The sequence below is a fragment of the Bradyrhizobium sp. BR13661 genome (assembly GCF_029892425.1).
Lineage (GTDB): Bacteria > Pseudomonadota > Alphaproteobacteria > Rhizobiales > Xanthobacteraceae > Bradyrhizobium.
On record NZ_JARXWB010000002.1, the window covers coordinates 228195 to 341443 of the forward strand.

Annotated in this window: 103 protein-coding genes (2 of these 103 cut by a window edge); 57 read left to right on the forward strand and 46 right to left on the reverse strand. The window is 64.3% G+C overall.

Annotated features, from left to right (window positions below; translation table 11 throughout):
• Positions 1–622: the 5' end (the start) of an FAD-binding dehydrogenase gene (locus M2427_RS04255; protein WP_280704924.1), read on the reverse strand. The gene continues 1037 nt to the left of window position 1, outside the view; 622 of the gene's 1659 nt are visible here — the first part of the coding sequence; the start codon lies at positions 620–622; the stop codon falls past the left edge of the window.
• Positions 623–874: 252 nt separating this feature from the next.
• Between M2427_RS04255 and M2427_RS04260 the strand changes: the two genes are divergently transcribed.
• The 5 genes from M2427_RS04260 to M2427_RS04280 all read left to right on the forward strand — a co-directional run bounded on the left by M2427_RS04260 (position 875) and on the right by M2427_RS04280 (position 5357).
• The gene (locus tag M2427_RS04260) at positions 875–1345 is read left to right on the forward strand and encodes a hypothetical protein (protein ID WP_280704925.1); all 471 of its coding nucleotides are present in this window, start codon (positions 875–877) and stop codon (positions 1343–1345) included.
• 316 nt (positions 1346–1661) lie between these two features.
• Complete coding sequence (locus M2427_RS04265; RefSeq protein ID WP_280704926.1) at positions 1662–1856, forward strand: hypothetical protein; 195 nt, start codon at positions 1662–1664, stop codon at positions 1854–1856.
• A gap of 24 nt (positions 1857–1880) precedes the next feature.
• Positions 1881–2471, forward strand: coding sequence for an SCO family protein (locus M2427_RS04270; RefSeq protein ID WP_280704927.1), 591 nt, complete (start codon positions 1881–1883; stop codon positions 2469–2471).
• 117 nt (positions 2472–2588) lie between these two features.
• A complete protein-coding gene (locus M2427_RS04275; protein WP_280704928.1) occupies positions 2589–3548 on the forward strand; it encodes a transporter substrate-binding domain-containing protein in 960 nt (319 codons plus the stop codon).
• 165 nt (positions 3549–3713) lie between these two features.
• Positions 3714–5357: a lysine--tRNA ligase gene (locus M2427_RS04280; RefSeq protein WP_280704929.1), complete on the forward strand. Its 1644-nt coding sequence runs from the start codon at positions 3714–3716 to the stop codon at positions 5355–5357.
• Positions 5358–5518: 161 nt separating this feature from the next.
• Here M2427_RS04280 and M2427_RS04285 read toward each other — a convergent pair whose 3' ends face one another.
• Positions 5519–6271: a carbonic anhydrase gene (locus M2427_RS04285; RefSeq protein WP_280704930.1), complete on the reverse strand. Its 753-nt coding sequence runs from the start codon at positions 6269–6271 to the stop codon at positions 5519–5521.
• Between the two features lie 113 nt (positions 6272–6384).
• A complete protein-coding gene (locus M2427_RS04290; protein ID WP_280704931.1) occupies positions 6385–7038 on the reverse strand; it encodes a helix-turn-helix transcriptional regulator in 654 nt (217 codons plus the stop codon).
• Between the two features lie 186 nt (positions 7039–7224).
• Between M2427_RS04290 and M2427_RS04295 the strand changes: the two genes are divergently transcribed.
• The gene (locus M2427_RS04295) at positions 7225–7569 is read left to right on the forward strand and encodes a DUF952 domain-containing protein (RefSeq protein ID WP_280704932.1); all 345 of its coding nucleotides are present in this window, start codon (positions 7225–7227) and stop codon (positions 7567–7569) included.
• Positions 7566–8663, forward strand: coding sequence for a quinone-dependent dihydroorotate dehydrogenase (locus tag M2427_RS04300; RefSeq protein ID WP_280704933.1), 1098 nt, complete (start codon positions 7566–7568; stop codon positions 8661–8663). The genes M2427_RS04295 and M2427_RS04300 overlap by 4 nt, the downstream gene beginning before the upstream one ends.
• Before the next feature lie 127 nt (positions 8664–8790).
• Here M2427_RS04300 and M2427_RS04305 read toward each other — a convergent pair whose 3' ends face one another.
• From M2427_RS04305 to M2427_RS04320, 4 genes are all read right to left on the reverse strand, one after another.
• Positions 8791–10116 carry an MATE family efflux transporter gene (locus tag M2427_RS04305; protein WP_280704934.1) on the reverse strand — a complete coding sequence of 442 codons (1326 nt, stop codon included), beginning with the start codon at positions 10114–10116 and terminating at the stop codon, positions 8791–8793.
• A gap of 87 nt (positions 10117–10203) precedes the next feature.
• A complete protein-coding gene (locus M2427_RS04310) occupies positions 10204–10506 on the reverse strand; it encodes a DUF6460 domain-containing protein (protein WP_280704935.1) in 303 nt (100 codons plus the stop codon).
• Between the two features lie 75 nt (positions 10507–10581).
• Positions 10582–12483, reverse strand: a complete 1902-nt coding sequence (locus M2427_RS04315) for an ATP-dependent DNA ligase (protein WP_280704936.1) — start codon at positions 12481–12483, stop codon at positions 10582–10584.
• Positions 12480–13517: a ligase-associated DNA damage response exonuclease gene (locus tag M2427_RS04320; RefSeq protein WP_280705210.1), complete on the reverse strand. Its 1038-nt coding sequence runs from the start codon at positions 13515–13517 to the stop codon at positions 12480–12482. The genes M2427_RS04315 and M2427_RS04320 overlap by 4 nt, the downstream gene beginning before the upstream one ends.
• A gap of 133 nt (positions 13518–13650) precedes the next feature.
• Here M2427_RS04320 and M2427_RS04325 point away from each other — a divergent pair, with 133 nt between their 5' ends.
• The 4 genes from M2427_RS04325 to pdeM all read left to right on the forward strand — a co-directional run bounded on the left by M2427_RS04325 (position 13651) and on the right by pdeM (position 19526).
• Positions 13651–14577 (forward strand): methyltransferase domain-containing protein, encoded by a 927-nt coding sequence (locus M2427_RS04325; protein ID WP_280704937.1) that lies wholly within the window; start codon positions 13651–13653, stop codon positions 14575–14577.
• 128 nt (positions 14578–14705) lie between these two features.
• Positions 14706–15935, forward strand: a complete 1230-nt coding sequence (locus M2427_RS04330) for an ABC transporter substrate-binding protein (RefSeq protein WP_280704938.1) — start codon at positions 14706–14708, stop codon at positions 15933–15935.
• 211 nt (positions 15936–16146) lie between these two features.
• The gene (locus tag M2427_RS04335; RefSeq protein WP_280704939.1) at positions 16147–18714 is read left to right on the forward strand and encodes a ligase-associated DNA damage response DEXH box helicase; all 2568 of its coding nucleotides are present in this window, start codon (positions 16147–16149) and stop codon (positions 18712–18714) included.
• A 113-nt stretch (positions 18715–18827) separates the two neighbouring features.
• Entirely contained in the window at positions 18828–19526 is a 699-nt protein-coding gene (gene pdeM / locus M2427_RS04340) for a ligase-associated DNA damage response endonuclease PdeM (RefSeq protein ID WP_280705211.1), read from the forward strand.
• Between the two features lie 225 nt (positions 19527–19751).
• Here pdeM and M2427_RS04345 read toward each other — a convergent pair whose 3' ends face one another.
• Positions 19752–20615 carry a LysR family transcriptional regulator gene (locus M2427_RS04345; protein ID WP_280705212.1) on the reverse strand — a complete coding sequence of 288 codons (864 nt, stop codon included), beginning with the start codon at positions 20613–20615 and terminating at the stop codon, positions 19752–19754.
• Positions 20616–20712: 97 nt separating this feature from the next.
• Here M2427_RS04345 and M2427_RS04350 point away from each other — a divergent pair, with 97 nt between their 5' ends.
• Positions 20713–21621, forward strand: coding sequence for a DMT family transporter (locus M2427_RS04350; RefSeq protein WP_280704941.1), 909 nt, complete (start codon positions 20713–20715; stop codon positions 21619–21621).
• A gap of 175 nt (positions 21622–21796) precedes the next feature.
• Here M2427_RS04350 and M2427_RS04355 read toward each other — a convergent pair whose 3' ends face one another.
• Positions 21797–25276, reverse strand: coding sequence for a hypothetical protein (locus tag M2427_RS04355; protein WP_280704942.1), 3480 nt, complete (start codon positions 25274–25276; stop codon positions 21797–21799).
• Between the two features lie 290 nt (positions 25277–25566).
• Here M2427_RS04355 and M2427_RS04360 point away from each other — a divergent pair, with 290 nt between their 5' ends.
• Positions 25567–26328: a hypothetical protein gene (locus tag M2427_RS04360; protein WP_280704943.1), complete on the forward strand. Its 762-nt coding sequence runs from the start codon at positions 25567–25569 to the stop codon at positions 26326–26328.
• A gap of 15 nt (positions 26329–26343) precedes the next feature.
• Here the strand turns inward: M2427_RS04360 and M2427_RS04365 are convergent, their stop codons facing one another.
• Positions 26344–26934 carry a PadR family transcriptional regulator gene (locus M2427_RS04365; RefSeq protein ID WP_280704944.1) on the reverse strand — a complete coding sequence of 197 codons (591 nt, stop codon included), beginning with the start codon at positions 26932–26934 and terminating at the stop codon, positions 26344–26346.
• A gap of 203 nt (positions 26935–27137) precedes the next feature.
• Between M2427_RS04365 and M2427_RS04370 the strand changes: the two genes are divergently transcribed.
• From M2427_RS04370 to M2427_RS04385, 4 genes are read left to right on the forward strand one after another with little or no spacing between them, the layout of a single operon-like run.
• Positions 27138–27521, forward strand: coding sequence for a nuclear transport factor 2 family protein (locus M2427_RS04370; RefSeq protein ID WP_280704945.1), 384 nt, complete (start codon positions 27138–27140; stop codon positions 27519–27521).
• 38 nt (positions 27522–27559) lie between these two features.
• Positions 27560–29350 carry an acyl-CoA dehydrogenase C-terminal domain-containing protein gene (locus M2427_RS04375; RefSeq protein WP_280704946.1) on the forward strand — a complete coding sequence of 597 codons (1791 nt, stop codon included), beginning with the start codon at positions 27560–27562 and terminating at the stop codon, positions 29348–29350.
• Positions 29351–29398: 48 nt separating this feature from the next.
• Positions 29399–30607 carry an acetyl-CoA C-acetyltransferase gene (locus M2427_RS04380; protein ID WP_280704947.1) on the forward strand — a complete coding sequence of 403 codons (1209 nt, stop codon included), beginning with the start codon at positions 29399–29401 and terminating at the stop codon, positions 30605–30607.
• A gap of 20 nt (positions 30608–30627) precedes the next feature.
• A complete protein-coding gene (locus M2427_RS04385; RefSeq protein ID WP_280704948.1) occupies positions 30628–32838 on the forward strand; it encodes an FAD-dependent oxidoreductase in 2211 nt (736 codons plus the stop codon).
• A gap of 177 nt (positions 32839–33015) precedes the next feature.
• On the opposite strand, the gene gstA is transcribed toward M2427_RS04385, so the two are convergent.
• Positions 33016–33630 (reverse strand): glutathione transferase GstA, encoded by a 615-nt coding sequence (gene gstA, locus M2427_RS04390; RefSeq protein ID WP_280704949.1) that lies wholly within the window; start codon positions 33628–33630, stop codon positions 33016–33018.
• 126 nt (positions 33631–33756) lie between these two features.
• On the opposite strand from gstA, the gene M2427_RS04395 reads away from it, so the two are divergent.
• From M2427_RS04395 to M2427_RS04405, 3 genes are all read left to right on the forward strand, one after another.
• On the forward strand, positions 33757–34254 hold the full coding sequence (locus tag M2427_RS04395) for a MarR family winged helix-turn-helix transcriptional regulator (RefSeq protein WP_188105718.1): 498 nt from the start codon (positions 33757–33759) through the stop codon (positions 34252–34254).
• A 102-nt stretch (positions 34255–34356) separates the two neighbouring features.
• A complete protein-coding gene (locus M2427_RS04400; RefSeq protein ID WP_280704950.1) occupies positions 34357–35727 on the forward strand; it encodes a glutamate--cysteine ligase in 1371 nt (456 codons plus the stop codon).
• 170 nt (positions 35728–35897) lie between these two features.
• Positions 35898–36476 carry a PAN domain-containing protein gene (locus tag M2427_RS04405; protein ID WP_280704951.1) on the forward strand — a complete coding sequence of 193 codons (579 nt, stop codon included), beginning with the start codon at positions 35898–35900 and terminating at the stop codon, positions 36474–36476.
• A 152-nt stretch (positions 36477–36628) separates the two neighbouring features.
• On the opposite strand, the gene M2427_RS04410 is transcribed toward M2427_RS04405, so the two are convergent.
• From M2427_RS04410 to M2427_RS04430, 5 genes are all read right to left on the reverse strand, one after another.
• Positions 36629–37195: a nucleotidyltransferase family protein gene (locus M2427_RS04410; RefSeq protein WP_280704952.1), complete on the reverse strand. Its 567-nt coding sequence runs from the start codon at positions 37193–37195 to the stop codon at positions 36629–36631.
• 6 nt (positions 37196–37201) lie between these two features.
• On the reverse strand, positions 37202–37549 hold the full coding sequence (locus M2427_RS04415) for an MmcQ/YjbR family DNA-binding protein (RefSeq protein WP_280704954.1): 348 nt from the start codon (positions 37547–37549) through the stop codon (positions 37202–37204).
• 9 nt (positions 37550–37558) lie between these two features.
• Positions 37559–38335, reverse strand: a complete 777-nt coding sequence (gene lepB / locus M2427_RS04420) for a signal peptidase I (protein WP_280704955.1) — start codon at positions 38333–38335, stop codon at positions 37559–37561.
• Positions 38332–39759 carry a metalloprotease TldD gene (gene tldD / locus M2427_RS04425; protein WP_280704956.1) on the reverse strand — a complete coding sequence of 476 codons (1428 nt, stop codon included), beginning with the start codon at positions 39757–39759 and terminating at the stop codon, positions 38332–38334. Before tldD ends, lepB begins: the two co-directional genes overlap by 4 nt.
• Positions 39760–39870: 111 nt before the next feature.
• Complete coding sequence (locus M2427_RS04430; RefSeq protein WP_280704957.1) at positions 39871–40407, reverse strand: invasion associated locus B family protein; 537 nt, start codon at positions 40405–40407, stop codon at positions 39871–39873.
• 464 nt (positions 40408–40871) lie between these two features.
• Here M2427_RS04430 and coxB point away from each other — a divergent pair, with 464 nt between their 5' ends.
• From coxB to M2427_RS04475, 9 genes are all read left to right on the forward strand, one after another.
• Entirely contained in the window at positions 40872–41711 is an 840-nt protein-coding gene (gene coxB / locus M2427_RS04435) for a cytochrome c oxidase subunit II (protein WP_280704958.1), read from the forward strand.
• A gap of 87 nt (positions 41712–41798) precedes the next feature.
• Positions 41799–43427 carry a cytochrome c oxidase subunit I gene (gene ctaD / locus M2427_RS04440; RefSeq protein ID WP_280704959.1) on the forward strand — a complete coding sequence of 543 codons (1629 nt, stop codon included), beginning with the start codon at positions 41799–41801 and terminating at the stop codon, positions 43425–43427.
• 60 nt (positions 43428–43487) lie between these two features.
• A complete protein-coding gene (locus M2427_RS04445) occupies positions 43488–44432 on the forward strand; it encodes a heme o synthase (RefSeq protein ID WP_280704960.1) in 945 nt (314 codons plus the stop codon).
• Positions 44429–44605: a CoxF protein gene (locus tag M2427_RS04450; protein ID WP_212241564.1), complete on the forward strand. Its 177-nt coding sequence runs from the start codon at positions 44429–44431 to the stop codon at positions 44603–44605. The genes M2427_RS04445 and M2427_RS04450 overlap by 4 nt, the downstream gene beginning before the upstream one ends.
• Positions 44606–44610: 5 nt before the next feature.
• A complete protein-coding gene (locus M2427_RS04455; protein ID WP_280704961.1) occupies positions 44611–45267 on the forward strand; it encodes a cytochrome c oxidase assembly protein in 657 nt (218 codons plus the stop codon).
• Positions 45268–45331: 64 nt separating this feature from the next.
• Complete coding sequence (locus tag M2427_RS04460) at positions 45332–46228, forward strand: cytochrome c oxidase subunit 3 (RefSeq protein ID WP_280704962.1); 897 nt, start codon at positions 45332–45334, stop codon at positions 46226–46228.
• A 96-nt stretch (positions 46229–46324) separates the two neighbouring features.
• Positions 46325–46726 carry a DUF983 domain-containing protein gene (locus M2427_RS04465; RefSeq protein ID WP_280704964.1) on the forward strand — a complete coding sequence of 134 codons (402 nt, stop codon included), beginning with the start codon at positions 46325–46327 and terminating at the stop codon, positions 46724–46726.
• Entirely contained in the window at positions 46723–47487 is a 765-nt protein-coding gene (locus M2427_RS04470; RefSeq protein ID WP_280704965.1) for an SURF1 family protein, read from the forward strand. The genes M2427_RS04465 and M2427_RS04470 overlap by 4 nt, the downstream gene beginning before the upstream one ends.
• Positions 47488–47595: 108 nt before the next feature.
• A complete protein-coding gene (locus M2427_RS04475) occupies positions 47596–47961 on the forward strand; it encodes a nuclear transport factor 2 family protein (RefSeq protein ID WP_280704966.1) in 366 nt (121 codons plus the stop codon).
• On the opposite strand, the gene M2427_RS04480 is transcribed toward M2427_RS04475, so the two are convergent.
• Positions 47958–49298, reverse strand: coding sequence for an ATP-binding protein (locus M2427_RS04480; RefSeq protein ID WP_280704967.1), 1341 nt, complete (start codon positions 49296–49298; stop codon positions 47958–47960). The genes M2427_RS04475 and M2427_RS04480 overlap by 4 nt on opposite strands.
• 87 nt (positions 49299–49385) lie before the next feature.
• On the opposite strand from M2427_RS04480, the gene M2427_RS04485 reads away from it, so the two are divergent.
• The 5 genes from M2427_RS04485 to M2427_RS04505 all read left to right on the forward strand — a co-directional run bounded on the left by M2427_RS04485 (position 49386) and on the right by M2427_RS04505 (position 54690).
• Positions 49386–50030: a response regulator transcription factor gene (locus M2427_RS04485; RefSeq protein WP_280704968.1), complete on the forward strand. Its 645-nt coding sequence runs from the start codon at positions 49386–49388 to the stop codon at positions 50028–50030.
• Positions 50031–50554: 524 nt separating this feature from the next.
• On the forward strand, positions 50555–51973 hold the full coding sequence (gene thrC, locus M2427_RS04490; RefSeq protein WP_280704969.1) for a threonine synthase: 1419 nt from the start codon (positions 50555–50557) through the stop codon (positions 51971–51973).
• Positions 51970–53259 (forward strand): pitrilysin family protein, encoded by a 1290-nt coding sequence (locus tag M2427_RS04495; RefSeq protein ID WP_280704970.1) that lies wholly within the window; start codon positions 51970–51972, stop codon positions 53257–53259. The genes thrC and M2427_RS04495 overlap by 4 nt, the downstream gene beginning before the upstream one ends.
• Before the next feature lie 50 nt (positions 53260–53309).
• A complete protein-coding gene (locus M2427_RS04500; protein ID WP_280704971.1) occupies positions 53310–53897 on the forward strand; it encodes a GNAT family protein in 588 nt (195 codons plus the stop codon).
• Between the two features lie 145 nt (positions 53898–54042).
• Complete coding sequence (locus M2427_RS04505) at positions 54043–54690, forward strand: hypothetical protein (protein ID WP_280704973.1); 648 nt, start codon at positions 54043–54045, stop codon at positions 54688–54690.
• Between the two features lie 182 nt (positions 54691–54872).
• On the opposite strand, the gene M2427_RS04510 is transcribed toward M2427_RS04505, so the two are convergent.
• The 5 genes from M2427_RS04510 to M2427_RS04530 form a co-directional block, all read right to left on the reverse strand.
• The gene (locus M2427_RS04510) at positions 54873–55358 is read right to left on the reverse strand and encodes an ATP F0F1 synthase subunit B (RefSeq protein WP_057746083.1); all 486 of its coding nucleotides are present in this window, start codon (positions 55356–55358) and stop codon (positions 54873–54875) included.
• A 5-nt stretch (positions 55359–55363) separates the two neighbouring features.
• Positions 55364–55927, reverse strand: coding sequence for a F0F1 ATP synthase subunit B' (locus tag M2427_RS04515; RefSeq protein WP_280704975.1), 564 nt, complete (start codon positions 55925–55927; stop codon positions 55364–55366).
• 59 nt (positions 55928–55986) lie between these two features.
• Entirely contained in the window at positions 55987–56214 is a 228-nt protein-coding gene (locus M2427_RS04520) for a F0F1 ATP synthase subunit C (protein ID WP_018643436.1), read from the reverse strand.
• Between the two features lie 53 nt (positions 56215–56267).
• A complete protein-coding gene (locus M2427_RS04525; protein ID WP_280704979.1) occupies positions 56268–57017 on the reverse strand; it encodes a F0F1 ATP synthase subunit A in 750 nt (249 codons plus the stop codon).
• 111 nt (positions 57018–57128) lie between these two features.
• Positions 57129–57503, reverse strand: a complete 375-nt coding sequence (locus M2427_RS04530; protein WP_280704981.1) for an AtpZ/AtpI family protein — start codon at positions 57501–57503, stop codon at positions 57129–57131.
• A gap of 385 nt (positions 57504–57888) precedes the next feature.
• Here M2427_RS04530 and M2427_RS04535 point away from each other — a divergent pair, with 385 nt between their 5' ends.
• Both M2427_RS04535 and M2427_RS04540 read left to right on the forward strand, forming a co-directional pair.
• Positions 57889–58422 carry a hypothetical protein gene (locus M2427_RS04535; protein ID WP_280704982.1) on the forward strand — a complete coding sequence of 178 codons (534 nt, stop codon included), beginning with the start codon at positions 57889–57891 and terminating at the stop codon, positions 58420–58422.
• 46 nt (positions 58423–58468) lie between these two features.
• Positions 58469–58945, forward strand: coding sequence for a secondary thiamine-phosphate synthase enzyme YjbQ (locus tag M2427_RS04540; protein ID WP_280704983.1), 477 nt, complete (start codon positions 58469–58471; stop codon positions 58943–58945).
• 79 nt (positions 58946–59024) lie between these two features.
• Here M2427_RS04540 and M2427_RS04545 read toward each other — a convergent pair whose 3' ends face one another.
• Positions 59025–60650 (reverse strand): MFS transporter, encoded by a 1626-nt coding sequence (locus tag M2427_RS04545; protein ID WP_280705213.1) that lies wholly within the window; start codon positions 60648–60650, stop codon positions 59025–59027.
• A gap of 345 nt (positions 60651–60995) precedes the next feature.
• Here M2427_RS04545 and M2427_RS04550 point away from each other — a divergent pair, with 345 nt between their 5' ends.
• Complete coding sequence (locus M2427_RS04550; RefSeq protein WP_280704985.1) at positions 60996–61667, forward strand: response regulator transcription factor; 672 nt, start codon at positions 60996–60998, stop codon at positions 61665–61667.
• A 48-nt stretch (positions 61668–61715) separates the two neighbouring features.
• Here M2427_RS04550 and M2427_RS04555 read toward each other — a convergent pair whose 3' ends face one another.
• Positions 61716–62048 (reverse strand): hypothetical protein, encoded by a 333-nt coding sequence (locus tag M2427_RS04555; protein WP_280704986.1) that lies wholly within the window; start codon positions 62046–62048, stop codon positions 61716–61718.
• On the opposite strand from M2427_RS04555, the gene M2427_RS04560 reads away from it, so the two are divergent.
• Both M2427_RS04560 and M2427_RS04565 read left to right on the forward strand, forming a co-directional pair.
• Positions 62025–64178 carry a PAS domain S-box protein gene (locus tag M2427_RS04560; RefSeq protein ID WP_280704987.1) on the forward strand — a complete coding sequence of 718 codons (2154 nt, stop codon included), beginning with the start codon at positions 62025–62027 and terminating at the stop codon, positions 64176–64178. The two genes, M2427_RS04555 and M2427_RS04560, sit on opposite strands and share 24 nt — an antisense overlap.
• Positions 64179–65158: 980 nt before the next feature.
• Positions 65159–66190 carry an alpha/beta hydrolase gene (locus M2427_RS04565; protein ID WP_280704988.1) on the forward strand — a complete coding sequence of 344 codons (1032 nt, stop codon included), beginning with the start codon at positions 65159–65161 and terminating at the stop codon, positions 66188–66190.
• 25 nt (positions 66191–66215) lie between these two features.
• Here M2427_RS04565 and M2427_RS04570 read toward each other — a convergent pair whose 3' ends face one another.
• Entirely contained in the window at positions 66216–69725 is a 3510-nt protein-coding gene (locus M2427_RS04570; protein WP_280704989.1) for a PAS domain-containing hybrid sensor histidine kinase/response regulator, read from the reverse strand.
• A gap of 270 nt (positions 69726–69995) precedes the next feature.
• Positions 69996–71225: a 5-aminolevulinate synthase gene (hemA, locus tag M2427_RS04575; RefSeq protein ID WP_280704990.1), complete on the reverse strand. Its 1230-nt coding sequence runs from the start codon at positions 71223–71225 to the stop codon at positions 69996–69998.
• A 247-nt stretch (positions 71226–71472) separates the two neighbouring features.
• Here hemA and aroQ point away from each other — a divergent pair, with 247 nt between their 5' ends.
• On the forward strand, positions 71473–71904 hold the full coding sequence (gene aroQ, locus M2427_RS04580) for a type II 3-dehydroquinate dehydratase (protein ID WP_280704991.1): 432 nt from the start codon (positions 71473–71475) through the stop codon (positions 71902–71904).
• Between the two features lie 18 nt (positions 71905–71922).
• On the opposite strand, the gene M2427_RS04585 is transcribed toward aroQ, so the two are convergent.
• From M2427_RS04585 to M2427_RS04605, 5 genes are all read right to left on the reverse strand, one after another.
• A complete protein-coding gene (locus M2427_RS04585; RefSeq protein ID WP_280704992.1) occupies positions 71923–72984 on the reverse strand; it encodes an MBL fold metallo-hydrolase in 1062 nt (353 codons plus the stop codon).
• 129 nt (positions 72985–73113) lie between these two features.
• Positions 73114–75267, reverse strand: a complete 2154-nt coding sequence (locus tag M2427_RS04590; RefSeq protein WP_280704993.1) for a methyl-accepting chemotaxis protein — start codon at positions 75265–75267, stop codon at positions 73114–73116.
• A 168-nt stretch (positions 75268–75435) separates the two neighbouring features.
• Complete coding sequence (locus M2427_RS04595; protein ID WP_280704994.1) at positions 75436–76158, reverse strand: outer membrane beta-barrel protein; 723 nt, start codon at positions 76156–76158, stop codon at positions 75436–75438.
• A 223-nt stretch (positions 76159–76381) separates the two neighbouring features.
• Positions 76382–76702: a hypothetical protein gene (locus M2427_RS04600; RefSeq protein ID WP_280704995.1), complete on the reverse strand. Its 321-nt coding sequence runs from the start codon at positions 76700–76702 to the stop codon at positions 76382–76384.
• 91 nt (positions 76703–76793) lie between these two features.
• Positions 76794–79025 carry a fused MFS/spermidine synthase gene (locus M2427_RS04605; RefSeq protein WP_280704996.1) on the reverse strand — a complete coding sequence of 744 codons (2232 nt, stop codon included), beginning with the start codon at positions 79023–79025 and terminating at the stop codon, positions 76794–76796.
• 249 nt (positions 79026–79274) lie between these two features.
• Between M2427_RS04605 and M2427_RS04610 the strand changes: the two genes are divergently transcribed.
• Positions 79275–79628, forward strand: a complete 354-nt coding sequence (locus tag M2427_RS04610; protein ID WP_280704997.1) for a hypothetical protein — start codon at positions 79275–79277, stop codon at positions 79626–79628.
• Between the two features lie 120 nt (positions 79629–79748).
• Positions 79749–80048: a hypothetical protein gene (locus tag M2427_RS04615; protein ID WP_280704998.1), complete on the forward strand. Its 300-nt coding sequence runs from the start codon at positions 79749–79751 to the stop codon at positions 80046–80048.
• A 58-nt stretch (positions 80049–80106) separates the two neighbouring features.
• Here M2427_RS04615 and M2427_RS04620 read toward each other — a convergent pair whose 3' ends face one another.
• The 6 genes from M2427_RS04620 to M2427_RS04645 form a co-directional block, all read right to left on the reverse strand.
• A complete protein-coding gene (locus tag M2427_RS04620) occupies positions 80107–80316 on the reverse strand; it encodes a hypothetical protein (RefSeq protein ID WP_280705000.1) in 210 nt (69 codons plus the stop codon).
• Complete coding sequence (locus M2427_RS04625) at positions 80313–80510, reverse strand: hypothetical protein (RefSeq protein WP_280705222.1); 198 nt, start codon at positions 80508–80510, stop codon at positions 80313–80315. Before M2427_RS04625 ends, M2427_RS04620 begins: the two co-directional genes overlap by 4 nt.
• Before the next feature lie 133 nt (positions 80511–80643).
• A complete protein-coding gene (locus M2427_RS04630; RefSeq protein WP_280705214.1) occupies positions 80644–82263 on the reverse strand; it encodes an ABC transporter ATP-binding protein in 1620 nt (539 codons plus the stop codon).
• Positions 82264–82265: 2 nt separating this feature from the next.
• The gene (locus M2427_RS04635) at positions 82266–83105 is read right to left on the reverse strand and encodes an ABC transporter permease (protein WP_280705001.1); all 840 of its coding nucleotides are present in this window, start codon (positions 83103–83105) and stop codon (positions 82266–82268) included.
• Positions 83102–84073, reverse strand: coding sequence for an ABC transporter permease (locus M2427_RS04640; protein ID WP_280705002.1), 972 nt, complete (start codon positions 84071–84073; stop codon positions 83102–83104). The genes M2427_RS04635 and M2427_RS04640 overlap by 4 nt, the downstream gene beginning before the upstream one ends.
• A 204-nt stretch (positions 84074–84277) precedes the next feature.
• Positions 84278–85828, reverse strand: coding sequence for an ABC transporter substrate-binding protein (locus M2427_RS04645; RefSeq protein WP_280705003.1), 1551 nt, complete (start codon positions 85826–85828; stop codon positions 84278–84280).
• Positions 85829–86044: 216 nt separating this feature from the next.
• Here M2427_RS04645 and M2427_RS04650 point away from each other — a divergent pair, with 216 nt between their 5' ends.
• The 3 genes from M2427_RS04650 to M2427_RS04660 all read left to right on the forward strand — a co-directional run bounded on the left by M2427_RS04650 (position 86045) and on the right by M2427_RS04660 (position 88198).
• A complete protein-coding gene (locus tag M2427_RS04650; protein WP_280705004.1) occupies positions 86045–86680 on the forward strand; it encodes a TetR/AcrR family transcriptional regulator in 636 nt (211 codons plus the stop codon).
• Positions 86681–86933: 253 nt separating this feature from the next.
• Positions 86934–87596 (forward strand): DUF3313 domain-containing protein, encoded by a 663-nt coding sequence (locus M2427_RS04655; RefSeq protein ID WP_280705006.1) that lies wholly within the window; start codon positions 86934–86936, stop codon positions 87594–87596.
• Positions 87597–87628: 32 nt separating this feature from the next.
• Positions 87629–88198: a DUF2147 domain-containing protein gene (locus tag M2427_RS04660; protein ID WP_280705007.1), complete on the forward strand. Its 570-nt coding sequence runs from the start codon at positions 87629–87631 to the stop codon at positions 88196–88198.
• A gap of 27 nt (positions 88199–88225) precedes the next feature.
• Here M2427_RS04660 and M2427_RS04665 read toward each other — a convergent pair whose 3' ends face one another.
• A complete protein-coding gene (locus M2427_RS04665) occupies positions 88226–89776 on the reverse strand; it encodes a winged helix-turn-helix domain-containing tetratricopeptide repeat protein (protein WP_280705009.1) in 1551 nt (516 codons plus the stop codon).
• 133 nt (positions 89777–89909) lie between these two features.
• Here M2427_RS04665 and mddA point away from each other — a divergent pair, with 133 nt between their 5' ends.
• Both mddA and M2427_RS04675 read left to right on the forward strand, forming a co-directional pair.
• Complete coding sequence (mddA, locus tag M2427_RS04670; protein WP_280705010.1) at positions 89910–90698, forward strand: methanethiol S-methyltransferase; 789 nt, start codon at positions 89910–89912, stop codon at positions 90696–90698.
• A gap of 116 nt (positions 90699–90814) precedes the next feature.
• On the forward strand, positions 90815–91237 hold the full coding sequence (locus M2427_RS04675; protein WP_280705011.1) for a GFA family protein: 423 nt from the start codon (positions 90815–90817) through the stop codon (positions 91235–91237).
• A gap of 45 nt (positions 91238–91282) precedes the next feature.
• On the opposite strand, the gene M2427_RS04680 is transcribed toward M2427_RS04675, so the two are convergent.
• Positions 91283–92842 (reverse strand): winged helix-turn-helix domain-containing protein, encoded by a 1560-nt coding sequence (locus M2427_RS04680; RefSeq protein WP_280705013.1) that lies wholly within the window; start codon positions 92840–92842, stop codon positions 91283–91285.
• A 312-nt stretch (positions 92843–93154) separates the two neighbouring features.
• On the opposite strand from M2427_RS04680, the gene pcaB reads away from it, so the two are divergent.
• Both pcaB and M2427_RS04690 read left to right on the forward strand, forming a co-directional pair.
• Positions 93155–94516: a 3-carboxy-cis,cis-muconate cycloisomerase gene (gene pcaB / locus M2427_RS04685; protein ID WP_280705014.1), complete on the forward strand. Its 1362-nt coding sequence runs from the start codon at positions 93155–93157 to the stop codon at positions 94514–94516.
• A 112-nt stretch (positions 94517–94628) separates the two neighbouring features.
• A complete protein-coding gene (locus tag M2427_RS04690; RefSeq protein ID WP_280705016.1) occupies positions 94629–95885 on the forward strand; it encodes an aminopeptidase in 1257 nt (418 codons plus the stop codon).
• A gap of 132 nt (positions 95886–96017) precedes the next feature.
• On the opposite strand, the gene M2427_RS04695 is transcribed toward M2427_RS04690, so the two are convergent.
• Positions 96018–96572, reverse strand: a complete 555-nt coding sequence (locus tag M2427_RS04695) for a hypothetical protein (protein WP_280705017.1) — start codon at positions 96570–96572, stop codon at positions 96018–96020.
• Positions 96573–96808: 236 nt separating this feature from the next.
• Between M2427_RS04695 and M2427_RS04700 the strand changes: the two genes are divergently transcribed.
• Positions 96809–97264 carry a cupin domain-containing protein gene (locus tag M2427_RS04700; RefSeq protein ID WP_280705019.1) on the forward strand — a complete coding sequence of 152 codons (456 nt, stop codon included), beginning with the start codon at positions 96809–96811 and terminating at the stop codon, positions 97262–97264.
• A gap of 75 nt (positions 97265–97339) precedes the next feature.
• Here M2427_RS04700 and M2427_RS04705 read toward each other — a convergent pair whose 3' ends face one another.
• The 4 genes from M2427_RS04705 to M2427_RS04720 form a co-directional block, all read right to left on the reverse strand.
• A complete protein-coding gene (locus M2427_RS04705) occupies positions 97340–98392 on the reverse strand; it encodes an amidohydrolase family protein (protein ID WP_280705021.1) in 1053 nt (350 codons plus the stop codon).
• Between the two features lie 249 nt (positions 98393–98641).
• A complete protein-coding gene (locus M2427_RS04710) occupies positions 98642–99460 on the reverse strand; it encodes an MBL fold metallo-hydrolase (protein WP_280705022.1) in 819 nt (272 codons plus the stop codon).
• Positions 99461–99562: 102 nt separating this feature from the next.
• Complete coding sequence (locus tag M2427_RS04715) at positions 99563–101089, reverse strand: permease (protein WP_280705023.1); 1527 nt, start codon at positions 101087–101089, stop codon at positions 99563–99565.
• Complete coding sequence (locus tag M2427_RS04720) at positions 101086–101835, reverse strand: ABC transporter ATP-binding protein (protein WP_280705215.1); 750 nt, start codon at positions 101833–101835, stop codon at positions 101086–101088. The genes M2427_RS04715 and M2427_RS04720 overlap by 4 nt, the downstream gene beginning before the upstream one ends.
• A 273-nt stretch (positions 101836–102108) precedes the next feature.
• Between M2427_RS04720 and M2427_RS04725 the strand changes: the two genes are divergently transcribed.
• The 6 genes from M2427_RS04725 (at position 102109) to M2427_RS04750 (ending at position 108830) form a co-directional block, all read left to right on the forward strand.
• Complete coding sequence (locus M2427_RS04725) at positions 102109–102984, forward strand: branched-chain amino acid ABC transporter permease (RefSeq protein WP_280705024.1); 876 nt, start codon at positions 102109–102111, stop codon at positions 102982–102984.
• 4 nt (positions 102985–102988) lie between these two features.
• Positions 102989–104140, forward strand: a complete 1152-nt coding sequence (locus tag M2427_RS04730) for a branched-chain amino acid ABC transporter permease (protein WP_280705025.1) — start codon at positions 102989–102991, stop codon at positions 104138–104140.
• Positions 104137–104895 carry an ABC transporter ATP-binding protein gene (locus M2427_RS04735; RefSeq protein ID WP_280705026.1) on the forward strand — a complete coding sequence of 253 codons (759 nt, stop codon included), beginning with the start codon at positions 104137–104139 and terminating at the stop codon, positions 104893–104895. The genes M2427_RS04730 and M2427_RS04735 overlap by 4 nt, the downstream gene beginning before the upstream one ends.
• Before the next feature lie 3 nt (positions 104896–104898).
• Complete coding sequence (locus tag M2427_RS04740) at positions 104899–105687, forward strand: ABC transporter ATP-binding protein (protein WP_280705027.1); 789 nt, start codon at positions 104899–104901, stop codon at positions 105685–105687.
• A 43-nt stretch (positions 105688–105730) separates the two neighbouring features.
• Entirely contained in the window at positions 105731–107569 is a 1839-nt protein-coding gene (locus M2427_RS04745; RefSeq protein ID WP_280705028.1) for an AMP-dependent synthetase/ligase, read from the forward strand.
• Between the two features lie 61 nt (positions 107570–107630).
• Positions 107631–108830 (forward strand): ABC transporter substrate-binding protein, encoded by a 1200-nt coding sequence (locus M2427_RS04750; RefSeq protein ID WP_280705029.1) that lies wholly within the window; start codon positions 107631–107633, stop codon positions 108828–108830.
• A 43-nt stretch (positions 108831–108873) separates the two neighbouring features.
• On the opposite strand, the gene M2427_RS04755 is transcribed toward M2427_RS04750, so the two are convergent.
• Both M2427_RS04755 and M2427_RS04760 read right to left on the reverse strand, forming a co-directional pair.
• Positions 108874–109998 carry a hypothetical protein gene (locus M2427_RS04755; protein WP_280705030.1) on the reverse strand — a complete coding sequence of 375 codons (1125 nt, stop codon included), beginning with the start codon at positions 109996–109998 and terminating at the stop codon, positions 108874–108876.
• Between the two features lie 71 nt (positions 109999–110069).
• Positions 110070–110801 carry a transglutaminase-like cysteine peptidase gene (locus M2427_RS04760; RefSeq protein ID WP_280705031.1) on the reverse strand — a complete coding sequence of 244 codons (732 nt, stop codon included), beginning with the start codon at positions 110799–110801 and terminating at the stop codon, positions 110070–110072.
• Between the two features lie 654 nt (positions 110802–111455).
• Here M2427_RS04760 and M2427_RS04765 point away from each other — a divergent pair.
• Positions 111456–113249, forward strand: partial view of a VCBS domain-containing protein gene (locus M2427_RS04765; protein ID WP_280705032.1) — the beginning only. Its footprint extends 12969 nt past the window's final position; only the first 1794 of its 14763 coding nucleotides appear in the window; its start codon is at positions 111456–111458; its stop codon lies off the right edge, out of view.

Below are 113249 nucleotides of genomic sequence, written 5' to 3' on the forward strand. Positions count from 1 at the left end.
CGTTGCGCGATGATCTCTTGCCACGCTCGACATTGGTGGCTTCGAGAATGGCGCCGCTGACGCCATCCACCACGCCGTTGGTGACGGAGAGCGCATCGACGCGATGGCGGAATTTGAAGATCAGCCGGCCGCTCTTGGCGGCTTCGCGGGCGCGACGCTCGAACGGCTCGACGATGCCGGGGCCGGTGCCCCAGGTGACGTGAAAGCGCGGCACCGAATTGCCGTGGCCCATCGCGTCATAGCCGCCGCGCTCGGCCCAGCCGACCACGGGGAAGATGCGATGACCCATCGCGCGCAGCCAGTCGCGCTTCTCGCTCGCTGCGAACGCGACATACGCTTCGGCCCATTTGCGCGGCCACAAGTCTTCCACGCGGTCGAAGCCGGCGGTGCCGAGCCAGTCCTGCATCGCAAGGTCGAAGGAGTCCTTGATGCCGAGCCGGCGCTGCTCCGGCGAATCAACCAGGAACAATCCGCCGAACGACCAGAACGCTTGGCCGCCGAGCGACTGCTCGCCCTCCTGGTCGATGACGATGACGCGCTTGCCGGCGTCGGCGATTTCGGTCGCCGCCACAAGTCCCGATAGTCCTCCGCCGACGACGATCACGTCCGCCTGGTCTGCCATTGAGTTCCCCCCTGTAGTTGCCCGGAATTGAAGCCAGCTGCCGTCATTGAGATCAAGGGCTTGTCGCGTAAGACCTCGTTAACTTGTTCCACTTTGGGATCGAGTCGGACCTGAGTGCAGCGCGAACGCAACACTGGATTTGAATTTGTTTTGAGCGAGCCGGCCTGCCTAGACAAAACCACGGTAACGACCGACGCTAGGCGCGCATCACCACCTGACACACAGATTCGAAAACGACTGGGGCGGGGGATAATGAAGTTTCTGACGGGGTTGCTTGCGGCGGTTTGCCTGATCGCATGCATGGGGGCGTCTCACGCGGTGGTTCGGATCGCGGATGACCGCGGCGGCCGGATCGGAACCTACGTCGACAAGTACCAGGACCTCCGTCAGTCCGGCGACACCGTCATCATCGACGGCCTCTGCGCCTCCGCCTGCACCATCGTCCTTGGCGCCATCCCGCACGATCGCATCTGCGTCACCTCGCACGCGACGCTCGGCTTCCACGCAGCCTGGGATTTCGGCAGCAACGGCCGCGCCGTCACCAATCCCGAAGCAACGCAGATGCTCTATGCGATGTATCCCTCGCAGGTGAAGCGCTGGATCTCGCAGCGCGGCGGCCTCACCCCCCACATGCTGTTCCTGAAGGGCAAGCAGCTGCAGGCCATGTACAAGCCCTGCTACCTCGACGCGCAGGCCTCGGCGATCAAGCCGTCGGCTAGGTAGGCTTCGCGGTCGTCGATCGCCTTTCACACTGCTCTCGATGTGGTCATGGCCGGGCATAGCCGTCCGAAGGACGGCGTCGCTTCCGCTCGCCTATGTCCCGGCCATCCACGTTTTTGGGCCAGGCGAAAAGTTCGTGGATGCCCGGGCCTTCGCCGCGCCGAAGCGGCTTCGGCCGCGCAGGCGGGACAAGCCCGGGCATGACGAGGATAGGTCGTTGCGCCTCACCTCCGCACCACGTGATCTCCACCCCGCCCCGTTTGGCTTGCCCGGCCGCTTCCAAGCGCCTATTTCAAAGGCAGCGAACCCGATCCTTGTCATGGCTCAACCACTGCAACAGGCACATCCGTTACAGGACAATTCGTCCACTGCCGGTCGTACGCCATCCGTGCTGCTGTGGCTCGGCGCGGGCGTCGGTGCGCTGATGGTGATCGGCGCGCTCGCGCTCTGGTTCCACTACGGCACCCAGGTGTTCTTCGAAATGATCAGGACCGGCTTTGCCGCCTGCTTCTGACCCGCGACAGGAAGTTTTCCGCTCATGAGCTCCGCTGCCCGTCCGCTGGTGATCGCAACCGCCTTCGCCTCAAGCCTCGTCGTCGGCCTCCTGGTGCTGTTCTGGGCCATGGGCGGGGTCAGCAAGGTGGCGCAGCCGGCCGCGATCGGCGGCCCGTTTAAGCTCACCGACCAGAACGGCAAGGCGGTCACCGAAGCGAGCCTGAAGGGCAAGCCGACGCTGATTTTCTTCGGCTACACCCATTGCCCTGATGTCTGCCCGACCTCGCTGTTCGAGCTGTCGGAAGTGCTGCGCGCGTTGGGCCAGGACGCCGACAAGGTCAACGCCGTCTTCATCTCGGTCGATCCCGAGCGCGACACGCCCGCGACCATGAAGGACTATCTCTCGAGCTTCGATCCGCATCTCGAAGGCCTGTCCGGCGATCCCGCGGAGACCGCCAAGGTGATCACCTCCTACCGGGTCTATGCCAAGAAGGTCCCGACCAAGGACGGCGACTACACCATGGACCACACCGCGCTGATCTATCTGATGGACCGCGACGGCCGCTTCGTCTCGCCGTTCAACCTGAAGCGGACCCCGGAAGAGGCTGCGACGGATTTGAAGAAGTATCTGTAAGAAACGTCCGATCTCGCCCGGCCATGATGGCGGAGTAACCACATTCCGCACTCGCGTTCCCGGCCGGATGGTCTATAAGGCCTTCCGATCCCAACGAAATTCATTCATTTCCGGTCGATGGCTCCATCGCAACAGGCGAAATCGTTCAAATCTGCCCGTGGCTTGCTGACAGGGCTGGCTGTTGCCGTGTGCCTGCTCGCAAGTGCGCCTTGCGCCCGCGCCCAAGCCCCGGCCAAGCAGCCCCCCGCCGCGCCTCAGGCCAAGCCGAAAACCGCGCCCCAAGCCGCCGTCCAAGCTCCCGTTCAGGCCGCACCCCAGGCCGTGCCCGGCTTCTGGGACCCGCGGCGGCGCCCGGAGCGGCCGGACCTGTCGCGCCTGACCGTGATCCGTTTCCTGACCGAGACGGATTACCCGCCGTTCAACTACACCGGCGCCGACGGCAATCCGGCCGGCTTCAATGTCGATCTCGCCCGCTCGCTCTGCGAGGAAATCAAGGTCACCTGCACCGTGCAGATGCGCCGCTTCGAGACGCTGGTCGATGCGCTCACCTCGAACCGGGGCGATGCCATCATCGCCTCGATGGCGGTGAGCCCGCAACTGCGCGCCCGCGTCGATTTCACCGATCCCTATTACCGCGTGCCGGCGCGCTTCGCCTCGCGCAAGGACGCGGTGATGCCGGAGATCCGGCCCGAATATCTCGAAGGCAAGAAGGTTGGCGTCATCGCGGGCTCAGCGCATGAGGCGTATCTGAAGGCGATGTTCACGGACGCCGAGCTGCACCCCTATCCCAACGACGATGCGCTCCGCGCCGCGCTCCGCAAAGGTGAAGTCGATTTCATCTTCGGCGATGCCATCTCGCTGGCGTTCTGGATCAACGGTACGGATTCGGGCGATTGTTGCGCCTTCTCCGGCGGTCCCTTCGTCGAGAGCCGCTTCTTCGGCGAAGGCATCGGCATCGCCGTGCGCAAGGGCAACGACGTGCTGCGCCAGGCCCTGAACTGGGCCCTGTTCCGCGTCTGGGAAAAAGGCCGCTACACCGATCTGTGGCTGCGCTATTTTTCGGTGAGCCCGTTTTAGCCATTCACCCCGTCATTCCGGGCGCGCGAAGCGCGAACCCGGAATCTCGAGATTGTGGCGCGAGATTCCGGGTTCGATGCTGGCGCATCGCCCCGGAATGACGATCAAGACCATTTTTGCATTCCGCGCAAAAATCGCTATTTTCCGCGGCCCGGAGGCCCCTTGATGTCCGTTATCGATCCGAACATGAGCCCGAGCGATCTTCGTGCGCTCGCCGAACAATCCAACGCCTGGCCGTTCGAGCAGGCGAAGGCCATTGTCGCGCGGCTGAAGAAAAGCCCGAAGGACGAGGTGCTGTTCGAGACCGGTTACGGACCGTCCGGCCTGCCGCATATCGGCACGTTCGGCGAAGTCGCGCGCACCTCGATGGTGCGGCATGCCTTCCGCGTGCTGACCGAAGACAAGATCAAGACGCGCCTGCTCGCCTTCTCGGACGACATGGACGGATTCCGCAAGGTGCCTGACAACGTGCCGAACAAGGATCTGCTGGCGCAATATCTCGGCCGCCCGCTCACCGCGGTGCCCGACCCGTTCTCGAACGAGCATCCGTCGTTCGGTGACGCCAACAACGCGCGCCTGCGCGCGTTCCTGGATCATTTCGGCTTTGATTACGAGTTCGCGAGCTCGACCGTCTATTACAAGTCCGGCCGCTTCGACGCGACGCTGCTCAAGATGCTCGCCGCCTACGACAAGGTGATGGACATCATCCTGCCGACGTTAGGCCCCGATCGCCGCGCGACCTATTCGCCGTTCCTGCCCATCAGCAAGACCACCGGTGTCGTGCTGCAGGTGCCGATGATTCGCCGCGACGTCGCCGCCGGCACGGTGACCTATGTCGATCCTGACACCAACGAGGAAGTCGAAACGCCTGTCACCGGCGGCAACGTCAAGTGTCAGTGGAAGGCAGACTGGGCGATGCGCTGGGTTGCGCTCGGCGTCGACTACGAGATGGCCGGCAAGGATCTCATCGACTCGGTCAAGCTGTCGGGCGCGATCGCCAGGGCGCTCGGCGCCACGCCGCCCGAAGGTTTCAACTACGAGCTCTTCCTCGACGAGAAGGGCCAGAAGATCTCGAAGTCGAAGGGCAACGGCCTCACCATCGACGAATGGCTGCGCTACGCCTCGCCGGAATCGCTGTCGCTGTTCATGTATCGCGAGCCGAAGGCGGCGAAGCGGTTGTTCTTCGACGTCATCCCGCGCCAGGTCGACGACTATCAGCAGTTCATCGACGGCTTTCCCAGGCAGGATGACAAGCAGCAGCTTGGCAATCCGGTCTGGCACATTCATCACGGCCATCCGCCGCAGGGCGATATGCCCGTGACGTTCCAGCTGCTGCTGACGCTGGTGTCGTCGTCGAATGCGGAGAACGCCGAGACGCTGTGGGGCTTCATCGGCCGCTATCGTCCCGGCGTCAGCCCGCAGACGCATCCGAAGCTGGATGCAATGGTCGGCTACGCCATCAACTACTACCGCGACTTCGTCGCGCCGACGAAGCAGTTCCGCGTGCCCAATGACACCGAGCGCGCGGCCTTGCAGGACCTGCGCGAGGCGTTGTCACAGTTGCCGGCGGATGCGTCAGCCGAGGACATCCAGAACGTCGTGTACGAGATCGGCCGCCGCGAGCCGTTCCTCGACCCGGTCAAGAAGGGCAAGGACGGCCGCCCGGGCGTCACGCTCGACTGGTTCAACATGCTCTACCAGGTGCTGCTCGGCCAGGAGAAGGGCCCGCGCTTCGGCTCCTTCGTCGCGGTGTACGGCGTGCAGAACGCCGTCAACATGATCGACGGCGCGCTGGCAAGGAGTGCGTGAGGTCCCAACTCTCTCCAATGTCGTCCCGGAGAAGGCCGGGACCCATAACCACCGAATTGGCTTTGGCGAAGGCTGGTCGTGACCACTTGGGACTACCACTTCTGCTGCGGCGTATGGGTCCCGGCCTTCGCCGGGACGACAGTCTTTTGCAGATCTCAGGCTCAAATCGACTTTAGCACGTAACGCCTGTTGTCCTTCTGCACCGGGCGCGCGTTCATCGGATAGAGCTTTGCGAACGCGGCGACGTCGGCAGCCGACACCTGGATCGGGTCGGTGAGCAGCAGCCATTCGACCACTTCCGAGCACGGCGGCGTCGTCAGAGAGCCGGGATAGCGGAAGTAGCTGAGCTTGGTTGGCAGCATGGCGTGAGGATCGATGGTCGCGTCGGCCTTCACCGGCGGGCCTTCCTCCACCGGCATGGTCTTGACGATCTTGCCGAACGCCGCGTTCGGCTTGCCTTCGGCCATCAGCACGCCGACCACGGCGAGACCGCCGGCGTCGTTGCGATGGACGAAATGCGCCTCCATCGGAAAGTTCTTGCCGCCGATCATGTGCTCGCTCGGCCGGTGGAAATGCACCTGGAGCAGCTTGTACTTGACGTCGCCGAGGAGAAGCGTGCTGCCTTCGGCGAAGTTGAGCTGGATCGTATGCCCGTTGTTGACGATGGTGTCGGCGCTCTTGCCCCAGCTCAGCTTCAGCGCGGGCAGTTGCGATTTGATCGCCGCTTCGATGTCGATCGGCGATTGCTGCAGACCGACCGCGCAGGCCTTGTTGGCCGCGTCGAGATCGCCCCATTTGGCGGGAGCACCGGCGCCCTCATAGCTCCAGTGCACGCCTTCGGCGGCGAAAGCCGGCTTGCAGAGCGGGCAAAGGGCGAGACCTGCCAGGGCTTTTAGGACGTGACGACGATGCATTAGATTTCCCTCTGATGAATTTGATCGGCAATGCGCGCGCAACCTAGGGGACAGGCGCGGTGAGTCGCAATGCTGATCGCGGTGCCGACGGTGTCATGGTCCGGTCGTGCATATCACTGGCTTGCCCACACGATCCTTGCGATCCAGCTCACGTCGCCCGCCGCCATCGTCCGCCCGCTTTGCGCTGCATCGAGCAGCAGCAATTCGATCGCCTTGGCGGTGCGGCGTTTGAGCGTCGCGACCATCACCTCGCCCGCTTTCGTCTTCACCACCACACGATCGCCTTTGCGGACCGGCGTATCCGGTGAGACCAGGATGACATCGCCGTCGCGATAGGCCGGCATCAGCGCGTCGCCGGAAATCTTCAGCGCAAAGGCGCTGATGTCCTCGGCGGTCGGTAGCGCGATCTCGCTCCAGCCTTTGCCGGACGGCAGGCCTTTGTCGTCAAAGGCACCGGTCGCGCTGGCGAGTGCAAGGCCGAGCAGCGGCACGGTGCGGCCGTCGCCGGCATCGTCCTCGGTCAGCCTGGCAAAGGTTTCGATCGACGACTCCGCGGCCGCCAATGCCTTCGCGATTGATTCGGTCGAGGGCCAGCGCGCGCGGCCGTCGGAGGTGACGCGCTTGGACTTGTTGAAGGTGGTGGGGTCGAGTCCGGCGCGTTTGGCAAGGCCCGATGGCGACAGCCCGGCGCGCGCGGCCAGACGATCCAGCGCGCCCCAGATCTGGTCGTGGGTCAGCATCCTCTGCGCTTTGGCCTGTTTGACCATGGAAGGTCCAGCCCGTCGCAACTCAGGAAAACTATCCTCAAATCAACCGGTTTTCCGTTTTTCACGCAAGGGCGAAGGCTAACTCTTGAGTTCGGAGGGGGCGGCCTTTACGGTCGCGCCTTGGGTCCGCCCCATCCGGGCCGAAAACCTCAACAGATTCAAAGAGCAAGCAGGACGCCGGAACAGGTGGTCAAGATCTACAAAATCTGTCCGGCCTCGGCCTGGCGCGAGGCGGAACGGCAGGGCGTGTACCGGGGCAGCGCGGATGACGCGCGCGACGGATTCATCCATTTCTCGACTGCCACCCAGGTTCCCGAGACCTTGCGGAAGCATTATTTCGGCCAGCGCGCGCTGTTCCTGGTCGAGGTCGACGGCGACGCGTGTGGTGCCGAGTTGCGCTGGGAGCGCTCGCGCAATGACGAGCTGTTTCCGCATCTCTATGGCGAGCTCGATGTCGGCGCGGTGCTGTCGGTGATGAACCTCAACATGCGATCCGACGGCGGCCACGACGTTCCGGAGCTTGTCCCGTGATTCGCGCCTTCGATGCTTTCTCGCTGCCGGTGCTGCGCTGGCTCGATCCGGAGGACGCGCACCGGCTGGCGATCCAGGGCCTGCGCTTCCTGCCGCCGGTGAAGCCACGGCCGGATGATCCGAAGCTCGCGGTGCGCGCCTTCGGGCTGAACTTTCCCAACCCGATCGGCATGGCCGCGGGCTTCGACAAGAGCGCGGAGGTGCCCGACGCACTGCTGCGGCTCGGCTTCGGCTTCGTCGAGATCGGCTCGGTGACGCCGAAACCGCAGGCCGGCAATCCGCGGCCGCGGCTGTTCCGCCTCGAGCGCGATGAGGCCGTCATCAACCGCATGGGCTTCAACAATGACGGCGCGGAAGCGGTGCTGCGCCGCCTCGCCGCGCGCGCGGCGAATGGCGGCATCGTCGGCGTCAATGTCGGCGCCAACAAGGATTCGCCCGATCGTGTCTCCGACTACGTCAAGCTGATCGAGACCTTTGCGCCGGTCGCGAGCTATTTCACCGTCAACGTCTCCTCGCCCAACACGCCGGGCTTGCGCAATCTTCAGGAGGGCGCGCTGCTCGACGAGCTGCTCGGACGCGTGATCGACGCGCGCGAACGCGTCAGGCAGAAGGCCGGCGACACGCCGGTGCTGCTGAAGATCGCGCCTGACCTGAGCCTCGCCCAGCTCGACGACGTCGTGCAGGTCGCGCGCTCGCGCAAGGTGGATGGCATGATCGTGTCGAACACGACGATCGCGCGCCCGAGCACGCTGCGCGAGGAAATGCGCGCGAAGGAGCAGGGCGGCCTGTCGGGCCGGCCGTTGTTCCGCCTCTCGACGCGCATGGTTGCGGAGACCTATGTCCGCGTCGAAGGCGCGTTCCCGCTGATCGGCGTCGGTGGTGTCGACTCCGGCGGTGCGGCGCTGACAAAGATCCGCGCCGGTGCGAGCCTGATCCAGCTCTACTCGTCGCTGGTCTACAAGGGCCTCGGCCTCGTCGACGAGATCAAGCGCGACCTCACCTCGACGCTGCTGCGAACGGGCCGGGATTCGCTCTCCGAGATCGTCGGCGCCGATGCGGCGACGCTGACGGCGGAAGACTGGCCGGGGATGTAAGACGGTCTCGTGCCCCGGGCGCAGCGCAGTGCGCCGCGTCTTCGCGGCGTGATGCGCTGCTGAACCGGGGCCCATGCCACCACACTCTGGGTCCCGGCTCGCGCTTCGCGCGTCCGGGACACGAGAGCTAGATTTTTGAGAACGTCGCCCTGTACAGCGCCGGATACCTTGCGCCCTGCAAGCCGCCGCGCGCCACGTAGAACGCGATCAGCGAACACCACAATCCGGCATTGCCGAACGATTGCAGCGCCCACCACATCCCTAAGAAGATCGCCAGCGAGGCCAGCATCAGATTGCGCATCTCGCGCGCCCAGGTGGCGCCGACATAGATGCCGTCGAAGCCGAAGGCGAAAACGCCGGGGATCGGCGCCATCACGATGAACGGCAGGAACTCGCGCGCCGCGCGGCGGACATCCTCGCTCGCCGTCATGAAGTTGATGATGTTTGGCCCGAACAGCGCGAACAGCACGGCGACGACCAGCGAAAAGCCAAGGCCCCACAGCAGCACCAGCCGGGTCGAATCCGCAAAGCCCCTGGCGTCGCGCGCGCCAAAGGTGCGGCCGCAGAGCTGCTGGGCGGCGTTGGCGAGGCCGTCGAGGAAGAAGGCGCTGACCAGCAGGAAATTGTTGAGCACCGAGTTCGCGGCCAGAGTCACGTCGCCGGCGCGCGCGCCCTTGGCGGTGAAGAACAGGAAGACGGTGATCAGCGCCGCGGTGCGGATCAGGATGTCGGTGTTCACCGACAGCAGCCGCATCAGCTTGGCACGGTCGAACAGAATGGCGCGGGGAACGGCAAAGCCGCCATGCGCATAGCGGCGGCAGACGATGACGCCGAGCAGGAAGCCGATGCCCTCCGACAACAGCGCGGCGATCGCCGCACCGGCAATGCCGGTGTCGTAGACCAGCACCAGCAAAATCGTCGCCGCCATGTTGATGAGGTTGATGACGACTTGCAGCGCCAGCGCCGGATTGGCGCGGGCCTGTCCCACCAGCCAGCCGAGGATGACATAGTTGGCGAACGCGAACGGCGACGACCAGATCCGGATCATGAAATAGGTCTTGGCGGCGTGCGTCACGCCCGCGCTGCCGCCCATCAGATCGAATAGCACGCCGGCCAGCGGCAGCTGCAGCACGATCAGTGCGCCGCCGATCAGGCCGGCGACGATGAAGCCGCGGACCAGGATCACGGTCTCCTCGCGCGTCTCGCCGGCGCCGAGCGCCTGTGCGGTGAAGGCGAGCGTGCTCATGCGCAGGAAGCCGAACAGCCAGAACAGGCAGTCGAAGATGACGGAGGCCATCGCGACGCCGCCGAGCAGGGCGGCATCGTCGAGCCGTCCGATCGCGGTGGTCGAGACCACGCCGATCAGCGGCGTCGTCAGGTTCGCGATCATCGCGGGGCCGGCGATGGCGAAGACCTGGCCGGAGCCGACTTTGGGGTGAGCGGGTGCGTGCATGTCAGGTGCGTGTATCCGACCCCAGCGCCGAATGCACCATCGCGGCCGGCATGGCGTGCTTGCGCCGGCCGCGCAGTTTGGAAAGCCTTACCTCCGCGGCGAGCCGAAGATACGCGACAGCAGCCAGACCGGGACCACGATGACCGCGCCGAGCAGGAAGTAGCGCCACAGCCAGTTCACCGCATCGAATCCGAGATCCCAGATGCGCTGGAACAGAAGGCGAATGCTGATAAGGATATTCCAGGGGTCGAAGCCGATCGCCGCCAGCACGACGCCGACCAGGATCGAGAGCAGCACCAGGCGAAACGCGACCGCCAGCGGCGAGCCGCCGAGAAAGCGGTTCAGGCCATCGCTGTGGCCGGCCGGCAAATCTCTGACGTCGTGGGCCATCGCAGAAAACTCCTCGTGGGGGCTAGCCCCGATTATAGGTCACGGCGGGGCACATGGGGAACCCGCTCGTCGGCGTCAATGGCCGTCGGCGGACGCTGCAACCTTAATTGTTAGTAGGGATTCGTCCGCCTTCAGCATCTTTTCCAGCGTTTCCAGCCGATCGGCCTCCCGTGGCGGCTTGTCCCACCGCAGGCGGCTGATACGGGGAAAGCGCATGGCGACGCCGGATTTGTGCCGCGGTGAGCGCTGCAGCCCTTCGAAGGCGACCTCCAGCACCAGCCCCTTGTCCGCTTCGTGCACGACATGACGCACCGGGCCGAACTTCTCCGTGGTGTTGCGGCGGACGAAGCGGTCGATCTGGAGCAGCTCCTCGTCGGTGAAGCCGAAATAGGCTTTGCCGACCGGCACCAGCTCCTCACCGTTCTCGGTCTCGGTCCAGACGCCAAAGGTGTAGTCGGAATAATAGGACGAGCGCTTGCCGTGGCCGCGCTGCGCATACATCAGCACGGCATCGATGATGTGCGGGTCGCGTTTCCACTTCCACCATTGGCCCTTCGGCCGTCCCGGCAGGTAAGGTGCATCGCGCCGCTTCAGCATCACGCCTTCGACGGCGTCGGCATCCTCGCCCGCGCCGGCGCTCGCGGGATCGGCGCGCGCGGCGGTGAGGGCGTCCCAATTCGCGAAGGGAACGGTGGGCGAGAGATCAATGCGGGGATCGCTAAGCTTTGCGATGAAGGTCTCCAGCCGCGCGCGCCGTTCCGAGAACGGCAACTCGCGCAGATCGTTCGCGTCGTCGCCGAGCAGATCATAGGCGCGCAGGTGGATCGGAAATTCCTTGATCAGCTTCGGCGAGACGATTTTGCGGTTGAGCCGCTGCTGCAGGACGTTGAAACTCTGCACGCGGCCCTCGCGCAGGATCAGCAGTTCGCCGTCGATCGCACCGGGCAGGCGCAGCGACGGCACCAGATCGGGAAAGCTCCGCGTGATGTCCTCGCCCGTGCGTGAATAGAGCCGCGCGGTGATCTGCCCATGATCATCGCGCCCGGCAACCGCCTGCACGCGGATGCCGTCCCATTTCCATTCGGCGATGTAGTCGGCGGGATCGAGGCTTGCGAAATCGCTGTCTTCGATCGCATGCGCCAGCATCACCGGGCGGAACGACGCGGGATCGCGATTGACAGGCTTTTCGGCGTGACCTTCCAGCCACGCGAACAGGTCGAGATAGGGCGGGCTGAGGCCCGGCCAGATCAGCTCGACCTCATGCGGGTCCTTGTCGCCGAGCGCGGCGGCTGCGGTCTTGGCGAGGCGCGCCGAGATGCCGATGCGCATGGCACCGGTGACGAGTTTCAGCAGCGCCCAGCGGCCGGTCTCGTCGAGCTCGTCGAGCCAGCGTTCGAGCTGCCTCGGCAGCTCGGACTTGCCGAGCGTGCGCAGCGTGGTGACGACTTCGGTGAGGGTCGGCGGAGGTGGGTTGTTGTGGTTGCTTGGCTGGAGCGCGTCACTGGCGTCTCGCCCGCGGTACCCCTCTCCCTGACCCTCCCCCGCAAGGGGGGAGGGAACGGTGAGAGTTGTGCGTCCATCACTCGCTGAATCACTATCAGTCGCCGAACTCGCCTGTCGCTCCGCACGCAACTGCGCTCCCTCCCCCCTTGCGGGGGAGGGTGGGGGAGAGGGGTGGCCCGGAAAAGATTGCAAATTGGTTTGCGCCTTCGGCCACATCAGCGCCACCGTCTCCGAGAGATCGCCAACATAATCGTAGCTCAACCCGAACAGCACCTCATCGGTGCGCGAGGCAATGAGATCGCGGATCAGCGCGGGCTTGGCGTGCTTGAAGCTGAGCGCGCCGGTGAGTGCGGCCAGCGCGTAGCCGCGATCGGGATCGCCGACGTCGCGAAAGTAGCCGGTGAGCAGCCGCAGCTTGTTGTTGCGGCCGGGCTCGTAGGCGAGGCGGTCCAGGAGTTCGGCGAAGCGGTTCATGCCTCGGCCTCGCCGGGAGCCGCCGGCTCGCTTTCTTCCTCCTCGCCATAGCCGACGAGATCGAGCGGCCGTGCCCGCAGACGTCGCGTCTTGCACCAATGCACCAGCGCGTCTTCCTGGCCGTGGGTGACCCAGATCTCGCCGGCGCCGGTCGCCGCGATCGTCGCGGTGAGGCCGTCCCAATCGGCGTGGTCGGAGATCACCAGCGGCAGTTCGATGCCGCCCTGCCGCGCGCGGGCGCGCACGCGCATCCAGCCCGAGGCGAAGGCGGTGACGGGATCGGGAAAGCGCCGGGCCCAGATATCCGACGTCGCGGACGGCGGTGCCAGCGTGATGGTGCCGGCGAGCTGAGCCTTCTTCATGCCGGCCACAGGCCTAAGCTCGCCGAGGTCGATGCCGCGGCTCTGGTAGTAATAGGTGATCTTTTCCATCGCGCCATGCAGGTAGATCGGCGCGTCATAGCCGGCCTGCCGCAGCAGCGCGATCACGCGCTGGGCCTTGCCGAGCGAATAGGCGCCGACGAGATGGGCGCGTTCCGGAAACAGCGCGACCGAGGCCAGCAGCTTCTTCACCTCGCCCGCTGCATCGCCATGGCGAAACACCGGCAGGCCGAACGTGGCCTCGGTGATGAAGACGTCGCAGGGCACCAGCTCGAACGGGACGCAGGTCGGGTCGGGCGCATCCTTGTAGTCGCCGGAGGCGACGATGCAAGTGTCCCCACACGTCACGGCGATCTGCGCCGAGCCCAGCACGTGGCCGGCCGGGTGGAATTTGGCGGTGACATCGCCGAGCCTGATCTCCTCGCCATAGCTGATCACTTGCGTCGCGCCGGCAAAGTTCTCGCCATAGCGCAACCGCATCATGTCGAGCGTTTCCTGCGTCGCCAGCACGGCGCCATGGCCGGCGCGGGCATGATCGGAATGGCCGTGGGTGATCAGGGCCCGCTCCACGGGCCGGACGGGATCGATGTGGAAGCCGCCCGGCTTGCAGCACAGGCCGTCAGCAGTTGGCAGCAGGATGTCTTGCGGGCGCATGGTCGTCATATAGGAAGGTCGTGCTCCAAATTAACCCGTCATGCGCGGGCTTGACCCGCGCATCCATCCTCTTAAAGAGGTCTCTTTTGATGGATTTCCGGGTCAAGCCCGGCAATGACAATCGGTTCCTCCAATGCCTCTCCGCCTGTTCCAATCCTCCGGCGATCTCATGGCCGACCGCCGTTTCGAGTTCGCACGCGACCTGCAGCTCAAGGGCGATCTGCCCGCCGCCGCCGATCTGATCGAGCAGGCCATCGAGCTCGCGCCTGACTTCACCTCGGCCTGGTTCACGCTCGGCGAAATCCGTCAGCAGCTTGGCGAGCGCGACAAGGCCATCGCGGCATTCCGCAAAGCGCGTGAGTCCGACCCGGAGGACCAGCATGGCGCCCATTTGCATCTGATCCGGCTCGGCGACGCGCAATTGTCGGAAATGCCAAAAGCCTATGTGCAGGCGCTGTTCGATCAATACGCGCCGCGCTTCGAGCACGTCCTGATCAACGATCTCGACTACCGCGCGCCTTCGCTGATCTTCAAGGCGGTGGTGGCGGCGCGCGTGGCTGCGAAGAAGCCGGCCTTCTTCAAACGCACCATCGATCTCGGCTGCGGCACCGGACTTGCGGCGGCCGCCTTCGCAAAGCAGGTCGATCATTTTATCGGCATCGACCTCTCACCCGGCATGATCAAGGAGGCGCGGACGACGGAGCTTTATGCCGAGCTCGAGGTCGCCGACATGATCGAGGGCTTGCGCGGCAAGCCTGAGACAAGCGCGAACCTCGTCGTTGCCGCGGATGCCTTCGTCTATCTCTCCGATCTCGCGCCTGTTCTTGTCGAGGCCAGGCGCGTGCTGGCATCGGGCGGCGTGCTCGCCTTCACGCTGGAGACGCATGCGGGCGATGGCGTCGTGCTCGGCGAAGGCCTGCGCTATGCCCATTCGGCGGAATATGTGCGTGGTGCGATTGCGAAGGCCGGGCTGAAGCTGCTGACGCTGGAGCCGTGCTCGCCGCGCAACGAGAACAACGAGCCGGTGCGCGGTCTCGTCATCGTCGCCGAGAAAACTTAAAGAGAAAACTTGAGTCTAGGCGCTAAACACGCGGCAATTTAGCGTCACTGCGTCATCAGGCGACGAACTTCCTACTTGCGAGCCGTGCGGATGCCAGCACAATGCGCGCATTAGGGAGAGAAACAACAATGACGAAGAATCCATCGCGGCGCGATGTCGGCGCCGCCGCGCTCGCCACCATCGCTGCATCCGTCCTGCCCGCGCCTTACGTCTGGGCCGCGGAGAAAAAATACGATGCCGGCGCCAGCGACACCGAGATCAAGATCGGGCAGACCGTGCCGCATTCCGGTCCCGGCTCGCTCTATGGCGTGCTCGGTCGCGTCGGCGAGGCCTATTTCCAGATGCTCAATGAAGGCGGCGGCATCAACGGACGCAAGGTCAACTTCCTCACCCTCGACGATGCCTACAGCGCGCCGAAATGTGTCGAGGCGACGCGGCGCCTGGTCGAGCAGGAGGAGGTGCTGGCGCTCTACGGCTCGCTCGGCACCGCGCCGCAAACGGCCGTGCACAAATATCTGAATTCCAAGGGCGTGCCGCAGCTGCTGCTCAACACCGGTGCCTCGAAGTGGAACAACCCGAAGGAGTTCAAATGGACGATGGCGGGCTTGCCGCTGTATCCGACCGAAGCGCGCATCCTCGCCAAGCATGTCCTCGCCGTGAAGCCGAACGCCAGGATCGGCATCCTCTATCAGAACGACGATTTCGGCCGCGACTTCCTTGGGCCCTTCAAGAAGGTGCTCGCGGATGCCGGCGGCGCCGCGCAGGTGATCATGGAGCAGACCTACGACCTCACCGATCCGACGGTCGATTCCCAGCTGATCAATCTCTCCAAGTCGGGCGCGGACGTTTTCTACAACATCTCCACCGGCAAGGCGTCGTCGCAGTCGATCCGCAAGGTCGCCGAGCTCGGCTGGAAGCCGCTGCAGCTGCTCTCGGCCGGCTCGACCGGCAAATCCATTCTCAGCGCCGCCGGCTTCGAAAATGCCAAGGACATCGTCTCGATCAGCTATGCGAAGGATGCCGGGCCTGGCCGTTGGGAAAAGGATCCGGGCCCGATGGCGTTCGAGGAGCTGCGCAAGAAATATCTGCCGAACATCGCGCCCGACAACACCATCGCTTATGCCGGCTACGGCCAGGCCGTCACCATGGGCGAAATCCTGCGCCGCTGTGGCGATGAGCTGACCCGGGCCAATGTGCTGAAGCAGGCCTCCAACCTCAACGGCTTCCACTCCCCGTTCTTCCTCGACGGCGTCACTTACAGCTACACCCCCGACGACTACACACCGATGAAGACGCTGTTCACCCAAATCTTCAACGGCAAGGACTGGGACGTCTCGGACGGGCCCGTGGTGGAGTAGAGTCTCCGCTGCCTCTTCCCCTCTCCCCGCCTGCGGGGAGAGGGTAGGGTGAGGGGGAGCCTCCGCGGGGACGGAAGCAGATGGACTCGCGGAGACTCCCCCCTCACCCGGAATTCGCGCTTGCGCGCAAATTCCGACCTCTCCCCGCACGCGGGGCGAGGTGAGAACCCACCCCTCGACGAACCCGCCCCCACGGCTTACCTGTGATGCCGTGCCGCCCCGCATCCTCAAAATCCCGGCTGATCCGGCCGCGCTGCTGTTGCCCGACCGCTTCCAGCAATGGTTCGCGGGGCGCGGCTGGTCGCCGCGCGAGCATCAGCTGGCGCTTCTGGAGAAGGCGCGTGAGGACCGATCGGCGCTGCTGATCGCGCCGACCGGTGCCGGCAAGACGCTGGCGGGATTTTTGCCGACGCTGGTCGAGCTGAGCTCTGCGAGCGTTGGTTCTGCGAAATCCGTGGTCTCCACGGGCCGCTCCGTTCAGCGCAGCGCCGGTCTGCACACGCTCTACATCTCGCCGCTGAAAGCGCTCGCCGTCGACATCGCGCGCAACCTCGAGCGCCCGATCGCCGAGATGAACTTGCCGATCAAGGTCGAGACCCGCACCGGCGACACGCCGGTGTCGCGGCGCCAGCGGCAGCGACGCTATCCGCCTGATATTCTGCTGACGACACCCGAACAGCTCGCGCTGCTGCTCTCCTCCGACGACGCGCCATTCCTGTTCTCCTCGCTCAAGCGCATCGTGCTCGACGAGTTGCACGCGCTCGTCACGTCGAAGCGCGGCGATCTGCTCTCGCTGGGCCTTGCGCGACTCTGGCGGCTGACGCCGCAGATACGTGCCATCGGCCTATCGGCAACCGTCGCCGAGCCGGACCAGCTCGCGCGCTTCCTGGTGCCGCAACCCGGCGGCAACGAAGCTGCGGCCGACATCGTCGTCGCCGGCGGCGCCGCGCCGCCGCAGGTGGAGATGCTGGATACGCGCGAGCGGCTGCCCTGGGCCGGCCATGGCGCGCGTCACGCGCTCGCCGAAGTCTACGAGCTGATCAAGCAGAACAAGACGACGCTGGTCTTCGTCAACACCCGCAGCCAGGCCGAGATGCTGTTCCAGGATCTCTGGCGCATGAACGATGACGGCCTTGCCATCGCGCTGCATCACGGCTCGCTCGATGTCGCCCAGCGCCGCAAGGTCGAGGAAGCCATGTCGGCGGGTCGTTTGCGCGGCGTTGTCTGCACCTCGTCGCTCGATCTCGGCATCGACTGGGGCGATGTCGATCTCGTCGTCAATATCGGCGCGCCCAAGGGCTCCTCGCGCCTGATGCAGCGCATCGGCCGCGCCAATCACCGCCTCGATGAAGCATCGCGCGCGGTGCTGGTGCCGGCGAACCGTTTCGAGGTGCTGGAGTGCCGCGCCGCGATCGATGCCATCGCCGAGAATGCGCAGGACACGCCGCCCTTGCGCACGGGCGGGCTCGATGTGCTGGCCCAGCACGTGCTCGGCTGCGCCTGCGGCGAACCGTTCCTGAGCGATGATCTCTTCGAAGAGGTCCGTACGGCCGCGCCCTATGCCGGTCTCGCGCGCGACGATTTCGACGACGTCGTCGATTTCGTCGCCACCGGCGGCTACGCGCTGAAAACCTATGAGCGCTTCGCCCGCATCAAGCAGGACAAGCAGGGCCGCTGGCGCGTCGCCAATCCAAAAGTGCGGCAGAGCTATCGGCTCAATGTCGGCACCATCGTCGAGGAGCCGATGCTGAAGGTGCGGCTGGTGCGGGGACGTTCCACCGGCAGCGGTTCGACCGGCGCCATCGCGCGCGGCGGCCGCGTGCTGGGGGAGATCGAGGAATATTTCATCGAAGGCCTCACGGCCGGCGACACCTTCGTGTTCGGCGGCGAAGTCGTGCGCTACGAGGCGCTGGCCGAGGACCAGGTCTACGTCTCCCGCGCCAGCGACAAGGACCCGAAAGTGCCGTCCTACATGGGCGGCAAGTTTCCGCTCTCCACCTATCTCGCCGAGCGCGTCCGCCGCATCCTCGATGATGCCAGCGCCTGGAATGGCCTGCCCGAGCAGGTGCGCGACTGGCTGTCGCTGCAAAAGGACGTCAGCAGAGTGCCCGGCGTCCGCGAGTTGCTGGTCGAGACCTTTCCCCGCGGCAACAAGCACTACCTCATCTGCTATCCCTTCGAGGGCCGGCTCGCGCATCAGACGCTCGGCATGCTGTTGACGCGTCGTCTCGAGCGCGCCCGCGCGCGGCCGCTCGGTTTCGTCGCCAATGAATATGCAGTGGCGATCTGGGGGCTCGGCGATGCCTCCTTCATGATCCGCCACGGCCAGCTTGATCTCGATGCGCTGTTCAACCCGGATATGCTGGGCGACGATCTCGAAGCCTGGCTCGCTGAGTCCGCGCTGATGAAGCGCACGTTTCGTAATTGCGCGCTGATCTCAGGCCTGATCGCGCGCCGCTTCACCGACGAAGACAAGAGCCGCCGTCAGGTGCTGTTCTCGACCGATCTCGTCTACGATGTCTTGCGAAAACACCAGGCCGACCACGTCCTTCTGCGCGCCGCGCGTGCCGATGCCGCCACCGGCCTGCTCGATCTGCGCCGTCTCGGCGGCATGCTCGCCCGCATCCAGGGCCACATCACCCACCGGGAACTCGACCGCGTCTCCCCGCTCGCCGTCCCCGTGATGCTGGAAATCGGCCGCGAGTCAGTTTATGGCGAAGCTGCAGACGAGCTGTTGGCCGAAGCCGCCGACGAGCTGGTCAAGGAAGCGATGTCGTAGAGAATTTTGCCAGTGAGGCGCGCAACCCTATCCATATCGTCATGCCCGGGCTTGACCCGGGCATCCACGTCTTTGCTTCAGCAAGAGCGTGGATGGCCGGGACAAGCCCGGCCATGACGGCGCAAGGGGCACTCTCCATTACTTCAACGCTGGCAATGGACGTTGCCGGTGTTTCATTCCACGCCGATCTCTCCGGCGCCCTCTATTGGGAAGAGCAGCGCCTGCTCGTCGTCTCCGATCTGCATCTGGAAAAGGGGTCCAGCTTCGCCACGCGCGGCGTGCTGCTGCCGCCTTACGACACGCTGGCAACGCTCAGCCGCCTCGCTGCTGTCATCTCCCGCCATGATCCCAAAACCGTCATCGCGCTCGGCGACAGCTTTCACGATCGTTCCGCGCATGAGCGCCTGTCGGCGGACGACCGCGACGCCGTCGCAGCACTCCAGGCCGGCCGCGACTGGATCTGGATCTCAGGCAATCACGATCCGATGCTGCCGCGCGATCTCGGCGGCACCGTCGCCGACGAGGTCTCAATCGGCCCGATCACCTTCCGCCACGAGCCATCAGGCGCGCATGGCGAGATTGCGGGCCATCTGCATCCCAAGGCCCGTGTCTCCGCGCGCGGCCGTTCGATGGAGCGGCGTTGTTTCGCCAGCGACGGCCTACGCGCCGTGATGCCCGCCTTCGGCGCCTATGCCGGCGGCCTCAGCATCCGCGATGCGGCGTTCGCGAAGATCTTTCCGAGCAATGGTTTTGTCGCACATCTGCTCGGCGACCGCCGCGTCCACGCGATCGCCGCGTCGCGCTGTTATTGAAGCGGGTTCCGCCTCGATTGAACACTCTCTCCATGCGCACAACTGCGCTCCCTCCCCCCTTGCGGGGGAGGGCGGGGGAGAGGGGTAGCCCAGCAAAAGGTTTATCTGTCTGCGTTCGCCCGAATGGAGAGAATCCCCGTGTGGACCCCTCTCCCTAACCCTCCCCCGCAAGGGGGGAGGGAACGCACCGACATCGCGGCCGCAGATTGCGACAACCGAAACGGCTCACGCCGCCTTCGCCTGCACGTTGTCGCAGAACTCCGCCAGCCGGTCCGCGAGCCGCAGCGTTGCCGGGCTCGCATCCGGCGCGGCCATCAGCGCCACCTCCGTCTTGTTGATCGGCGCAAAGCCCTCCTTGGCCGTCAGCACGCGGTGATCCGATTGGATTGACATCTCCGACAGGATGCTCAGCCCCATGCCGGCAGCGACCGCGGCCTGGATGGCGGAGAGACTCGATGAGGTGTAGGCGGTGTGCCAGGCGCGGCCCGTGCTTTCCAGCGCGTGGATGGCGCCGGCGCGATAGACGCAGCCGAGCGGAAAGCCGATCAGCGGCACTGATGGCACGTCGACGTCGACCGGATGGCTCTTGCTGGTGACCCAGTGCACTCGCTCCGGCCACACCGCGATCGCGCCCTTCGCGCCAGCCTCGCGCTTGTAGAGCGCAAGGTCGAGCTCGCCGCGTTCGAGATCGCGGGCGAGGTGCTTGCTCTGGTCGGCGCGCACGTCGAGGCGTAGCCGCGGATGCGAGCGCGAGAACGCGCCCAGCAGCTTCGTCAGCCGGTAGGCCGCGAAATCCTCGGGGATGCCGAGCCGGATCGCGCCTTCGCCGCCCGGCTGCCGCAGCACGTCGCGCGCTTCTTCCGCGAGCGCGAGCAGCCGCCGCGCATAGGACAGCAGCCGCTCGCCGGCCTCGGTCGGGCGCACGTCCTTGCCGTCGCGGTGCAGCAGTACCTGGCCGACATCCTCCTCCAGCCGCTTGATCTGCTGGCTCACGGTCGATTGCGTGCGGTGGACGCGCTCGCCGGCGCGGGTGAAGCCGCCGGCCTCGACCACCGAGACGAAGCTGCGCAGAAGCTCGAGATCGAGCACATCAGCCTCCATTCGAAAATCCACTGACCTAGAGTTAATCATTTAATTTCCAAATGGCAAGCGGCGTCCTTAGATCGAGGGCTCAGGAGAATGCCTCATGTCCCTTGCGCCTTCGATTTCGGTTCCCCGCACCCGCTTCAACACGCTGCCGCTCGCCATCGGCCTGTTTTGCCTGCTCTGGAGCTATGCCTTCGTCGCCGGCAAGATCGGCGTCACCCATTGCCCGCCGTTGATCCTGCTCGCCGCCCGTTTCTCGCTCGCCGGCATCTTGATCCTCGGTGCCACGCTGATCCGCGGCGACTGGTCGTTGTCGTGGCGCGACGTCCTGGTCTTCAGCGTGATCGGCATCGCCAACAACGCGCTCTATCTCGGGCTCGGCTATACCGGCCTGCAATCGGTCTCCGCCGGTCTCGGCGGCCTGATCGTTTCGACCAATCCGGTGTTCACGGCCGCGCTCGCCGCAACGCTGCTCGGTGAGGGTATGACATGGCGCAAGGCGAGCGGCCTCCTGCTCGGCATTATCGGCGTCACGGCTATCGTCTGGCATCGCCTCTCGGTCGGCACCGACTCACCGCACGGCATCGTCTTCACGCTGGCTTCGCTCGCCTCGATCGTATCAGGCACCATCCTGTTCAAGCTGCTCGCGCCGAAGGGCTCGTTGTGGATCGGCAATGGTGTGCAGAACATCGCTGCGGGCATCGTGCTCGCGCCAGTCGCGTTCACCTTCGCCGATGTCCACGCGATCGACTTTACGCCGGGCCTGATCGGTGCCTTCGCCTTTCTCGTGCTCGGCGGCTCGATCCTCGCCTCCTGGCTCTGGTTTCATCTCCTGAAGGTGTGTGGCGCGACCGCGGCCAGTGCCTATCACTTCTTGATGCCGCCGCTCGGCATGCTGTTCGCCTTCATCGTGCTCGGCGAGCATGTCGAGGCGCGCGACTTGCTGGGGATCATTCCAGTGGCGCTCGGCATTTACCTGGTGACGCGCCCTGCGAAGGCGGCTTCTTAAAAACACCTGCGGCTCCTGGAGCCCGGCGTGCCGACGACTGTGGAGGCCATCGCTGCTTCAACCGTCATTCCGGGGCGGCGCGAAGCGTCGAGCCCGGAATCCATCGCGCCATCAACTCTGCGGACGGATGGATTCCGGGTTCGCGCTGCGCGCGCCCCGGAATGACATCATTGAATCAATGCGCGGCTGACGCCGACTTCTTCGTCGCGACCGGCTTCGGCGTGGGCTTGGTGGCCGCCTGCGGCGCGCTGTCCCAGCCGCCGGCGGGCGTCGCCACATTGACGGCGTCGTCGGGCTGCGGCTCGGCGCTGAAAGTCTGGATCGCGAGCTTGGCGGCGGCGAGCGATTGCGGGTCGAGGCGTTTTGCGACGTCGTCGCGCTTGCCGGACGCGTCGCCGTCGCCCTGGGCGGCAGCAAGGCTGAACCACTTATAGGATTCGGCGAGGTTCTGTTCGACGCCGATGCCGCGGGCGTAGAGGATGCCGAGGTTGAACTGGCTGTCGGCGACGCCGCGATCGGCGGCTTTCCGGAACCACTGCGCCGCGCTCTTGTAGTTGGCGCCGCGTCCGCCGCCATCGGCATCGAGCACCGCGAGATTGTGCATCGCCTTGGCGTTGCCGCGCTCGGCGGCCTGCGTGTAGTAGCGGCGGGCGATGTCGGCGTCTTTCTTCACACCCAGGCCCTTTTCGTAGAGCGTGCCGAGGCGGAAGGTCGCGGGCACCACGCCGGCCTGCGACGCTCGGTCGTACCATTTGGCGGCTTCGTCGTAATTCGCAGCCACGCCCTTGCCTTCGGCAAAGCGCACGCCGATCTCGTAGGCCGCGGTCGCATCGCCCTTCATCGCAGCGGCGCGAAGGGCGGGACCGGCGATGCCGTCAGGCAGCTTCTCGCTCGGCGGGACCTGAACGACGCTCAGTCGTGCGCGGCTCGTGCCCGACAGCGCACCGGTGATGTCGCTATTCGCCGCGGTCGGGGCCGCAGCAGCAGGGGCGGGCGGAATTTCGACCGAAGCCGTGCTGCCGGCCGGCGCCGGCGCGGCATTGTTCAGCGACTGCTTCCCGATCGGCGTCGGCGACGTCATCGACGGCGTCACCTGCTCGGGCGCGGCGGGCTTGATCTCGACCGGCGCCTGTGGCGCGGGCTGGCCTGATGTATTTTCCATCGCCTGCGGCGCCGGCTGCGTGCTGCCGCCTTCGAGCAGGTTCATCGCCATCTTGAAAGTGCCGAGCACGATCACGACCACGCTCGCGCCAACCAGCAGCGAGCGGATCTTCGACGTGATGGTCGATCCGCCTTCCGAGCCTGCGGCCTGTCCTTTTCCCTGGCTCTTGTCCTTGACGCGGGCCGCGATGGCAGCCTTGGCGCCACGGGCGGGCTTCTCGGGCGGCTGCGCGGCGGCCGCTTGAGCGGCGCGGCGCGCGGCCGCGATGAAGCTCGACGACGACACCGGCTCCTTCGGAGCTGCGGGAATGTCGCTGATCGCGCTTTCGGACGCGGCGATGCGCTCTGACGGCGTGGCGGGGCGACCGCTCGGACGCGTCCCGGGCTCGAGCGGATGATCCGGCGGCAGTTCGGGTGCGATGGCAGCGCGCGCCGGCGCCGTATGTGGCTCGAGGATCTCGCTGATCGCGCGCGGCGGAACCGGCTGTGCCATCGGCACCGGCGGCGGCGCTGCGGGGGCGGCGGCGTGGAATTCGCGCGGCGCGGCCACGAAGGCGGACTGCGCCGGCTGCTGAGCGGCGGGATTCGGCAGCTCGGGCTTCGGATCGTATTTCGGCTGCGGCGGCTGTGGCTGCCATTGCTCGTGCGCCATCGCCGCCGACTCGACCGCAGCTGCCATCGCCATGGGCGCAGCCACCGGCTGTGGTGCAGGGGCAGGAACAGGAGCAGGCGCGGGCGGCGCGGTGCGCACGGCGCGCAAATCGCCCTCGATCATGGCGAGACGATCGACGACATGGCCGAGCGTGTTGTGCACGGCCTCCAGCGAATCCTGGGTGCTGCGGTTGGTCTCGGCCTGGCTGTAGCGGATGTCGGACAGCTCGCGCTTGACGAGGTCGACCATGCCGGAATCCGGCGGCGGTGCCGAATTGCGGCTCTCGGCGAGCGCGGAATAGGTGGCCTGCTGCCGCTCCAGGTGCCGCAGGATGTCGTGCAGCCCGTCCTCGACACGGCTGAAGTTTCCGCCGCGCTGATCCGAGGCGGCCTCGATCCGCTCCAGCAGGTAGGAGACCCGCTGCTCCAGATGCGTGAAGGTCGACGCCGAATCGTTGCCGACCTGCATGCGGTCGAAACGATCCGACAGCGCGCGGATCGCGGCTTCCAGATGTTCGGTGCTCTCGGCAGGCTGAGGCCGCTCGCGCGTTTCCAGCGCCGCGGTGAGCGCGGCGATACGCTGCTCCAGCACGGCAAAGCTGTCGCCGCGGTCGGAGGCGCGGTTGACCTGGTCGACCTTGGACGCCAGCAGCTGCACGTCCTCGGAGAGGCGTGCCAGCGCTTCGTTGGAAGCGACGTTCGAGACGATGCCGCGCAGCGCCGCGATCGCGCCTTCGAGCTGGCGCACCGTCGAGGGATCGTCATTGGCGCGCAGGATCATGTCGAGCTTGCCGCCGAGATTGCGGATCGCCTCGTCATAGCCGGTGAGCTGCTCGGCCGGGGTCAGCGTGCGCAGCACCTGCTTGATGTCGGACAGCGCGCGTTCGATGCCGGACAGAACCTGGCCGTCGGTGCCGTTGGAGCGGGTCTCGTCGATGCGCCGGTGCAGCGAGCGGATCTCGTTCTCGATCGATTCGATCGCGCGGCGCGGCATCGCCTCGGTGATGGCCTGGCGGATCTCGGCGAGCTCGGACCGGAAGGCGTTGATGGCCTGCGCGGTGTTGTCGGGACGCTGCAGCGACTCGATCTGGCTCGTGATCTTGAGCAGATGGCGCTCGAGCGACGAGAAGTCCGGCCCTGCTTGCGGAGGCGGCGGCGCGTAGGCCGGCGCCATCGGCGGAGCATAGGGAGCGGCGGAAGGCGCGATCGACGGCGCCGCGCGCGGCGGCATCTGCCGCGGCGCAAATCCGTCGAGCTCGCTCTGCCGCGCGGTGATCTCGGCAACCGCGACGTCGAACGAGGCGGGGCTCAAGGGAGGCGAGTTGCGATAGACCTGGGCTGCCGCGCGCTCGACCGCATCGGCCTGGCGCTGGCGCGATTCAACGGGTGAGGGGGCAGGGGCCGGACGCGGCGCCTGAAATTGCTGCGCTTGAGGCTGCTGGGGCCGTGAAATCTGCGACAGCCGGGCATCGAGCCGCGAGATCGCATCGTTGAGCTGGCGGGCGACACCCTGCTCGCGCGACACGTCCTGTCGTGAGGCGTCCTGGCGCGGTGCGGCCGGCTTTGAAATCCGTTCGATCTGCTGGGTGATCGCGTCGAGCCGCTGATGGATGTCGGCGACTTCGCGGCTTTCCTGGCTAGGCATCTGCTGAGCGCGCGGATCAGGACGTTGATCCTGACGCGGCTGCTCGTAAGGAGAGCGAAAGTTCGGCGGGGCAGTCTCGCCGAGCGTGGAGTTCAGCCAATCGTTGAGTGACATGCCGGCACGGCGCGCAGCAGCTTCGGCCCGCTCCCTGACGGATGGATCGATGCCGTCAACACTCCACGATACGCGCGAATTCATGACTCTGTCCGGTTCCGACTCCGGCGCCCCACCCGGCGCCTCCAGTCTCCCCACGCGTTCCGTCTGCAAGACAATCGAATTCGGCGCGGGTCGTCTGCCTCGAAATCAGACTTTTGTCCGTTACGGTAAATAACGGGTTAAGGAAGCCGTCGCCGGTGTCTTAAAGTTGGGCGGCTGGAACCTTCTGCCTGCGTCGACACGCCGACAAAAATTTCGCCACGGGCCTGATCGGATCGTCTCAGGGGTAAGTGAGTGCCGCGACCGGCGCTCAGCCTGAGATTGTTGCTGATATGAAATGGTTGCTCGTGGCCGCGCTGGCGGCCGGCTTGGTATCGCCCGCCTTTGCCGCCGATGCCCCGGCGGCAAAGCCCGTGGAGAAGGCGCCGGCGCCCGCTGGCTTCAACTGGACGAGCTGCTATGTCGGCGTCCAGGGCGGCGGCTCCTGGGGCAAGAGCGAGCATGTCGCGCGTTCCAGCGCTGCCGCGGGTTCTACGATCACAGGTACGTTCAATCTCACCGGGGGTGTCGCGGGAGGAGCTTTCGGCTGCGATTTCCAGGTCGAGAAGACGGTGCTCGGCTTCGAGAACGACGCGTCCTGGACCAACAAGCACGGCTCCGCGCAGGACCGGCCGCCGTTCGATGGTGCTGCCCTGAGCAGCACCCGTGAGAAGTGGATCGACATGTTCCGCGGCCGCGTCGGCTACGCGCTCGATCAGTTTTTGATCTACGGCACCGCCGGCGTCGCCTTCGCCGGGACCGGCGTCACCGTTTCATTCCCAGCAGCACAGATTACTGAATCCAAGACCCGTACCGGTCTCGCGGCCGGCCTTGGCGGTGAATGGGCAGCGTGGACCGATAGCTGGGGCGCGGTAAGCTTCAAGCTCGAATATGTTCATGTCGATTTCGGCAGCAAGCGTTACATTGATCCCCCCGTCCGGATCGGCACGTCGACCGTTGCTACCCGCGATGTCAGGCTGACCGACGACATCGTCCGCGCCGGTATCAACGTCCGCTTCAACTGGGACAACAAACCCGTCGTCACGAAGTTCTAGGCGCCGCGCCGGCGCCTAACCCTTGCCCTCCCGCTTGCCGTCGTCCAGCGGCACCACGGTGGCCTTGCCTGACATCGCCGACAGCGCATCGAGCGCCTCCTCGCAGAAATCGGCCACCATCTGCTCGTGCCGCGCGCCGAGGCGCAGCAGCAGGAGATTGCCGAGGTCGAGCACGCCAGAAGCAGTCCCTTCCGGGAAGCGCTTTTTCAGGATTCGCTCATAGTTCTCGTGCCGGTCGCGGTGATGCTCCAGGCGGTCCATCAGGTCGGTGCGTACAGGCTCGATGTCGATGCTGTCGAGGGCGTGCAGCCGCACCAGCAAATCGTCCTTGATCGAGGGCGGGGTGCTCGGCCGCGCGGCCCAGTGCCGCAGCGCTGTTCGGCCCTCCGGAGTCAGCGTATAGATGAGCTTGTTGGGCTTGCCTGATTGCACGACCTCGCGGCCCTGGATGTAGCCGCGGTCGCGCAGCTTGGAGAGCTCGCGGTAGATTTGCTGGTGGTCGGCCTTCCAGAAGAAGCCGACCGAGGAGTCGAACGTCTTGGCGAGTTCGTAGCCCGTCATCGGACGTTCCGTGAGGCATGCGAGGATTGCGTCGCCCAGTGCCATGTGACCTGCCTCCCCGTGACCTTGACCAACCAGCTTGACTTTATGCGTATCGACGCATATGCGTCAATGTGCATATGCGGTGCGTCAGGGCCGAGTCCACGGACCGACGCAATAACTGAGCGGAATCAACCTTCTCGCTACTGTGCATGGGGTTGTTTTCGCCTGTTTGCCAAGGCGTTCGATTCAAGGGAGGCACCCTGACCATGACCGGTCTCGATTCCTGGTACAGCTTCATGAAGTCCCATGACAGCAAGGCGCTGTGGGAGCTGCTTCATCCGGACGCCGTGTTCGAAAGCCCGGTCGTGCACTCGCCGCAGCGCGGCCGCGACATCACCTTCAAATATCTCGCCAGCGCCGAGAAGGTGCTCGGCGGTCCGGGCTTCATTTATGTCGGCGAATGGACAAGCGCCAACGGCGCCGTGCTCGAATTCAAGACCATGATCGACGGCATCGAGATCAACGGCGTCGACATCATCACCTTCGATGCCGAGGGCCGCATCACAAATTTCAAGGTGATGGTACGTCCGCTCAAGGCCATCAACATGCTGCACCGCCTGATGGCGGAGCAGCTCGCCGCCCAATCCTAATTCAGCATCATCACTTCAAGGCTTGCCGGGAGACCACCATGCCGATCTACAAAGCCCCCGTCGAAGACGTGAACTTCCTGCTCAACGACGTCTTCCAGATCGACCGCTACGACAACCTCGCCGGCTTCTCCGATGCGTCGAGCGACGTGCGCGAGGCGATTTTGGGCGAAGCCGCCAAGCTCGCCGAAGAGGTGCTGCAGCCGCTCAATCGTGTCGGCGATCTCGAAGGCTGCAAGCGTGCAGACGACGGCAGCGTCACCACGCCGAAGGGATTCAAAGAGGCCTTCAAGCAGGTCGCCGAGGGCGGCTGGCTTGGTCTCTCCGCACCGACCGAGTTCGGCGGCCAGGGCCTGCCGGTGACGCTGTCGCAGGCGGTCAACGAATTCCAGTGCTCGGCCAACATGGCGTTCTCGATGTATGGCGGCCTGACCATGGGTGCGACTGCGGCGCTGATCGTCCACGGCTCGCCCGAGCAGAAGAAGACCTACGTGTCGAAGATGGTCGCCGGCGAGTGGACCGGCACCATGAACCTGACCGAGCCGCAATGCGGCACGGATCTCGGCATGCTCCGCACCAAGGCGGTGCGCCAGGCCGATGGTTCCTTCAAGATCACGGGCACCAAGATCTTCATCTCGGCCGGTGAGCATGATCTTGCTCCGAACATCATCCACCTCGTGCTCGCCCGCATCGAGGGCGCACCGGCCGGCATCAAGGGCGTGTCGCTGTTCGTCGTGCCGAAATTCCTGGTCAATGCCGACGGTTCGGTAGGCGCCCGCAATGGCGTGGTGTGCGGCTCGATCGAGCACAAGATGGGCATCCACGGCAATTCGACCTGCGTCATGAACTACGACAACGCCACCGGCTGGCTGATCGGCGAAGAGAACAAGGGCATGCAGGGCATGTTCGTGATGATGAACGAGGCCCGCCTCGGCGTTGCCGTGCAGGGGCTCGCACAGTCGGAAGTGGCCTATCAGAACGCGGTGGCTTATGCCCGCGAGCGCATCCAGGGCCGCGCGCTCACCGGCGTCAAGGCGCCGGACAAGCCGGCCGACCCGATCATCGTGCATCCCGATGTGCGCCGCACGCTGCTCTCGATCCGCGCCTTCAACGAGGCCGCGCGCGCCTTCGTGATGTGGACCGCGCTGAAGAGCGACGTCGCCCACCGCTCCGAGGACCCGAAGGACCGCCAGGCCGCTGACGACCACATGGGCCTGATGACGCCGGTGCTGAAGGGCTTCCTTACCGACTACGGTTTTGCCAACGCGGTGCAGGCGCAGCAGATGTATGGCGGCCACGGCTATATCGCCGAGCAGGGCATGGAGCAGTTCGTGCGCGATGCCCGCATCGCCATGATCTACGAAGGCGCCAACGGTATCCAGGCGCTCGACCTCGTCGGCCGCAAGCTGCCGCGCGACGGCGGCCGCGCCATCTTCGCCTTCTTCGGCGAGGTCATGGCCTTTGCCAAGGAGAATGGCGGCGACGAGGCGCTCAAGCCGTTCATCACCCCGCTCTCGACCTCGCTCGGTCATCTCCAGCAGGCGACGACCTGGCTGATGCAGAACGCGATGGCGAAGCCCGACAATGCGGGAGCAGCCGCGACCGACTATCTGCATCTCTTCGGCTTCGTTGCGCTCGGCTACATGTGGGCGAAGATGGCCAAGGTCACCCAGGCCAAGATTGCCGCCAGCGGCGCGACGCCCTATCTCTCGACCAAGCTCGTCACCGGCCGCTTCTTCATGGAGCGGATGTTGCCGGAGACCGCGGCCAATCTCGCGCGCATCCAGTCCGGCTGCGCCACCATCATGGAACTGCCGGCGGAAGCGTTCTGAGCCTGCTTCCGCGACATCGAAAATCGAACAACAGATCAGGAGGGCGTCATGCCTGAGGCATTCATCTACGATCACGTTCGCACCCCCCGCGGCCGCGGCAAGGCGGACGGCGCGCTGCACGAAGTCACTGCGCTGGCGCTCGCCACCGTGCCGCTGAAGGCGCTGAAGGACCGCAACAACCTCCCCGAAGATTCCGTCGACGACGTCATCCTCGGCGTGGTCGATCCCGTCGGCGAAGCCGGTAGCGACATCGCGCGCTTTGCCGCGCTCAAGGCCGGTCTCGGCGACGCCGTGCCCGGCGTGCAGATCAGCCGCTTCTGCGCTTCCGGCCTCGATGCCGTGAACTTCGCGGCCGCGCAGGTGATGAGCGGCCAGCATGACCTCGTGATCGGCGGCGGTGCCGAATCGATGAGCCGCGTCGGCATCGGCGCCTCCGGCGGCGCCTGGCCGATGGACCCGTCGATGGCGGTGCCCGCCTACTTCATGCCGCAGGGCGTCTCGGCCGATCTGATCGCCACCAAATACGGTTTCTCACGCGACGACGTCGACGCCTACGCCGTGCAGAGCCAGCAGCGCGCGGCGAAGGCCTGGGACGAGGGCCGCTTCAGCAAGTCGGTGGTGCCGGTGAAGGACATCAACGGTCTCACCATCCTCGCCAAGGACGAGCATATGCGTCCCTCGACGACGATGCAGTCGCTGGCGCAGCTGCAGCCGTCGTTCACGATGATGGCGCAGATGGGCGGCTTCGACGGTGTCGCCGTGCAGTCGCACCCCGAAGTCGAGCGCGTGAACTACGTGCACCATGCCGGCAACTCGTCGGGCATTGTTGACGGCGCCGGCGCCGTTCTGCTCGGCAGCAAGGAGGCGGGCGGCAAGTACGGCCTGAAGCCGCGCGCAAAGATCCGCGCGTTCGCGAATATCGGCTCCGAGCCGGCGATGATGCTGACCGGTCCGGTCGACGTCACCGAAAAGCTGTTCGCGCGCTCCGGCATGCAGAAGTCTGATATTGACCTGTTCGAGCTCAACGAGGCCTTCGCCTCGGTCGTGCTGCGCTACATCCAGGCCTTCGACATCGACAACGCCAAGATCAACGTCAATGGCGGCGCGATCGCGCTCGGCCATCCGCTCGGCGCCACCGGTGCGATGATCCTCGGCACCGTGCTCGACGAGCTCGAGCGCACCAACAAGTCCACCGCCCTGGTCACGCTGTGCATCGGCGGCGGCATGGGCACCGCGACCATCATCGAGCGCGTGTAAGGGTTAGGGGAGCAACCAACATGGCTTACAAGAACTTCAAGGTTGAGACCGACACCGACGTCATCGCGCTCGTCACCTGGGATATCCCGGGCCGTTCGATGAACGTGCTCGACGAGACCTCGACCAGCGAGCTCGACGCGATCGTCAAGGAGACGACCGCGGATGCTGCGGTGAAGGGCGTCGTCATCACCTCCGCCAAGGAAGCGTTCTGCGCCGGCGCCGACCTGTCCATGCTCGAGGGCATGAACCAGGCCTACGCCAAGATCCTCAAGGAGCAGGGCGAGACCGCGGCGAACCAGATGCTGTTCGACCAGAGCCGCCGCTTCTCGCAGGTGCTGCGCTCGATCGAAACATCAGGCAAGCCCTGGGCGGCCGCGATCAACGGCCTCGCGCTCGGCGGCGGTTTCGAGATCACGTTGTGCTGCCACTATCGCGTGGCCGCCGAGAATCCCAAGACCCGCCTCGGCCTGCCCGAGGTCAAGGTCGGCCTGTTCCCCGGCGCCGGTGGCACGCAGCGCGTGCCGCGCCTGGTGCCGCCGCAGGATGCGATGACGATTCTGCTGAAGGGCGATCCTGTTACGATCGAGAAGGCGAAGGCGCTGAATTTGATCCACGCCATCGTTCCGGCCGCGGATCTGATCAAGGCCGCAAAGGACTGGATCAAGGGTGGCGGCAAGGCCGTCGCGCCCTGGGACGAGAAGGGCTTCAAGCTCCCGGGCGGTCCGGTGTTCTCCAAGGCCGGCATGATGATGTTCCCGGCCGGCAACGCGATCTATCGCCGCGAGACCTACGACAATTATCCGGCCGCGCGTGCGATCATGAGCTGCGTCTATGAGGGCCTGCAGCTGCCGATCGATGCGGCGCTCCGCGTCGAGTCGCGCTACTTCACCTCGGTGCTGCGCTCGAAGGAAGCGGCCGCGATGATCCGCAGCCTGTTCCTGTCGATGCAGGAGCTCAACAAGGGCGCGCGCCGTCCGAAGGATGTGCCCGCAACCAAGGTGAAGAAGATCGCCGTGATCGGCGCCGGCTTCATGGGTGCGAGCGTCGGTTACGTCTCGGCCCGCGCCGGCCTCGACGTCGTCCTGATCGATCGCGACCAGGAGAGCGCCGACAAGGGCAAGGCCCACGCGCAGAAGGTGATCGAGGACCAGATCAAGAAGGGCCGCGCCAAGCCTGATGATGCCGAGAAGCTGCTCGCGCGCATCACGCCGACCGCGGACTATGCTGCGCTGAAGGACGTCGACCTCGTCATTGAGGCGGTGTTCGAGGACCGCAAGGTCAAGGCCGACACCTTTGCCAAGGCGCAGGAATATCTCAAGCCCGAGGTGGTCTTCGCCTCGAACACCTCGACGCTGCCGATCACCTCGCTGGCCGAGAGCTTCAAGGACCAGGGCAAGTTCGTCGGCATCCACTTCTTCTCGCCGGTCGAGAAGATGATGCTGGTCGAGATCATCAAGGGCAAGAACACCGGCGACCTCGCGCTCGCGACCGCGCTGGACTACGTCCGGCAGATCGGCAAGACGCCGATCGTCGTCAACGACTCCAGAGGCTTCTTCGCCAACCGCTGCGTCGGCCGCTATGTCGCCGAGGGCAACGAGATGTTCCTGGAAGGCGTGCCTCCGGCGATGATCGAGAACTGCGCCAAGATGGCCGGCATGCCGGTCGGTCCGCTGTCGCTCTCGGACGAGGTCGCGCTCGACCTCGGCCTCAAGATCATGAAGGCGACCGAAGCCGATCTCGGCCCGAACGCCATCAACCCCGATCAAAAGAAGCTGATGGTCGAGATGGTCGAGAAGCAGGGCCGTCTCGGCCGCAAGAACAAGAAGGGCTTCTACGACTATCCCGAAGGCAAGGGCCAGAAGAGCCTGTGGCCGGGCCTCTCGGCCCTGCAGCCGAAGCAGCTCGATCCTGACACGCTCGACGTCGAGGAATTGAAGCAGCGCTTCCTGGTGGTGCAGGCGGTGGAAGCCGCGCGCACGGTCGAGGATCACGTCATCACCGATCCGCGCGAAGCGGATGTCGGCTCGATCCTCGGTTTCGGCTTCGCGCCGTTCACCGGCGGCACGCTGTCCTACATCGACTTCATGGGACCTAAGAAGTTCGTCGAGCTCTGCCACAAGCTGGAGGCCAAGTATGGCTCCCGCTTCACGCCGCCGAAGCTGCTGGAGGAGATGGCGGCGAAGGGCGAAACCTTCTACGGCCGCTTCGCGCCGAAGAAGGCGGCGGCGTAACTCTCTGCTGTCATCCCGGACAAGCGCGCCCAAAGCGCGCGCCGATCCGGGATCCATAACCGCAGGGAGTGATTTGACGAAGATTGGTTGTTGCAAGGTGTGCAACAAGATCGCAGCAAACCGAAAGAAGGCCGGATCGTCGATCCGGCCTTTCGCGTGTTCGCATCCTGTGCGGGCTTACTTTGCCTGCGCCAGTCCTTCCTTCGTCAGCGCTTCCTGCACCTTCGGCCGAGCTGCGACACGGGCCTTGTAGGCGGAGAGGTTCGGCATCGCGGAGAGGTCGAATTTCATCCGGTCGGCCCAGGTCAGCATGGTGAAGAGGTAGCCGTCGGCGACCGAGAACTGCTTGCCCATCAGGTAGTCCTTGCCGGCGAGCTGGCTGTCGATGTGCTTGAGCTTGCCCATGATGCGGTCCTTGAAGAACGCCTTGGCGTCGTCGTTCAGGGCCGGGGCGAACAGCGGGCCAAAGCTCTTGTGGACCTCGGAGGTGAGGAAGTTCAGCCATTCGAGCAGCTTGTAGCGCTCGTTGCTGTCGCGCGCGGGCGCCAGCGCCTTGGCAGGGGCCTTGTCGGCGATCATCTGGACAATGACCGGGCCTTCGGTCAGGATTTCGCCGCTGTCGAGGCCCAGCGCGGGGACCTGACCCTTCGGATTGACCTTCAGATAGTCTTCACCGTTTTCGAGCTTCTTGGCCCGGATATCGACCTTGACCAGCTCATAGGGCAGGTCGGCCTCCAGGAGCGCGATATGGGGGGACAGCGAGCAGGCGCCGGGCGAGTAATACAGTTTCATGGAATTTCCTCCTCTTAAGGCTTGGTAGCGGCGAAAGAACGCCTACATGCGCCTGCATGCAATAGTCAAGATTGATGCAGGTGCATCGAGTGGGGTAAGAAGCGGACGACAAGCTTGAGCGGGACCATGAAGCGCAAACCATCGACCGAGGCCACCAGTGCCTGGATCCGCCTGATGCGGGTGCAGAGCCGCGTGCTCGACTGCGTCGAGCAGGACCTCAAGAAGGCGGGGTTCCCGCCGCTGGCATGGTACGACGCGCTGCTCGAATTGTCGCGCGCGCCGAGCGGAGAATTACGGCCGGTGGAACTCGAGCGGCAGATGCTGATCCCGCAATATTCCACCTCGCGATTGATTGATCGCCTGGTTGACGAGGGCCTCGCCTGCCGGCGCGAATGCAAGATCGACAAGCGCGGCCAGTTCGTGGAGATCACGGAGGCCGGCCGCGAGTTGCAGAAGCGGATGTGGGGCGCCTACTCGGCCGCGATCGAGAAATATGTCGGTTCGAAATTGTCCGATGCCGATGCCGTCAAGCTCAGCGGTCTGCTCGATCGGCTGGGATGCTCGTGCGGTGAGATGAAGCTGCCGCCCGTCGTCAACGTCAACGAAACCTCGCCGTCGCGATGAACCGCGCGGCACACCAGCTCGTCCGTGCACCCCATGGGCTCGCGGACCATTCCCGTCACCCGCGCGCCTTCGATCGAAGCGCCCTTTTGATTAGAGTTTGATATGGCGCGAGACCAGATCGATATGACGCCGCTGCAATCGCGCGACGAACTCGTCGCGTGGTTCGAGGCCGGCTGCAAGCCGGCGTCCGAGTGGCGCATGGGCACCGAGCACGAGAAGACGCCGTTCACGCTCGAAGGCCACCGTCCGGTGCCTTACGAGGGTGCGCGCGGCATCGGTGCGCTGCTCGAAGGCATGAAGCTCCTGCTCGGCTGGGAGCCGATCATGGAGAAGGGCAATATTATCGGCCTATACGACGTCACCGGTGGCGGTGCGATCTCGCTCGAGCCCGGTGGACAGTTCGAGCTATCGGGCGCGCCGGTCGAGAACGTGCACCAGACCCAGAGCGAGCTGATGGCGCACCTCGCACAGGTGCGCGAGATCGCGACTCCGCTCGGCATTGGTTTCCTTGGCCTCGGCATGACGCCGTCCTGGTCGCGCGCGGATATTCCGGTGATGCCGAAGGGCCGCTACAAGATCATGACCAACTACATGCCGAAGGTCGGCCAGTACGGCCTCGACATGATGTACCGGACCTGCACGGTGCAGACCAATCTCGACTTCTCCTCCGAAGCCGACATGGTCAAGAAGCTGCGCGTCTCGCTGGCGCTGCAGCCGGTCGCGACCGCCTTGTTCGCCAACTCGCCGTTCACCGAGGGCAAGCCGAATGGCTTCCTGTCCTTCCGCTCCGAAATCTGGCGCGACACCGACAATGCGCGGTCAGGCATGATGCCGTGGGCGTTCGAGGACGGCATGGGGTTCGAGCGCTATGTCGACTACGCGCTCGACGTGCCCATGTATTTCGTCAAGCGTGGCGAAGAGTATATCGACGTGTCGGGCTCCTCGTTCCGCGCCTTCTTCGACGGCCGCAACAACAACCTCCCCGGCGAGCGTCCGACGTTGTCGGACTGGGCCAACCATCTTTCGACGATCTTCCCGGAGGTGCGGCTCAAGCGCTACCTCGAGATGCGCGGCTCCGACGGCGGCCCGTGGGGCCGGCTACCGGCGCTGTCGGCATTCTGGGCCGGTCTGCTCTATGACGACGTGTCGCTCGATGCCGCCTGGGACCTGGTGAAGCACTGGACCGCGCCGGAGCGCCAGGCCTTGCGCGACGACGTGCCGCGCTTCGGCTTCAAGGCGCGGATCAAGGACCGCTATTTGTTCGAGATCGCCAAGGAATGCCTCGTTCTGGCACATGCGGGCCTGCGCCGCCGCGGCCGCATCGACTCGATTGGCCGCGATGAAACGCGGCATCTGGAGCCGCTCGATCGCATCATCGATTCCGGCCGGACCCCGGCCGAGGAGATGCTCGAGAAATTCAACGGCGCCTGGAAGGGCTCGGTGGAACCGGCCTACGCGGAATACGCGTTCTAGATTCATGTCTTGACGCGTTTTCTTCACGCGAACCGGTGCCCATTTCGCTCGAAACCGCTCTCGACCTGTGACGATCATTATATGGGCCGTTCATCGCCCGTACAGGTTTGCGGCGATCAAATGGCCGGCCAAAAAACCTGAGCGTCGTCAATAACTCGAAAGCTGTTCCAATGGGGAAGGGCCGCCTGCCTGGGGCCGTCATGGCAAAGGTCATGGCTCGCGTCGTGGCCTGCGCCGCGCTGCTCTCGCTCGTGTTTGCGAGCGTGCCCGCGCGCGCCCAGACGGCTTTCGACCGGCCCGGCGGCGACTATTTCAACACGCCGGTGACATCGGGTGATCCCGCGGATTGCGCGCTGCTTTGCGAGCGCGATCGCAAATGCCGCGCCTGGAGCTTCAGCTACCCTGATATCGACGGCGCCGCGGCGGTGTGTTGGCTCAAGAATACGGTGCCGCCGCGACAGCCTGCCAATTGCTGTATCTCCGGGGTGCGCGGCGCCGGCGTGATCGAACCGCGCGTCGAGGGCGTGGAGACCTCGATCGACCGGCCCGGCGGCGATTTGCGCAATTTCGAGCTCAAGGAAGACGAGAACGAGGATGCCTGCAAGGCCGCCTGCACGGCCGACAACAAGTGCCGCGCCTTCACCTATGCCCGCCCCGGCTACACCGGCCGCGAGGCGCGCTGTTTCCTGAAGAAGGACATCAAGCCGCCGCGGCGGAAGGCCGGGTTCACATCGGGCGTAGTGCGGTAATGTTCGCACTCGTGCCCCGGGCGCAGCGCAGCACGAAGTGATGCGCTGCTGAACCGGGGCCCATGCGGTGTCGCAATCCTTCGCACGATGGGTCCCGGCTCTGCGCCGCATCGCTTCGCGACGCGTCTTGTCCGGGACACCAGGAGTTTTATTCACTCCGCCGCAATCACCGTAAGCTCCGGCCACAGCGCCTTCCATCGGGTGGCCTTCACTGCGTAGTTCGCTGCGGAAAAATTCGGACCGGGATTGGGGCGCGCAATCAGGCTCGCGACGTCGTCGAAGCCGTGTGGCGCGTAGACCGTATAGCCGTCGCCGGCTCGCCTTACACCCACTTGCGTATTCTGCGTCAGGAAACGGTCGATGCCGTCTGTCGAGCATGACAGCGGCGGATAGGGCAGGGCGTGCTTGGCCGGGTACCACAGATGCACGCGGGCCTGGTTGCGGGTCTCGATCTTGACGCCGAGATGATCGAGCCGCGCTTGGAGCGTGCGGATCACCGCATCCTCTGCATCCCAGGAGGTATCGGGATCGAAGTAGAAGATGTCGTAATCGGCGATACCGTGGTCGACGGGGCGGTCTGTGAGCACATTCCACACCGTTTGCACCAGGCATCCCGAGACCAGCCACGCATCCGGCAGCGAGAGTCGATGGAGTTCGTCGATGATTGCGACGTTCACCGGGTTCTTCAGCGCCAGCGCGAGGAAGCGGGCTTCATCCATTACGTGTCACGCGTTTGCGCGCGCATCATATTGCGCCCGCGCCGCCTTCGAGGCCAGCGTGCGCCAGCGCCGCCGCAGGAACGGTTCGACGATCGCGCGCTTGGCCTTGGAGAGGCGGATCAGCACGATCGGATAGTCGGCGTAGTGATCGGTGAAGTAAAAAATCTTCGGCTGGGTCTCGACCAGCATAGCGCGCTCGTCGATCGGAACGTCCGGCATCACCAGGCTGTCACCGTCCTCTTTCAGGCGCGCCAGCATCTTTTTGCGCACCTTTAGCGCCGGCGTGCCGTAAGAGGTGCTGTCCTCGACCTCCGGCCACGTCAGCGCAAATTTTCTGACGTCGTCGAAGGTCATGAGGCCAGCTCAGTGCACGGCGGTGAAGAACCGCGCGAGGCGGAAACCGGAGAGCCAGGTCCAGACCGGCTGGCCGCGCATGCCGAGATCCCAGGAGCCGAGCACGGCGTCAGCGCGGCCGACGAGATTGTCGACCGGTAAAAGGCCGACGCCGCCGGAGCGCAGCGGCACGCGGCTGTCGGCGGAGTTGTCCCTGTTGTCGCCGAGCACGAAGAGATGGCCCGCGGGCACTTTCACTTCCTGCGTGTTGTCGAGCGGGCCGTTGTCGCGCATCTTGAAGATCAGGTGCTTGACGCCGTTCGGCAGCGTCTCGACGTAGCGGTAGGCGGGCTCGCTGCCGCCATTGTCATCCTCGGCGGCACCAAGGCCATCCGGCTTCAATTCGGCGGGACGATCGTTGATGAAGAGCTGACCCTGTCGCATCTGGATGCGGTCGCCGGGAAGGCCGACGACGCGCTTGACCCAGGCCTGCGAGCGGTCACCGGGCCAGCGGAACACCACGACGTCGCCCTGCTTCGGCGTCTCCGCGAAGACGCGGCCGGTCTCGGGCAGGTTGATCTGGATCGGCAGCGACGAGGTGCCGTAGCCGTAAGGGAATTTCGAGGCGAGCAGCGCGTCGCCGATCAGCAGCGTCGGCTCCATCGAGCCCGACGGCACGTAGAACGGCTCGGCCAGCGCGCCCTTGGCGATGAAGACGGCGGCGACGATGCCGGCGAGCTGCACCAATTGTCCGGCCCAGCCGCTGCTCTTCGGCTTGGTGCTGACAGTCACTTTCTCAACGCTCATGCGCCCGTTCCACCCACCGTAATGCGTTCCATCAGCAGCGACGGCTGGCCGACGCCAACCGGCACGCCCTGTCCGTTCTTGCCGCAGGTGCCGATGCCGGTATCGAGCGCGAGATCGTTGCCGATCATGCGGATGCGATGCAGGTCGGTCGGCCCGTTGCCGATCAGCATGGCGCCCTTCAGCGGCGCCCCTAACTTGCCGTTCTCGATCTTGTAGGCCTCGGTGCACTGGAACACGTATTTGCCCGAGGTGATGTCGACCTGTCCGCCGCCGAAATTCGCGGCAAACACGCCGTTCTTCACCGACGCGAGAATCTCGGCCGGGTCGCGGTCGCCCGCGAGCATGTAGGTGTTGGTCATGCGCGGCATCGGCACATGCGCATAGCCCTGTCGGCGGCCGTTGCCGGTCGGCTTCATGTTCATCAGCCGCGCGTTCTGGCGGTCCTGCATGTAGCCGACCAGGATGCCGTCCTCGATCAGCACGGTGCGATTGGTCGGCGTGCCCTCGTCGTCGATCGACAGCGAGCCGCGGCGCGAGGCCATGGTGCCGTCGTCGACGACAGTAACGCCCTTGGCGGCGACCTGCTGGCCCATCAGGCCCGCGAAGGCAGACGTCTTCTTGCGGTTGAAATCGCCTTCGAGGCCATGGCCGACGGCTTCATGCAGCATCACGCCGGGCCAGCCGGCCCCTAACACGACGTCCATCTCGCCGGCGGGGGCGGGAATCGATTCCAGATTGACCAGGGCCTCGCGCAGCGCGCCGTCGGCGGCATCGCGCCAGCTCTTGCTCTCGATGAACTCGGCATAGCCCGCGCGGCCGCCATAGCCCTTGCTGCCGCTCTCCTGGCGGTCGCCTTGCCCTGCGACGACCGAGATGTTGACGCGGACCAGCGGGCGGATGTCGCGATAGCTCTCGCCGTCGGGGCGCAGGATCTCGACCACCTGCCAGGTGGCTCCCAGGCTGACGCTGACCTGCCGCACCCGCGGATCCTTGTCGCGCAAATACGCGTCGATCTCGGCGAGCAATTTGACCTTCGTCTCGAAGCCCGGGGCATCGAGCGGGTTGTCATCGCCATAGAGCCGCACATTGGTGTGCGGCGGCGGGGCAGCAAAGCTTCCGGAATAACCGCCGCGGACGGCCGCGACCGCATCGGCGGCGCGAATCAGCGCCGGCAGCGACACGTCGGAGGAATGCGCATAGCCGACCGCGTCGTCCTTGACGGCGCGCAGGCCAAAGCCTTGCGACGTATCGTAGGTCGCCTGCTTCAGCCGCCCATTGTCGAACATCAGCGCTTCGGTCTGGCTGTATTCCAGGAACAATTCGCCGTCGTCGGCACCGGAGAGCCCGCGCGCGACCTCGTTGCGAACCTGGTCGCGGTCGAGATTGGCACGGTCGAGCAGGGAGGTTGTGGCAGGATTGGTCATGCGTCCGTCCATTATCGGGGGATGTGCGGCAAGATAATGGTTTTGGATTGGTTCCGCGAGGGCGCGCCGCCTCACATTACGGAAACAATAGGTTCGCCGCGGGACCTCTTCCTACGGCAGCTTGTCATACCCCTCGCCGAGCCCGTTCAGGCTGAGCGGAAAGCCGATGCCTTCCTCCGGCGTCTCGAAGATGATGAAGGTCGCGGTCTTGGCGCTGCGGAGCTGGCCGAGCAGCTTGTCGTCCATGACGACCTCGGCGACGCAGCCATTGGGCAGGCAGCGGACGAAGCCGGCGCGTCCGACGTCCTGATTGTCGAGCTTCAGCCCGAGACCGGAGGGCAGCAGCACGCCGAGGGGGGCCACCACGCGCATCAGGCGGCTTTTCTGGTCGGCGGTCTTGAGCACGATCACGGTGAGGCCGGCATTGGAGCGGTCTTCCGCCACCACGCTCTGGATCAGGGCGCATTGCTCGGCCTGGGCGCCCGGCGGGGTGTCACAGCGGATCTGCCAGTCGCCATGGACGGAGCGCACCGCGCCCTGCGCATGGGCAATACCCGGCAATGCAAGGAGAAGGCCGGTGGCCAAGAGGCCCAAGAGGCCAATGAGGGCCTTGAGGCGATTAAGCGGCCAAATCACCGGCTCTGCCATGCTTCTCGAAAGCCCCATCGGGGTCGGTCCCTCTGCTCGCCTGGGTCGCTCGCGCTGGTGGACTGATACGGGAATGACGGCGTCTTGAAGGCAATTCACAAGCAAATTCCGCGCCGCCTTGGCCGCCATTGCCACCACGAATCAGGTTCCTGCGGGGCCCTGCGCCTGTGCCTACAGCGGGCAATCCGGCTGTCAAGCCGCGGCATCCCGGGAAGCGGTATTTTTGTCTGATGTTACTGGGAAATATCTTGCGGGTGATCGCTGACAGAGAGGCTTCAAGACTGCATTGCGATAGATCAAGAATTATGGTTTGAGAGGCTTGATTTCGGCGTTTGAGCGATCCGGCCCCAATTCCTCTTAGAGGTATTCTTGCGCGGCGGTTTGTCGGACGGGCGGGTCGAATAAGCATTCCCCAAAAATAGGGGAATGCACTTGGGGTGATTTCGTAAGGGGAGCGCGACGGCATGAAGATGTCGATGGGCCGGGTGGGCCGACACTTGCTGGGATTGGCCGTGGCGGGTCTGACGCTGGCGACGGGCGGTACGGCATTTGCCGAGCTTGGGCAGCCGGAGCCGTGGGAATGGCACCTGCAAGGCGCCGGTTCCCCGGTGATGGACAATATCGTCTGGTTCCACAACTTCTTGTCCGTTCTGATCATCCTGATCACGCTGTTCGTTCTGGCGCTGCTCGTGATCGTGGTCATGAAGTTCAACGCGAAGGCCAATCCGGTGCCGTCGCGGACCACCCACAACACGCTGATCGAGGTGGTGTGGACGCTGGTTCCGGTGCTGATCCTGGTCGGCATTGCGGTGCCGTCGTTCCGCCTGCTGTTCCTCGAGCTCGACGTGCCGAAGGCGGACCTGACCGTGAAGGCGACCGGCAAGCAGTGGTACTGGTCCTACGCCTATCCTGATAACGGCAAGTTCGAGTTCGACTCGCTGATGGCCCAGGACAAGCAGCCCCGGCTGCTCGGCGTCGACAACGAGATGGTGGTGCCGGTCAACAAGGTGATTCGCGTCCAGGTCACCGGCGCCGACGTCATCCACGCCTTTGCGCTGCCGGCCTTCGGCGTCAAGATCGACGCCATTCCGGGTCGGCTGAACGAGACCTGGTTCAAGGCCACCAAGACCGGCATGTTCTACGGCCAGTGCTCGGAGCTCTGCGGCAAGGACCACGCCTTCATGCCGATCGCGATCCGCGTCGTGAACGACCAGGAGTTCGCCTCCTGGGTTGAATCGGCGAAGAAGAAATATGCGAGCGGCGGCACCAGCACTTTCGCCTCCGCGGCCGGCCCGACGCAGTAAGCGCCGGGCGACGGCTTGAGGGATTGAAAGCGACATAAAGGGCGGGACCTCCAGAGGTCCGAACGGGACGCAAGGCAGGATTTGAAAATGGCAACCAGCGCAGCGGCACACGACGATCACGCGCAAGACCACGGACATGACCACGAGCACGCCCATCCGACCGGATGGCGTCGCTACGTCTATTCGACCAATCACAAGGACATCGGCACGATGTACCTGGTCTTCGCGGTCATCGCGGGCATCATCGGTGCCGCGATGTCGATCGCGATCCGTGCCGAGTTGATGTATCCGGGCGTCCAGATATTCCACGAGACGCACACCTATAACGTGTTCGTGACCTCGCACGGCCTGATCATGATCTTCTTCATGGTCATGCCCGCGATGATCGGCGGCTTCGGCAACTGGTTCGTGCCGCTGATGATCGGCGCACCGGACATGGCCTTCCCGCGCATGAACAACATCTCGTTCTGGCTGCTGCCGGCCTCCTTCGCGCTGCTGCTGATCTCGACCTTCGTCGAGGGCGAGCCGGGCGCCAACGGTGTCGGCGCCGGCTGGACCCTGTATGTGCCGCTGTCGGCCTCCGGCCATCCGGGCCCGGCGGTCGACTTCGCGATCCTGTCGCTGCATCTGGCGGGCGCTTCGTCGATCCTCGGCGCCATCAACTTCATCACCACCATCTTCAACATGCGCGCGCCGGGCATGACCCTGCACAAGATGCCGCTGTTCGTGTGGTCGATCCTGGTGACGGTGTTCCTGCTGCTGCTGTCGCTGCCGGTTCTCGCCGGTGCGATCACCATGCTGCTCACCGACCGCAATTTCGGCACCACCTTCTTCAACCCCGAGGGCGGCGGCGATCCCGTGCTGTTCCAGCATCTGTTCTGGTTCTTCGGTCACCCCGAGGTGTACATCCTGATCCTGCCCGGCTTCGGCATGATCAGCCAGATCGTCTCGACCTTCTCGCGCAAGCCCGTGTTCGGCTATCTCGGTATGGCCTACGCCATGGTCGCGATCGGCGGCATCGGCTTCGTGGTGTGGGCGCACCACATGTACACGGTCGGTATGTCCTCGGCGACGCAAGCCTATTTCGTCGCCGCCACGATGGTGATCGCGGTTCCGACCGGCGTGAAGATCTTCTCTTGGATCGCCACGATGTGGGGCGGCTCGATCGAATTCCGCGCCCCGATGATCTGGGCAGTGGGCTTCATCTTCCTGTTCACGGTCGGTGGCGTCACCGGCGTCGTGCTGGCGAACGCCGGTGTCGACCGCGTGCTGCAGGAGACCTACTACGTCGTCGCGCACTTCCACTACGTGCTGTCGCTCGGCGCGGTGTTCGCGATCTTCGCCGGCTGGTACTACTGGTTCCCGAAGATGACGGGCTACATGTACAACGAGGCGGTCGCGAAGGCGCACTTCTGGGTCACCTTCGTCGGCGTCAACCTGGTGTTCTTCCCGCAGCACTTCCTGGGCCTGTCGGGCATGCCGCGCCGTTATGTCGACTATCCGGATGCCTTCGCCGGCTGGAACCTGGTCTCGTCGATCGGCTCCTACATCTCCGGCTTCGGCGTGCTGATCTTCATCTACTGCGTGCTCGATGCCTTCATGAAGAAGGTCCCGGCGGGCGACAATCCCTGGGGTGCGGGCGCCACCACGCTGGAGTGGACCCTGTCCTCGCCGCCGCCCTTCCATCAGTTCGAAGTGCTGCCCCGCGTGCAGTAAGCCAACTCCCGCGGCGCCCGAGACGGGCGCCGCGGCTCTATAACGAAGCGAGTCAAACTAGTGTCCGTCCTCGATCAGAACGCCATCGACATCAATCCCCGCATCTCCGAAGCGGAGGTTGGTGACTACCTCGCGTTGCTCAAGCCGCGGGTGATGTCGCTCGTGATCTTCACCGCGCTGGTCGGCATGGCGATGGCGCCCGGACACTTCCACTGGGTGCTCGCGATCACCTCGCTGCTCAGCATCGCCGTCGGCGCCGGCGCCTCCGGCGCGCTCAATATGGCGCTCGAGGGCGATATCGATTCCAAGATGTCGCGTACCGCCAACCGCCCGATCCCGCGCGGCCGCATCACCCGACCCGAGGCGATGGCGTTCGGCATGACGCTCGCCTTCTTCTCGGTGATGACGCTCGGCATCCTCGTCAACTGGATCGCGGGCGCGCTGCTCGCCTTCACCATCTTCTTCTACGTCGTGATCTACACGATGGGCCTGAAGCGCTGGACCGCGCAGAACATCGTGATCGGCGGCGCTGCAGGCGCGCTGCCGCCGGTGGTGGCCTGGGCGTCCGTGACAGGCACGGTCGACGTCGAGCCGCTGCTGCTGTTCGCGATCATCTTCTTCTGGACGCCGCCGCACTTCTGGGCGCTGGCGCTGTTTCGTTCGGACGACTACGCCCGCGCCGGCATTCCGATGCTGCCCAACGTGGCCGGCCCGGACGCGACCCGTCTCCAGATCCTGCTCTACACCATCGTGCTGATCGCGGTCGCCGCCGCGCCCTGGGCGCTCGGCTATTTCGACGCCATCTACGGCGTGACCTCGCTGGTGCTCGGCGCCGGCATGCTGGTGCTCGCGATCAACGTCTACATCCGCCGCGAGCGTAGCCAATCGCTGCGCGCGACCCGCAAGCTGTTTGCCTTCTCGATCCTGTATTTGTTCGCGCTATTCGCGACTTTGCTGGCCGAGGTCGTATTCCCTGTGCTTGCTCGGATGGTAGGGGGCGCATGATCACGGCGATGGCGGACAAACCCGAGCCAGATGGAATCGTCCTCACCGAGGCGCAGCTGAAGAGCCGTCGTCAGCGCTCGATCGCGATCGCACTCGCGCTCGGCGTCCTCGTGGTGCTGTTTTTCGCCGTCACCATGGTCAAGGGGCCGGCGGTTCTCGTTCGCCCGATGTGACAGAGATGGATCAGAAGCCGACGATATCGCAGGATCAGAGCCGAACGGCCAGGAAGGGCCGTTCCGGAGGCTTGAGCCGCGATGTTCTGGTCGCTTCGATCTGCGGCGGCGTGGTCGCGCTGATGGTCGGCGCGTCCTATGCCGCGGTGCCGTTCTACAACTGGTTCTGCCGCGCCACCGGCTTCAACGGCACCACCCAGGTCGCCAGCTCGGCGCCCGCCACCGGCCCGATCGCCCGCAAGATCGCGGTGCGTTTCGATTCCAACGTCGCGCCCGGCCTGCCCTGGAAGTTCGTACCCGAGCAGACCGAAATCGAGGTCAATATCGGTCAGGTCACCACGATCTACTATACCGTGACCAACCAGGCTGCGCGCACCACGGCGGGGCAAGCGGCCTACAACGTCGCGCCGCTGACCGTCGGGTCCTATTTCCAGAAGATCAATTGCTTCTGCTTCACCGAGCAGACCATGGCGCCCGGCGAGAAGCGCGAGATGCCCGTGGTGTTCTATGTCGATCCGTCGATCGTCAGCGACCACGACAATGACGGGCTCAACACGATCACGCTGTCCTACACGTTCTATCCGGTCAAGGATCCGGTGGTGAAGCCACTGGCATCCGGGGACGACGACAAACGCAAGGGAAATCTCCAGCCGCCGGGTTGACGCTCAGGGGTTGGAACAAGGGGATAAGTGCCTGACAGGCACGGGATTGAGGAGACAGACCGCAATGGCTACCGCGCAAGGCAAGCACCACGACTACCATCTGGTCGATCCCTCTCCGTGGCCGGCGGTCGGCTCCGTTTCGGCCTTCATCATGGCGGTCGGCGCGATCTCCTGGATGCACCATATGTTCTCGGCCGCGCCGATCGTGTTCGGTGTCGGCACCGTCGGCGTGCTCTACACCATGGCGAGCTGGTGGGGCGACGTGATCAAGGAAGCCCAGTACAAGGGCGACCATACCCGCGTCGTGCAGATCAGCCATCGCTACGGCATGATCCTGTTCATCGCTTCCGAGGTGATGTTCTTCGTTGCCTGGTTCTGGGCCTATTTCAACTCCGCGCTGTTTCCGGCCGATGCCGTCCACGCCACCCGTGACGCGGTGTTCGGCTGCGGCCTCGGCACGGCGGCCGGCGCCTGCTCGGCGCCCGGCACCTGGCCGCCTCATGGCATCGAGACCTTCGATCCCTGGCATCTGCCGCTGCTCAACACGCTGATCCTGCTCACCTCGGGCACCACGGTCACCTGGGCGCACCACGCGCTGCTCGAGAACGACCGCCAGGGCCTGAAATACGGCCTGATCCTCACCGTGCTGCTGGGCGCGACCTTCACCTGCGTGCAGGCCTATGAGTACAGCCACGCGGCGTTCTCGTTCGCCGGCAACGTCTATGGCGCGACCTTCTTCATGGCGACCGGCTTCCATGGCTTCCACGTGCTGGTTGGCACCATCTTCCTGATCGTGTGTCTGGCGCGCGCCTATGCCGGCCACTTCACGCCGAAGCAGCACCTCGGCTTCGAGTTCGCCGCCTGGTACTGGCACTTCGTCGACGTGGTCTGGCTGTTCCTGTTCCTGTGCATCTATGTCTGGGGACACGGCGCCGAGACCATGGCCCACGGCGCGCACTGAGCCGCGACGGATCGATCTGCAAAGGGCGGCCGCGGGCCGCCCTTTCGTTTTCCAGCGGCCGAGGCCGCAGCCGAAACTGTGATAGGCTTGCGCGTCATGAACGACACTGCCGACACGCCTCAGCCCCAGGTGACAGTCCTGCAAAGCGCGTTGCGCGGGCTCGCCTGCAAATGCCCGCGCTGCGGTGAGGGCAAGCTTTACGCGGGCTTCCTGACGCTCGCGCCCTCCTGCAACCGCTGCGGCCTCGACTACGCCTTCATCGATGCCGGCGACGGTCCGGCGATCTTCATCATCATGCTGGCCGGCGCGATCGTGGTCGGCTGCGCGCTCGTCGTCGAGGTCAAGTATCAGCCGCCATTCTGGCTGCATGCGGTGCTGTGGCTGCCGCTGATCCTCGCCACCACGCTGCTGCCGCTACGCGCGATGAAGTCGCTGCTGATCGCGCTGCAATTCCATCACAAGGCAGCACCCGGACGGCTGATCGACCGCGCGAAATGAACGAGACTTCGAGCAAGCGCGGCGTGGCCGGCTTCATGCTGTTCACGCTCTTGCTGACCGCGGCCTTCGTCGCGCTCGGGATCTGGCAATTGCAGCGCCGCACCGCCAAGCACGAGCTGATCGCTGCGCTCACCGAGCGCCTCGCAGCCGCACCTGTCGCGCTGCCGCCACCCGCGCAATGGACCGCGCTGACGCCCGCGCGCGACGAATTCCGCCGCGTCAGCTTCACCGCGACCTATGCGGCTGCGCCGGATGCGATGGTCTATTCCTCCGGCTCCGCGGTGCGCAAGGATGCCTCCGGCCCCGGCACCTGGGCCTTCCTGCCGGCGCAACTGCCGGGCGGCGGGATCGTGGTGATCGATGCCGGCTTCGTCGAGAACACGATGCAGGAGCGCAGCGTCGAGGACCGGGCGGTGAAGAAGCTCGTCACCGGCGCGCCCGTCGCACTCACGGGCTATCTGCGTTTCCCGGAGGAGCCAGGCTGGCTCACGCCGGCCGGGAACCGCGACAAGCGGCTATGGTTCGTGCGCGATCACCTGGCGATCGCAAGCGCGCTTCACTGGGGCGCGGTTGCGCCGTTCTACGTCGATCTCGAGCAGCCGGTGCCCGAGAACGGCATTCCGCGCCCCGGTCCGCTCGACGTGCATCTGAAGGATGACCATCTGCAATACGCCATCACGTGGTTCGCGCTCGCCGGCGCCGTGCTCATTGCCTTTGCCGTCTGGCTGAGGGGGCGGCGGCACACGGGCACGAGTTCGTAGGTTCCCGTAGGAACCCGGTATCGCCCGGGCTTTCTTATTCAGCGCATATCCACGAGTGTGACCCTAAGCCGCCACTCGGATTTTCCGCGGCAGACAGGATTGCTGGCGTTGAGCGATTTCGATCACATGGGACTCGTCGTCGATTGGGTGGATGCCTGCCGCAAGGGCGACCTTGCGACACTGCTCGACCTCTATGCCGACGATGGCGAGGTGGAATGCTCGTGCAACGGCACGCAGCGTTATCGTGGCCGGCGCGAGCTCGAGACCTATTGGGGGCCAAAGCTCAACGCTTTCTCCTCGGCCGGCTTTGGCCTGGAGGAGATTCATCCGGCGCCGAACGGCATCGATCTCGAATATTCCGTCGCGGGCGCGCTGCGGGTCCGCGCCTCGTTTCGCTTCAGTGCGGAAGGCAAGATCTACAGCACGCTGTGCGAACCGGCGCAGCAGGGCTCGCACGATTGCTGCGCGTGCTAACCTGAGACCGGTTCGTCCCTGAGCTCCCCGAGTGGAAGGCGGCACCGCACATAGGTGCGTTCGTCTGCGCGCAGCAGTGACAGCGATCCGCTGAGCGCACGTACGCGCTCGTGCATGCCGGTCAGGCCGCGGCCGAAGACGTTGTCGGCGGGAAAGCCGGCGCCGTCATCGGAGACTTCCACCGTGAGCGCATCGCCTGATATCGCCGCCTCCACATGAGCTTCGCGCGCGGCGGCGTGGCGCAGCACGTTGGTCAGGGCCTCCTGGATCACGCGGTAGACGGTCTGCGCCAGCGGCCCGTCGATCCCGTTGAGTGCGGGATCGATCGTCGCGGTAAGGTCGATCTGCGGCGCCTGTCGGCGAAAGTTGCGAAGCAGCGTCTGCACGCTGGCTTCCAGCCCCAGTTCCTCGATATAGAGCGGCCGCAACCGGTCGAGGATGCGGCGATTGGTCTGCTGGAGCGCCTCGACGGATCGCATCAGCTCGTGCACAGAGTTGCCGAAATGTCCCATCTGCGGCGAGGCTTCGCTCAGCGCGATGGTGCCGGCGCGGATGCTGAACAGCAGCGGGCCGAGCTCGTCATGCAGCTCACGGGCCAGATCGCGCCGCTCATTGTCCTGGAGCGAGACCAGCCGGTGCAAGAGATCGCGATTGTCCTGGCTCAATTGCGCGAGCGTCGCGGCCAGCGCATTGGCCTCCTCGCAGCCCTGCCGGATTTCAGGCGGCCCCGCGACCGGAATCGGCGTTGTATAATCGCCGCGCCGGATGCGGGTGAGGCCCGCGCCGAGATTTTCCAGGGGCCGCAGCGCGGATCCTGCAATGAGATAGGCGATCGTTCCGGTCAGCACCATCAGCACCGCGACGAGACTGGTCAGGGCCAGAAAGCCGATCCATTTTTCGAACACGTCGGCCGACAGATCCGGCACGAACACGATGTCGCCGACGCGCCTGCCGTCGATGATGACAGGAGATGCCGCGTCCATGTCCGGGAAGGCAATCAGGTCCACGAACCATCGCGGTACGCCATGCACATCCCGCAGACCGTCCCTGACGGACGGCGAGGGACCTGCTTCCACACGATGGAATTGGATATCAGAGGAGGTGCCCAAAGAACTGACAAAGGCGTCAAGCATCTTCCGCGGATTGTCTGACGCGCTCAGGGCGCTGTTGAGCGCGATAGCGACGGTCCGGCTCGATCGTCGAGCGGGCTCGTTCTCGTCGGCCAGTTGGCCGGCTGCGAAAATCTGGAGCAGCACGCCGGCCATGGCCAGCGCCGCGACAAAGCTCACGCCGAGTGGGAGGAATAACTGGGTTCTGAAAGACAGTCGTTGCCACATTAGGTCAATTCTAACGCGCCTTGGCAGGATTCTCTCTTTCCATTTGTTCCCGCCAGTCTATGAGTCCTCAAAACAAAAGAGTGCGCGATGCAAGATATTGCCAAACTGGCGACCAAGGTCCTGATCGTCGACGACCACCCCGTTGTGCTGTCAGGTTGTCGCACCCTGTTTGCCTCCGATCATTCGATCCGCATCGACGAGGCGAGCGACGCCAAATCCGGACACAAGGCCTATATCAGCAAGCGGCCGGACGTCACCGTCATCGACATCAGCCTGCCCGACGTCTCCGGCTTCGAGCTGATGCGCCGGATTCGCAAGGACGACCCGGACGCCAAGATCATCATGTTCAGCATGAATGACGATCCTGCTTTCGTGGTGCGGGCGGTCGAGCTCGGGGCACAGGGCTATGTCTCCAAGGGCGACGATCCCCGCATCCTGCTCAAGGCCGTGCGCAAGGTCGTTGCAGGCGACAATTTCATCTCGCCCCATCTCGCCGAGGCCGTAACGTTCTCGGGCGCCGCGATCAAGGCCAATCCGGCCTCGCAAATGACGCCGCGAGAGCTCGAAATTCTCCGCCTGCTCGGGCGAGGCAACAAGATCGTCGAGGTCGCCGAGGCACTCGGCATCTCCTACAAGACCGTGGCCAATACAACCTCCCTGCTCAAGCAGAAGCTTGGCGCCAAGAACCATTCGGACCTGATCCGGATCGCGGTGGAAATCGGGATGAACTGAGCCGTCAGCGACCGAACCGGCTGCTCCAGGACGCAGCCGGTTCGGTCAACGGATCGGCGCCGCCGCGTCCGGGCAATGTGTGGACGAAGGCTGAACCCTCCGCCGACACAATCGGCCGGCGAAGCGTTCGTTCCCGGTTCGGCGCATAATTCGGGAAAAAGAAGCAATACCTGCGATGTCTCGTGCGCTGCGGTCGCCGCCACGGCCAGGCCCTACCGGGAAAAACAGGAACATTTGGCGTCGCGCGCCGTTTTTCTTCTTGACGATTCCGTGACAGGTGACGATAGCTCGAAGGAACGATTTTCGGGGCAGGCGTCCCAACGACGAAAACCGGGTCTGCACATATCAACGACAGACCTTCCAAGAGGGGGCTGCGGCATCGCCGCAGCCCTTTTTTGTGGGGCATGGTGCGGTCCCCCAAAACCCTCTATGGTGCCGGAAGCCTCTGGCTCAAGAACTAGGAACATCGTGAAATCAAAGGCTTACGGCCCGGATTCGGGAAGGGACAGCCTTTGGAGGGCAGTTTGACTCGTTATATCTCGACCCGGGGCGAGGCCCCCGAGCTTGGCTTCTGCGACGTGATGCTGACCGGGCTTGCCCGCGACGGCGGCCTGTATGTGCCGGCCACCTGGCCTCAGCTGTCGACTGAGACCATCGCAGGCTTCTTCGGGCGCCCTTATTGGGAGGTCGCGGTCGACATCATCCGTCCGTTCGTCGGCGGTGAGATTTCGGACGCCGATCTCGGCCGTATGGCGAACGAGGCCTATGCCACCTTCCGTCATCCGGCCGTGGTGCCGCTGCGCCAGATGTCGCCGCATCAATTCGTGCTGGAGCTGTTCCACGGTCCGACGCTCGCGTTCAAGGACGTGGCGATGCAGTTGATCTCGCGGCTGATGGACCATGTGCTCGCCAAGCGCGGCCAGCGCACCACCATCGTGGTCGCGACGTCGGGCGACACCGGCGGCGCCGCGGTCGAGGCGTTCGCGGGGCTTGAGAATGTCGACCTCATCGTGCTGTTTCCGCACAAGCGCATCTCCGAGGTGCAGCAGCGCATGATGACGACGATGGGCGCGGCCAATGTGCATGCGCTCGCCATCGAGGGCACCTTCGACGACTGCCAGGCGCTGGTGAAGGCGATGTTCAACAACCATCGCTTCCGCGATGCGACCTCGCTGTCCGGCGTCAATTCCATCAACTGGGCGCGCATCGTCGCCCAGGTGGTCTACTATTTTACCTCCGCGGTTGCTGCCGGCGCGCCGGCGCGCGCGGTCGACTTCATCGTGCCGACAGGCAATTTCGGCGACATTTTTGCGGGCTACGTCGCCAAGCGCATGGGACTTCCAGTGCGCACCCTGCGAATTGCCGCCAACGTCAACGACATCCTCGCCCGCACGCTCAAGACCGGCATCTACGAGGTGCGCGAGGTGCACGCGACCGCCTCTCCGTCGATGGATATCCAGATCTCGTCGAATTTCGAGCGGCTGCTGTTCGAAGCAAGCAAGCGCGATGCGCCCGCCGTGCGCCGGTTGATGGAGCAGCTGAAACAGTCGGGCCGCTTCGTGCTGCCGGATGCGACGCTCGCCGCGATCCGCGAGGAGTTCGACGCCGGCCGCGCCGATGAGACCGAAACCGCCGCTGCGATCCGCGCCGCCTGGCGCGAGGCCGGCGAGCTGGTCGATCCGCACACCGCCGTGGCGCTTGCGGTTGCCGATCGCGACACCACCGACACGACCGTGCCCAACATCGTGCTCTCGACCGCGCATCCCGCCAAATTCCCTGATGCTGTGGAGGCCGCCTGTGGCCAGCGGCCGCTTCTGCCGGCCTGGCTCGACGGCCTCATGACCAAATCCGAACATATGAAGGTGATGAAGAACGATCAGAGCGAGGTGGAGCGATTCGTGCTGTCGGTCAGCCGTGCCGCCAAACAGGGAGTTGCCGGATGAGCGTCGAGATCTCCAAGCTTGCCTCCGGCCTGACCGTCGTCACCGACAACATGCCGCATCTGGAGACCGCCGCGCTCGGCGTCTGGGCCGGCGTCGGCGGCCGCGACGAGAAGCCGAACGAGCATGGCATCTCGCATCTTCTGGAACATATGGCGTTCAAGGGCACCACCGGGCGCTCCTCGCGCGAGATCGTGGAGGAGATCGAGGCGGTCGGCGGCGACCTCAATGCCGGCACCTCGACCGAGACGACCTCCTATTATGCCCGCGTGATGAAGGCCGACGTGCCGCTGGCGCTCGACGTGCTCGCCGACATCCTGGCCAATCCCGCCTTCGAGCCCGACGAGCTCGAGCGCGAGAAGAACGTCATCGTGCAGGAGATCGGCGCGGCCCAGGACACGCCCGACGACGTCGTGTTCGAGCACCTCAACGAGCTCTGCTATCCCGACCAGCCGATGGGGCGTTCGCTGCTCGGTACCGCCAAGACGCTGAAAAGCTTCAATCGCGACTCGCTCCGCAGCTACCTCTCGACGCATTACCGCGGGCCCGACATGGTGGTGGCGGCGGCGGGCGCCGTCGATCACCAGCAGGTGGTCGCCGAGGCCGAGAGGCGTTTTTCAAGTTTCGACGCCACGCCGGGGCCGAAGCCGCAGGCGGCCATGTTCGGCAAGGGCGGTGCCAAAGTCGTGCACCGCGAGCTCGAGCAGGCGCATCTGACGCTGGCGCTGGAGGGCGTGCCGCAGACCGATCTGTCGCTGTTCTCGCTCCAGGTCTTCACCAACATCCTCGGCGGCGGAATGTCGTCGCGCCTGTTCCAGGAGGTCCGCGAGAAGCGCGGCCTCTGCTATTCGATCTACTCCTTCCACGCGCCCTATACCGACACCGGCTTCTTCGGCCTCTATACCGGCACCGATCCCGCCGACGCGCCGGAAATGATGGAAGTCGTGGTCGACATCATGAATGATTCGGTCGAGACCCTGACCGAGGCCGAGATCGCCCGCGCCAAGGCGCAGATGAAGGCGGGCCTGCTGATGGCGTTGGAGAGCTGCTCCTCGCGCGCAGAGCAACTGGCCCGGCACGTGCTAGCCTACGGACGGCCGCAGACGGTGCAGGAACTGGTGGCCCGGATCGACGCCGTCAGCGTCGAATCGACCCGCGATGCGGCGCGTGCGCTGCTTTCGCGCAGCCGCCCAGCGGTTGTCGCATTGGGCAGTGGCAGGGGTCTGGACACGGCGGTGTCTTTTGCGGAAGGATTGACCCGGGCACGCGCCAAAGCTCGGCTACACTAAAGGCGCGGTTGCACGAGGAACCGCGCACGATCGCCCCGGGAAGCATCACCATGGCCCTGTTTCGCCTGCCATCCAGTGGACCTGCTGCTCTCGCCCCCCGCGGCAACGGCCTGTTGCTGCGCGCCCCGCAGATGTCGGACTTCCTGCAGTGGGCGCATTTGCGCGAGACCAGCCGCGATTATTTGACGCCGTGGGAGCCAATCTGGCCGTCGGACGATCTCACGCGTTCAGGCTTCCGCCGCCGCCTGCGCCGCTATTCCGAGGATATCGCCGCGGACCGCTCCTATCCCTTTCTGATCTTCCGCGAGCTCGACGGTGCCATGGTCGGCGGCATCACGCTCGCCAATGTCCGGCGCGGCATCGTCCAGGCCGGCACCATCGGCTATTGGGTCGGCCAGCCGCATGCCCATCGCGGCTACATGACCGCGGCGCTGCGGGTGCTGCTGCCGACATTGTTCGGTGAGCTCAATCTGCATCGGGTCGAGGCCGCCTGCATCCCCACCAATTCGCCGTCGATCCGGGTGCTGGAGAAGTGCGGCTTCTCGCGCGAGGGGCTGGCGCGCCGCTATCTCTGCATCAACGGGGTCTGGCAGGACCATCTGCTGTTCGGCCTGCTGCACGAGGATTTCCGCGGCTGAGCCGAGCTGGCGCGCACGCCGAACCCAACCTTTTCCTGCCTTGCCTTCCTGCCTTGCTTTCCCGCCTTGGGATCGCCGATTTTGGCGATATAACCCGCACCAGCCGGCGATCAGCCGGGATGTTGTCCATGGAGTGGTGTCGTTCATGAATGAGCTTCGATCATTGCGGAATGCGCTGCGGCGGGGCCCGGTGATCGCGCTGGCGCTGTCGGTGTCACTGGCGGCCGTCTCGCCGGTCGCGGCGCAATCGCTGACCGACCGCTTCAAGAGCCTGTTCGGCGGGAAATCCGACGAGCAGCCCAAGCCGGCGCCTGCGCCGGGCCAGCCGGCGGCTGATGACGAGCTCGAATGCCCGCAGGTCACGGTGCGCGCCGGCGCCTCCACCTATGGGGTCGGCGCGACGGGCAAGCCCGCCGTCGGCAACGACGTGCGTTTCCAGGCCTCGATCACCAAGATGGCGCGCGAATGCGCCCGCAATGGCGGCGAGATCACGGCGCGCATCGGCATCCAGGGCCGCGTCATCGCGGGCCCCGCCGGCGCGCCTCCCTCGGTCGAGGTCCCGCTGCGCATCGCGGTGGTGCAGGGCGGTGTCGGCGAGAAGGTGATCGCCTCGAAGGCCTACCGGACTACGGTTGATATGTCGCAAGGCGGCAGCGTGCCCTTTACCTTCGTCGCCGAGGATTTGCTCTATCCGGTGCCGACGGCCGCGGTCGCCGATTCCTACATCTTCTATGTCGGCTTCGACCCGCAGGCGCTCGCGCCCGAACCGAAGGCGCGCGGGAAGAAGAAGTAGCGCTCGAATTTGCGAAGGCCGTCATGCCCGGGCTTGTCCCGGGCATCGACGTCTTGACCACGACCGGAAGAGAACGTGGATGGCCGGGACAAGCCCGGCCATGACGACGATGAGATATCCAGCCAAACAAAAAAAGCCGGCGCTGATAGCGCCGGCTTTTTGATTGGTGAGGCTCTTGACCCTCAGTTCAGCTTCTGCCGAACCTCGGTGATGCCCTTGGCGAGCAAATCGTCGGCGACCTGGCCCTTGACCGACTGCGACAGGATCGTGGAGGCGGCCTGGACGGCGGCTTCTGCGGCTGCGGCGCGAACATCGGCCAGCGCCTGGGCCTCGGCGAGCGCAATCTTGCTCTCCGCGGTCTTGGTGCGGCGGGCGACGAAGTCTTCCATCTTCGCCTTGGCCTCGGTCGCGATGCGCTCGGCTTCGGACCTGGCGTTGGCGATGATGTCGGCGGCCTCGCGCTCGGCCGAGGCGCTGCGCGCCTTGTAGTCGGCCAGCACCTTGGCGGCTTCCTGCTTGAGGCGGGTCGCGTCGTCGAGTTCGGCCTTGATGCGCTCGGCGCGCTTGTCGAGCGCCGACATCGCCGACTTGAACACCCCGAGATAGCCGAACACGACCATCAGGATCACGAAGGCGACGGCGACCCAGGTTTCAGGATCGAAGAACATATCGACTAACCCTTCAAGGACGCATCAACGGCGGCATTGACCGACGCCGCATCCGGAACCACGCCGGTGAGCTGCTGCACGATGGTGCCTGCCGCATCGGCCGCGATGCCGCGGACGTTGCTCATGGCGGTCGTGCGTGTCGAGGCGATGGTCTTCTCCGCCTCGGCGAGCTTGGCCGCCAGCTGCTCTTCCAGGGCCTTGCGCTCGGCATCGGCCTGCGCATTGGCCTTGTCGCGGGATTCGTTGCCGATCGCCTGCGCCCGCGAGCGCGCCGAAGCGAGCTCGCTCTCATAGGCCTTCAGCGCCGCCTCGGACTGGTCCTTCAGCGTCTGCGCTTCGGCCAGATCACCCTCGATCTTGTTCTGACGCGCCTCGATCGCACCGCCGACCTTCGGCAGAGCGAGCTTGGACACGATCACATAAAGCACGACGAAGAAGATCGCGAGCGACACCAGCTGCGAAGCAAAGGTGCTGCTCTCGAACGGTGGAAAGCCACCACCGTGACCGCCTTCGGCCTCGGTGTGGGCGCCCGCCGCCGGACTTTTCGCCCCGCCATGACTCTCGGCCATGGAGTACTCCCGTTGCTGTCACGCGCCGCTTCGGATGAAGCGGCGCGAAAGGGCGTTCCTTAGAAAACGAACAGCAGAAGCAGCGCGATCAGCAGCGAGAAGATGCCGAGCGCTTCGGTCACGGCGAAGCCGAAGATCAAATTGCCGAACTGGCCCTGAGCGGCCGAGGGGTTGCGGACGGCTGCGGCGAGATAGTTGCCGAAGATCACGCCCACGCCGACGCCCGCGCCGCCCATGCCGATGCATGCGATGCCCGCGCCGATAAGTTTTGCTGCTGCCGGATCCATTTTAGACTCCTTGGAAGAAAGATTGGGTTTTGGGTGGAAATTCCCCGGACCGCTTAGTGTCCCGGATGAATGGCGTCGTTGAGGTAGATGCAGGTCAGGATCGCAAACACATAGGCTTGCAGGAACGCGACCAGAATTTCGAGCGCGTACAGCGCGACCGTGAGCGCCAGCGGCAGCACGCCGCCGACCCAGCCGATGGCGCCGAGCGAGAAGCCGAGCATGGCGACGAAGCCCGCGAACACCTTCAGCGCGATGTGGCCGGCCAGCATGTTGGCGAACAGACGAATGCTGTGCGAGACCGGCCGCAGGAAGAACGACAGGATCTCGATGAACATGACCAGCGGCAGGATGTAGCCCGGGACGCCGTGGGGAACGAAAATCGAGAAGAACTTCAGGCCGTTCTTGGCGACGCCGTAGATCAGCACGGTGAAGAAGACCAGCAGCGCCAGTCCGACGGTGACGATCAAATGGCTCGAGATCGTGAAGGTATAGGGGATGATGCCGACCAGGTTCGAGACGCAGATGAACATGAACAGCGAGAAGATCAGCGGGAAGAACTTCATGCCCTCCACGCCGGCGGTCGAACGGATGGTCGAGGCGACGAATTCGTAGGAAATCTCGGCGACCGACTGCAGGCGGCCCGGAACCAGCTGCGCGCCGCTGGCCAGCATCAGGAGCGAGATGATCGCCACGGCCACCAGCATGTAGAGCGACGAATTGGTGAAGGCGATCGTTTGATGGCCGATATGGCCGATCGTGAAGAGAGGCTCGATGTTGAACTGGTGGATCGGATCGATTTTCATCGGCGCGGCATCTCTTGGTCTGCCGGACGAGCCGGCGTGTCTCGGTCTGCCGGCCGGGCCGGCCCGCACCGGCGAAACCGGCGCGACAATTCCTCTCCTGTCGGATTGGCCTTACGAACCACCGCGCCTGTTCTGACCTGCGCCCGCCGACCTCACCACATTCACCACGCCGGCCACGAAGCCCAGCAGCATGAACACGATAAATCCGAAAGGCGACGTCGACAGCAAGCGGTCGAAACCCCAGCCAATCCCCGCTCCGACAGCGACACCGGCGACCAACTCGGAGGATAACCGAAAACCAAGCGCCATCGCCGAGGCTCTGGCCGCTCCGTCTCCACCGTCACCTGCGGGTTGCTCGGCCTTGACGTGGCGGTCGCGAAATTCGGACAACCGCTGATCAAGATTTCCGAGCCGTTCGGAAAGCGCAGCCTCCTCGGACGATCTATCGCGATCTCCATTCCCGCCGTGTCCCGTGTCTTGAGCCATGCCACGAAGACCCGAAACGCTGCGGTTGAATGGAAATTGCGCCCGCCACCCTCAAAAGCCGCGCGGACCATACTGACCGCACATAATCAAGTCAAGCCAAGTCACGATCGCGTCGTGATCGGTTATCTATTTGATTTTATGATGGATATTGGCCTGCTCGTCAGTGCTGCGCACAGCGTGACGCCGCACCGCAGCAGCTCTCCGCGCGATCGGCCGTTATGGCCGACATTTCGCCGCGCTTTTCGGGATCAAAGGGAGCGTTGCCGTCGTTGATCTCGTGGATGCGGTTTTTGACGGCGGATTTGCGCGGACTGGCGATGCGCCGCTGCCCGCCGGGGTGTAGAATTCAACCATGTGCCACCTGCGCGATGTGGCGGAGGGCCCGATGAAACCGGCAAGACCGTCCCCAACATCATGGTGTGCTGCGGCGATCGTCGTGGTGACGACGCTCAGCGGCAGCCTGGTTGCAGCGCAATCGGCGCCCGACGGCGAGAACGGCCGCTACAGCATGACGCCGATCCCCGAAGGCGTGCTGCGGCTCGATACCCGCACCGGCACGGTCTCGACCTGCTCCAAGAATGGCTCCGGCTGGGCCTGCTACGCCGTGCCCGACGAACGCTCCGCGCTCGATGCCGAGATCGGCCGCCTCCAGGCCGAGGTCGAGAAGCTGAAGGGGCAGCTCGCTGCCGGGCCGACGGTCTCAGGCAAGATCGACGAGGCGCTGCCGAAATCCGACCCGCTCAAGAAAGCGGAGCCCCAAGCACGAGAACCGAAGGTCGCCGAGGGCGACCGCAAGCTCGAGATCCCGCTGCCGAGCGACCAGGATCTCGACCGCGCGATGTCGTTCCTGGAAAAGGCCTGGCGCCGGCTGATCGACATGGCCAACCGCGTGCAGAAGGACGTGTCGGGGAGGATTTGAATTGTCGTTCTGGCGATCGCCGGGGCGACGCAAGGGAGCTGCCTTGATGACCTCAACCAGATCGACGCGCTCCACACCATCGACGGCGCGCACCACGAGCGTCAGCACCGCGACGCTGACTGTGCAGACCTCAGGCTGCGGCTTCATCGATCTCACGGCCGAGGCCGCACGGTTCATCGCCGACGTTCATGCGCGGGAAGGCGCGCTCACGCTGTTCATCCGCCACACCTCGGCGTCGCTGACAATTCAGGAGAATGCCGATCCTTCCGTGCTGGTCGATCTCGCCGCGGTGCTGGCGCGGCTCGCGCCGGACGATGAGGATGCGGGCTGGACCCACGACACCGAGGGGCCGGACGATATGCCCGCGCATGTCAAGACGATGCTGACGCAGACATCGCTGCAGGTGCCGGTGCTCGACGGCAATCTCGCCCTCGGCACCTGGCAGGCGATCTATCTGATCGAGCATCGCACCCATCCGCACCGTCGCGAAATCGTGCTGCAATTCATCGGCAGCAGCGGCTAGCAAAACAAAACCGGCCGCGGATGTCCGCGGCCGGTTTGTTGTTGGCAGAACCCGGGCGCTGGGCGCCGGTTTTCCGCGATCAGGTCGACTTGATATCGACGTCCTTGGTCTCGGGCAGGAACAGGAAGCCGATCACTGCGGTAATCGACGCAAAGATGATCGGGTACCAGAGGCCCGCATAGATGTCGCCTGTCGAGGCCACGATCGCGAATGCGGTCGCCGGCAGCAGGCCGCCGAACCAGCCGTTGCCGATGTGGTAGGGCAGCGACATCGAGGTGTAGCGGATCTTGGTCGGGAACAATTCGACCAGCATCGCCGCGATCGGCCCGTAGACCATGGTGACGAAGATCACCAGGATGAACAGCAGGCCAATGATGGCTGCGACCTGCGGACGGAAGATGTCGAACGGATTCGACATCTTCACGATGCCGGGGTCGCCCGCCTTGGGATAGCCCGCCGCCGCGATTGCCGCCGTGACCGCCGGATTGCCGGCCTTGGCGTCGGTGTAGGGAATGTCCTTGCCGTTGATCACGACCTTCACGCCGGAGCCGGCCGCGCCGGAGCTCGTCGAGTACTTGACCGACGAGGCGGCGAGGAAGGCGCGTGCGGTGTCGCAAGGCGCGCTGAAGACGCGGGTGCCGACCGGGTTGAACAGGTCGCCGCAGCCCGCGGGATCCGCCACCACCTCGACCTTGGTCGCCTCGATTGCCTTTTCCAGCGCGGGGTTGGCGTTGGAGGAGATCATCTTGAAGATCGGGATGAAGGTGAGTGCTGCGATCAGGCAGCCACCCAGGATGATCGGCTTGCGGCCGATCTTGTCGGAAAGCACGCCGAACACGATGAAGAAGCCGGTGCCGAACAGCAACGACCAGGCGATCAGCAGGTTGGCGGTATAGCCATCGACCTTCAGAATCGATTGCAGGAAGAACAGCGCATAGAACTGGCCGGTGTACCAGACCACGCCCTGGCCCATGGTGCCGCCGAGCAGCGCCAGCAGCACGAGCTTGCCATTCTGCCAGTTGGCAAAGGCTTCCGTGAGCGGGGCCTTCGAGCTCTTTCCTTCATCCTTCATCTTCTGGAAGATCGGCGATTCATTCAGCCGCAGCCGGATCCAGACCGAGACGCCGAGCAGCAGCACCGAGACCAGGAACGGGATGCGCCAGCCCCAGGCCGCAAAGTCGGCTTCGCCGGTTGCAGTGCGGGTGAACAGGATGACCAGCAGCGACAGGAACAGGCCCATTGTCGCCGTGGTCTGGATGAATGAGGTATAGTAGCCGCGCTTGCCGTTCGGGGCATGCTCGGCGACATAGGTCGCGGCGCCACCATATTCACCGCCGAGCGCAAGGCCCTGCAACAGGCGCAGCGCGATCAGGATCACCGGAGCGGCAAAGCCGATGGTCGCGGCGCTCGGCAGCAGGCCGACGATGAAGGTCGAAAGACCCATGATCAGGATGGTGACGAGGAAGGTGTATTTGCGGCCGACGATGTCGCCGATGCGGCCGAATACGATTGCGCCGAAGGGGCGAACCAGAAAGCCTGCGGCAAAGGCCAGCAGCGCGAAGATGTCGCGGGTCGCCGGCGGATAGGCTGAGAAGAACTGCGCGCCGATGATGCCGGCCAGCGATCCGTAGAGATAGAAGTCGTACCACTCGAAGACGGTACCCAGCGACGACGCGAGGATGACGAACCGCTCATCGTTCGTCATGCCGGTCGATCGTGCCGACGTTGCAGCCAATGTGGACATCGTGAATGCGCTCCCCGTATCTCGTTTCCTCGCGTCCCAGCTGTCCGGGCATGCCGGATCAACCCAGGTCTTGCCCCTAAGGTAACATCGGCGTGAAAGCTGTCCCAATACGACTTTCGGCCTTTCGCACTGACGCGCTACTGACGGTGCTGACTTATAGTGCTGCGCGGTCGCAGGTGGCTTGCGGATTAACCCCCTTCTTGCAAAGGAATAATGTGCCCTTGCATGCCACGGCCGGCCGGGGAAGAATTGACCATCGCGCCGGTCCGGATTACTGGCCCGGCGACGAACGACAGCAAGAGATCGATGAACGCTCCCACCACCCATCTCGTCATTGCCGATGACCATCCGCTGTTCCGCGATGCGCTGCGGCAGGCGGTGGCGGGCGTCCTCTCTACGGCGAAGATCGACGAGGCCGGATCGTTCGAGGATCTGACCAAGCTCTTGGAACAGACCTCCGACGTCGATCTGGTCCTGCTCGACCTCTCGATGCCCGGCATCTCCGGCTTTTCCGGCCTGATCTATCTGCGCGCGCAATATCCGGCGATTCCGGTCGTGATCGTCTCGGCCTCCGACGACAGCGCCACGATCCGCCGCTCGCTCGATTTCGGCGCCTCCGGCTTCATCCCGAAGCGGTTCGGCGTCGAGACGCTGCGCGATGCCATCCTCAAGGTGATGGAAGGTGACGTCTGGGTTCCCGCCGACACGGATCTGTCCGCCGCCGCCGACCCCGACATGACCAAGCTGCGCGACCGCCTGGTGACGCTGACGCCGCAGCAGGTGCGGGTGCTGATGATGCTGTCGGAGGGATTGCTGAACAAGCAGATCGCCTACGAGCTCGGCGTCTCCGAAGCGACCATCAAGGCGCATGTCTCGGCCATCCTGCAAAAGCTCGGCGTCGAAAGCCGCACCCAGGCCGTGATCGCCGCCGCCAAGATCGCCGGCGGCCAGTGGAAGCAGGGCACGCCGACGGGGTAGGGCGCTTACTCGTTGCCGCTCGGATATCCGCTGCGTTTTACCGGGGCTTTACCCAGCTTCACCTGGCTGGTCGTTGGATGCGGGCTTTTGCTCCAGGCGGTTCACATAGTCCCTTCGTAGCTCGGCAATTGAATGAGCGATCCGTTTGGCCGTCTCATTTGCGCGCAACCGATCGCTTCCCCGCGAGACGAGCTGGCTAATTCTGTCCAACAGGAAAGTCGCTTTCTCAACACGGCTCAACTGCTCGCCGAGCCCGCCCGATTCATCTTTGGAGAGCACCGAAGCCAGTTCGTCCGACAGGTTCGTGATCTCCGCAGCAGCGTCCTCTGCCGACCGATTGGGGTCGGGAGAAGGAAATTGCACAATGTTGTCCAGCTTCATTTTTTGTCCACCATGGCCAATACGACGGCCAGGCGGCTTTGGATCACGGTGCAAGGGCTGATCAGGTTGAATCGTGCGGCCGATCCAGCCAACAGGACGGAACCGCGTCCACGGTTGTTCTCGCTGGAACTCTCGACGAAATTTGAGGTTATCCGCCTTCCGCCCTTCGAGTCGCAATCAATGAAAACAAACGCAGCCGCGGATTCCCGAGATCTTGAGTTATTGATCAACGGGATCGTTGATTACGCCATCTTCATGCTTGATCCCGACGGCGCCATCCGGACCTGGAACAAGGGCGCGGAACGCCTCAAGGGATATTCGGCTCACGAGATCATCGGACAATCCTTCTCGATCTTCTACACGCCTGAAGATCGGGACAAAGGTCTGCCCGGTAGAGCGCTGGCAACAGCCGCAGATACCGGTCGCCTCGCTTCGGAGGGCTGGCGTGTCAGAAAGGATGGCAGCCGATTCTGGGCCCTCGTCGTGCTCGACGCAATTCGCGACGAGAACAACAGGCTGATCGGCTATGCGAAGGTGACGCGCGACATCACCGAACGACAGCAGGCTCAGAACGATCTCCTGGAAAGCGAGAGACGCTACCGCCGGCTCGTGGAAGCCGTGGTCGATTACGCTATTTTTCAGCTCGATCCCTCCGGCAACGTGGCAACCTGGAATCCCGGTGCTCGGCGGATCAAGGGTTACTCGCCGGAAGAAATCATCGGCCGACATTTCAGCACCTTTTACACGCCTGAGGACCGTGACAACGGGGTGCCAGGGACCGCACTGGCGGAGGCTGCCGAAAAAGGCAGGTTTGAAGCCGAGGGTTGGCGCGTACGCAAGGATGGCACGCGCTTCTGGGCCTCCGTTGTCATCGACCGCATTACCGATGAGAGCGGCGCGATCATCGGCTTTGCAAAAGTTACGCGTGACCTGACCGAGCGCAAGCAGGCGCAGGACGAACTTCAGCGCGTCCAGGAACAGCTCGTCGCATCGCAGAAGCTCGAAGCGGTCGGACAGCTGAGCGGCGGCATCGCGCACGACTTCAATAACCTGCTCATGATCGTTTTGGGAAACCTCGAAAACGCCGAACGCAACAGCCGAAACGTCGGAGGGCCAAACCTGCACCGCGCGCTGGCGAATGCGAAACGTGGCGCTCAGCGCGCTGCTGCGCTGACAAGCCGGTTGCTGGCGTTTTCGCGCCGCCAGGCGCTCGATCCCAAGCCGATCAACCTCAACGGCTTCCTGAGCGGCCTGCAGGAATTCCTGCAGCGCACGCTCGGTGAACGTATCGAGGTGCAGACAGTCGGTGGCGCTGGCCTCTGGCAGATCGAGGTGGACGTGAACCATTTGGAATCGACGATCGTCAACTTGGCGATCAATGCCCGCGACGCGATGCCGAACGGCGGAAAGCTGACGATCGAGGCGACCAATGTCTCCGCGGACGACGATTATTCGCGCTCCAATCCGGAAGTCACCGCAGGCCAGTACGTCGTGATCAGCGTGAGTGATACGGGCTCCGGCATGACGCCAGAGGTCCTAAATCATGCGTTCGAACCCTTCTTTACGACGAAAGAGCCAGGGCACGGAACCGGACTCGGTCTCAGCCAGGTCTATGGCTTCGTCAAACAGTCCGGCGGCCACGTGAAGATCTACAGCGAGGTGGGGGAGGGGACCAGCATCAAAATGTATTTCGCCCGCTATGTCGGCATTGCGCATCCTGCTTCGGATGATGTGGACGAGTTCATATCGGAAGGCGCCTCCGTCGAGACCATTCTTGTCGTTGAAGATGATGCCGATCTCCGGGCCTACATTTCGGACGTGTTGCGAGATCTCAATTACCGGGTCTTGTCTGCTGGCAGCGCACAAGCCGCCTTGACCATCCTGCTGCAGGAAGAACAGCACGTCGATCTGCTTCTGACCGATGTGGTCATGCCCGGCATCAACGGTCGCGAGTTGGGAAGGCGCGCGCAGCAGATCAGGCCGCATCTCAGCATTCTCTACATGACGGGGTATTCGCGCAACGCAGTCGTTCACCAGGGGCGGCTCGACGAGGGCGTAGACCTGCTGGAAAAGCCTGTTACTCAGGCAAGACTCGCGCTGAAGGTGCGCGAGATCCTGGACCGGAAATGACTGAGGCGCTTCCGGCGCAAGAGCCCCGGCCAGCGGGCGCAAAACCACAAGGTCTGGGGGCGCTGGTCCGGCAAAACAGCAAAGCCTCGGTCAACCCCCACGATCCAAAATATTCCACTTTACCGAAATTCGGATTTGTCGTATGTATCGCCCATCCTGATCCGGCGAAAAGGGGCGGTCGTACGTCGTCACGAGCCGCGGATCGGGTCGCGGTGGACGTGGGCAGCGTCGTCGCGGATGTGAGCGCAGGGCCGGGCGATGGATTGAGCCGAACCCCGTGAGCGTCTCGCAAGCCGCGTTGTACGAACGGCGCCGAAGCCCTGCGAAGCCTCTTGGCGAAGCAGGGTGTGCTCGCGTACGGCAAAACCGTGTGGTCCCGGCCGTCGTCGCTACGGCCAAGCCTTGTGGATGCGGCATTCGCGCCAACCGGCGCGGTGCCGGTACCTTCCGCAAGCACGAGGGAGGCCAGAAGGAATTCGGCTCCCGGGAGAGCACGGCATAAGCCGTCCGACCATCGCGCAGGGAAGGCCGTGTGTTCGGCCACACCTGTATGCTGCTGTGCGGTCTCTTTGCGCTACATCTTCGCGCAGCAGACCGTGGGTGCCAGGTCAGCACCCGGCCTTCCCTGCGCCCTTTGTCTTTCAGAGGGAGCGAGCGTGAAGCAAAACTCGGGCGAATGCGCCGCGGGAGCGCGAAGGCGTGTCTGCGAATCGAAATGCCCATTGGAGGATCGCAATGACGATGTCGTGCAGCAGCGGCTCAGTAAACTCACAGGGGCGTGCATTGACGCGGGTTCCCCTCCGCAAGCCTATGCAGCTCCTGCAAACGAGTTCCATGCCTGCCTCACAACATCTCACAAGTCCAAACGGGCGTCCTGCGTAACAGGCTGGTAGTCAGTTGCGTAACTGCAACGCGGCGCTCATCAGCCAAAATACATGCCCGGCGGCGGCGACGTCAGTAACGATCAAAGGACCAAGACCATGACAGAGATGATCGATCAGCATCGCCGTCAGTTCCTCGGCGTCGCAGCCGGGACTGTTGCATTGAGTCTCGGCGCGATCGACCTCGCGCGCGCCGAAACGGCAACCGCGCCATCCCTCGCGTCGAATGCCTCCTTCGGCACGATCAAGCAGATCAACGCCGGCGTGCTTGATGTCGGCTACGCGGAAGCGGGCCCAGCGACCGGCCCGGTCGCGATCTTGCTGCACGGCTGGCCCTACGACATTCATGCCTTCGTCGACGTCGCGCCGATCCTCACCCAGGCCGGCTATCGCGTCATCATTCCCTATTTGCGCGGCTACGGTTCGACCAACTTCCTCTCCGGCGAGACGCTGCGTAACGGCGAGCCCGGCGCGCTGGCGGCGGACATCGTCGCATTGATGGACGCGCTCGACATCAAGAAGGCTGTGCTGGCCGGCTTCGACTGGGGCGCGCGCACGGCCGATATCATCGCGGCGCTGTGGCCGGAGCGTTGCCGCGCTCTGGTGTCGGTCAGCGGCTATCTGATCTCCAGCCAGGCCGCGGGCAGCGCGCCGCTGCCGCCGGCCGCCGAGTTGCAATGGTGGTACCAGTTCTATTTCGCCACCGAGCGCGGCCGCGCCGGCTACGGGAAGTACACGCATGATTTCGCAAAGCTGATCTGGAAGCTGGCCTCGCCGCAGTGGAAGTTCGACGACGCCACCTTCGATCGCAGCGCCAAGGCCTTCGAGAACAAGGACCATGTCGCGATCTCGATCCACAATTACCGCTGGCGGATCGGGCTCGAAAAGGGTGAGGCGAAGTACGAGGAGATCGAAAAGAAGCTTGCGGCTGGTCCCGTCATCAGTGTGCCTGCCATCACGATGGAAGGCGACGCCAACGGCGCGCCGCACCCCGATCCCAGCGCCTATGCCAGGAAGTTCTCCGGCCGTTATGACTTCCGCCTGATCACCGGCGGCATCGGTCACAATCTGCCGCAGGAGGCACCGCAGGCCTTCGCCAAGGCCGTCATCGATGTCGACGGCGGCGCCTGAGAATTGTCGATGGCGGCGGCCTGTCTTATTCCGCCGCCACCATCTGCTGCGTCCGCCATTGCCCGAGCAGGGCACGCAGCGAAGCCGGCTTCACCGGCTTGTTCAGCACCGCGATCCTCTCGTCGCGCGCTGCCATTTGCACCGCGGGGCTGCGATCGGCGGTGATCAGGATCGCCGGGATGGTGTCGCCGAAGCGGCGGCGGATGTCGCGAATGGCGGCGATGCCGTTGCCGCGGTCGAGGTGATAGTCGACCAGCAGCCCGGTGACGCGCTTGCCGGCCGCCTCGATCGCGGAGATCGCGCCCTCGGGATCGGCGACCGCGATCACCTCGGCATCCCAGGCCTTCAGCAGCGTCCGCATGCCGTCGAGGATCGCGGCGTCGTTCTCGATGCAGACGATCAGCGCGCCCGAGATCGGCGTGCGCGCCAGCGGCGTTGCGCTGGTCACCGCCGCGGTCAGCGTCACGGCCTTCGCCGTCGGCACCGTCACGGAGAACAGCGATCCGCCGCTCGCATTGGCGTCGATGGCGATGCCGTGGTTGAGCACGCGCGCCAGCCGCTCGACGATCGAGAGGCCCAGCCCCAGTCCGCGCGCGATCCGCGCGCCCTGCTCGAGGCGATGGAACTCCTTGAAGATCTCGCCGCGCTTGACCGCGGGGATACCGACGCCGGTGTCGTAGACGCAGATCTTGAGCGAGGCGCCGCGGCGGCGGCAGCCGACCAGCACGCGCCCGCGCGGCGTGTACTTGATCGCGTTCGAGATCAGATTCTGCAGCAGCCGCCGCAGCAGCAGCCGGTCGGATTCGACCGGCAGCGAGCAGGGCACGAAGGTGAGGTCGAGGCCCTTGGCGCGTGCGATCGGCGCGAACTCGATCTCCAGCGAGCGCATCAGGTCGGCCATCTTGAAGCTCGAGATCGAGGTTGCCATGGCGCCGGCATCGAGCCTGGAGATGTCGAGCAGCGCGCCGAGGATCTCCTCGATCGCCTGCAGCGACTCGTCGATGTTTTCGACCAGCCGCGTCTCCTCGCCATTGTGCTGGCGTTCGACGAGGCTCGTGACATAGAGCCGCGCCGCGTTCAGCGGCTGCAAAATGTCGTGGCTGGCGGCCGCGAGGAACCGCGTCTTGGAGATGCTGGCGTCCTCCGCGCTGCTCTTGGCCAGCGCCAGCTCCGAGTTCAGCCGCGTCAGCTCCTCGGTACGGTCGCGCACGCGCTTCTCCAGCGTCGCATTGGCGCGCTCCAGCGCTTCGGCCGCCTCGAAGGTCGGCGTGACGTCGGTGAAGGTGATGACGAAGCCGCCGCCGGGCATGCGGTTGGTGAGCACCTCGATCACCATATGCCGTTCGGGAAGTCGTTCGAGGTAGGGCTCGCCGTCGGTGGTATAGGCCACGAGCCGCTGCTCGATCATCGCCTCGCGGTTGGACTGATCGGCAGGATCGCTCACGCTCATGAATTCCAGGATTTCACGCAAGGGCGTGCCGAACTGGATGAAGTGCGGGGGCACGTTGAGCAGGTCGCCGAACTGCCTGTTGGAGCAGATCAATTGCAAATCGGCGTCGAACACCGCGATGCCCTGGCGCACATGGTTGAGCGCGGTCTGGAGGATTTCGCGGTTGAAGTGCAGTGCCGCATGGGAATCGTCGAGCAGTTTCAGCGCGGCTTTCGCGGAGACCGTGCGCTTGCGCAGCAGCAGCGACATCACGAGCCGCGAGGACGCCGCTCCGATCGACGAGGCGATCAGGTGCTCGGCGTGCTGCAGCAGCTCGAAATCGGCCGGTGCTCCCGGCTCCAGCCGCATGTTGCGTCGTGCCGAGAAGGCTTCGAAGGAGTGCTGGGTGCGCTCAGGCCCGAGATATTGCGCGACCGTGGTCTGGATGTCCTGCACGGTGATGGTGGTGCGCCAGCGGCGGAAATTCGGGGCGATCGGGGCGAGCGTGTCGGGTACGAACAGATCGGCCTGCACGAGCTCGATGGACGAGGGCCGCCGTGCCAGCGACAGCAGCACGTAAGTGAGGATGTTGAGCGAGAGCGACCAGACCACGCCATGCATCAGCGGCGGCAAATCGGCGCCGAACAGCGCCTGTGGCCGCAGCGCCTCGATGCCGAACGGGCCGTGCTGAAGCAGCAGGATGCCTGCCGTCGAAGAGTCCATGAAGCTCGGCATGAACAGTGTGTAGAACCACAGTGCAAAGCCGACCAGCATGCCGCCGATGGCGCCGCGCGCCGTTGCCCGTCGCCACAACAACCCGCCGAAGAAGCTCGGTGCGAGCTGCGCGATGGCGGCAAAGGACAACAGGCCGATCGCCGCGAGCTGGGTGTTGCCGAGCGCACGATAGTAGAAATAGGCCATCACCATGATGGCGAAGATGGCGAGCCGCCGCGAGCGCAGCAGGAAGTCGCCAAAATCGGTGGCCCCAGTGCGGCCCTCGGGCCGTCGTTGCAGCACCAGCGGCACGACGAGGTCGTTGGAGACCATGATCGACAGCGCGACGCATTCGACGATCACCATCGCGGTCGCGGCCGACAGGCCGCCGACGAAGACGGCGACGCTGAGCAGTCCCGCGCCGCCTTCCATCGGCAGCGCCAGCACGTACATGTCGGGGTCGACCGCGCCGAACGGGAAGCTGACGAGGCCGGCGAGCGCGATCGGGATCACGAACACGTTGATGGCGACGAGATAGAGCGGGAACAGCCAGCGCGCGCGGCTGACCTCGGCATCCGAGGAATTCTCGACCACGCTGACGTGAAACTGCCGCGGCAGCAGCATGATCGCGCACAGCGACAGCAGCGTCATGGTGAGGAAGTTGCCGATCGACGGCGAGTAGTCGATGGCGCGTACCGCCTCCGGCGTCTTCATCGCGCGCTCGATCAGTTCATGCGGCGAGAACATCCAGAAGGTGACGAAGATGCCGGCGGTGAGGAAGGCGACCAGCTTGATGATGGATTCGGTCGCGACCGCCAGCATCAGGCCGTGCTGGTGCTCGGTGGCGTCGGCCTGGCGCGTGCCGAACAGCACCGCGAAGGCCGCCATCGCCAGCGTCACCATCAGCGCCATGTCGCCGAGGATCGGGATGTGGGAGAAGGCCTGGTCCTCGCTGAGGATGACTTCGAGCGAGGAGGCCACCGCCTTGAGCTGGAGCGCGATGTAGGGCACCGAGCCGATGATGGCGATCAGCGCCACGGTCGCCGCCACCGCCTGGCTCTTGCCGTAGCGCGCGCCGATGAAGTCGGCAATCGAGGTGATGTTGTGCGCTTTCGCGAGCTGGATCACGCGTCGCAAGACGCCGGCGCCGAGCCCGATCATCAGGATCGGGCCGACATAGATTGCGAGGAAGTCGGTCGAGGTGCGGGTGGCAAAGCCGACCGAGCCGAAGAAGGTCCAGGAGGTGCAGTAGATCGCCAGCGACAGCGGATAGATCAGTCCGGACGCGCGGCCGGGTCCGGCCGGCGAGCGGCGGTCGCCATGGCTCGCCACCAGGAACAGGAAGCCGATATAGCCGAACGCGGCAACGATCACGCCCCAGTCGTGCAGCATGGGTCGGGGGCTCTCTCCCTGGGCGCGACAACCCGCGCCCGATCTCATTTTCCCAGCAAATCTAGCGCGTTGGACGAGGAGAGGCGACAGCGAAATGGCGGGGTGCGGGCGGGAACTGGCGTTGAAGTTAAGGTGCCAACCCCAACGTCGTCCTGGCGAAGGCCAGGACCCATAGCCACGGAAATTGGTTTATGGCACGCAAGTGGCCACAGCGAGCCGCAACAATCAGCAATCGAGGTAATGGGTCCTGGCCTTCGCCAGGACGACGGATTACTCCGCCGCCAGCGACTTTTCGCGCAGCGGCAGGTCGAGGCGGTCCCATACCTGCAGCAGCGCTTCGGCGAGCTGATCGATCAGGCCGTCGTCATGATAGGGCGAGGGCGTGATGCGCAGGCGTTCGGTGCCCTTGGCGACGGTCGGATAGTTGATCGGCTGGATGTAGATGCCGTGGTCCTCGAGCAGCATGTCCGAGGCCTGCTTGCACTTCTCGGCGTCGCCAATGAACAGCGGCACGATGTGGGTGTCGTTCGACATGACGGGGAGGCCGGCGGCGTTGAGGATCGCCTTGACGCGCGCGGCGCGGTCCTGGTGACGCTCCCGCTCCCAATTCGAGGTCTTCAGATGCTTGATCGCGGCGGTCGCGGCCGAGCAGATTGCCGGCGGCAGTGCGGTGGTGAAGATGAAGCCCGGCGCGTAAGAGCGCACGGCGTCGATGATATGGCCGTTGCCGGCGATGTAGCCGCCGAGACAGCCGAACGCTTTCGCCAGCGTGCCTTCGAGAATGTCGATGCGATGCATGACGCCGTCGCGCTCGGCAATGCCGCCGCCGCGCGGGCCGTACATGCCGACGGCATGGACCTCGTCGACATAGGTCATCGCATTATATTTCTCGGCGAGGTCGCAGATCCTGGCAAGCGGGGCGACGTCTCCGTCCATCGAATACAGGCTCTCGCAGGCGATCAGCTTCGGCCGGTTCGGACCCGCGGCCTTCAACTGCGCTTCGAGATCGGCGAGGTCGTTGTGGCGGAACACGACGCGCTCGCAGCCGGACTGGCGGATGCCTTCGATCATCGAATTGTGGTTGAGCTCGTCCGACAGGATCAGGCAGTTCGGAATCAGCTTCGCGATGGTCGCGATACCGGTCTGGTTCGAGACGTAGCCCGAGGTGAACAGCAGCGCCGCTTCCTTGCCGTGGAGGTCGGCGAGTTCGGCCTCGAGCTGCACCAGCGGATGATGCGTGCCCGCAATATTACGGGTGCCGCCCGCGCCGGTGCCGACGCGGGTCGCGGTCTCGACCATGGCGCCGACCACTTTCGGGTGCTGGCCCATGCCGAGATAATCATTGGAGCACCAGATCACGACGTCGCGCTTGCCTTTCGGCGAGTGCCAGACCGCATGCGGGAACCGGCCCGCGGTACGCTCCAGGTCGGCGAACACGCGATAGCGGCGCTCGGTATGGAGGCGATCAAGGGCGGAATTGAAGAACTGGGCGTAATCCATCGGGGCAACCTGAGACGGAACTGACCAAAGAAGCGCCTATCCTTAGAGCTTTTCCAACTCCAATGTCTATGCGCTATCCCACATTTGGCCGTGAGGGGCATTTGGGCAAAATGCCCTATCGTGCGATTTGAAACTTGATCCCGATCAAGTTCGCGACGGCCTCCGATGCTGCTGTGCAACATGTGCTGCGCGTGCCGGCCTGGCTCGGCCAGGCGGTTCGTCGGTCAACTCCTCAAAGGACGTGTCCATGAAACGCGTGATGATCCTCAACGGTCCCAACCTCAATATGCTCGGCATTCGCGAGCCGCACATCTACGGCACCACGACGCTCGAAGAGGTCAATGCGAGCTGCGAGGAGGTGGCCGCCAGGCTCGGGCTCAAGCTTGCCTTTCACCAGTCCAACCATGAAGGCGTGCTGGTCGATCTGATCCAGTCGGCGCGGCAGGACGCCGATGCCATCGTCATCAATCCGGCCGGCCTCTCCTTCACCTCGGTCTCGATCATGGACGCGATCAAGACGTTCGAAGGTCCGGTGCTGGAGGTCCACATCTCCAATATCCACGCCCGCGACGAATATCATCGCCACTCGAAGATCTCCTTCGTGGCGACCGGCGTGATCTGCGGGCTCGGGCCGTTCGGCTACATCGCGGCGCTGCACGCGATCGCGAATATGAAGTGAGTTGCCGCTCGGCGGCGCTCACGTTGTCCTGAACTGGAGGACGCCGTCCTTCGTCTCGGCCGTCAGCCGGCCCTCGACGATCATGTAGTTCACATGCGCGACGAGCTCGCCGGCGGCAAAGCCCATCTGGTGCTCGTCGAGCACGTGCTTGTTGAACACGACGGGCACCAGCGCGCGCGAGGTTTGCGGCACCTCGCGGCAGGCTTCCGCGATCAGGCGGCAGCGTTCCTCGTGGTGATCGGCGAGCTGCTTGATGCGGGTCTTGAGCCCGTAGAACGGGACGCCGTGGCCGGGCAGCACCAGCAGGTCATAGGGCAGGGTGGTTGTGAGGCTCGCAAGCGAAGCCAGGTATTCGCCGAGCGAGTTCTGGTCGGGCTCGACCGCCCATACGCTGACATTGGGCGAGATCTTGCTCAGCACCTGGTCGGCGGAGAGGAAGAGCTTGTCGTCGGCGCAATACAGCATCACCTGGTCGAGCGCATGCCCGCCGCCGGTGATCACCTTGAAGCGGCGCGTGCCGATCACGACCTCGTCGCCGTGCGAGATACGGCGGTAGGACGGCGGCAGCACGGAGACGCGCTTGAGATAATCCTGGCCGCGGCCGAGCAGCTTCTCGGTGAGGGACTCGTCCATGCCGTGGCGGCGGAAGAACAGCCGCTGCGCCTCGCGCCGCTCTTCGGTGCCGCGATTCTGGTGATAGACCGATTGCAGATACTCGACCTGCGACATCACCAGCGGGCAGTTGAACCGTTCGACGATCCAGCCGGCGAGACCGACATGGTCGGGGTGCGAGTGCGTGACGATCAGGCGCGTAATGTTGACGCCCTTCAGAGGGCCTTCGAACAGCTTGGTCCAGGCCTCGATCGTCTCCTCGTTGCCGAAGCCGGCATCGACCATCGCATAGCCGTCGCCGTCGGCGAGCAGGTAGATATTCACATGGTTGAGGCGGAACGGCAGCTTCAGCCGCGCCCACAGCACGCCGGGCCTGACCTCGACGATCTCTTCGGGGCCGGGATGCTGTTCCCAGGGATAGCGCAGGGCCTCGGCCGAGGACTGCACGGTGTCGGTTTTTGCGTTCATGCTACCGGCTTAAACCTGCCGGGCTCGCCGCGCCAGCCGAAAAAGGACGCGAAGCGAGCGCGCATAGCGGTCATTCCAGGCTGTTTTCCGCGGCCCGGATTTACTCAATCCGGGCCGCGGGACAGGGGCTTACGCTGCCCGCATGTTGTTGAGGAACGCGTCGATTTCCCCGCGCAGCATGTCGGCCTCGCGGCGCAGCGCGTCGGACGCGCTCAGCACTTCGTTGGCCGCAGTGCCGGCTTCAGCCGAAGCCGTGGAGACGCCGACGATGTTGCTGGAGACTTCGCTGGTGCCGCCGGCCGCATGCTGAATGTTGCGGGCGATCTCGCGGGTCGCTGCCCCCTGTTCCTCGACCGCGGCTGCGATCGTGGTGGTGACGTTGTCGATCTCGCCGATAATCCGGCCGATGCCCTGGATGGCGCCGACAGCCGAGGTCGTGACCTGCTGCATGCTGGCGATCTGGGTTCGGATCTCTTCCGTCGCCTTCGCCGTCTGGCTGGCGAGGCTCTTTACCTCGGACGCCACGACCGCAAAGCCGCGGCCGGCCTCGCCCGCGCGCGCCGCCTCGATGGTGGCGTTGAGCGCGAGCAGATTGGTCTGCGATGCGATCGTCTGGATCAGGTCGACCACGACACTGATGCGGCTGGCGCTGTCGGCGAGACTCTGCACCGTGGCGTCGGTGGCGCCGGCCTCGTCCACCGCCTTCTTGGCGATCGCGGCCGAGGTGACGACCTGCTTGCTGATCTCCTCGATGGAGGACGACAGCTGCTCGGTGCCCGACGACACCGTCTGCACGTTGACCGAGGTCTCCTCGGCGGCGGAAGCGACCGCGTTCACCAGCGCGTTGGACTGGTCGGCGGTGGTCGACATGCTCTGCGCCGTCGCCTGCATCGAATTGGCCGATTGCGCCAGATTGTCGAGCGCGCTGCGCACCGTGCCCTCGAACTCCGCGATCTTCGCCTCCATATGCGCGGCACGCTCGGCCTTGGCGACACGATCCTTGTCCTGTTCACCCGCAAGCGCCCGGGCTTCGATCATGCTGTCGCGGAATACCGTCAGCGTCTCCTTCATCGCGCCGATCTCGTCGTTCTGGCGCGAGCGGACGATCTCGGTGTCGAGGTCGCCGGCCGAGAGCAGCTGCATCGCACGCTGAAGCTCGCGGATGCGGCGCAGGATGTTGCGGCCGACATAGAGCCAGACGAACAGCGCCGAGCCGATCAAGGTGAGGCCGCCCAGCGCCAGCATTGCGGTCGTGGCGAGCGAGATCTCCTGGCGCGCCTGGAAGGTCGACGCGTTGGTCTCCTTCTGCACGCCGTCGACGAGCGCCTGCACGCTGATGCCGAGGCCGACATTGAGCTTGCGGGTCTCGTCCAGGATGGTCTGGCCGTAGTCGATGGAATCGAGCTCCTTCTGGCGGATCTTGAACACGCCGGTCTTGCCTTCGCCGAAGGCGAACAGCTTCTCCACGGCTCCGCGCACGGCCTGCATCGAGGGAATATTCGGGAGGTCCTCGAGGTTGGACTTGACGCGCTCTCGGATCGTCTTGAATTCCTTCTCGATCGCCTCGAGCGTGTCACTGCTGTTGGCCGAGAGTGCCGCCATCATGTCGGCGGCCATCAGATTGCCGTTGGCGGAGATGGTCGAGACCTGGGCGACGGTGCGGGCGGCTTCGGTGGCATCGTCGGCCGACACTTCCGCCGAACCGAGGATCGCGTTCAGGCGCGTCTGTGCGTCCAGCATCGCGGGGCCGGCGGCGCCGACGAACACGATCTGCGCCTTGCGCAGCGCTTCATATTGCTTCTCGTGCAGCGCGCCGGTGTCGAGCCGTTCGCGGGCCGCCGAGACCAGGCTCTGCGTGGCCTCGTCGATGCTCTTGGCGGTGTCGCGCAGCGCGGCCGCGGTCTGCTGGTCGGCGCCGAGTTCGATAATCTCACCGAGCTTTGCCATCGCCTGCTGCTGGATGTCCTTCACGTTCTTGGTGCGCTCGCTCAGCGCATCGTCGCTGGGAGAAGCCAGCAGGCCCGGGCCTTGCGCTGCGAGCGTCGCGCTCTGCGAGGCGAGCTGAAGGCTGGCGGAGAGGCGCGGGATGTCGCGGCCGCTTAGGTCCATCATGGTCGAGCCCAGATGGTTGAAGACGAAGCCGGCGCCGGCGGCGATCACGAGGCCCATGCCCGCAATCACGGCGAAGGCCGCAATCAGGCTGCCACGCAGGCCCCATTTCGGCATTTTGAAGCGCGGCTTGAAACGGCCAAGGACACTGCCAACGCCCAGACGGATCGCCATCGAAAATTCCCCCACACGCGTAATCTTTGTATTTTCGCCGCGCAGTATCCTCGGGCCGGGTTAAAAAATCGCAAGTTGCACAAATGCTTGGCAGTTCCGCAGAGCGAAAAAAGGAAAGGGCCGGCATCACTGCCGGCCCTTGATCTCGAAGGATTATTTCAGGCGCGATCAGTAGCGCGCGACGACCGGGCTCGCCCAGTTGAAGCGGTAATTGACGCCGGCCTTGAAGGTGTGGTCGTCGGTGGTGAAGTTACCGGTGCCGACCAGCGGACCCGCGGTGAAGCGCGCGTCGCCGAAATTATAGTACTGGTACTCGGCTTTGGCCGACCAGTTCGGAGCGAACATGTATTCGAGGCCGGCACCGATGGTGTAGCCGTTGCTGTGATCGCCCGTGATGATGAAGGCGGCCGGCACGCCGCCGATCGTCACCTTCTCATTGTTGTCCGAATAGGCGTAACCGCCCTTCACGTAGACCAGGCCCGGGCCCCAGGTGTAGCCGACGCGGCCGGTGATCGAGCCGAGACCGCGCTGGTTGTTGGTGTAGGCTACGCCGCCCGGGAACACTGCACCGACATTGCCGGAGAGCCAGGAATATTGGGCTTCGGCGCCGACCACGAAGTTCGGATTGACCTGCCAGTCCGCACCGGCCTGCAGGCCGCCGAGGAAACGGCCGTTGCCGTTGTTACCGGTCGAGAGGCCGTTGAAATTGCTGTCGCTGGAGAACGCGCCGCCGAGATGCGCACCGATGTAGAAACCGGTCCAGTTGTAGATCGGGGCGGCATAGGCCGGCGCCTTGTTGTAATAGGGGCGGGCGCCGAGATCGGCACCGAACGCCGGCACAGCCGCGCTCACCGCGAGCAGCGCAACGGTCGCAAACAGAATCTTCTTCATCGTCCTCACTCCAGCACTAAGGTCCCCGGCAAGCGCGTCAGTCCGCGCTGCGTTGGTTTTGCAGATAGCTTGCTTTTGACGAAAATGCTGTCACATGCGTGGCACAGCGGCGCCCAACCTAACTTATTGGGCTGCAAATGATTTTCGTGCTTAATGTCGGCTTAAGAAGTGGTGAAGGAAGACTTAATTCGAGTCTCGTCCGGTAACCTGCGCGCGTCTTCCGTTAACCAAGACGCCGCCGCACTTCATCGCGCATCTGCGCGCGGAAGGCAGCGCGCTTTGCCGGCCGGTCTTCCTCGCGGACGTCGTGGCGGTCGAAGATGTCGAACTTCTCCAGGATCGGATAGCGCTCGCTCGCCATCGCGAGCACGCGCAACACCTTGGTTGCGGCTGGTGTCGGACCGCGCACCTCCCAGCGCCGGATCGTGTCGGCGCCGCCCTTCTCCGGCAACGCACACAGCCTCGCCATGTCGGCCGCAGTGAGCTTGCGCTCGATCGCGTCGGAGAGGTCGTCACGGAGTTGCTTCAGTTCGGCACCGGTCATGCTGTTCGTTCCGAGAATGCGTTGAGCGGAACGCGCTAGGCCTGATTCGGGTTGATCCTGTGGCGATGACAGCACGCGTATTGTCCTTCAATTATTCCAGGTCGAGGAAGTAGCGCCACTCGGTGCCCATATTGTCGTCGGTGATCGGCGTCTTGCCTGCGGTCGCGGCGAGAAGCTGCGGGCATTGCTCGAACATCGGGCCGTCCTTGCGGTAGTCGGTCATCAACCGGTCGAGCACGGCCTGGTCGGCCGCGTTGCCGGCGGCGAATTCGGCCTTGCCGTCGATGCTGTAGGCTTCGAGCGTCCGACGCCAGCGGGCGTAGTTCCAGTCGATCGGCGACTGCGACACCACCATGTGGTTGAGGAAATGGGCGCCATAGGCGTAAGCAGTGCAGGCGGTGCGCTGGGCACGCCGCGAATTGGTGGTGTTATAGAGGTAGATGCCGCCGTCGTTGAGATGTCGCTTCACTAGCTCCATGAATTCGGATGACAGCAGGTTGGACGCGTTGGCGCGGAAGTGCCATGTGGTGTTGACGACCACGGCGTCGAAATGCGCCTCGGGATGATGGCTCAGCCACCGCCGGCCATCGTCCTCGATGATCTTCACCTTGGGATTGGCGAGAACGGATTTGACGTTGTCTTGCCCCGCGATGATCTCGAGATAGCCGCGGTTGATCTCGACGATGGTCAGCGAGGCGACGTCGGGGTTGTTGGCGATGACCTGGGCCCACGAGCCCGAGGCGAGCCCGATCATCAGTACTTCGCGCGGGGCTGCGTGGAACAGGCTCAGCGTATAGGGTCGGATGATGCCGTTGCGGTCATGCTTGACGTCGGTATTGAAGGCGCCGTCATACATGCCGTTGCCGAACACCGTGCCGTCGGTGTCGACGGTGATGATGCCGCTGTGGTTTTCCACGACCTCGGCAAAATCATGGTTGGCGATCGACTTGCTCTGGAGATTTTCCAGCAGCCGCTGCGCGAACAGCGCATTGGCGGCGATACCGAGCACGAGGACGGCTGCTGCGATGGCGCCGAAGCGCAGCCGCTCCCGGCGCGTCGCGGCCGGAGTGGCAAAAGCGAGCACGAGTGCACACACCGTTCCCGCCACCAGCAGCAACACCGCCATCTGCTTCAGGCCGAAATGATCGGTCAGCACGAAGCCGGTCAATACGGCACCAGCGGCGCAGCCGATGATGTTGGAGAAATAGAGCAGCGCGGTCCGCTGACCGGCGCGGGCGTCGACGGCGATGCCGAATTGCGAGAGATAGGGCAGCAGCGCGCCCCATTGCCGGGCGATCAGGTAGGTCGCGATCACGGCGACGACCAGCATGGCGACGACGTTGGCGGCCAGCTGCGTCATCAACGGCAGGAATGCCGCGGCGAAGCCATTGGCCCAGACCAGATCCATCGCCGCGCTCGCCATCGCGTCCCTGGCCGAACGGGTCTCGCAGATCTGCCCGGCCCGTTGTGCGCCGACCGCGATGCCGATCAGGAAACTGCCGAGCGTGATGGCAAAGGCGAGCGAGCTCGAGCCCGAGGCAAAGGAAATGGTGCGGAACAGGTAGATCTCGTAGGACAGCGAGATGAAGCCGCCGGCGGCCGCAAGCGCGGCGACGAAGCCCATGCCCAGCACCGGCATTACGGTCCGATGGACCGCAGCTTCAGGTCCTGATGCGGCCGGCGCGCGGCTCAGCATGTGTGCCGCGATGGCGCCGGCGCCGACGACGGTGTTGATCCCGGCTGCGATCATGATCGCGCCGTGCATGCCGAGGAAGGGAAAGACCAGCACCGCCGAGACCAGACAGGCTGCGCCTGCGCCGAGCGTATTGACGAAATAGAGCGCGCCGACCGCGCTGCCGATCTGGCCGGACATCCGGACCAGGAAAGAGACCAGGATCGGAAGCGTCGCCCCCATCAACAGCGTCGGAACCAGCACCAGCAACAGGTTGATGATCGCGATGGCCGGCAGCGACATGTCGGCCGTGAGGTGGCCGACCAGGTCGAAGATCGACAGTGACACCAGGCCAAAGGCGGCGGTCGCGAGCTCGATGATCCCGAGCAGCAGCAGCGGCTTGATGCCGTCACGCTTCGATAGCCAGCCGCCGGCAAGGCTGCCAAGGCCAAGCCCGAGCATGAAGGCAGTGACCACGATGGTCACCGATTCCGTGTTGACGCCGAAAATCCGGAACAGGCTGCGCTGCCAGGTGAGCTGGTAGATCAAGGCCGGAAAGCCGGAAAAAAAGAACAGGATGCGGAGGATTCGGATGCGTGCCGTCGCGGCGGCTTGAGGCGGCGAGGCCGCGGGCAACTCGATCGTCGTCATCTGGAACTTCCCCTCCGCCTGTCACGGTAGGGGGCGGAAGGGTAAGCAAAGGTTGCGGCAGATTGCGCAATGTATCGGGATGGCGTCCGTTGACCTTGCCATCCGCGGACAGGGTTAAGCGAAGGCGAATGGCGGGTTCATTTTCGGGACAGTCGAGCTGGTAGCGTGGCCGTCCCAGGCACGGACAGGTTGTGCTAGGTTCCCAATTGCCGGGCGACCTAGTCAAAACACACATCAGGAGGGTGTCGGATGCCTGTGTTCAAATTGCCCTTGTCGGGGGACGTCGTGCAGTCCATCAACCCGATCACGTCATTCTTCAGCCCGACCGGCGGCCAGTACGGCCTCATCAACATCACGATCGGGCAATCCTCTGCGCCTGATGTCGAGAAGGACGTGCTGTCGGACGTCGGAAGCTACGGCAAGCAGATCGGCCAGGTTGCGGATGCGCTGCTTGTGGTCATCGAACATCTCGAAGCACATCCTGGACAAGCGCTCGGAGACAACAAGGCAATCGCCGCGTTCAAGGAGTTGATGCATTCGGTGGCGACCGTGAAGGAGCGCCATGGCCGCGCCAGCACGGCGTACCGCCCGAAGCGGCGCTGATCGTCACGACGTCCCGGCACATTTCCGCGCACGGAGTTATGAACGAGAGCCTATGGGAAAATCGCTGGCGGATGAACACATGCGACAAGAGGCCCGCAGCCAACGAAGAAGGGATCTGCCATGACAACGACCAGGCTCGTCATTGCCGCGCTCGTCGCGACCGGGTTCGTCATGGCGCCTTTCGCGGCTGAAGCGAGGAAGTACCGGTCGCACAGGTACCAAAGCACGAGCGTGCTGGCTCCGACCTATGGAAGCTCTGGCGCGACCGCGACCGCGACCGCGACCCAGCCGAGGCCGACCTACGGGTCGTCAGGACAGACGGTCGGCACGGTGACGGCGCCATCGATCGGAACATATAATTGGCCGTCGGTCGGGGTCACCAACGCGGTTCCGACCTGGAGCAACACCAATCCGAAGTGAGAATCAGGCGTGACGGCGCGACGCCTCGGGCGCAGACGAGTCAAAGCGCCGCTGTGCACTAAATTCCGCGGCCGTTCTGCCGACCGATCACGCAGCGCCAGGCCGCGAGACGTTCGGCCGGATGCTGGTTCATCCATTCAGCGAGTTGCGGCGCGCCCATCAGGCAGGATTGTACCGAGACCTCTGCAAAGTCGGAGCTGGTGACGAGCTGCTCGTGACAATTCGATGGGGAGGCGAGGCTGCAGAGCACGGCAATGATCTTGATCATGCGAGGTTGCCCCTGTCGCTCTGGCGCGCTTTGGCTTCGCTCGATTGTTCGCCGGCCGGGTCCGCCGGCGGGAAGATGCTGTCATAGATCGCGCGTGCCTCCTGGATGAGGCGAAGACGCTCGCGTTCGGATTTCGAAACAAACTGAATAATCTGGCCCATATCGCCTCCAATAGATGTCACATCCATCATCATATGATGGAAATCATTCCATGCAGATGTGGGATGCCGGCGTCGTCTTTGCAGCCGTGCACGCGGTCACAAGGGATAAAAAGCCCGTGACCAATCCGTTCCTAGGTGGGATCGGGATACCGGAGGGAACCGCGCTTCACGCCGCCGGTCCGCGTTCCTTCTGCCCCGGCACCGCCGCGAGCAGTTCGCGCGTGTAGGGATGCTCGGGCGACGCGAACAGCTGCGCCGTCGGCTTCAGTTCGACGATGGCGCCACGCTGCATCACTGCGATGCGGTCGCAGATTTGCGCGGCAACGCGTAAATCGTGAGTGATGAACAGCATCGAGAGCCCAAGACGCGCCTTGAGGTCTTCGAGCAACTTCAGCACCTGCGCCTGCACGGAGACGTCGAGTGCGGAGACCGCTTCGTCCGCGACGATGATCTCGGGTTCGAGCGCGAGGGCGCGCGCAATGCCGATGCGCTGGCGCTGGCCGCCGGAGAATTCGTGTGGATAACGTTCGAGGGCGCCGCTGTCGAGGCCGACCATCTTCAGCAAATCGCGGGCGCGATCGAATGCGACCTTGGGATCGGTGCCGGCCGCGATCGGGCCGTCGGCGATGATGTGGCCGATCTTGCGGCGCGGATTGAGCGAGGCGAATGGATCCTGGAAGATCATCTGGATGCGATGGCGCTCGGCGCGCAGCGCCTTGCCCGAGAGTTGCGTCAGATCGGTATCGCCGATCCGCACGGTGCCGCGGTCGGCCTGGATCAGCCGCATCACGAGGCGCGCGACCGAGGATTTGCCAGAGCCGGATTCGCCGACGAGGCCGAGCGTCTCGCCCTTGAGGATGTTAAAGTTTACTGCGCGGGCGGCATCGACGCGGCGATCTTCGCGAAACCATCCGCCGGACGTGACGTAAGTCTTGTCCAGCCCGATCACCTCGACCGCCCTGGTCTGATCGTCGAGCGGCGCGCGCGCCGGCGGGTGCATCGACGGAACTGCGGCGAGCAGTGCCTTGGTGTAGTCGTGCTGCGGTTCGTTGAAGACAGCGCTAGCGGGGCCCTCCTCGACGACGTTGCCATGGCGGAGCACCACGACCTGGTCGGCAATGTCGGCGACCACGCCGAAATCATGGGTGATGAACATCACCGCCATGTTGTGGTTGCGCTGGAGATTGCGGATCAGCTTCAGGATCTGCGCCTGCGTGGTGACGTCGAGCGCGGTGGTCGGCTCATCCGCGACCAGCACGGCCGGCTCGAGCGCGAGCGCCATCGCGATCATGGCGCGCTGCCGCTGGCCGCCGGAGAGCTGGTGCGGATAGGCGCGGACGATACGCTCAGGGTCGGGCAGGCCGACCTCGCGCGCCAGCGACAGCGCCTTTGCGCGCCGCTCCTTCGGCGTCAGCAGGCCGTGAGCTTCGAACATCTCCGCCATCTGGTCGCCGATCCGCATCAACGGATTGAGCGCTGTCATCGGCTCCTGGAAAATCATCGCGAGCCGGCGGCCGCGCAGATCGCGCCAGCCGTCGTCGTCGAGCCTGAGCAGGTCGCGGCCTTCGAACTGGATCTCGCCGGAGGTGACGCTGACAGTATCCGGCAGCAGGCCCATCAGCGCATGCGCGCACATCGACTTGCCGGAGCCGGATTCGCCGACGACACAGACGATCTTGCCGGGCCGAAGGTCGAGCGAGACGCCGTCGACGGCGAACGGACGCTCGGCGCCCTTCGGCAGCGCGATCCGCAGATTCTTGATCGAAACGGCGGGCGGGGCGGTCATCATCAGCGTCCCTCCCGCGACAGGCGCGGATTGAGCGCGTCGTTGAGGCCTTCGCCGATCAGGTTCAAGCCGAGCACCGAGATCAGGATGGCGACGCCGGGAAATACGGTGATCCACCAGGCCTGGCGGATGACGGTGCGGCCGGCGCCAACCATGTAGCCCCAGGAGATCAGATTGGGATCGCCGAGGCCAAGGAAGGACAGCGAGGATTCCAGCAGGATCGCGGTCGCCACCATCAGCGAGGCCAGCACGATCACCGGCGACAGCGCATTGGGCAGGATCTCGCGCAGGATGATCCAGCTGTTGCTCTGTCCGGTCACCACGGCGGCCTGGACATATTCGCGCGTGCGCAGCGACAGCACCTCGCCGCGGACGAGGCGGGCGACGGGCGGCCAGCTCACCACCGCGATCGAGGCCACGATCGAATAGATCGAGGGCTGCAGGATTGCGACCAGCACGATCGCCAGCGCAAAGCTCGGAATGGTTTGGAAGAATTCGGTGAAGCGCATCAGCGCGTCGTCGACCTTGCCGCCGAAATAGCCGGCCATCGCGCCAATGGGAACGCCGACGATGAGCGCCACCAGCGTCGAGACGAGGCCGACCAGCAGCGACACGCGGGCACCAAAGATCATGCCTGCGAAGACGTCGCGGCCGAGCGCGTCGGTGCCGAGCGGCACGGTCGAGAGCGTGAAGGGCGGCAGGAATGGCCGCTGCACCATGCGCCAGGGCGAGTTCGGGAACAGCAGCGGTCCGAACACCGCGATCGAGATCGCGAGCAGCAGGATGATGATCCCGATGACGCCGCTCGGGCTCCTCAGCATGGATTTCCAGAACTGTTTCATGCGGCGAATTCGATGCGCGGGTCGACCAGTCGATAGACGAGGTCGGTGATGAGGTTGAAGATCAGCACCATGACCGAGCAGGTCACGAAGACGCCGAGCAGCAGATTGTAGTCGCGCTGCAACAGTGCGTCGTACATCAGCCGCCCGATGCCGGGCCAGGCGAACACGGTCTCGGTGATGACGGCGCCGCCGATCAGCGTTCCGGCATGGACGCCGGCGAGCGTCACGACGGGCAGCAGCGCGTTGCGCAACACATGGCGGCGCTGGATCACAGAGTCGGAAAGACCCTTGGCGCGCGCGGTCTTGACGAAGTCGAGCCGCTTCACCTCCAGCATCGAGGCGCGCGTCATGCGCGTGTAGGTCGCCATGAAGAACAGGCCGAGCGTCATCGCCGGCATGATCAGGTGCTTTGCGACGTCGACCACGTGGGCAAGGCCGGCGAGGTTGGCGCCGACGGTCTCGTAACCGAAGCTCGGCAGCCAATCGACCGTGACCGAGAACAGCAGGATGCCCATCAGCGCCACCCAGAAGATCGGCATGGCGTAGAAGACGAGCGCAAAGATCGTGATGCCGGTGTCGAGGAACGTCCCGGCAAAGCGTGCGGCGAAGGTGCCGAAGAGAACGCCGAGCGCGAGCGAGATTGCGAACGCCGTCAGCGTCAACAGCAGCGTCGCCGGCAGCCGTTCCGCGATCAGCTTGGCCACCGGTGCCTGCTGGCGGAAGGAGAAGCCGAGGTCGAGGGTCGCGATGCCCTTGACGTAGATGAAGAGCTGCTCGGGGAGCGGCTTGTCGAGGCCGAACTTTTCGCGGAGCTGCTGGACGAAGACCTGGTCGCTGGCGCCGGCCTCGCCGGCCATCACGACAGCGGGGTCGCCGGGCGCAAGCCGGATCAGGAAGAAATTGAGGACAACGATCGCGAGCAGGACGATCACGCCCTTGAGGACACGCTGGGCGACGAAGGAGAGCATTTTAGAGAGTCATATCTTGTAGCAGGAGCCACGGTGACGGTGGGCTCCCTCGCCCCGCTTGCGGGGAGAGGGTCGGGGTAAGGGGGGCTCTCCGCGAGGGTATCAGCAGTTGGACTCGTGGAGACTCCCCCTCACCCGAATGTGCGCTATGCGCACATTCGACCTCTCCCCGCATGCGGGGAGAGGTGAAGGAGAGAGCAGGGCTCACTTGTCGAGCCATGCGTCCTTGAAGCCGTCATTGACCCCGATCCCCGTGGTGATCAGGTTTTTGACCTTGCAGCTCATGATGGTCGGGAATTGCAGCTCGAGCATCCAGGCCACCGGCACGTCCTCGACCAGGATCTTCTGCGCCTTCTCGTAGATCTCCTTGCGCTTGGAATCCGGTGTTGCGACGGCGCCGTCGGCAAAGAGTTTGTCAATTTCGGGGTTGGAGTACCCCTCGACATTGTTGAACACCTGGCCCTTGGCAATGTTGCTGGAGATGTAGTTGCGGCCGACGCCGAGTGCGGGATCGCCGTACTGATAGAGGTAGGTGAAGGCGATGTCGTAATCCCAGTCGCCGATCTTCTGGTTGCCGCCGGCAACGTCGGTCGAGATGGTCTCGATGTTCATGCCGACGTCCATGAGGTTCTGCTTCACGGCTTCACCCCAGCGCTGCCAGGTCTCGCCATAGGCAAGCGGCAGGATGCGGATCTTCTCGCCCTTGTAGCCGGCTTCCTTCAGCAGCGCCTTGGCCTTGGCCGGATCGTAAGCGTATTTCGGCACGTCGTCGGTGTAGTACTTGATGGTCGAGGCCGAGGGACCGGTCGCGACCTTGCCGAGCCCATTCCAGATCACGTCCTTGGCGAAATCGCGGTCGATCGCATACATGACCGCCTGCCGCACCCGCTTGTCCGCGAGCGGGCCCTGGCGGTTGTTGAGCCACAGCCAGGCCAGCGGCGAGAAGAACTCCCAGCCGGCGCCGGTGACGCAGGTGTTCTTCAGCTTGGACAGGCGCGGCACGTCGAAGTTCTCGACCGAGCCGCCGGGCAGCACGTCGATCTTGCCGGTCTCATAGGCCACCGAGCGCGCGGCTGCGTCGGGGATGATCTGCCAGTAGATCTCGTCGATGTAGGGCTTGCCCTTCTCGTAGTAGTTCGGATTCTTGACCAGCCGGATGAACGAGCCCTTCTGCCATTCCTTGAACATGAAGGGGCCGGTGCCCACAGGTGCGTTGTTGTAGGGATTGGTCTTCCAGTCGGTGCCTTCATAGAGATGCTTCGGCACTATCGGCATCGAGCCGACCTCGAAAATGCCGAGGAATGGACCGAACGGCTGCTTCAGCGTGAAGACGACTGTATAATCGTCGGGCGCCTCGACCTTATCGACCTGTGCGAGGTTGGTGCGGGCGCGGGCGTGGGTCTGCTTGAGCATCTCCATCGAGAACAGCACGTCGGCCGCGGTGAAGGGCTTGCCGTCATGCCAGGTGACGCCCTTGCGGAGCTTGAACGTGTAGGTCTTGGCGTCCTCGCTGACGCTCCAGCTCTCGGCGAGCTCCGGAAGCGGCTCGAGCTTCGGACTATAGCGCAGCAGGCCCTCGAAAATATTGCCCGATACCATCTGGGTCGGACCGTTCTGGACCATCGCGAGCATCAGGCCGGGCGGCTCGGGCTGGATCACCGCATTGATCACGCCCCCAGTCTTCGGCTCTTGCGCCAGCGCCGAGGCCGTGAGGCCGCAAGCCAGGAGGAGACCAAGCAACACTCGTTTCGACATCTCGTATCTTTCTCAAGCGAGGCCAGCCGAAAACGCTTCGCGACGTCCTCGCCCGCGAAGCGACGGCCGGCCCATCCCAGTCCCCATCCGGGCGGGAGGCTCACAGGTCCCGTTCCGCGCCGCAAGATGAAAGTCTCGACAGTGTCAGCACAAAAAATGTACAGCGCGTCCTGTTTTCACTTGATTCATTGTCCTGTCACGGAGACAAGTCGGCCCATGGACAACGCCAGACGCTCCGAACGGTCGCGCAATGCTGCGCTCGAAGCGGCCATCGCGATCATCGCGCGCGATGGGCCCGGCCGGCTGACGCTCGATGCGATCGCGCGCGAGAGCGGGCTGAGCAAGGGCGGCGTGATGCACCAATTCCGTACCAAGGAAGCGGTGCTGAAGGCGCTTCTCGAGCGGCAGATGGCGCATTTCGAGGAATTCTCGACAGCTTTTATGGCGAAGGTGGGCGCGAGCTCGGCCAATCCCAATCTGGCGACTCAACTTGCCACGATCCGGGAAGCGGCGACCTCGCCGAATTCCGCCGCACTGGCCCTGGTCGCGGCCATGGTCGAGAACCCGAGCCTGATGGCGCTGCCGCGTGAGCGCGAGACGGAGCGGATGGCGGCGATCAGGGAAGAGGCCACTGACCCGGATCTCGCAATGCTGCGTTGGGCCGGCGCGATGGGGCTTCTGCTAAGCTCGCTGTTCGGGATGTCGCCGCTTAGCAAGGACGAGCACAAGCGATTGTTCTCGCGCCTGGTCGACGATGCGCAATGGACCCGGCTCGAACAGCCGGCCGCGAAGCGTCCCGCCAAATCCGCAGTCGCGCCGGCAAAGGCTGCAAGCCCGCGCAAGCGCGCCTGAGTCATCGTTAACGAACTCCTGCCGATCGCTGCCCAAAGTCGCGCCTGCGGCCAAATGTGCCAGGACGTCACCTTCGCTATTTACAAACCAACTGGTCGGTTTTATAAGCGGAAGCACTGAGGCGACCCAAGGCGTCTGACACGGCCCCGGACGAGGCCCTGGGTTGGCAAAGGCGAGCGTCGCAGCCGCGTCTGGTCCCGTACGCGGCTGCGATCGCTCTTGCCTTTCGACGCGTCGCAAGAGGAGTTCTGGAATGGATCGCTCGATCGCCCTGCGCGGTCTGGGAACGCTGATGCTTGGCGCGGCCGTAGCAGGCTGCGCCTCGGTCGCGCCCGTGCCCTATTCGGAGATGGCGTCGTCTGCCTACATGGCGCCCGACAAGTCGGACGCCTCCGGCCGCACGCCCTACCGCTATTCCACGTCGGTCGACTGGCGCTCCTATAATAAAGTCATCCTCGAACCCGTCGTGGTCTACCGCGGCAAGGATCACCAGTTCGGCGACATGCCCGACAAGGACAAGACGGCGCTCGCAACTTACATGCAGGCCCGCTTCGTCGAACGGCTGCGCAGCCGCTTCACCCTCGTCCGCGAGCGCGGACCCGAGACACTGCGGATCAGGCTCACGCTCACCGGCGCCGTCACCAACACGCCGGTGCTCGGTACGCTGTCACGGTTCGACATGGCAGGCGCAGTCTACAACGGCGTGCAGGCCGCGCGCGACGGCGAGGGCATGTTGACCGGCTCGGTCATCTACGGCGTCGAGATTTTTGACGCTTCGACCGCGCGGCTGCTCGCCGCCTACCTCACCAAGCAATACCCCGGCGCCTACGACATCAAGGCGAGCGTCGGCGCACTCGCGGCCGCCAATGCCGGGATCGACAAGGGCGCCGATGCGCTAATCGCGCAACTGAACTGACGCTGTAATCTCTCCAACGAAAGGTGTCGCCGATGAATCTTCTTCTTCGTTTTGTGCTGCGTATCGCGATCACCATCGTGATGATGATCTTTGGCGGCCGCGCCGGTGCAACGATGCCCGTCGATCCCAGCGGCACCTGGCTCGTCGAGGATGGTCGCGCCCGCGTTCGGCTCGAACGCTGTGGTCCTGCGCGCGACCGCATCTGCGGCTTCATCGTCTGGATGAAGGAGCCTGCCGACAAGCGCGGTCAGCCCTATCGTGACAAGGAAAATCCTGATCCCGACAAGCGCGCCCGCGCGCTGCTCGGCCACCAGTTGATCATGGGCCTGCAGGCGACGCCCGAGGGCCGGTTCGCCGGCGACATCTATAATGCCGAGGACGGCAAGCTCTATTCGATCTCGCTGTGGCGCGAATCCGCCGACCGCCTCAAGCTCAAGGGATGCCTGATCAGGCTGTTGTGCCAGACTCAGACCTGGCAGCAGACCCTCGACGTCCAGCCCGGCCAGCTCGTCGGCCTGACCGGCGATCTCAACGGCCCCCGCGCCGACAAGGAATGGGCGCAAGTGCCGCCGCTGAAGCCGATGCAGGCTAAGGCGAAGTAGGGGCACGGCGCCACAATTGCGAGCGCCTCACGTCAGCCCGGCCCGTCGGAATCCTTCCAGATAGTGCTCGCGGTCGGCATCGCTCGCCCATGGTAGCTGTGTCGCGACCCAATGCAGCGAGATGCCAGGTTGGGTGCGTCGGAGCTCTCGCACCGCCAATTCCGCCAGCGCGCTGTCGCCGGTCATACCGGCGGAGACGGCGAGCACGCGATAAGCGCCGGTGAGATCGCCCCGATGGCGGATCGCCTCGCGCGCGAGCGCGATGGCCTCGTCATAGTGCCGCTCGGTGAAGCGCGCATAGCCAGCGATGCCGTAATAGATCGCCAGCGACGGATCGCGGGGCGACAGCCTGATCGCCTTCTGCGCCGCCTCGAACGAATCGCTGGATCGTCCGGCATAGGACAGCGCCAGCGCGTAATAGCCTTGCGCGAGCGAGAAGTTCGGGTTGAGCGCGAGCGCCTGTTCGAACTCGGAGAGCGCGTCCGCCAGCCGGCTGGTCGAGAAGCAGACGCTGCCGAGTGCGGCATGGGCCCAGGCATTCTCATGATCGCAACGCATCGCGGCGAGCGCGGCGTTCTCCGCGATCGGTGCCGTGGCGGCAAGCTCCGCCCAGCCCAGATGCACGCCGAACATGTGGCTCGCCGCCAGCACGGCCAGCGCCTGGCCGTAATCCGGATCGATCGCGAGCGCGCGCTCGAGCAGCTTTTGCGCAGCGGCGTGGTCCTGCGGCGTGATCCGCCAGTAGTGCGACAACGCTTGCATCAGGAGGTCCCAGGCATCCAGGCTCGACGGGAGCTTGCGATGCGTACGATAATTCTCCGCGGCGTGGATCTGCGGCTCGATCGCCGCGACGATCCGCTCGGTGATCTCGTCCTGCACGGCGAAGACGTCGACCAGCTCGCGGTCGTAGCGCTCGGCCCAGAGATGGCCGCCGGTGGTGGCGTCGTTGAGCTGTGCGGTGATGCGCACGCGGTTGCCCACCTTGCGCACGCTGCCCTCGACGATGTAGCGGACGCCGAGCTCTTCGGCGATCTGCTTGATGTGGACCGCGCGTCCCTTGTAGGTGAAGGACGAGTTGCGGGCGATCACGATGAACCAGCGCTGCTTCGACAGCGCGGTGAGGATGTCTTCGCTGATCCCATCGCCGAAATAGTCCTGGGCGGGATCGCCGCTCATGTTCTCGAAGGCGAGGACGGCGATGCCCGGACGGTCGGTCGCGATGCGCGGGGAACCGGGCGCTGCCTCGGCCGGTACCGGCCTGGTTACCACTTCTTCCCGGACATCGCCGATGAAACGAAAGCCCTTCCGCGGAATCGTCTTGATCAGCCGCTGCGTCGCGCCGTCGTCGCCGAGCGCCTTGCGCGCGGCATTGATCCGGCTGTTCAGCGCCGAGTCCGAGACGATGCGATCGCTCCAGATCTGGCTGATCAGATCGTCCTTGCTGACGACGCGGGCGCGCTCCGCGACGAGGTAGAGCAAGAGATCGAACACCTGCGGCTGTAGCGGCACGGTGGTCCCGGCGCAGGTCAGTTCGCGCAGGTCGCCGTCGAGCACGTTGTTTTCAAAGAGAAATCGCACGCTTTTGTCGTCTCAAGCAAAAATCAAAGTCGTCTCAGGCGAAAATCAACCGTCCGCGAAAGTCTTCCGCAGTCCGGTCCGGCATGGTGCAGAGACCAAACAGTGTCGATGCCTCGGCACAACGGAGCTTTCTATGACCCAACTCGATCATCAGGTTCATTCCATCGGCCCGGAGGTTGCGGGCTCACGCATTTTCAAGTTCATCGCCTTTCTTTACGGAATTGCGGCGTATCTCGTGTTCTTCGTTACGATTGTCTACGCGATCGGCTTCGTGATGGGGCTCGTGGTACCGAAGACCATCGATACCGGAGCCGACACGCCGGCCGCTGAGGCCGTGATCATCAATCTGCTGCTGATGGCGCTGTTCGCCGTTCAACATAGCGTGATGGCACGCCAGCACTTCAAGGCGTGGTGGACGCAATTCGTACCCAAGCCGGTCGAGCGCTCGACCTATGTGCTGTTCGCGAGCCTGTCATTGCTCCTCCTGTTCTGGCAGTGGCGTCCGTTGCCGTCGGTCGTATGGGACGTCGCCAATCCGGATCTTGCCGTGACGCTGGTCACGCTGTCGTTCGCGGGCTGGATCCTCGTGTTCACCTCGACCTTCATCATCAATCATTTCGAATTGTTCGGATTGCATCAGGTGACCAACCATCTCGTCGGCAAGGAGGTCGCGCCGCCGCGGTTCAAGACGCCGCTGCTCTACAAGTTCGTCCGTCATCCGATCTATCTCGGCTTCATCATCGCCTTCTGGGCGGCGCCGACCATGACCGCTGGCCATCTGCTGTTCGCAGCCGTAACCACGGCTTACATCTTCGTCGGCATCGCGTTGGAGGAGCACGATCTCATCGATCTCTTCGGCGACGAATACCGGCAATACAAACAACGGGTGTCGATGCTTATTCCCTGGCGCCGGTCAGTCTAGCCGTTGTGTCTGTCGCCGCGCGTCCGCCGAACGGAGGACGCGGGCCGGACTTCATTTTAAACGCAAGAGTTCCAACGCAAGAATTTCCATCACAATCGATCTCAGGAGAAAACAAGATGAAACATGTCGGACACTGCTTCTGCGGCGCGGTCACCATCGAGGTCACGGGCGCGCCGGAGGCGATGGGCTACTGCCATTGCCGGTCCTGCCGGTCGTGGTCCGGCGGGCCGGTGAACGCTTTCAGCCTGTGGAAGCCTGAAGCCGTGCGCATCACCGAAGGCGCGCAGAACGTCGAGACCTTCGCCAAGACGCCGCTCAGCCAGCGCAAATATTGCAGGACGTGCGGCGGTCATCTCATGACCAATCATCCGCCGCTCGATCTGATCGACGTGTTCACGGCGACCATCCCCACACTTGCCTTCACGCCCGGCGTCCACGTCAACTATTCCGAGACGGTGCTGCCGATGCGCGATGGCCTGCCCAAGCTGAAGGATTTTCCCGCCGAGTTCGGCGGCAGCGGCGAGATGATGCAGGACTAGGAGAGTTCATCTCCCTTTCCCTGCAAGCGGGGAGAGGGAGATCGTTCACCTCATCCCCGCGCGCCGAAATCCTTCGAGATAATGCGCGCGGTCCTCCTGGCGCAGCATCGGCAATTCCTGCGCGAGCCAGGCGAGTGAAATGCCGGGCTGGGCGCGGCGTAATCCCTCCAGCGCGGAAGCGGCAAGTGCGGGATCGCCGAGCATGCCGGCGGCCGCCGTCAGTACGCGATGCGCGCCAACGAAATCGGCGCGCTGCCGCATCGATTCCCGCGCCATGTGCACGGCGTCCTCGTAATTGTGGCCGATGAACTGGGCATAGCCCGCAACACCGCAATAGACCGCCGCGAGTGGATCCCTCGGGCTGAGCTGCAGCGCGCGGCGTGCCGCGGCATCGCCGTCCTGCCATCGCCCGGTGTAACACAGGGTGACGCCGTGGGAGGCGTGCGCCATCGCGAAGTTCGGATTGAGCGCCAGCGACAGCTCGAATTCCGCCAGCGCATCGTCGAAGCGGCGGCGGAACAGATAAGTGTAGGCGAGCCCGTGATGGGCCCAGGCATCGTCGCGATCGGCCGCCACCGCGGCGAGCGCCGCGGCTTCCGCGACGGGGACGGTCGCGCCCATATCGGCCCAGCCCATATGCGCGCCGAAGATGTGGCTAGTCGCGAGCAGACCGAGCGCCTTGCCGTAGGCGGGATCAATCGCGATCGCCTGCTCGAGCAGCGCCTGCGCCGACGCATTGTCCTCGCGCGTGATGCGCCAGTAATGCGACAGCGCGCGCATCACGAAGTCCCAGGCATCGAGGCTGCCCGGCAGCTTCTGCTGCGCGCGAAAATTTTCCGCGGCGTAAAGCTGCGGCTCGATCGCGGCGACGATGGCGTCGGTGATCTCGTCCTGCACGGCAAAGATGTCGGCGAGCTCGCGGTCGTAGCGCTCGGCCCAGAGATGACCGCCGGTCGAGACGTCGTTGAGCTGGGCGGAGATGCGGACGCGGCCACCGCTTCGCCGCACGCTGCCCTCGAGCACGTAACGCACGCCGAGCTCGCGCGCGACCTCGTTGAGATGCACGGCCCGGCCCTTGTAGACGAAGGACGAGTTGCGGGCGACGACGAAGAACCAGCGTAGTTTCGACAACGCGGTGATGATGTCTTCGCTGATGCCGTCGGAGAAATAGTCCTGATCGCGGTCACCGCTCATATTGGTGAAGGGCAGCACGGCAATCGCCGGACGGTCGGGTAGCGCAGGCGTCGCGTGCGACGCCCTGACGCTGCCGCGCGCTTCCACGGTCGCGCCTCCGGACTTGGTCTCGACGTTGCCGACGAAGCGAAAGCCTTTTCGCGAAATGGTGCGGATCAGCGATTGGTTCGCGCCGCTGTCGCCGATCGCCTTGCGCGCGGCGTTGATCCGGCTGGCCAAGGTCGATTCGGAGACGCTGCGGCCGTGCCAGATCTTGTCGATCAGCTCGTGCTTGCTGACGACCCGGTCGCGGTTCTCCATGAGGTGGACCACGAGGTCGAAAACCTGCGGTTCCACGGCAACGGGAACCTGCTCGCGGCTCAGTTCGCGCAAGTCGGTGTCGAGAAGGTGGTCCCGGAACAGAAACTGCACGTCGAAAACTCGGACCTCACGGCGACTTCAGGCAATGATGAAATCAAAATGGGATTTCGGCTTGAAGCCTGTGAGTCCGCCCGGAGGTCGATCCGGTTCACCGCAACGGCCGGATGGCTGCTATGTCATTTGCGCGGAGGAATACAACTCGAATTAGAAATCGGTCGAGGTGGCGGCGCACAATCTCCACGTGGTCGTTCTGGCTTTCGCCAACCCGACATTGGTGCGTGCCGACCGGTGAATGTCCATTGCCGAACACCGCCGCCCGCGTAAACTGCCTCACACACAACAACAGCCACAAAAGAAACGCCCATGCCCTCCTTTTCCGCCTCCACCACCGTGCTCGATTCAATGCTGTTCCGCGATGCCTTCGGCACGCCGGCGATGCGTGAGGTGTTTTCCGATGTCGCGCTGGTCGCGCGCTACGCGGAGGTCGAGGTGGCGCTGGCGAGGGCGGAGGCGCGATGCGGTGTGATTCCGCGGGAGGCCGCCGATGAGATTGCGGCGCGGACCGACGTCACATCGCTCGACTTCGATCTGTTGCGACAGGAGACCGATATCGTCGGCTATCCCATCTTGCCCCTGGTGCATCAGATGGTGAAGCAATGCGGCGAGGCCGGTCGCTACGTGCATTGGGGCGCGACCACGCAGGACATCATGGACACCGCCGTGGTGCTGCAACTGCGCGCCGGCTTCGAGATCATCGAGCGCGATATCGCGGAGCTGCGAAAAATCCTCGCCGATCTTTCGCGGCGCCATCGCGACACGCCGATGGCCGGCCGCACCCATCTCCAGCAGGCGCTGCCGGTGACGTTCGGCTACAAGACCGCGATCTGGCTTGCGATGTTCGATCGCCACGCCGAGCGTCTGGTTCAACTGAAGCCGCGCGTCCTGGTCGGGCAATTCGCCGGTGCGGCCGGCACACTGGCCTCGCTCGGCGACAAGGGGTTCGAGGTGCAGGAGGCGCTCTGTGCCGAGCTGAAGCTCGGCGTTCCCGCCTCGACCTGGCACGTCGCGCGCGACGGCTTTGCCGAAGCGGTGAATTTCCTTGCGCTCGTCACCGGTTCGCTCGGCAAGATCGCGCTCGACATCATGATCATGGCCTCGACAGAGTTCGCCGAGGTCTACGAGCCCTTCGTCAAGGGCCGCGGAGCCTCCTCGACCATGCCGCAGAAGCGCAATCCGATCTCCTCGGAGCTGATGCTCGCAGCGTCCAAGGCCGTTCGCCAGCAGGCTGGCCTGATGCTGGACGCCATGGTGCAGGATTTCGAGCGCGCCACAGGTCCCTGGCACGCCGAATGGATGGCGATTCCCGAAAGCTTCGTGCTGACCGCAGGCGCGCTGCACCAGGCGAAGTTCGCGCTCGCCGGCCTCATCGTGGACGAGACGAAGATGAACGATAACCTCGCCCTTAGTCGTGGTCTGATTGTGGCCGAAGCGGTCATGATGGGGCTCGCGCCGCAGCTTGGCCGGCAGGATGCGCACGACGTGGTTTACGACGCCTGCAGGCTCGCCAACGAGAAGGGCCTGACGCTTGCCGATGCGCTCTCGTCCGACAGCCGCGTCTCGAGCCGGATCGATCGCGTCACGATCGAGGCCCTGACTTCACCGAAAAATTACCTCGGCCTTGCGCCCGAAATGGTCGACCGGGTGCTGAAATCGGCAACGCGTTGAAAACCAAACTGCGTGAAATTGCGTATCTTTCAGGTCTTGCAAGAGGCTCGCACACTTGTGTCTCGTGATGCTAGGCTTAGATTGAATGAGAGATTCCGACAGAGGGCCCGGCATGACCGATCAACGCAATTCCGCCACTTCCATCGATCCCGTGAAGCTCGACCGGCTGGCCGAGGTGGCGGTGAAGGTGGGACTGGGCTTGCGGCCGGGACAGGACCTGCTCTTGACGGCGCCCGCGATCGCATTGCCGCTGGTGCGCCGGATCGCCGCGCACGCCTACAAGGCCGGCGCCGGTATCGTGACGCCGATCCTCTCCGACGAGGAGATGACACTGGCGCGCTATCGCTACGGCCACGACAACAGTTTCGATCGCGCCGCCAACTGGCTCTACGAGGGCATGGCCAAGGCGTTCTCCGAGAACACCGCGCGTCTTGCCATTGTCGGCGACAATCCGATGCTGCTGTCGGAAGAGGATCCGTCCAAGGTCGCGCGCGCCAGCAAGGCGAATTCCATGGCCTATCAGCCGGCGCTGGAAAAGATCGTCAATTTCGACACCAACTGGAACATCATCGCCTATCCGAGCCCGTCCTGGGCCAAGCAGGTCTTCCCGAACGATTCGGAAGACGTCGCGATCGGCAAGCTCGCGGATGCGATCTTTGCGGCGTCTCGCGTCGACCGTGGGGATGCGATTTCGAATTGGGCGAGCCACAATGCGGTCTTGCGCGAGCGCACCAACTGGCTCAACGGCCTGCGTTTCCGCGCGCTGCAATATTCGGGTCCCGGCACCGACCTCACCATCGGGCTTGCGGACGGCCACGAGTGGGAAGGTGGGGCCTCGTCCGCCAAGAACGGCATCAGCTGCAACGCCAACATCCCGACCGAAGAGGTCTTCACCACGCCGCATTGCCGGCGGGTCTATGGCCATGTCGTGAGTTCGAAGCCGCTGTCCTACCAGGGCACGCTGATCGACAACATTGCGGTGCGTTTCGAGGACGGCAAGATCGTCGACGCCAAGGCCTCGCGCGGAGCGGAAGTGCTGAACAAGGTGCTCGACACCGACGAGGGCGCACGTCGCCTCGGCGAGGTGGCGCTGGTGCCGCATTCCTCGCCGATCTCGCAGAGCGGGCTGTTGTTCTACAACACGCTGTTCGACGAGAATGCGGCGTCGCACATCGCGCTCGGCCAATGCTATTCGAAGTGCTTCGTCAACGGCGCTCAGCTCACGCCGCAGCAGATCGCCGCGCAAGGCGGCAACCAGAGCCTGATCCATATCGACTGGATGATCGGCTCGGCCGAGACCGACATCGACGGCATCCTGGCCGACGGCAGCAAGGTGCCGGTATTCCGCAAGGGCGAGTGGGCGAAGTAAGCTCGCTACTCGTCATGCCCGGGCTTGTCCCGGGCATCCACGTTCTTCGTTCGGCAAGGCGTGGATGGCCGGGACAAGCCCGGCCATGACGGGCGTGAACACTTCGGGTCTCATCGCTAGGGTCAAGCGCTTTCACGCCGCCGCGTTGCGCAGCATCGGGTTGTTGTCGATGCTGAAGCGGTTGAACAGCGTCGTGAACGGGCTGCCGTCGGTGGCCCGCACGATGGCGTCAGAGGCTGCAACGGCCTCGTAGAGCGCGCCGACCGGATCATCTGCCTCCGGCAGGCCGAGCGCAGCACGGATTTCCTCTCGCGCCTCGTTGACGTCGTCCTCGTCCTCGAGTGTCGCTTCAAGCGCATCTACGGCACGCCGCATCTCCTGGAGGTCGCCGCCGGCCGAGAATTTGAGGATGTCGAGCCAATAGGGGCGGGCCACGACGAGCTGGATGAATGCCTCGAAACTTGCGGCGATGATGCCCGCGCGACCTTCCGATGAGACGTAGAGCACGTTCAGCGACGGCAGCAGCACGAAGGCGCCGCCAGAGCCGTCACTTCCGATCTGCCGGGGGTCTTCGACGCCGTCGATCGTGAACCAGAGCTCCTCGTCCGGTGCAAACGAGATGTCGAGGCTGCCGAGCCAGGCGACGACCTCGCCCTGGGCTGCCAGAACCTCCGGGGTCAGGGGCATCGATGGGGTCCTTCTCAGTCATTCCGCCGCACTTTGTCGCACCCCGGAAAAGATGGGTTCATGTGCGCGAATTTGCAGGGGAATCGCGGCGTTATCAGCTTCGCGTCTGCAACTTGCGGTGGATTTTGGGTGCCTGCGTAAGAAAGAATTAAAAACCCGCTACTAGCGTTCCGACATCTTTCGAAACAATCCGGGCCTGGACCCGGCCATATTTGTTATATCTCCTGGGGAAGCAGATGTCGCGCGCATTAATTGAAATCGGGAGTTGTAATGCGGATCTGGAGCTGCGGCCGATCGAGCCGGCCTGGATCATCGAGGGCAACCCCGTCTCGCGCTCGCACATTCTCTCCACCAGCTCGGACGGCACCGCCTCGACCATCATCTGGTCCTGCACCGAAGGCCGCTTCAACTGGTACTATGATTTCGACGAGACGATCATGATCCTGGAAGGATCGATCGTACTGGAGAGCGACGGCATGCCGCCGAAGCGCTACGGCGTCGGCGATGTCATCTTCTTCCGCGATGGCGCGCATGCCAAATGGCATGTCGAAGGCCACGTCAAGAAGATCGCGTTCTGCCGCAAGACCAACCCGGCTGTCATCGGCTTCATGATCCGCGTCGTCAACAAGCTGAAGCGGATGTTCTTCTCGGCCGGCGAGCGCCGTCCCGCGACCCTGATGGGGGCCGGCTAATCCTTTTTACGGGCGCTTCCCAGCGGCCACGAGGGAAGAGGGGGCGGGATCAACATCCCGGCCCCTCTTTTCGTGTTATGATGGCAGCTCAAGCCGGTAGAATTCGGTCGCGGTCTGCGAGAACAGCGCCGTCTTCTCGGCGTCGCTCATCGGTGCCGCGATGCGCTTGAAGGCGTTGAAGATCACCTGATAGCTGCACTGGCCCTTGTCCGGCGGAAAATTGCTTTCGAACATCGCGCGCTGCGGCCCGAACGCCTCGATGCAGGTCTCGACATAAGGCTTCCACGCAGCGGCAAGCTCCTCCGATGACGGCGGCCTGTCGCGCAGATGGAAGTCGTAGCCGAGTAGGCACATCGCGAGCCCGCCGAGCTTCACCACCACGTTCTCGCAACGAGCGATCTCCAGGATCGAGGCGCGCCACTGCGCGAACACCTCTTCGCGCCGTCCTGCAAAGCGTCCGACACCGGCCGGCCCGCCACAATGATCGAGCACGATTTTGGTGTCGGGGAAGGCGCGCGCGAGCTCGGTCAGCTCGCCGATCTGCGGATGAAACAGCCACGCATCGAAGCTGAGGTTCAGCGGCGCGAGGCAGGCAAACCCCTTGCGGAAGGTTGGATCCTGCAACAGTCCCTTCGGCCGGTTCGCATACATGCCGGCGACGACAGGGTCCTGGTCCCAGGCTGACGAATGCCGGATGCCGCGGAAGCGGCCGTTGCCGGCGGCGATCTCCGCCTCCAGCACCGGCTTGGCCGCATCGCCTAGCAGCAGGTTCACATGGCTGACGATCCCGGCGCAGATCGCAGCCTTGCCATATCCGCCGCTCGCACTCATCGCGGCAACGCCGTTGGCAAACTCGACCTCGCCGACGGGGCGGAATGCCTCGGGCCCCTGCGCGCGGTACATCGAGCGGCAATCGACATAAACGGTGGCGATGATGTTGTGGCCGGAGGCGATGTCGGCGGCCATCTCCTCGATCAGGTAGCGATGGCCACGATTCCAGAGATGGTGATGCGGATCGACGATCGGCCTGAGGGGATCGATGATGTCTTCGTGGTGTTGCGCGAGCCATTCCTCGCGCGGCTCGACGAAGAGCCCGCTGGTGTTGGCGGGAAGACCGCTTGCAGCCATCGAAATTCGCTCCCTTATGTTTTTTGTGGTGGGAGCTTAGCAGTTCGTCTCGTCATGCAGCAGCGCGCCCTACGCAACCGCGCCCGCCGCCGCGAGCAGACCGTGTATCAAGTGTTCCAAGAGGTCGTCATGCCCGGGCTTGTCCCGGGCCTCCACGTTCTTTGCGGCTATAAAGAAGGCCGTGGATGGCCGGGACAAGCCCGGCCATGACGCTGTGGAAGCTTTGGCGCTCGTATCAGGAACTGCGCGTCAGACCCCGTCGAGAATGATCACGGTCGGCGTCGTCGGCAGCGAATCCCGCGAGATCCGCAAGGAGCGTTCGGTGCGGCGGTCGATCTCGAACTGCTTGCCGATGCGCTGCATGAACTCGTCGAGCGGGGTGGCGAAGCGGTGCATGGGCAACACCACGGAGGCACGCAGCCGCTTGGTGATCTCGGAGACGCCGTCGAGCGACATCGTGTAGGTGCCGTCGATCGGCACCATCACGACGTCGAGCCGCCCGATCTGGGCAAAATGGCTGTCGTCGAGCTTGTGGTGCAGATGGCCGAGATGGCCGATGCACAGGCCCGCGACCTCGAAGATGAAGATCGAATTGCCATCGCGGATCATGTCGGCGCCGGAATCGTCGCCGAAGTAGCGGCGGATGTCGGTGGTGACGTTGCGGATGAAGGTGTCGCCAATGCGCTCCGACACGACGGCCGGCTTGCCGTCCTCGCCCCAGCCATGCAGCACATGGGGAATGCGCTTGTCGGGATTGAGCGAATAATGGGTGCTGTGGGCCCGGTTCATGGTGACGACGTCGGGCAGCCGGCCGACCTGATAGGCGCCGCTGTAATCGGTCGCGATGCGTACGCCGCCCGGCGTGTCGATGAAATAGGTGGAATGGCCGGCATAGGTGATCTCGACCTCGGACGCGGCTGCTGCCTGCCGGAAGGCGGCGGGTATGACCCGGGGTGTGGCGTTGGCCATCGCCAGGCATTCGCTGCGCTGAGGCTGCTGCTGCTGGGCGAGGGCAGGTGAGAGACATGCGCTCAACAGCGCAAATGCCGCCGAAACAAGTCGCCACATATCCAGTCCCCGTGATGTCGGGGAAAGTCTAGCGTGCCACGCAGCGCATGGCCAACGGGACGCGATCAACAGCGCGTCAGTGTCGCACCCTCATTCCCGTCCTTACTCCCGCCTGGGGCTGAACTTCCAGGTCATCGCCACCAGGCCCGCAGTGATCAGGCCGCAGACGATGCCCGCGACCGGAAGCGTGAGCAGCAGCGCGGCGGTGGCGGCCCAGCCGATCGAGGAGAAGGCTTCGGCGAAGGTGGCAAGCCGCGACGAGGTCTGGCGGCGGCGGAACTGGCTGCGGCGGGCCTGCACACGGAACCAGAGCTGGATCGCGGTGGCGGAGGTGGCACCGATGATGATCATGGCTGCCGTGATCGCAGCCTGGAAAGGCGAAGCAAGAACCAGCGCGGCAACCAGCGGGCTGAAGATCGCGGCTATTGCGATCAGCACCACCTCGATCTTGGCGCGGATGACGCTGGTGGGCGTCAATGGCGCGGTCGCAACCAGATCGGGCGCGTCCTCGCCTGAGATCGTCAGCCAGGAGAGCCCGCCGGCGAGCTGGCCCGCGGCCATCACGATGACAGGCGTGATCAGCGTCAGTGCCGCTGAGCTGTCGCCGAAGCTGCGCCAGAGCAGCAGCGCCGGTGGCACCAGATAGAGCAGCTGCATCAGGGTCTGCGAGATTAGCCAGGGATCGCGGCAGAGCAGCACGAATTCCTTGCGCCGCAGCGCCTGCTGCCGCGATCCGCCGCGGAACGGGCGTTCCTTCGTGCGCTTGCGGCTGGATGCACCATAGGCGGCGGCGTCGATCGCGGTGTCGGCGAAGCGGCCCGAGAAGATCGCCATCACGCAGCCGAGCAAGATCAGCCCAAGGGCCAGGAGCAGCAGCAGCGCCTCGCTGTCGCCCATGGCCGCCCGTGCCGGCCACCACCAGATGCTGTCGACGTCGGGTGCGTGCGCGGCCAGGGTGCCCGAGGTCAGAATCGTGAAGCGTGACAGCGTGCCATAGGAAATGATCGCGGCAACCTGAAGCGCGATCACGAAACCGGCGCCAATGATCGCAGCCAGGATCTGGGCCACAAAACGCGTCCGCGCCGGGCCGATCAGGCGAAACAGCAGGATGGTGACCGCAATCGCGATCGCCGCCGCCGACAGGCCCATCGCGACGACCACACCGAAAGCCGCAAGCCACCGCGCGCCGCCGCCGATCACCAGCACGTCGACGAAGGGCGTCGAGAACAGCAGCGCCATCACCGTGACGGTGAGCGCGATCGCGGCGATGCGCACCGAGAACAGATTGGCCAGTGTCGCCGGCGAGGACATGATGAGATCGAGATCGGCGCGCGCGTAAAACACCCGCGTAACCGACTCGATCGCCTGCGACAGCATCAAGGTCCAGGCGAGAAAGATCGTCGCCGAGATCACGATCAGCGAGGATTTGTCGAGCGGCAATTGCAGATTGGCGAAGCGGCCGATCACCGCCCAGGCCGGCACATGCAGCAGTGCGGCAAAGAAGAGGAGGCCAATCACCGCGGCGCGGGCACGCCGGCGCCGGCCGCCCGTCATCATGGCAAACCATTCGCGCCAGGCGAGCCTGAGCTCGTGACGGGCAAACCACGACAGAGCGGTCGCCGAGCTCATGCGGCTTCCTGAAGCGTCACCAGGGCGATGAAGAGATCTTCCAGGCTGGTGTCGGCATGGCCGTTCTGCTGACGCAGCTCGGTCAGCGTGCCCTCGGCAACAAGGCGGCCCGAGGCGATCACGCCGATGCGGTCGGCCATGCGTTCCGCCACCTCGAGAATATGCGTGGTCATGATGACGGTGCAGCCGGCGCGGACGCGCATCCCCAGCAATCCCTTCACATGACGGGCCGAGACGGCATCGAGGCCGGTCAGCGGCTCGTCGAGGATGATGAGGCGCGGGTCGTGAACCAGCGCGCCGGCGAGCGCCACTTTCTGGCGCATGCCCTTGGAGAAACCTTCGCAGCGCTCGTGCCGATGCGGCTCGAGCCCGAGCGAGCTCACGAGTTCCTCGGCGACCGGCTTCGCAACGGAAGGCGCGATGCCCCAGAGGCCGGCGACGAATTCGAGATATTCGAGCGGGGTGAGCTTGTCATAAATCATGGGCTCGTCGGAGACCCACGCCATCACCTGCTTGGCGGCAACGGGATCGCGGAGCGCATCGATTCCGAAGATCGAGACGCCGCCGGCGTCGGGCCTGAGCAGGCCGGCAACCATGCGCAAAGTGGTGGTCTTGCCGGCACCGTTGGGGCCGACCAGCGCGTAGAATTCACCGGCATGGATGGTGAGATCGAGGCTATCGACCGCCAAACGGTCAAAACGCTTCGTTAACCCTCGGACTTCCAGCGCCGAGCTGTCCAGCTTCATGACGGCCACACCATCCGGTTTTGTATCGGTTGCGACCATGACCTGAAGATGTTTCGGCACCGTGAATCGCGTTGCCGCAAATGACGGCATGCGCGTTGGACTAAAGGCAAGATACCTGACAAGTCACCGTTTGTTGACAGTGCCTGATGGTTCAGGCTGAATTGCATCAGGGACAAATGGCGCTGACGCGGCGAAACGACTGCGTAGCGGCTGGACACAAGATACGGCAAGGCGGTCGTCAAGAGCCGCTGGTCGTATCGGGAGGACGCGGCGATGCTGGATTTCGTTCAGCAGCTGGTCAGCGGTGTTGCGCTCGGCTGTGTTTACGGCCTGATCGCACTCGGCTTCGTGCTCGTCTACAAGGCCACCGAGGTCGTCAATTTCGCCCAGGGCGATCTGATGATGCTGGGTGGCTTTTTCGCCTTCACCTTCATCGGCATGATGGGGCTGAATTACTGGATCGGCTTTGCCGGTGCGGTGGCCGCGATGGCGCTGTTTGGCATGCTTGCCGAACGGATCGTGGTGCGGCCGATCCTCGGCTATCCGCAATTCTCCATCATCATGGCGACCATCGGCCTCGGCTATTTCCTGCGCTCGGTTTCCGGCATGATCTGGGGCACCGACGATTTCAAGATCGAGACGCCGTTCAGCCAGGGCGTGCTGCGCATCGGCTCGCTGGTGCTCGCCCACGACAAGCTCTCGGTGATCGCGGCAACGATCATCCTCTGCGCGCTGCTCTGGCTGTTCTTCAACAAGACCACGATCGGCACCGCGATGCGCGCCAGTTCCGAGAACATGCTGGCGGCGTACTACATGGGCATCCCGGTCAAGCGCGTGGTGTCGATCGTCTGGGCGATCAGCGCTGCGGTCGCAACCTGCGCCGGCGTGCTGCTGGCGCCGATCACTTTCATTCACTCCAATGTCGGCCTCGTGCTCGGGCTGAAAGCATTTCCTGCGGCGGTGCTCGGCGGCTTCGGCTCGATTCCCGGCGCGGTCGTCGGCGGCGTCCTGATCGGCGTGATCGAAAGCATGGCCGGGTTCTATCTGCCGGAGGGCTGGAAGGACGTCGCCCCCTACATCGTGCTGCTGGCCGTGCTGCTGCTGAAGCCCGAAGGCCTGTTCGGCCTTCACGCCCGCAAGAAGGTCTGAACGCATGCGCTTCCTGTTCAAGACCGACTATGAGGACGACATCAGGCTGTTCCCGCATTCAGGCTATGTCGTCTCCTATGGTCTCCTGTTCGCGGTGCTGCTGATCGCGCCCTACGTGCTCTCGAGCTATCTGATGAGCCAGCTCGTCTTCGTCTGCATCTATGCCACGGTGGGCGTGGCGCTGATGATTCTGACGGGCTTCACGGGGCAGGCGTCGCTGGGGCATGCGGCGTTCCTTGCGATCGGCGCCTACACGGCCGCATACCTGCAGAAATACAATGTGCCGTTTCCCGTCTATTTCCTTGCCGCAGGCGCCCTGGCTGGCTGCATCGGCGCACTGGTCGGCTTCCCCGCGCTGCGGCTGCAGGGCATCTACCTCGTCATCGCCACCATCTCCTTCGCCTTCATCGTCGAGGAGATCTTGGCGCGCTGGGAGAGTGTCACCAACGGCAATGAGGGTCTGCGGGTCAAGGCGCTGTCGCTGCTCGGCGTGACAGTCTCGCGCGACAGTCCGACGTTCTATTTCCTCTGTCTTGCGGTGCTGGTGTTGACCATCGTCGGCACGCTCAATTTGCTGCGCTCGCCGACGGGCCGCGCCTTCGTCGCGATCCGCGACAGCGAGACAGCGGCGCGCAGCATGGGCGTCAATGTCGCGCTCTACAAGGTGAAGTCCTTTGCGATCTCGGCCGCGATCACCGGCTTTGCCGGCGTGTTGTTCGCGCACAAGCTCTCCTTCATCTCGCCGGAAATGTTCACGCTGCAGCTCTCGATCGAGTTCATCATCGTGATCCTGATCGGCGGCACGTTCAGCCTGCACGGCGCGGTGCTGGGCTCGATCTTCATCGTGATGATCGATCCGTTCCTGACCTATCTCAAAGACGACATGCCCGGCATCATCGCCGGTGTCGCGGCGACGTTCGGAGCCGGCACGGCGGCTGCGGGAAACATCCAGTCCAAGGTCGCAGCCTTTGCCTCGCTGAACGGTCTCAAGGGCGCGATCTACGGCATCATCATCATGATGTTCGTTCTGTTCGAACCGCTCGGCATCTATGGCCGCTGGCTCAAGATCAAGCTGTTCTTCCAACTGTTCCCGCTCTACAAGCGATCGACCTTCAAGCGGCAGAAAATCTACGTGAAGTCGGAGCGGAACCGATGAGCTATTTCCGCGCTGAAAATCTCTCGCTGCATTTCGGGGGCCTCAAGGCTGTCGATGCGGTGTCGTTTGCGGTCGAGAAGGGCGAGATCCTCTCGATCATCGGGCCGAATGGCGCGGGCAAGAGCTCGATCTTCAATCTGATCTCGCGGATCTACCGGCCGACCTCGGGTCGCATCTTCTTCGAGGATCAGGACATCACGGAACAGCCGCCCTACGACATCGCCAGGCTCGGCATCGCCCGCACCTTCCAGAACATCGAGCTGTTCGAGAATGCGACCGTGCTGTCCAACCTCCTGGTCGGACGCCACCGCCATTCGACCACGCAACTCTGGCAGGAATTGCTGTTTCTGCCGAGCGTGCGCGCCCACGAGAAGCTGCACCGCCGCAGGGTCGAGCAGGTGATCGAATTCCTCGACCTCGAGCCCTATCGCGACAAGCTGATCTCGGGCCTGCCCTACGGCGTGCGCAAGGTGATCGAGCTCGCGCGCGCGCTCTGTTCGGAACCGAAGCTGATCCTGCTCGACGAGCCGTCCTCGGGGCTCAATGTGGAGGAGACCGACGACATGTCATTCTGGATCCGCGACATGAAGAGCGAGCTCGGCGTCACTGTGCTGATGGTCGAGCACGACATGTCGCTGGTCAATCGCGTCTCCGATCGTGTGATTGCGCTGAACTACGGCCGGGTGCTGGCGATGGGCTCGCCCGCTGAAGTGCAGCAGCATCCTGACGTCGTCGCCGCGTATCTGGGAGCCTGATGCATGGATGCGACTATGGCGCCCGACATCATCCTGAAACTCTCGAACATCGAGAGCTATTACGGGCCGATCATGGCGATCCGCGGCATCTCGCTGGAGGTGCCGCGCGGGCGCATCGTCACGCTGCTGGGCGCCAACGGCGCCGGCAAGACGACGGTGCTGAAGACGATCTCGGGCATTCTCGATCCGCAAAAGGGTTCGATCGAGTTCATGGGCAAGCCGATCCAGCGCATGGAGGCTGACAGGATCGTGCGGCTCGGTCTCAGCCATGTGCCCGAAGGGCGTGAGGTGTTCCCGTTCCTCTCGGTGCGTGAGAATCTGATGATGGGCGCCTATCCGCGCAGCGATCGCGACGGCGTCGCGGACGATCTGGAGCGGGTCTACGGCTATTTCCCGCGGCTGAGGGAGCGCATCAACCAGCCGGCCGGACAGCTCTCCGGCGGCGAGCAGCAGATGCTCGCGATAGGTCGCGCGCTGATGAACCGGCCGACATTGTTGCTGCTCGACGAGCCCTCGCTAGGCCTGTCGCCGATCCTGGTGAAGGAGATATTCACCATCATCCGCCGGGTCAACGAGGAGCAGGGCATGTCGATCCTGCTGGTCGAGCAAAATGCACGTGTGGCGCTGGAGACGGCGCATTACGGCTATGTGTTGGAGATCGGTCGCGTTGTCATGAACGACAGCTGCGACCGCCTGATGCATTCGAAGGACATCCAGGAATTCTACCTTGGCGCCAAGGAACAGGGCGCGCGAGGCGAACGGCGCTGGAAAAGGAAGAAGACGTGGAGATGAGAACTTGGCGATGACGAGTTAAGGCGGCAACGAGGAGAGGCGCATGACCCGGCCGGCGGTGCTGACGGTCGCTGATACGATCGCGAAGAGCTTTTTGCGCGCGGCAGAGCTGCGCGGCGACAGGCCTGCGATCCGCGAGAAGACATTCGGCATCTGGCAGCCGACCAGCTGGCGTGAATGGCTGCAGATCTCCAGGGAAATCGCCTACGGCCTTCACGCCATCGGCTTCAGGCCCGGCGACGTTGCCTCGATCATCGCCAACGCCGTGCCCGAATGGATCTACGCCGACATGGGCATCCTCTGCGCCGGCGGCGTCTCCTCCGGCATCTACCCGACCGATGCGGCGGCCCAGGTCGAATATCTCATCAACGATTCCACGACGCGGGTGATCTTCGCCGAGGACGAGGAGCAGCTCGACAAGATTCTGGCTTGCCGCGCGCGCTGTCCCAACCTGCAGCGGATCGTCGTGTTCGACATGGAGGGCCTCAGCGGCTTTTCCGACGACATGGTGATGTCGCTCGACGAATTTCGCGCGCTTGGCCGCAACCACATGGTCGGCCGCGAGGCGCTGTGGCAGGAGATGATCGACAGCCGCAGCGCCGGCGATCTTGCCGTGCTCGTCTACACCTCAGGCACGACGGGTCCGCCCAAGGGCGCCATGCACGCCAACCGCAGCGTCACGCACCAGATGCGGCACGCCAACGATTTCATCCCGGCTCGCGAGGACGAGGACCGGCTGATCTTCCTGCCGCTCTGCCACGTCGCCGAGCGGGTCGCCGGCTATTACATCTCGGTCGCGCTTGGCTCGGTGATGAATTTCGCCGAGAGCCCGGAAACCGTGCCGGATAATCTGCGCGAGGTGCAGCCGACCGTCTTCTTCGCGGTGCCGCGCATCTGGGAGAAATTCTATTCCGCCATTACCATCGCGCTGAAGGATGCGACGCCGTTCCAGCAATGGGTCTATCGCCGCGCCATCGACGTCGGCCTGCGCATGACGGATTACCGGATCGAGGGCAAGATACCGCCGCTGGCGCTGCGCATCGCTAACCGGTTCGCTTACCGGCTCGCATTCCGCAACATCCGCCGCATGATCGGGCTCGACCGCTGCCGCATCGCCTTCACGGGCGCTGCGCCGATCGCGCCGGATCTGATCCGCTGGTATCTCGCGCTCGGCATCGACGTGCACGAGGTCTACGGTCAGACCGAGAATTGCGGCGTCGCGACCATGATGCCGGGAGATCGCGTCAAGCTCGGCTCGGTCGGCACGGCGGTGCCCTGGGGCGAGGTCGCGCTCTCGCCCGACGGCGAGATCCTGATCAAGGGTGACTTCCTGTTCATGGGCTATCTGAACCAGCCCGAGAAGACGGCGGAGACCATCGATCACAGCGGCTGGCTGCACACCGGCGACGTCGGCACCATCGACAACGAGGGCTTCGTCCGCATCACCGACCGCATGAAGGACATCATCATCACATCGGGTGGCAAGAACATCACGCCGTCGGAGATCGAGAACCAGCTCAAATTCTCGCCCTACATCTCGGACGCCGTCGTGATCGGCGACAAGCGGCCGTACCTGACCTGCCTCGTGATGATCGACCAGGAGAACGTCGAGAAATTCGCGCAGGATCACGATATCCCCTTCACCAATTACGCCAGCCTGTGCCGCGCGAGCGAAATCCAGGACCTGATCTGGCATGAGATCGAGGTGGTCAACGGCAACTTCGCCCGCGTCGAGACCATCAAGAAGTTCCACCTGATCGAACGCCAGCTCACGCCGGAGGACGAGGAGTTGACGCCGACCATGAAGCTGAAGCGCAATTTCGTGAACAAGCGTTACGCGGCGGAAATTGACGCAATGTATCGGCAGCGCGCGGTCGCTTGAGAACAGCGAAGGAGCCATGGCCACGCCCTTCGTGCAACATGGGCCCAAGGAGGAGACGTCAATGTCGAAATCGTTGAAAGCGTTCGGCCTTGCTGTGGGTGCGATAGCACTCACTTGTTTGCCGGCTGGAGCGCAAACCAAGGTCACCAATGAAGGCATCTCGGCCACCGAGATTGTCATTGGCACCCATCAGGACTTGTCGGGTCCGATCAAGGGCTGGGGCGTGCCGGTGTCCAACGGCATGAAGATGGCCGTCGAGGAGGTCAACGCCGCCGGCGGCGTCAACGGCCGCAAGATCCGACTGGTCGTCGAGGACAGCGGCTACGATCCGAAAAAGGCCGTGCTGGCTTCGCAGAAACTGATCGAGCGCGACAAAATCTTTGCAATGGTCGGGCCTATGGGATCGCCGACGGTGCTTGCCGCGCAGGACATCCTGCTCGACGCCGGCGTGCTCCAGCTGTTCCCGCTGACGGCGGCCGAGTTCACCTTCAAATTCGATCCGGCCAAGCCGCAGGAGCGACTGAAGTTCAACAACCTGCTGCCCTATGTCGAGAGCACGCGCGCGGCGCTGAAATACATGATGGAGTGGAAGAACTTCCAAAAGCCCTGCATCATGTATCAGGATGACGAGTACGGCAAAAACGTGCTCGACGGCTTCACCCAGCAGCTGACCGCGATGAAGATGCAGGCGGCCTCGACCACGAGCTACAAGCGCGGCGCCTCCGACTTCAGCGCGCAGGTCGCCAAGATGAAATCCGACGGCTGCGACCTCGTCATGCTCGGCGCGGTCTTGCGTGAGCCGATCGGCGCCATGAGCGAGGCGAAGAAGCTCGGCTGGGACGTCACTTTCCTTGGCGCGACGCCCGTCAACGTGATGGAAGTGCCCATGCTCGGCAAGGATGCGGTCGAAGGCCTCTATTCGGCCAGCGCCTTCGAGATTCCCTACGAGGATACGGCCAAGGGCAAGGTCAAGGACTGGCTGGTCAACTACAAGAAGATGTTCGGCACCGATGCCAACTCCCAGGCCATCATCGGATACAATGCCGTGATGACCTTCGCTTTCTATGCGCAAAAGGCGGGCAAGGAGTTGACCGGGCAGAAGATGCTCGAGGCGCTGGAGTCCGGCGACAAGTTCCTCGACATCTTCAACTCGCCGCCGACGACCTTCTCCAAGACCAACCACCTCGCCAACACCATTACCCAGGTGCAGCAGGTCAAGGGCGGCCGCTGGGTTCTGGTGAAGGACAATCTGATGTTTTGATTGAAGGCTAGCTCACCCTCCCCCACCATGAGAGGGTGAGCCTCTACGATCCCCCGCCCGCCGTCCCCGAGCTCACCGGCGCCAGCTCGTCTTCGCGGCAGCGCCAGCCATCGGCCGCTTTCACGAACGCGAACGTCCGCTGAATCCTCAGGCGTCGCGTGACGTTGAAGGCGGCTGCGCCGCGCTCCGTGTTGGCGGCGCCCGGCTGTGGACGGCCGGTGGAGGCGTCCCAGCAGGTGCCGGTGCAGGTGGAGGCGACCTTGCTGCAGGTCGTGAACGGCGCCAGCACGACCATCTCGATCTCGCCGGTGACTTGCGCCTCCTGATCATTCACCTGGCTGTCGAGCGCGTAGACGCGGTTGATGCGGAGGAAGCTGCCGCACGAATTGGCGGCGTGAATCCGCGCGGCGCAGAAGTCGACGGCGTCGGTGTCGGGCTCCCTGGCCGAGACCTGCCGGCCAAACACTTTCTTCGGATCGCCCTTGGCGGCGGCGATGTCGTCGGTCTTGTGCTTCAGATAATCGGCGAGACAGTCTTCCGCCGAGCCGAGCTCCTCGATCGGTACGTTCTCCTTGCCGACCAGATTGCACTTGCGATCGCGCTCGCGCGTCCAGCGGCCGTATTCGGCGAAGGCAAAGCGTGCGGCGGTCGGGTCCAGCTTGCCGATCAGGCCGAGCACCCGGCTGTTGAGCTCGGTTTCGGTGAGCGCCAGCGACGGGTCCGCGCAGATCAGCGCGCCGGCGGCGGTGTTGGCGGCGAGGCAGTCGAAATCCGGGTCGCGCACGATCGCGGCGCGCTCCTCGGTCACCTTCAGAAGGCAGGCCTTGACCCGGTCGAAATCGTCAGAGCGGATTGCGCTCTGGCCGACAATGCCGCAGCCGAGATTGCGCTGGCGATTCCAGATCGCGTTCTCCTCGATCGCGGGCAGCCGGTCGGGCAGGCGGGCGAGCCGGGCCTCGGTGGCGGTGGAGAGCTTCTCGGCGGCGGCCGACAGCTCGCTATCGCCGCAGAACAGTTGATTGCCGGGATCGCGGATCTGCTGGCAGTTGTTCCGGGTGAACAGCGGCAGCCTGTCGGCGATGGAGCGCTCGGACGGGCTGGATTGCGCAAAGCCTGGTGCAGCCGGCAACGCCAGCAACGCAAGCATGGTCAGCACCGTCAACCGCATTCCAAGTCCCCGACCGCATTCTTGTTGGCATGGCCATGCTAGCGTCCGGGATCACGCGGCGCAAACCAGGGTCAATGCGCTTCGGGCACCGCCATCGAGTACTGCACAGGCTCGGCGACATATTTCAGCACGGCGGACTGATAGAGCACGAACAGCGGCTGGTAGCTGCGTGCGTTGTCGTCCTCGACCATCGCCATGCGGCGGTTGTCGAGCATCAGCCAGTGGCCGTCGAGCCTGGCGGCGACAACCGCGTGCTCTTCGCCGGCCCTGACATCGCGCACCACGACGATGCGGAGGTCGTCCGCGGCGACGCCGGCGAGCCGCAGCGCGGCGAGCTTGGCGATGGCATAGTCCTCGCAATCGCCGGCGCCACGCGCGAAGGTCGCGAGCGGCGAACTCCAGACGTCATCGGCACCGTCGTCGGCGGCGCGGATGGCAAGGTTGATGGCGCGGTTGGTTTCGCCGAGGCGCGCGCGGCCGTCGCGCGTGCGGGCCTGGTCGACGATGGCGAGCAGCTTCAGCGCCGCCGGCGAGGCGCAATTGTCGCGGTCGCCGTCGCACAGCGCAAGCTGCACCATGTCGTCGTCGAGCCTGTCCTTCAGTGCGAACCATTTCTGCCGCAGGCTTCCGCCTGACATGGCGAAGGCGAACACGCCGAACGGCTCGGCGGATTTGCGCACGAGCACACCTGCGCCCGGCGACAGCAATGTGCCGGCACGAAGCTCGGCGGCTGATCCGAGCAGGATCAATCCACACAGGACAAGGATAGCGCGCCATGCGCGCGAGCGAGCAGCGGTCTCCATCTGACAATCCCCTTTCCGGCTTCGTCAGGTCCCCCTCGACCTCGACGTGCCGGGCTTGTTGCTTTCGCGGAGATAGTGCGAGGCGGGCGGTTTTGTTCTGCTTAACGCGCGGAGGCTGGGTCCCAAAACCGCGGGGCAGGCTGAAGCGGGCATGCCTGAGGTCCGTAAAATTTTACGGATCGGGCGCCACGAGAGGCCGGGATGCCGCGAAATGGCACCAATTGCAGGCAGTGGTTGTCGGCAGGTCGAATCTGCGCCTATGGCTAATGACCCGCTATTTCACGGGTTCTGTTAGTTGGGTCACAGATTTAACTCCGTATTTGCCGCAGTATGTTGTGGGGCACTACGAAGAGAAGATGACACGAGTATCTGCTCTCGAATTTATACTTTTGAATACAGGGGATGGCGGGAAATGCGTTCAAATACACAAAGCTATACTTGCCGATCCGGCCTGAATTACTTTGGCTTATCTATGGATGTCGCTGTAGGCATAGTCGCCGGCAGCCAAGTCACGCTAAATCACACAAGCAATAGATGGTTTCGCTAAGGACTTGGTAATGATATGCAAGCTTAAGCGGTCGATACTTTCATAAATATTAACCCTTTTTCGGTGCCCGATTGAATTACGCTGGCAAATTTGACGCCGCGCTCTCATTGGATGGCCAGGGTCTCCGCTCGCCCGCCTCCGACCATATCGATTCCTTCACCGCAAAAGCGCATGGCCACGTGCCGCAGGGCGCGGTGGTGATCGAAGATCCGAATCTGATCTTTCACGGCGACTTCAAGCGCGCGGGTCTCGATCTCGTGCTCTCGCATGACGGCCACGAGTTCGTCGTTCACGATTATTTTAGGGGCGACAAGCGCGCGGCGATCGCCTCGCCTGACGGCGCGCATCTCACCGGCGATATCGTCAGCGCGCTCACGGGTTATGTTCAGGTCGCGCAGGCCGGGGCCGGCGCGGCTGCGGCGCAGGTCATCGGCCATGTCACCAAGCTGACCGGCAGCGCGACCGCGATCCGCAACGGCGTCTCGGTCATCCTGAACAACGGCGACAACGTCGAGAAGGGCGACGTGGTCTCGACCGGTTCGGACTCGACGCTCGGCGTCACCTTCATCGACGGCACCGTGTTCGGCCTGTCCTCCAACGCGCGGATGGTGCTGAACGAGATGGTCTACGACCCCAACGGGTCGAACAATTCCTCGCTGCTCAGCCTGGTCGCGGGCACCATCACCTTCGTCGCCGGCGAGACCGCCAAGCACGGCGATATGAAGATCGACACGCCGGTCGCCACCATGGGCATTCGCGGCACGGCGGTGCTGACCGAGATCAATTTCATCGTGCCCTCCGGCGGCGGCGACCCACAGCCGCAGGCGAACTTCCAGGTGCTGGTCGAGCCGAACGGCACCACCGGCTCCTACATCCTGTTCGACAAGCTGACGCTGCTGCCGATCGCGACGGTCAACCAGGCCGGCCAGATGATCCAGATCAGCGGCGGCAACGTCTCGATCACCAACGCGCTGCTGTCGCCTGACGTGCAGAAGCTGATCACCGATGTGTTCACGCTGAAGTTCACGGACAACGGCACCAACACCAAGCTCACCAACAACTCCACCGACAGCATCACGCAGACCGGCAACATCGTCACGATCACGACGCCGGACGGCACGAAGGCGGAGGCAAAGTTCACCACACCTGCCCCCCCGCCGAGTGGTCCGGCCCCGGGCGGGACGCCGGGCGGGGGAATCGACCGGATTCCGGGCGCGCCCCAAGCGGCGAGCCTCGATTCCAAAGGCAATGCCACGAGGTCGTTCTCGCTGAAAGAGCATGCGGACGCGACCGCGGATCACTCGACCAAGGCTGGCCATGTCGGCGAGGCCGTGGGGCCGCTCTCGGTGTCCGGCCAGATCACGTTCCTCGATTTCAATCTCGGCGACCGGCCGACGGTGGCGATCAGCCTCGCCGGTGCGCCGAACTTCGTCTATCAGGACGCCGGCCAGCACGATGTCACCGGCTCGCTCACCGCCTTGCAGAAGCAGGACATCGCGGCGACCGAGATCAAGCTCAACGTCGTTGCCGACGGCGGCAACACCAACAATGGTTCGGCGACCTGGACCTACACGGTCCCGGACCATGTCTTCGATTTCCTGGCTGAAGGCGAATCGCTGACGCTGACCTATCTCGTCAGCGTCGATAACAATTTCTCGGTCAATCCCGAAACCAACACCTTCCCGATCACCATCACGATCGTGGGCTCCAACGACAAGCCGGTCATCTCCACCAGCGTCCCGACCATCACGTTCTCGGGCGGCACCAGCGTGCCGGGTGGCCCGCTCACCACTGATGTGCCGACCTCGGGTAAGCTTACGTTCACGGATGTCGATCTCACCGACACGCACACAGTGTCCGTGGTGTTGACAAGCGCCACTCTGCCGGACGGCACGGTTGTG

What these genes read in the sequence shown, in the direction of transcription:
- M2427_RS04260 (WP_280704925.1), top strand. Translation starts at nt 875, where the DNA reads ATGAAGTTTCTGACGGGGTTGCTTGCGGCGGTTTGCCTGATCGCATGC.
- M2427_RS04265 (WP_280704926.1), top strand. Translation starts at nt 1,662, where the DNA reads ATGGCTCAACCACTGCAACAGGCACATCCGTTACAGGACAATTCGTCC.
- M2427_RS04270 (WP_280704927.1), top strand. Translation starts at nt 1,881, where the DNA reads ATGAGCTCCGCTGCCCGTCCGCTGGTGATCGCAACCGCCTTCGCCTCA.
- M2427_RS04275 (WP_280704928.1), top strand. Translation starts at nt 2,589, where the DNA reads ATGGCTCCATCGCAACAGGCGAAATCGTTCAAATCTGCCCGTGGCTTG.
- M2427_RS04280 (WP_280704929.1), top strand. Translation starts at nt 3,714, where the DNA reads ATGTCCGTTATCGATCCGAACATGAGCCCGAGCGATCTTCGTGCGCTC.
- M2427_RS04285 (WP_280704930.1), bottom strand. Translation starts at nt 6,271, where the DNA reads ATGCATCGTCGTCACGTCCTAAAAGCCCTGGCAGGTCTCGCCCTTTGC.
- M2427_RS04290 (WP_280704931.1), bottom strand. Translation starts at nt 7,038, where the DNA reads ATGGTCAAACAGGCCAAAGCGCAGAGGATGCTGACCCACGACCAGATC.
- M2427_RS04305 (WP_280704934.1), bottom strand. Translation starts at nt 10,116, where the DNA reads ATGCACGCACCCGCTCACCCCAAAGTCGGCTCCGGCCAGGTCTTCGCC.
- M2427_RS04310 (WP_280704935.1), bottom strand. Translation starts at nt 10,506, where the DNA reads ATGGCCCACGACGTCAGAGATTTGCCGGCCGGCCACAGCGATGGCCTG.
- M2427_RS04315 (WP_280704936.1), bottom strand. Translation starts at nt 12,483, where the DNA reads ATGAACCGCTTCGCCGAACTCCTGGACCGCCTCGCCTACGAGCCCGGC.
- M2427_RS04320 (WP_280705210.1), bottom strand. Translation starts at nt 13,517, where the DNA reads ATGCGCCCGCAAGACATCCTGCTGCCAACTGCTGACGGCCTGTGCTGC.
- M2427_RS04325 (WP_280704937.1), top strand. Translation starts at nt 13,651, where the DNA reads ATGCCTCTCCGCCTGTTCCAATCCTCCGGCGATCTCATGGCCGACCGC.
- M2427_RS04330 (WP_280704938.1), top strand. Translation starts at nt 14,706, where the DNA reads ATGACGAAGAATCCATCGCGGCGCGATGTCGGCGCCGCCGCGCTCGCC.
- pdeM (WP_280705211.1), top strand. Translation starts at nt 18,828, where the DNA reads ATGACGGCGCAAGGGGCACTCTCCATTACTTCAACGCTGGCAATGGAC.
- M2427_RS04350 (WP_280704941.1), top strand. Translation starts at nt 20,713, where the DNA reads ATGTCCCTTGCGCCTTCGATTTCGGTTCCCCGCACCCGCTTCAACACG.
- M2427_RS04355 (WP_280704942.1), bottom strand. Translation starts at nt 25,276, where the DNA reads ATGAATTCGCGCGTATCGTGGAGTGTTGACGGCATCGATCCATCCGTC.
- M2427_RS04360 (WP_280704943.1), top strand. Translation starts at nt 25,567, where the DNA reads ATGAAATGGTTGCTCGTGGCCGCGCTGGCGGCCGGCTTGGTATCGCCC.
- M2427_RS04365 (WP_280704944.1), bottom strand. Translation starts at nt 26,934, where the DNA reads ATGGCACTGGGCGACGCAATCCTCGCATGCCTCACGGAACGTCCGATG.
- M2427_RS04370 (WP_280704945.1), top strand. Translation starts at nt 27,138, where the DNA reads ATGACCGGTCTCGATTCCTGGTACAGCTTCATGAAGTCCCATGACAGC.
- M2427_RS04375 (WP_280704946.1), top strand. Translation starts at nt 27,560, where the DNA reads ATGCCGATCTACAAAGCCCCCGTCGAAGACGTGAACTTCCTGCTCAAC.
- M2427_RS04380 (WP_280704947.1), top strand. Translation starts at nt 29,399, where the DNA reads ATGCCTGAGGCATTCATCTACGATCACGTTCGCACCCCCCGCGGCCGC.
- M2427_RS04385 (WP_280704948.1), top strand. Translation starts at nt 30,628, where the DNA reads ATGGCTTACAAGAACTTCAAGGTTGAGACCGACACCGACGTCATCGCG.
- gstA (WP_280704949.1), bottom strand. Translation starts at nt 33,630, where the DNA reads ATGAAACTGTATTACTCGCCCGGCGCCTGCTCGCTGTCCCCCCATATC.
- M2427_RS04395 (WP_188105718.1), top strand. Translation starts at nt 33,757, where the DNA reads ATGAAGCGCAAACCATCGACCGAGGCCACCAGTGCCTGGATCCGCCTG.
- M2427_RS04400 (WP_280704950.1), top strand. Translation starts at nt 34,357, where the DNA reads ATGGCGCGAGACCAGATCGATATGACGCCGCTGCAATCGCGCGACGAA.
- M2427_RS04405 (WP_280704951.1), top strand. Translation starts at nt 35,898, where the DNA reads ATGGGGAAGGGCCGCCTGCCTGGGGCCGTCATGGCAAAGGTCATGGCT.
- M2427_RS04410 (WP_280704952.1), bottom strand. Translation starts at nt 37,195, where the DNA reads ATGGATGAAGCCCGCTTCCTCGCGCTGGCGCTGAAGAACCCGGTGAAC.
- M2427_RS04415 (WP_280704954.1), bottom strand. Translation starts at nt 37,549, where the DNA reads ATGACCTTCGACGACGTCAGAAAATTTGCGCTGACGTGGCCGGAGGTC.
- lepB (WP_280704955.1), bottom strand. Translation starts at nt 38,335, where the DNA reads ATGAGCGTTGAGAAAGTGACTGTCAGCACCAAGCCGAAGAGCAGCGGC.
- tldD (WP_280704956.1), bottom strand. Translation starts at nt 39,759, where the DNA reads ATGACCAATCCTGCCACAACCTCCCTGCTCGACCGTGCCAATCTCGAC.
- M2427_RS04430 (WP_280704957.1), bottom strand. Translation starts at nt 40,407, where the DNA reads ATGGCAGAGCCGGTGATTTGGCCGCTTAATCGCCTCAAGGCCCTCATT.
- coxB (WP_280704958.1), top strand. Translation starts at nt 40,872, where the DNA reads ATGAAGATGTCGATGGGCCGGGTGGGCCGACACTTGCTGGGATTGGCC.
- ctaD (WP_280704959.1), top strand. Translation starts at nt 41,799, where the DNA reads ATGGCAACCAGCGCAGCGGCACACGACGATCACGCGCAAGACCACGGA.
- M2427_RS04450 (WP_212241564.1), top strand. Translation starts at nt 44,429, where the DNA reads ATGATCACGGCGATGGCGGACAAACCCGAGCCAGATGGAATCGTCCTC.
- M2427_RS04455 (WP_280704961.1), top strand. Translation starts at nt 44,611, where the DNA reads ATGGATCAGAAGCCGACGATATCGCAGGATCAGAGCCGAACGGCCAGG.
- M2427_RS04460 (WP_280704962.1), top strand. Translation starts at nt 45,332, where the DNA reads ATGGCTACCGCGCAAGGCAAGCACCACGACTACCATCTGGTCGATCCC.
- M2427_RS04465 (WP_280704964.1), top strand. Translation starts at nt 46,325, where the DNA reads ATGAACGACACTGCCGACACGCCTCAGCCCCAGGTGACAGTCCTGCAA.
- M2427_RS04470 (WP_280704965.1), top strand. Translation starts at nt 46,723, where the DNA reads ATGAACGAGACTTCGAGCAAGCGCGGCGTGGCCGGCTTCATGCTGTTC.
- M2427_RS04480 (WP_280704967.1), bottom strand. Translation starts at nt 49,298, where the DNA reads ATGTGGCAACGACTGTCTTTCAGAACCCAGTTATTCCTCCCACTCGGC.
- M2427_RS04485 (WP_280704968.1), top strand. Translation starts at nt 49,386, where the DNA reads ATGCAAGATATTGCCAAACTGGCGACCAAGGTCCTGATCGTCGACGAC.
- M2427_RS04495 (WP_280704970.1), top strand. Translation starts at nt 51,970, where the DNA reads ATGAGCGTCGAGATCTCCAAGCTTGCCTCCGGCCTGACCGTCGTCACC.
- M2427_RS04500 (WP_280704971.1), top strand. Translation starts at nt 53,310, where the DNA reads ATGGCCCTGTTTCGCCTGCCATCCAGTGGACCTGCTGCTCTCGCCCCC.
- M2427_RS04505 (WP_280704973.1), top strand. Translation starts at nt 54,043, where the DNA reads ATGAATGAGCTTCGATCATTGCGGAATGCGCTGCGGCGGGGCCCGGTG.
- M2427_RS04510 (WP_057746083.1), bottom strand. Translation starts at nt 55,358, where the DNA reads ATGTTCTTCGATCCTGAAACCTGGGTCGCCGTCGCCTTCGTGATCCTG.
- M2427_RS04515 (WP_280704975.1), bottom strand. Translation starts at nt 55,927, where the DNA reads ATGGCCGAGAGTCATGGCGGGGCGAAAAGTCCGGCGGCGGGCGCCCAC.
- M2427_RS04520 (WP_018643436.1), bottom strand. Translation starts at nt 56,214, where the DNA reads ATGGATCCGGCAGCAGCAAAACTTATCGGCGCGGGCATCGCATGCATC.
- M2427_RS04525 (WP_280704979.1), bottom strand. Translation starts at nt 57,017, where the DNA reads ATGAAAATCGATCCGATCCACCAGTTCAACATCGAGCCTCTCTTCACG.
- M2427_RS04530 (WP_280704981.1), bottom strand. Translation starts at nt 57,503, where the DNA reads ATGGCTCAAGACACGGGACACGGCGGGAATGGAGATCGCGATAGATCG.
- M2427_RS04535 (WP_280704982.1), top strand. Translation starts at nt 57,889, where the DNA reads ATGAAACCGGCAAGACCGTCCCCAACATCATGGTGTGCTGCGGCGATC.
- M2427_RS04540 (WP_280704983.1), top strand. Translation starts at nt 58,469, where the DNA reads ATGACCTCAACCAGATCGACGCGCTCCACACCATCGACGGCGCGCACC.
- M2427_RS04545 (WP_280705213.1), bottom strand. Translation starts at nt 60,650, where the DNA reads ATGACGAACGATGAGCGGTTCGTCATCCTCGCGTCGTCGCTGGGTACC.
- M2427_RS04550 (WP_280704985.1), top strand. Translation starts at nt 60,996, where the DNA reads ATGAACGCTCCCACCACCCATCTCGTCATTGCCGATGACCATCCGCTG.
- M2427_RS04555 (WP_280704986.1), bottom strand. Translation starts at nt 62,048, where the DNA reads ATGAAGCTGGACAACATTGTGCAATTTCCTTCTCCCGACCCCAATCGG.
- M2427_RS04565 (WP_280704988.1), top strand. Translation starts at nt 65,159, where the DNA reads ATGACAGAGATGATCGATCAGCATCGCCGTCAGTTCCTCGGCGTCGCA.
- M2427_RS04570 (WP_280704989.1), bottom strand. Translation starts at nt 69,725, where the DNA reads ATGCTGCACGACTGGGGCGTGATCGTTGCCGCGTTCGGCTATATCGGC.
- hemA (WP_280704990.1), bottom strand. Translation starts at nt 71,225, where the DNA reads ATGGATTACGCCCAGTTCTTCAATTCCGCCCTTGATCGCCTCCATACC.
- aroQ (WP_280704991.1), top strand. Translation starts at nt 71,473, where the DNA reads ATGAAACGCGTGATGATCCTCAACGGTCCCAACCTCAATATGCTCGGC.
- M2427_RS04585 (WP_280704992.1), bottom strand. Translation starts at nt 72,984, where the DNA reads ATGAACGCAAAAACCGACACCGTGCAGTCCTCGGCCGAGGCCCTGCGC.
- M2427_RS04590 (WP_280704993.1), bottom strand. Translation starts at nt 75,267, where the DNA reads ATGGCGATCCGTCTGGGCGTTGGCAGTGTCCTTGGCCGTTTCAAGCCG.
- M2427_RS04595 (WP_280704994.1), bottom strand. Translation starts at nt 76,158, where the DNA reads ATGAAGAAGATTCTGTTTGCGACCGTTGCGCTGCTCGCGGTGAGCGCG.
- M2427_RS04600 (WP_280704995.1), bottom strand. Translation starts at nt 76,702, where the DNA reads ATGACCGGTGCCGAACTGAAGCAACTCCGTGACGACCTCTCCGACGCG.
- M2427_RS04605 (WP_280704996.1), bottom strand. Translation starts at nt 79,025, where the DNA reads ATGACGACGATCGAGTTGCCCGCGGCCTCGCCGCCTCAAGCCGCCGCG.
- M2427_RS04610 (WP_280704997.1), top strand. Translation starts at nt 79,275, where the DNA reads ATGCCTGTGTTCAAATTGCCCTTGTCGGGGGACGTCGTGCAGTCCATC.
- M2427_RS04615 (WP_280704998.1), top strand. Translation starts at nt 79,749, where the DNA reads ATGACAACGACCAGGCTCGTCATTGCCGCGCTCGTCGCGACCGGGTTC.
- M2427_RS04620 (WP_280705000.1), bottom strand. Translation starts at nt 80,316, where the DNA reads ATGATCAAGATCATTGCCGTGCTCTGCAGCCTCGCCTCCCCATCGAAT.
- M2427_RS04625 (WP_280705222.1), bottom strand. Translation starts at nt 80,510, where the DNA reads ATGATGATGGATGTGACATCTATTGGAGGCGATATGGGCCAGATTATT.
- M2427_RS04630 (WP_280705214.1), bottom strand. Translation starts at nt 82,263, where the DNA reads ATGACCGCCCCGCCCGCCGTTTCGATCAAGAATCTGCGGATCGCGCTG.
- M2427_RS04635 (WP_280705001.1), bottom strand. Translation starts at nt 83,105, where the DNA reads ATGAAACAGTTCTGGAAATCCATGCTGAGGAGCCCGAGCGGCGTCATC.
- M2427_RS04640 (WP_280705002.1), bottom strand. Translation starts at nt 84,073, where the DNA reads ATGCTCTCCTTCGTCGCCCAGCGTGTCCTCAAGGGCGTGATCGTCCTG.
- M2427_RS04645 (WP_280705003.1), bottom strand. Translation starts at nt 85,828, where the DNA reads ATGTCGAAACGAGTGTTGCTTGGTCTCCTCCTGGCTTGCGGCCTCACG.
- M2427_RS04650 (WP_280705004.1), top strand. Translation starts at nt 86,045, where the DNA reads ATGGACAACGCCAGACGCTCCGAACGGTCGCGCAATGCTGCGCTCGAA.
- M2427_RS04655 (WP_280705006.1), top strand. Translation starts at nt 86,934, where the DNA reads ATGGATCGCTCGATCGCCCTGCGCGGTCTGGGAACGCTGATGCTTGGC.
- M2427_RS04660 (WP_280705007.1), top strand. Translation starts at nt 87,629, where the DNA reads ATGAATCTTCTTCTTCGTTTTGTGCTGCGTATCGCGATCACCATCGTG.
- mddA (WP_280705010.1), top strand. Translation starts at nt 89,910, where the DNA reads ATGACCCAACTCGATCATCAGGTTCATTCCATCGGCCCGGAGGTTGCG.
- M2427_RS04675 (WP_280705011.1), top strand. Translation starts at nt 90,815, where the DNA reads ATGAAACATGTCGGACACTGCTTCTGCGGCGCGGTCACCATCGAGGTC.
- pcaB (WP_280705014.1), top strand. Translation starts at nt 93,155, where the DNA reads ATGCCCTCCTTTTCCGCCTCCACCACCGTGCTCGATTCAATGCTGTTC.
- M2427_RS04690 (WP_280705016.1), top strand. Translation starts at nt 94,629, where the DNA reads ATGACCGATCAACGCAATTCCGCCACTTCCATCGATCCCGTGAAGCTC.
- M2427_RS04695 (WP_280705017.1), bottom strand. Translation starts at nt 96,572, where the DNA reads ATGCCCCTGACCCCGGAGGTTCTGGCAGCCCAGGGCGAGGTCGTCGCC.
- M2427_RS04700 (WP_280705019.1), top strand. Translation starts at nt 96,809, where the DNA reads ATGTCGCGCGCATTAATTGAAATCGGGAGTTGTAATGCGGATCTGGAG.
- M2427_RS04705 (WP_280705021.1), bottom strand. Translation starts at nt 98,392, where the DNA reads ATGGCTGCAAGCGGTCTTCCCGCCAACACCAGCGGGCTCTTCGTCGAG.
- M2427_RS04710 (WP_280705022.1), bottom strand. Translation starts at nt 99,460, where the DNA reads ATGTGGCGACTTGTTTCGGCGGCATTTGCGCTGTTGAGCGCATGTCTC.
- M2427_RS04715 (WP_280705023.1), bottom strand. Translation starts at nt 101,089, where the DNA reads ATGAGCTCGGCGACCGCTCTGTCGTGGTTTGCCCGTCACGAGCTCAGG.
- M2427_RS04720 (WP_280705215.1), bottom strand. Translation starts at nt 101,835, where the DNA reads ATGAAGCTGGACAGCTCGGCGCTGGAAGTCCGAGGGTTAACGAAGCGT.
- M2427_RS04725 (WP_280705024.1), top strand. Translation starts at nt 102,109, where the DNA reads ATGCTGGATTTCGTTCAGCAGCTGGTCAGCGGTGTTGCGCTCGGCTGT.
- M2427_RS04730 (WP_280705025.1), top strand. Translation starts at nt 102,989, where the DNA reads ATGCGCTTCCTGTTCAAGACCGACTATGAGGACGACATCAGGCTGTTC.
- M2427_RS04735 (WP_280705026.1), top strand. Translation starts at nt 104,137, where the DNA reads ATGAGCTATTTCCGCGCTGAAAATCTCTCGCTGCATTTCGGGGGCCTC.
- M2427_RS04740 (WP_280705027.1), top strand. Translation starts at nt 104,899, where the DNA reads ATGGATGCGACTATGGCGCCCGACATCATCCTGAAACTCTCGAACATC.
- M2427_RS04745 (WP_280705028.1), top strand. Translation starts at nt 105,731, where the DNA reads ATGACCCGGCCGGCGGTGCTGACGGTCGCTGATACGATCGCGAAGAGC.
- M2427_RS04750 (WP_280705029.1), top strand. Translation starts at nt 107,631, where the DNA reads ATGTCGAAATCGTTGAAAGCGTTCGGCCTTGCTGTGGGTGCGATAGCA.
- M2427_RS04755 (WP_280705030.1), bottom strand. Translation starts at nt 109,998, where the DNA reads ATGCGGTTGACGGTGCTGACCATGCTTGCGTTGCTGGCGTTGCCGGCT.
- M2427_RS04760 (WP_280705031.1), bottom strand. Translation starts at nt 110,801, where the DNA reads ATGGAGACCGCTGCTCGCTCGCGCGCATGGCGCGCTATCCTTGTCCTG.